Source organism: Escherichia sp. E4385 (assembly GCF_963883145.1).
GTDB lineage: Bacteria > Pseudomonadota > Gammaproteobacteria > Enterobacterales > Enterobacteriaceae > Escherichia.
On sequence record NZ_CAWOOJ010000017.1, the window covers coordinates 1 to 114,299 of the forward strand.

Below are 114,299 nucleotides of genomic sequence, written 5' to 3' on the forward strand. Positions count from 1 at the left end.
GCAGTATGTGCCGCCGTGGCTTCGAAATGGACTTCGCTGAACTGTTACTGGAAGACTACAAAGCCTCACTGAAATACCTCAGCGATCACCCGAAACTGCAGGGTATTGCCCAGCAGAACAGCTTTAAACATACCTGATAACAGGATGTCACCTGCATGCCAGGAGCATGCAGGTTTAATGCCTTCATGGTAAAGAAATATATCCTATAAATAAGAGCAGTGGCGTAATGATCAGGATGCTAATTCTGATCATTTTTTTGTTTTTTGGGAAATTCATATAATTGAATAATTTGCAATGTAAATTAAATCTTGTACAAATTACAATAGGATGCATCAGCTATTATTCATATCCGTTATTATTGCTTATTTTTGCTCTAATAGATTGAAAAATAAGTGACCTGGAACAATGCTTCTAACCACTTAGGATGCTATTATTTTTTTTCGTTTAAGCTTTTTTTAAATCGCGATTTGACTTAGGGTGTTAGCGTGCTACATTAAATACAATAATATGTTTCTGTTATAGTGTATTAATGATGCAATCACTACATGGAACTTGTTTAATTGCGTACGCAAAGCATAAATATATTCTTACCATGCAGAATGGTGAATATCGCTGTTTTAACGGTGGTGATTTGGTTTTTGCGGATGCAAACCAGATTTTAGTTGATAACTGTGCAGAGAACGTCGTCTTTGTCACGAAGGAAACACTTTCATTATTTCTCCCAATGCTCAAGGAGGAGGCATTAACTCTTCATGCCTGTAAAAAAGTTCCTTCGTTAATCGTGCATCACTGTACCCGAGATATCCCCGTTTTTCAGGAAGTTGTACAGCTTTCACAGAGTAAAAATCTCCGCTATGGTGAGATTTTACGTAACAGGGCATTAATATTCGCAATATTGTCGGTTTTTCTTGAAGATGAAAAGTTTATAGCGCTACTCATGAATATCCTACAGCCCAATATGCGAACTCGGGTTTGTACGGTCATTAACCGTAATATTGCTCATGAATGGTCATTGGCGAAAATAGCCAGCGAGTTATTGATGAGTCCAAGTTTGTTAAAGAAAAAATTGCGTGAAGAAGAGACGTCTTATTCGCAACTGCTTACCGAATGTAGAATGCGACGCGCGTTGCAACTAATTGTAATACATGGCTTTTCTATAAAGCGAGTGGCCGTGTTGTGTGGCTATAACAGTGTGTCGTATTTTATTTATGTTTTTCGCAATTATTATGGCATGACACCGACTGAGTATCATGAACGAATAGCTGAAAGAGGGGGTGATAACCCTCTGATGATGGACATTTGTTTAGCAGGAAAGTGTTGTCATCCTGAAAGGATAGTAAGGTTATAATTGCTTTTTGAAGATAAAAAAAACCCGGCATAGGGGACCGGGAAGAGGATAGTCTGCCGTCTCCAGACTAATAAGCCGTTATAACACTCCATGTTGGCACGGGAAACTTTGTGCTCTCAATGGGTTAAATATAACTTTTGCTGGAGATAAGATCAGCCAATTTTTTATAAACATAAGCTATACACAAATTTAAGATATATCACGCATGCATTTACTTTTTATGGCTTAACTGATATATGCGCTTATGTATGTGATTACTTTTTGGTCCTACCAATTTTGGCAGTTTTGGATTTTTACAGGAGTCATACATCATTTCATTTGTATACTGAAATTGTAATGGTTGTAGTAATGGAATATAAGGGCTTGTCATGACACACGTTTGCTCAGTGATCCTCACCCGCCGTTCATTTGATATTTATCATGAGCAGCAAAAACTCTATTTGCAAAAAGAGAGTATTCTTTTGATGGATAAATATATGGTGGAGAATTTTCCTTTTGATGAATCCCATGCCCGTAGACTAGATATCGATGAAAGGATCATTAGCCATTATTTGCACAATGTCCGTCTTTCGGGTCGGTGTTTAGGGCTGCATGGTAAAAAACGGTTGCTAGTTAACCCAACACCACCAATGCCGCTGGTCACTGCGATATTTGATAGTTTTGCTCAAGAAGATATTGCGTCCAGAACATTAAGTAATATGCTTTACTTTTCCTGTCTTTCGATGTTTTCACGAAATAAAGAACTTATTCCCTTCCTTTTTAATAGCATTAGTACTGTTTCAGGTAAAGTTGAACGCATTATTAGCTGTGATATAGCCAAACGTTGGTATCTGCGTGATATCGCCGAAAAAATGTATACCAGTGAAAGCCTAATCAAGAAAAAATTGCAGGATGAAAATACTTGCTTCAGTAAAATATTGTTGGCCTCGCGAATGTCGATGGCCAGACGATTACTCGAGTTACGACAAATCCCGCTGCCGATGGTCGCAGAAAAATGTGGCTATAGCAGTACGTCGTACTTTATTAATACTTTCCGCCAGTACTATGGCGTAACACCGCACCAGTTTGCGCAACAGTCAACTGGGACCTTTAACTGACTGGATTTCTCATTCGAAAGTCGGTCAGGATCTCCCTCACACTTCATGTGAAAATCTTTCCTCATTAACTCTGCCGGGTCACCGGCAAGTTTGCTTTCGCAGTTTGCAAAACACTAAACGTATTTTCAGGAGGAAAAGACGCGGCATGTTCAGGATTATTAAGTTTGCAATTCATACAATTACGGGAATTCTGGTCAGTGTCGTGTTGTTTAAATTGATAACCAACGGTTGGAGCGGGTTCTACTTTCAATGCTGTTTACTGAGTCTGATGTTCCTGGCGGTAAGCTGGCTGTTGAGTGGCGAGTGGTTAGCGGGAAAGAGTAAGGCTGAACCCTCACGTTCAACCTTACTCTCGTTTACGCGTTACGCTTTTTTAAAGCGGGCAAAGAGATGTTCCACCACAACGAAAAAGACCGGAACGAAGTAAATCGCCAGCACCGTTGCTGCAAACATCCCCCCCATAACGCCTGTACCTACTGCGTTTTGCGCACCGGAGCCTGCGCCATGACTGATAACCAGCGGCAGTACGCCGAGAATAAAGGCCAGAGAGGTCATCAGGATTGGGCGTAAGCGCATCCGTGCCGCTTCGATAATCGCTTCCATCGGTGTCTTCCCTTCTTTTTGCATCATCTCAACCGCAAACTCGACAATCAGGATGGCGTTCTTGGCGGAAAGCCCAATGGTGGTCAGCAGACCAACCTGGAAGTAGACGTCATTGCTTAAGCCGCGCAGGTCTGTAGCCAGTAACGCGCCAATTACCCCAAGCGGTACGACCAACATTACCGAGAATGGAATCGACCAGCTTTCATAAAGTGCGGCGAGGGCAAGGAACACCACGACCAGCGAGATGGCATATAGTGCCGGGGCCTGGTTGGAAGATAACGCTTCCTGATATGACAGTCCGGTCCATGAATAGCCAACGCCAGTCGGAAGTTTTGCGACCAGATCCGCCATAAATTTCATTGCGTCACCCGTACTTTTTCCTGCCGTCGCTTCACCTAAAATCTCCATTGCTGGAATACCGTTGTAGCGTTCCAGACGTGGTGAGCCGTAGGTCCATTCTGTTGAAGAATAAGCAGAAAGCGGCGCCATCGTGCCGGAGGCGTTGCGCACATACCATTGGTTTATATTATCTGGCAGCATGCGGAACGGTGTTCCCGCCTGGACATACACTTTTTTCACTCGTCCCTGGTTAAGGAAGTCGTTCACGTAGCTACTACCGAAAGCGGTGGAAATGGTCTGGTTGATATCGGACAACTCCACGCCCATCGCCTCAGCTTTCGCAGCGTTGACGTTGACTTTGAACATCGGTGTATCTTCCAGGCCGTTCGGGCGTACCCCGGTGACCTGGTCAGGGGATTGTGCTGCCAGAGACAGCAACTCATTTCTCGCCTGGGTCAGCTTTTCATGTCCCAGGTTACCGTTGTCCAGTAGTTCCATATCAAAACCTGACGCTGTCCCCAGTTCTGCTACCGCCGGTAAGTTGAACGGGAAAATAACTGCTTTATTGATGCGGCTAAGAGCCACCATCGCCCGCTGAATAATCGCGGTCACCGAATTTTCTTCGCCGACGCGTTCAGACCACGGCTTCAGGCTGATAAACGCCAGACCGTTGTTTTGCCCCTGGCCGCTGAAACCAAAGCCGCCAACGGTAAACACCGACTGAACATTATTTTTCTCTTTTGTCAGATAGTAATCGGTCACCTGCTGTAGCACTTTAGTGGTGTTAACCATCGTGGAACCTGATGGTAGCTGTGCAGTGGTCATAAATACCCCTTGATCCTCTTCCGGCAAGAAGGAGGTCGGTGTACGCAGAAACAGCACCGCCATCCCGGCACAAATCAGCAGGTAAACCACCATATAACGACCCGTGCAGCGCAGCAGTGAGCGGGTACTGTCGGTATAGTGTTGAGTTGATTTTTCAAACAGATGGTTAAATCGCACAAACAACGCATTCTGTTTGTGACCGCCTTCTGGAACGGCTTTCAAAATGGTGGCGCAAAGGGCAGGCGTTAGACTCATCGCCACAAACACCGAAAGCAACATGGAGGAGATCAGCGTAATGGAGAACTGACGGTAAATTTCCCCGGTCGCGCCGCTCATAAAGGCCATTGGCATAAACACCGCGGAAAGCACAACGGCAATCCCGACCAGCGCACGTTGGATTTGCCCCATTGATTTATGCGTCGCTTCCTTCGGCGGCAGCTTATCTTCTGCTATCACGCGCTCGACGTTTTCTACCACCACGATAGCATCATCAACCAGCAACCCTATCGCCAGCACCATCCCGAACATGGTGAGGGTATTGATGGTAAAACCGACCGCCGACAAAATCGCGAACGTGCCGAGAATAACGACCGGTACGGCAATAGTCGGGATGATCGTAGCGCGAATGTTTTGTAAAAACAGATACATGACCAGGAAGACGAGGATGATGGCCTCAACCAGCGTTTTGAAAACTTCCTGGATTGAAATTTTAATAAATGGTGTCGTGTCGTAAGGATAAACCGTCTTCAGGCTGGCGGGAAAATAGGCCGATAAACGGTTGAGCTCTGCTTTTACCGCCCGCGAAGTATCGAGCGCGTTTGCTCCGGTAGCCAGTTTGATGGCGATACCGGCGGCAGGTTTGCCGTTATAGCGCGCCACGGTGGAGTAATCTTCCGCTCCCAGCTCGACGCGGGCAACGTCGCGCAGCAGCACTTGTGAACCATCTTGCTGAACTTTCAGCAGGATTTTGCCAAATTCTTCCGGTGTTTGCAGACGTGTCTGCACAATGATCGAGGCGTTCAGTTGTTGGTCTGCCGCCTGTGGCATTCCGCCCAGTTGACCGCCGGAAATCTGGTTGTTCTGTACCTTGATTTGGGAAATAACATCGGCAGGAACAAGGTTGTATTTATTGAGTTTTTGCGGGTCCAGCCAGATACGCATGGCGTACTCTGAACCAAAGAGCTGCACGCTACCGACACCTGCGGTACGACTTAATGGGTCTTTAATATTAGAAGCCACATAGTCCGCAATGTCGTACTGGTTGAGGCTGCCGTTTTCAGAGATAAACGCTGCCACCATCAGGATATTGCTGCTCGACTTATTGACGCTAATCCCTTGTTGCTGTACTGCTTCGGGGAGTGATGGCATAGCAAGTTGCAGTTTATTCTGCACCTGAACCTGCGCAATATCGGGCGACGTTCCTGTCTCAAAGGTCAGTGTGATGGAGGCATTACCCGCCGCATCACTGGTTGATGACATATACATTAAGCCATCAAGTCCATTCATATTTTGCTCAATCACCTGAGTGACTGAATCTTCTACCGTTTGCGCATCAGCACCCGGATAGGTGGCGCTAACGGTGATGGTCGGTGGTGCAATCTGCGGATATTGCGCCACCGGTAAGTTCATGATCGCCAGCCCGCCTGCGAGCATCAAAATAATGGCAAGTACCCAGGCAAAAACCGGGCGATCAATAAAATAGTTAGCCATGAAAGTCCCCTTAAGCCTGCAACGTTATTGTTTCGATTCGGTGCTGGCGTTTTCCTGGCTGGAGGAAATTGCGCGTGCTTTGATACCTGGGCGAATGCGTTGCAAACCGGAAACGATCACCCGATCGCCAGCTTGTAAGCCAGAGGTAACAACCCACTGGTTGCCGATGGCTTTGGTAGCGTCAATTTCGCGTAACTGCACGACATCATCTTTATCAAGAATGAGCGCCGTTGCTTTGCCCTGAGCGTTGTGAGTAACGCCTTCCTGCGGCACCAGTAACACATTCTGGCGACTACCTTCATCCACTAATGCTGTGACGTACATGCCTGGCAGTAAGTCACCATTTGGATTGGGGAAAATCGCGCGCAACGTGACCGAGCCAGTAGTTTCATCCACCGTCGGGTCAGAGAATTTCAGCGTACCGCTCTGGCTGTAACGTTTGCCATTTTCCAGATTGAGCTGTACTGGCGTACTGCCCTGAACCTGTTTGATTTGCCCACTGGCAACCTCTTCTTTCATGCGCAAAAAATCTTGTACCGACTGCGTGAGATCGACATAAATCGGGTCCAGACGCTGCACTGTAACCAGCGAATCTGCCTGATTAGCAGTAACGAGTGCGCCGACGGTCACTGATGATTTCCCACTGACGCCCGTAATGGGCGAGGTGACATTTGCGTATTGCAGATTGATCGTCGCCTGCTCAACAGCCGCTTTAGCAACGGTGACATTGGCTTCAGCCTCATTCAGCTGGGTGCGCGCGGTGTCGTAATCCTGACGGCTGACGTAGTTGGTTTTCAGCAACGATGCCTGGCGATTAAAGGTAATGCGGGCATTGCTGGCGGTAGAGAGGGCTTTCGCCAGCGAACCTTTGGCTGAGTTCAACTCTGCCTGCAAGGGCGCAGGGTCAATCTGATACAACGAATCGCCCTGGTTAACTTTATCGCCTTCGATAAAATTGCGCTTAATGATGATGCCACCCACCTGCGGGCGAATCTCAGCAACTTCATAAGGAACAGTTCTGCCGGGCAATTCGCTCATGACATTGATTGAGCCGGGGGAGAGCGTCACCACGCCCACTACTGGCGTCATGGCGGCAGCATTTTGCGCTGATTTGTCGTCGCATGCGGTGAGTATTACGCCGCAGAATAACAACGGTATTAACAGTTTTCTTTTTCTGTTCATTTTATTCCCTGAAAATTCGTGAAAAATTACGGATTTTTTGAATGTGTGCGGGGAGAGGCATGAGGGATTTACAGACCTGCGGCATAGTGCAAGCCATGGGGATGTATGCCTGTGATGGCGCATGCAGGCCGAGTGACCAATGTGGCGATTTAGATGGCAAAAAAAATGTTGCCGTTCTGCTGACAGTCTCTGCCTGCGTCCGGGCAACGAATGTTTCTACTGGTGGATACATAAACCAGGGGAATAAGTTCGTTTTTGCTTCTCCTTTGGTTATCACCGGGAGTAATGGAGTCAGCATTTGCATCCCTCGTCATGCCAGCCGTCAATTTCAGGCACTTATCGCTGGGCCACATCAACGCCTTCTTAAAAATAAGAAGAGATCCCCAGAGTCACGATGTCGCTCATACGTCTAAGTTTCAGCTTGTACATAATATTGAATTTCTGGATCTTTAATGTCTGCTGCGAAATTTTCAGTGTTGACGTGATATTACTTTCATTTTTGTTCTTCAGGATTAATTGCATAATTTTGAATTGATTATGCGAGAAACATAATTGAGAATTCTTATGAGGCAAGTGTTTTCCATAAGTAATATCAATCAGATTTTTAATGCTTTCTTTACGGCTGATAAAAAAGATAGGCGACTGACTTTTAAGTTTGCTGATGTGGTAAGGTGCCAGAACAATGATTCTTTCAGCATCTAACTTCTCAAGAAACTTAATCGCTTCTTCATCAAGGATATGATTATGATAGGTATCAATGATCACCTTGAATGGTTTGTTACCTATGCTTTTTATCTCTGACAGGGAATTGATTTTTATCATTTCGTGATTATCTTTCAACTGCAAAAAGCCCTGTAAAAGAAAAGAATCCTTCGTCATGAGAAAAATCATAACTTGCTCCTTAGCCGTTATTGTTTCGAACATGTCATCCTTTTCATTATTTACATCCATGTCCGAATTCGTTGTTCAATATAGTAAACGCCTATAAGAACGTTGCCCTTCGTGAACTAATACGTCTATTAACACTAATCAAAACTTGAGATTTATCCATCACGCACTCCATATATTGATCCTAGGTAACATTCCTGGGTGTTATAAATTTGTTAGTGCCAACATGAAATTAACAACTCCCATATTTTTACCAAGAATAAGTTATCAATTTAAAGTTTGTGATTTCTGAATGATAAAACTAAAATAAAAAAGTAATCCGATTTAAATATCGAGTCTCCTTGTTTCTACTTAAGCTGGCAATTGGATTGCCAGCTTTCTTTTTAATTTTTGGGGAAAATTAACATAAACTGCATTAATTACCTTCTTATTGAGTCAATGCTTGCCAAATCTTGATTTCATTTTCCCACAGCACTTTTAAACATTAAACCTGACTACAGAAAATATCAGCCATGATAATGTTTGAAATGGCTAATTTGCTGTGAAATTTATAAAACCATAAAGGTTTCAGCGAGTTGTTTAATGAGTCGCACGGTAATTATTTCAACGATGGTTTATGTTTTGCCATGGTGGCGATATGAAGCGGGAGTGTTATATGCCTCATAGTCACCATAAGTGATTATGAGGCGGTGTGGGAAATACTGTGCCGACGGTCTGATATTGATTATTTTTTAACGAATAAACTAGCGAAGCTAAACAAGCTGGCAGCGCTGAATATTAGTTCTATCCCCACCAGTGTAGAAACTAGTGTTACAGAAACCATTGGCGTTGCACCCAGGAATATCCATGCAATGATGATATCCAGGATACCAATGACTAGTTGTAGCCAGCTGCCTTTCATTGAACGCTGGCGATACCAGCTCATCAAGCGAATAACCCCAGCGACACAAAACAAGCCAGCAATAAACGCCGCAATAGCAAAAATTCCCAGTTCTGGTGCGCGGATGAAGAAATAGCCGATCAACAAATAGGCGACAGCGACAAGGAAGCCGGATAATACAGGCCAGAAATTATGACTCCGGTTGCTGAATAAACCGACAATAAGCGCAATGCCTGAGCAGATTAATAATGCGCCAACGACTGTGCTAAGGATATCGCCAGAGACAAACGGGAAGCTTATACACAGCAAACCGACAATAAACAGTAGCACAGCAATAAACTGGATTGCTCTCCGATGCTTCTTAAGCATATCCAGATCAAATTTCAAAATTGTTGCCTTATCTATATATAACATAGAACCACCCTATAAATTTAAGAAGAAAAATCCCTACTATCAATCTATGCCAAAAATGCATCCAGGAATGCATGTGATTTAATAAAAATTTCCTAATTAATGTGTCCAACACCCATGTAACTTGTTGTATTTAAATAAAAATATCTGATTTTGATATTTTATCTCAACATGACATACCCAAAAAACCAGGTTATAACCTCAATGTCGAAATTGATTCGTGACGGCTCTTTCACTTTATAGTTGAGGATATTACGATGAAAAAAGTATTAGGTGTAATTCTTGGTGGCCTGCTTCTTCTGCCAGTTGTGAGCAATGCCGCGGATGCACAAAAAGCAGCTGACAATAAAAAACCTGTCAACTCCTGGACCTGTGAAGATTTCCTGGCTGTGGACGAATCCTTCCAGCCGACTGCAGTCGGTTTTGCTGAAGCACTGAATAACAAAGATAAACCAGAAGATGCGGTTATGGATGTTCAGGGCATTGCAACCGTAACCCCAGCTATCGTTCAGGCTTGTACTCAGGATAAACAAGCCAGCTTTAAAGATAAAGTTAAAGGCGAATGGGACAAGATTAAGAAAGATATGTAATTCATGGAATGCGTTGCATCGTATTTCCTTGAATATTGAACAGGCAGGAATACCTCGCGTTAAAAGCAGATAATCCTCCTGTTCATATATACTTTATTTGTTGAATGGGTTGTAAAATGAATATTTCATCTCTACGTAAAGCCATGATTTTCGTTGGCGCTGTAGCGGCACTTTCACTGGTTAATGCACAATCTGCACTGGCTGCTAATGAATCTGCTAAAGATATGACTTGTCAGGAATTTATTGACCTGAATCCAAAAGCGATGACACCGGTTGCATGGTGGATGCTGCATGAGGAAACGGTTTACAAAGGTGGTGATACTGTAACCTTAAATGAAACTGATCTGACTCAGATTCCTAAAGTGATTGAATATTGTAAGAAAAATCCGCAGAAAAATTTGTATACCTTCAAAGATAAATTGGCAAATGTCCTGCCGAATTAACAGGAATAAAGCAAAAAGGAGTAGCAAGTTGAGCCATCTTGCTGCTCCTTTTTGCATTTTTATATGACTGCAGAATTTATTATTCGTCTAATCCTGGCTGCTATTGCCTGTGGTGCTATTGGCATGGAAAGGCAAATCCGCGGCAAAGGGGCAGGGCTTCGTACACATGTCTTAATCGGTATGGGTAGCGCCCTGTTTATGATTGTGTCGAAATATGGTTTCGCTGATGTGCTGGCGCTGGATCACGTCGGGCTTGATCCCAGCCGTATTGCCGCTCAGGTTGTCACTGGCGTCGGTTTTATAGGCGCGGGTAATATCCTCGTTCGTAATCAAAATATTGTCGGCCTCACCACCGCTGCGGATATCTGGGTAACAGCTGCAATCGGTATGGTGATTGGTAGCGGCATGTATGAGCTGGGGATTTACGGTTCTGTAATGACCTTGTTGGTACTGGAAGTCTTCCATCAATTAACTTTCCGGCTGATGAACAAGAATTACCATTTACAGCTGACATTGGTGAACGGTAATACGCTGTCGATGCTCGACTGGTTTAAACAACAAAAAATAAAAACTGATTTAGTTTCGTTGCAAGAAAATGAAGATCATGACGTAGTTGCTATTGATATTCAGCTTCATGCGGCGACGTCGATTGAAGACTTATTAAAGTCGCTAAAAGACATGACGGGTGTGAAAGGTGTTTCAATCAGCTAATGTGAATATTAATGATATCGACGGGAGTACACCCGGTACTCCCGTCGTATTTAACTATCGAGGACAATCAGCGGAGAATGATTGGCAGGGGCGTTTAATACAGTAATATCCGCGCCGTAGAGCATAGTCAGCGCCTGCTGTGTCAACACGTCCTGCGGTTTACCATTGGCGATAACCTTTCCTTTTTGCATCAATACAACACGGTCGGCATAGCGGGCGGCAAGATTAAGATCGTGCAATACACAGCAGACGTTGAATTGCCGTTCGCGAACTAACTGACGTAATAAACGAAACAGATGCTGCTGATGGTGAATATCCAGCGCCGACGTTGGTTCATCAAGAAATAACCATTTCGGCGAGGGTATTGCTTCCCAAAGTTGTACCAGCAGGCGCGCTAATTGCACACGCTGTTGTTCACCGCCGGATAATTGCCGATAGTCGCGGTTTGCTAACGCCTGACAGTCGCATAGCGCCATTATCTGTGCCGTTTCATCCCCCTGATTACCGGTACGATGCGGATGGCGCCCCATCTGGATCACTTCTTGTACGCTGAATGGGAACGCCATATGGCTATTCTGACGCATCACGGCCCGGTGTTTCGCCAGTTCGGTAATTGACCATTCATTTAATGGCTTATTAAATAACCGGCATTCGCCGCTATCAGGTTGAAGATAGCCGGTGAGCTGGCGAAGCAACGTGGATTTTCCCGCACCATTAGGGCCGAGAATGGCAACAATTTCCCCGCCGGGAAAAGTCAGCGAGACATTGTCAGTCAGGCGTCGCCCATGAAGGCTATAAACCAGGTTCCGGGCGCTAATCATGCGATCCTCCGGTTGCGCAGAATCAACCACATGAAATACGGGCCGCCAAGCAGGCTGGTTAGTAATCCGACAGGCATTTCTGCTGGCTGTACCAGTGTGCGGGCAAGCGTGTCTGCCATCAGTAATAAGCAGGCTCCGGCAAGGGCAGAGCAAGGAATTAGCCAGCGATGATTTGCTCCGGTTGTCATGCGAATCAGATGCGGGATCACCAGGCCAATAAAGCCGATAATGCCGCTTACCGATACGGCAGCGCCAACGAGCAGTGAGCTAATCAACAGTAATTGTTGGCGTTTACGCTTTACGTTCACGCCGAGGTAATGGGCTTCTTCATCACCAAGTTGCAGCAAATTCAGCGTTCCGGCGAGACACGTTGTTGCCATAATGGCGGGCAGAATGAAGGAGCTGGCAACCAATAACGTTGGCCATTGCGCCTGACCGAGATTGCCCATCATCCACAACGTGAGTTGTCGTAATTGCTGCTCATCGCCGATATAGCTCAGTATGCCGATCGCTGCGCCGCACAGGGCATTGATGGCGATCCCGGCGAGTAACAATTGCATCATGCTGCCATCGCGATGGCGCTGCGTGATGAGAAAAATGATGGTGCAGACCACTAAACTTCCGGCGATGGCAAACACCATTTGCTCATAGAGCACCAGCACCACGGGGAAGGAAAAGGGCAGCACAATAGCAACGCCAACCATTAATGCCGAACCGCTACTGACGCCGAGTAATCCTGGGTCAGCCATGGGGTTGCGGAAAAGCCCCTGCATAATCACCCCGGCGGTTGCCAACGCGGCGCCTACCAGCACTGCCAGTAAAACGCGCGGCAGGCGAATATTTAGCCAGATATCGCGGTATTCCTCATCAAGAAGGGCGCTAAAGCTGATTTTTAACGCGCCCTGACTGGCACCGAACAGCACCAGGGCAAGCAATAATAGTGATAGCCCCATAAAGACACTGGCGGATGAAAATGAATCCTTGAGCACGCAAAACTCCGTTATGACGTTGCGGCGCGGAGAGTCTGCGCCGCATGGGATTACGCCGGTTTCAGGTCAGGTTCAATCAGACTGTAGATCTGCTTGTTGAGTGCTGGCGCGTTTGCCAGTTCATGAATGTGTGCGGCGACATCGGCACGGCGGACAAAACCATGACACTCCTGATTTTGTATCCGTTGTGCTTTGCCTGTTGCTGCGCCGTCAAGCAGACCGCCAGGGCGGAGAATGGCGTAGTCTAGCTGGCTGGTTTGCAGCCAGCTTTCCGCCAGTGTCTTTTCGCGCACCGCCTGACCAAACGCGGCTTTTGCCCGATCCGATAAGAACGGCCAACTATCGCCGCATCCCAAAGAAGTCACCAGAATCATGCGACTGATGCCTGCCTTTTCGGCCTCATCAATCACCGTTCTGTGGGCCAGATAATCCTGTGCACCGCCCATTGTTGAGATGATAAGTGCTTGCGGACCAGCCGCGCGGCAGGCGGCTGCGACTACGCTGGCGTCACAAGCGTCGCCAGTAAAAGCCTGCACACCTTGTTGCGTCAGTTGAGCCGCAGCGTCTGCACGGCGAACGACAGCGACGACCGGACGTTGTTCCGCCAGCGCCAGTTCAAGCGTTCTGGCGCCCACACCTTTTCCGCCCGCGCCAAAGAGTAGCCACGGTGTCATCAGGCGTGTTCCTTTAACGATGCTGCCAGAGCATGGAAGGCGTTGACCTGTTCACTCAGGAGCTGACGATGGTCATCCCTGCCGAGGAAGATTTTCAGCATGGCGCTGCCTTCTTTGTTGAAAAAGAGAATGGATGCGGTGTCCATGCCCATAAATTTACGTTCGATTAAGGCAATATGCGTGCAGTTTTCTGCTTTGATATGCCCGGACATGCCGTGCTTTCCACGCAGATTGAAATAGCCGTGGCGGTGGAAACCCGAAGGCAGTTCGCCGCTAAATTCGAGGATCACATCGGCAGTATGCACCAGCGTGGTGACGTTGCCCCATTCGCAGACGGTATCCCAGACAGTATCGAATTTATCGCCTGACACAACTGTCGGAGAGGGCAGATTTTTCACTACCTCCAGCAGCGTGGTGTTGTATTGTTCGGCGATCGCCTCCAGCGTACCGTCTGGCTCCGTTTTCAAAAATTCCTGTAACGAGACATGGCTCATAAATCACTCCTGTTATGGTTTTTCAAGCGCAATCGCTGGCGCATTAAGTACCTGAATCAGTTCATTAAGAGACTGCAAAATGTTGCTTGCCCAGAAACGACCTTCATTGGTTAACCGCAGGCACGTTGAAGCATCGCGGCTTAAGCCTTTTTGGTGCCACTGGGCCAGTAATGGTGCGAGTTTTTCAGCATGTGGCGTAAGTTCGTCCAGCGGTACACGCGCCGTTTCAATGCCCGACTGCAAGGTATGACGCCACTGCGCGTTACGTTCGGCGTTACGCATGATCATCATCAGCGGTTTTTTGCCTGCCGCGACGGATTCATGCCAGGTCTGAAGATTGCGTTCGTTCATCCAGGAGTAACCATTAATCGAACCGCCGGCGCCGGAACCAAAGGCCAGACAATCGGCACCTTGTTTTATCAGCAGGTTATAGAGATTGCGTTCGCGTGTGGTACGGCCCCAGTGGCTGTTACTGATGCAGCGCCAACCGGCATCGTCCATAAAATCACACCCTTGCAGGTAAAGATCGCGACGCTCCGCCGGAGAGGGCACGGTAGTGCGCCCGTTTTCCACGGCTTTGCCCAGTGGCGTGTTGGGCAGGACGTTGAGCGCATAGAGGTCGACGCCGTCAAGACCGATATCGCGGGCAATAGCCAGATCTTCTCCCCAGGTTTGCGCATCCTGACCTGGCAGGCCAAACAGCAGGTCACAGACCACCGCAGCACGGTCGCGTTTGACCAGGCTTTCCATAAACGCAATGGCGGTTGGGCCATCCGAGGTGCGGGCCATTTTCTTGCGGATTTTGCTGTTAAACGACTGAATACCAATTGAGAAGCGGTTTGCTCCCGCATCAAGGCAAGCGTCGATTCGGTCAGCGTCAAAATTCAGTACCCGGCCTTCAATGGTGATTTCACAATCGGGTGCCAGTGGTAATTTTTCTCGTAGTGTGGTGATGATTCTTGCCAAATCGCGCGCGGAGAGTGCGGAAGGCGTACCGCCACCGAAATAGACCGCATGGATGGGCGCGGACTGATGCAATACGCTGTCTGCCTCCTGTTCGATTTCTCGAATCAGGGCATCGGTATAATGAGCACACGCATCTTCATTAAAACGATTCTGATAAAAACCGCAAAACGTGCAGTGTGTCGCGCAAAAAGGAATATGAAGATAAATCAGTCGCTTACGAGGTGAGGTTGTTTGACTGATCATCTCTTGCCAGGTCTGTGCCAGTTGTTCTTTGGCGACCGGAATGGCCCCACGAAACGGCATCATGGCACGCCTGTCTTTAAATGGCTGGTCACCGTCTAAAGCAAAATGAGGCGTGAGATCCAGGGTGTTTTTCATGTTCATACGTCTGATTTAAATCCGTTTATTACGGCCAAAGTTGTTGGTGTAAAGACTCAACGACATCAGCAATACGCGGGCCCATTCCCAGAATCAGGTTTTGATCAACGGTGATAATGCGCTGGTTCTTCCAGGCGGCGGTGTGGGTAATTCCGGCAATAGAACGTAGCCGATTAATATCGCCATCGACCATTTGTGAGGTTACGACAATCACTTCAGGGTTAGCCGCAATCAGCGATTCCGCGCTGTAGCTTTTGTACTGCTGGTGGGTAGCGACGTTTTCTGCGCCGGCAAGCGACAGAATGGCGTCTGCGACGCTGCCTTTACCGGCGACCTGTGGCGCGCTGCCGCCAGCAGAGAGAATAAACATCGCTTTAACCGGGGCTTTTTTTGCCGCCACGCTTTGCTGTACTCGCTCCAGGCGTTGGCTGATTTGTGTCACCAGCGCCTCGCCTTGTTCAGGAACCTGTAACGTTTTTGCCAGTTGGCGAATGTTGGCGTACATCTGCTCAAGGGTGGCTGGTACACGCGGCAGAGTGACGACGTTGACCTTTTGCGCCCGCAACTGGTCGAGCACAATTTGCGGTCCTGCATCCTGCCAGGTAATTACGCTATCCGGCCGAAGTGACAAAATGCCTTCGCTGCTGAGTTGTTTCCAGTAGCCAATATGCGGCAGTTTGGCGGTTTCTGGGGGATAAGATGTCGTTTCATCGACACCCACCACGCGCTCGCCAGCACCCATCGCGTAGATTAGCTCCGTCAGTGATCCTCCAGCGACCACAATGCGTTCGACAGCCGTTGCGCTAAAAGCCCAGCTAAGAGCCAGTACTGCCGTAAACAATTTTTTTCGTTTTACCGCAGTCTTCGCGGCAGAGGCCACGGCTGAAATACATAACGTTAGTGGGGAAAAAAGAAACGGCCTGTTGGTGATCCTTGGCATCATATGAGAACTCTTATCGAATTGAGAATGATCATGATTATCATTTGAGTTATATATGAAATACAACCGTCGATTCAATACGCAAGGCGTTACAAGCGTATTTATTTTTGATTTTTATCAAGATGCTTCGTCAGCTAACGTTCTTGTTACCGACAAAATTTCAGGGCGGGAAAAAGCTGAGATCTCAGAGATATCGCGGCTTGCAGAGCAAAGAGAAGAGAAAATTATCGCGGTTAACGACAACGTTTCGTTATGAGGTCGTGGGGGACTGCCACAAGAAAAAAATGGTTTTCTGGATACAGGATAGCTTTCATAACCCCCTGTTTATTGTGTTAATGGCGGTTAAAAAAAAGCTTGATCATAAAAAATTGATCGATAATAATTCTCATTATCACGTCTGGCTTTAACAAAATATGACTATATGGATAACAAAATCATAGCTTTTGCAAGGGATAGCGCACAGCGCTCTTCACTCCAGATGCGGCATATCGCTTTGCCTGACAAAGAGGGCGAATTGTCCGGGATACCAGGCAATTTCACCGGATATAAACGCCCGTTAACTCACCCGGCGAATATTATCGCTTTGAATTGTAAATAAATTTATTTTTCGCCAGCCATCCCGGTATTAATCCAGGTAGCCAGCATTTTTTATTTTCCTCATGGAGAATCGCTATGTCACGTCCGCAATTTACCTCGTTGCGCTTGAGTTTGTTGGCTTTGGCTGTTTCTGCCACCTTGCCAACGTTTGCTTTTGCTACTGAAACCATGACCGTTACGGCAACGGGGAATGCCCGTAGTTCCTTCGAAGCACCAATGATGGTCAGCGTCCTCGACACTTCCGCTCCTGAAAACCAAACCGCGACTTCAGCCACCGATCTGCTGCGTCATGTTCCTGGAATTACCCTTGATGGTACCGGACGAACCAACGGTCAGGATGTAAATATGCGTGGTTATGACCATCGCGGCGTGCTGGTTCTTGTCGATGGCGTTCGTCAGGGAACGGATACCGGACACCTGAATGGGACTTTCCTCGATCCGGCGCTGATCAAACGTGTCGAGATTGTCCGTGGACCTTCGGCATTACTGTATGGCAGTGGCGCGCTGGGTGGGGTTATCTCCTACGATACGGTCGATGCAAAAGATTTATTGCAGGAAGGACAAAGCAGTGGTTTTCGCGTTTTTGGCACCGGTGGCACGGGGGACCATAGCCTGGGATTAGGCGCGAGCGCGTTTGGGCGAACGGAAAATCTGGATGGTATTGTGGCCTGGTCCAGTCGCGATCGTGGTGATTTACGCCAGAGCAATGGCGAAACCGCGCCGAATGATGAGGCTATTAATAACATGCTGGCGAAAGGAACCTGGCAAATTGATTCTGCCCAGGCTCTGAGCGGATTAGTGCGTTATTACAATAACGACGCGCGCGAACCAAAAAATCCGCAGACCGTTGAAGCGTCTGACAGCAGTAATCCAATGGTTGATCGTTCAACGATTCAACGTGATGCTCAGCTTTCTTATAAACTCTCTCCAGTGGGCAACGACTGGTTAAATGCTGATGCAAAAGTTTACTGGTCGGAAGTTCGTATTAATGCGCAAAACACGGGAAGTTCCGGTGAGTATCGCGAACAGACAACAAAAGGTGCCAAACTGGAGAACCGTTCCACTCTGTTTGCCGAGAGTTTTGCCTCTCACCTGCTGACGTATGGCGGTGAGTATTATCGTCAGGAACAGCATCCTGGCGGCGCGACGACGGGCTTCCCGCAAGCAAAAATTGATTTCAGTTCCGGCTGGCTACAGGATGAGATCACCTTACGCGATCTGCCGATTACCCTGCTTGGCGGAACCCGCTATGACAGTTATCGCGGTAGCAGCGACGGCTACAAAGATGTTGATGCCGACAAATGGTCGTCTCGTGCAGGGATGACTATCAATCCGACCAACTGGCTGATGTTATTTGGCTCATATGCCCAGGCATTCCGCGCGCCGACGATGGGCGAAATGTACAACGATTCTAAGCACTTCTCGATTGGTCGCTTCTATACCAACTATTGGGTGCCAAACCCGAATTTACGTCCGGAAACCAACGAAACTCAGGAATACGGCTTTGGGCTGCGTTTTGATGACCTGATGTTGTCCAATGATGCCCTGGAATTTAAAGCCAGCTACTTTGATACCAAAGCGAAGGATTACATCTCCACAACCGTCGATTTCGCGGCGGCGACAACCATGTCTTATAACGTCCCGAATGCCAAAATCTGGGGCTGGGATGTGATGACGAAATATACCACTGACCTGTTTAGTCTTGATGTGGCCTATAACCGTACCCGCGGCAAAGACACTGATACCGGGGAATATATCTCCAGCATTAACCCGGATACCGTTACCAGCACCCTGAATATTCCGATCGCTCACAGTGGCTTCTCTGTTGGTTGGGTCGGTACGTTTGCCGATCGCTCAACACATATCAGCAGCAGCTACAGCAAACAACCTGGCTACGGCGTGAATGATTTCTACGTCAGTTATCAAGGGCAGCAGGTGCTCAAAGGCATGACCACGACTCTGGTATTGGGCAATGCCTTCGATAAAGAGTACTGGTCGCCGCAGGGCATCCCACAGGATGGACGTAACGGCAAAATTTTCGTGAGTTATCAATGGTAATCATCAGCCCCGATATTTCGGGGCATTTATCTGGAAGGAAGAGAGACAATGAACCACTACACACGCTGGCTTGAGTTAAAAGAACAAAATCCCGGAAAGTACGCGCGTGACATCGCAGGTTTAATGAATATCAGCGAAGCAGAACTGGCATTTGCGCGCGTCACTCACGACGCGTGGCGGATGCGCGGCGATATTCGTGAAATTCTGGCAGCGCTGGAAAGCGTTGGTGAAACCAAATGTATTTGTCGTAATGAATATGCAGTCCATGAGCAAGTTGGCTCGTTCACAAACCAGCATTTGAACGGTCATGCCGGATTAATACTCAACCCGCGCGCGCTGGATTTGCGACTGTTTCTTAATCAGTGGGCCAGTGTTTTCCATATAAAAGAAAACACGGCTCGTGGTGAACGTCAGAGTATTCAGTTCTTTGATCATCAGGGCGATGCATTACTGAAAGTTTATGCTACCGACAATACCGATATGGCGGCATGGAATGAGCTTCTGGCACGCTTTACCGTCGAGGAAAATACGCCGCTTGAGTTAACAACGGTTGATGCGCCTGTCGCACAAACCGACGTCGATGCCAGTGTTGTAGAACAAGAGTGGCGTGCGATGACGGATGTCCATCAGTTTTTTACGTTGCTCAAGCGCCACAACCTGACTCGTCAGCAGGCGTTCAATCTGGTGGCAGACGATTTGGCCTGCAAAGTACCTGGTAGTGCGCTGGCGCAAATTCTTGAATCTGCACAGCAGGATGGCAATGAAATCATGGTGTTTGTTGGCAACCGTGGCTGCGTACAGATTTTCACGGGTGTGGTAGAAAAAGTGGTGCTAATGAAAGGTTGGCTGAATATTTTCAACCCGACGTTTACTCTTCATCTATTAGAAGAGAGCATTGCTGAAGCCTGGGTTACCCGTAAACCGACCAGCGATGGCTACGTAACCAGCCTGGAACTGTTTGCTCATGATGGTACGCAGATTGCGCAACTTTATGGTCAGCGTACTGAAGGGGAACAGGAGCAGGCGCAATGGCGTAAACAGATTGCGGCGCTGACGCAGGAAGGCGTTGCTGCATAACGAGTCATTGTCCGGAGGTCTGGCTGTCGCCGGGCCTCTTTATAAATATCAGCTGGAGATTTCAGACCAGATAATCAATATGTTGATGACGTACCAGCTCATTGATCCGCTTAAGATTGAGGATCATCATAATATTGTGTTTATGGCAGTAGAATGTTTTCAGCGATATTTTGAGTTTCCCCAGAATATCTTCTGTCGTCATTTGATTCGCAATGCAGCTCAGAACCTGATGCTGTTTGCGCGAGAGTGACACGTCTGCTTCAGGTACAGAGCAATAACTGCCATTGAGCAGTGCGATGAAGTCAATAATCGTAATATTTCTCTGGACAAAGGTTACCGGAACTTTCCCCAGACAGCGTTTAATATTAAACGGCGAGAAAACAATGACATGAACAGGCCGCAGGCGTTCAATTTTGTTGAGCATTGATGAGTGGAATACATTATTCATTAATGTATCAATAATCACTAAGGCATTCTGATGCAACGTTAAGTCAATCTCTTCTTCGTTCTGTATATGAACGACATTACCTTTACTTACAATATTTTTCATCGCGGTGAAAAACATGGTGTCTTTGGTAATTATAAGAAACATAACCGACTCCCTTTGCGAACATTAACTTTATAGTCAGGTTGCCAAAGGTAATAAAAAGGTCAGGGCTTGTAATTATACTAATTAGCTTGCTGTACATTAATTGAATGTGTTCAAAGATGCAGATATCTCATCAATATCTGCATCTTCAGGTAATGTTATTTGACCAGTTCTGGCGTTACCTGGCTAACCGCATCGGTATAGTAAGGAGTGCCGCCCCAGCCGGGTTCTGGCCAGAATGCGCCGTAGCCGTAATCCCACAGGTTATAGGTTGTGTTCACCACTTCTCGTAAATGCCACACCTGAATCCCCTGCATATTCACTTCAAGGAAGTTATATGGGACTTTATTGATAAAGCCAGGTTGTTCGCCCTGAATGGTTCCGAGGATGGTGACATAGTGGTTACGGTAGTTTACTGGGTCAAGGAAACCACTTTGTTTGGCGAGCAGTCGCCCTTGATAGTTGGCCTCAATGTCAGGTTTCGCATAGCTATCCAACGGCAATACGGCGATTTCTAGCAATGTATCGGTTTTGCCATTAATGACGTTAATGACTTTACCGCCAAAGCGGGCCTGCTGACCAACGTATAAATTTGGTTGGTTATGAACAGCAACAAAACTTTTTTGGATATCAGGCTGGTTATTACCTTTGATATTTTGTGGAATAGAACTACACGCGGCAAGCAATAATGCAAGGCTGACGATGAGAGCACCTTTTGACTTGTTCATGTTACTATCCTTATCAACAAATGTTAAAACCATAATAGATATTTCTTTATGGTTTTCATCTGATTCTTAAGTGATATGCCTGATAGTAACGTAAACCTGTCTGATATTTATATCCTTGCAGATGAGATCCGGAAAGCATTGATGTGTGATGTTATTATGTGTCGCCTTATAATATGGGATATTATAAGGCGGCTCTTATTTCTAATGGCACATGGTGTAAAGATTGTTATTGATGTGATGATAATGGTTTATAAACGTTAGATATGCAAGCCATTCGTAATTTTAACTTTGGGGATCTTCAATTTAAAAACACTTATTATATGACTCATTTTATCTGTTCATTAAAAAAACATTGTTTATCCGTCCTGCATGGATATCAATAAGTTACTGAAATTGCACGATCGAAATTATGTATTTTTTGTCAATAATGAGAGGGCGCAGCCGCCCCCTTTGTTTATTTTAATCGTTTACCCGCCTCATCAACCACTTTCTCACCATCTTCCTTGGTGAACGCGCCTTGTTGCGCATCTGGCAGAATTTCCAGCACCACTTCTGAAGGGCGGCACAGACGAGTTCCCAGCGGTGTAACCACAATCGGGCGATTAATCAGGATGGGATATTGCAGCATAAAGTCGATTAACCGATCGTCAGTAAATTTATCTTCCGCAAGGCCCAGATCCTCATATGGCTCGACGTTTTTACGCAGCAGCGCGCGTACCGAAATCCCCATATCGGTAATGAGTTTGACCAGTTCATCGCGCGTCGGCGGTGTTTCCAGATAATAGATAATGGTCGGTTCTGTACCGCTGTTGCGGATCATCTCCAGCGTATTACGCGACGTGCCGCAGGCCGGGTTGTGATAAATGGTAATGTTGCTCATATCAGTATCTCATTACGATGTGAAAGAGAGGCGTAGCGCCAGCGCGGTCAGCGTCACAAACAGCACCGGCAGGGTCATGATAATTCCTGTACGGAAGTAATATCCCCAGCTGATTGTCATATTCTTCTGCGAAAGTACGTGCAGCCAGAGCAGCGTTGCCAGACTACCAATCGGGGTAATTTTCGGCCCTAAATCGCAGCCAATCACGTTGGCATAAACCATCGCTTCTTTGATAACGCCAGATGCCGTGCTGCCATCAATGGACAACGCGCCAACCAGTACCGTCGGCATATTGTTCATAATAGAAGAGAGGAAGGCGGTGAGGAATCCGGTGCCGAGCGTCGCGGCCCACAGGCCGTTATCCGCCAGCACGTTGAGTACGCCAGAAAGATATTCCGTTAGTCCTGCATTGCGTAGGCCATAAACCACCAGATACATGCCGAGCGAGAAGATGACAATCTGCCAGGGGGCACCGCGCAGGACTTTGCCCGTATTAATCGCATGACCGCGTTTAGCGACCGCAAATAATATCAGCGCGCCCACTGCCGCAATGGCGCTTACCGGAATGCCGAGTGGTTCCAGGACGAAAAATCCCACCAGCAGAAGCAGTAAAACAACCCAGCCAGTTTTGAACGTAGCAGGATCTTTAATCGCTTCTGCGGGAGATTTTAGCAGCGCCATATCGTAGTTCTGCGGAATATCTTTGCGGAAATAGAGATGCAACATCACCAGGGTAGCCAGTATCGCGGCGATATCCACCGGCACCATCACCGAGGCATATTCGCGAAAGCCAAGACCAAAGAAATCTGCCGAAACGATATTCACCAGGTTAGAGACAATAAGTGGCAGGCTGGCGGTATCGGCAATGAATCCCGCTGCCATCACGAACGCCAGCGTCGTGCCTTTGCTAAAACCTAAAGCCAGCAGCATGGCGATGACAATCGGCGTCAAAATAAGCGCCGCGCCATCATTGGCAAACAGGGCCGCAACGGCGGCACCGAGCAGGACAATCCAGCTAAACAGCAGGCGACCGCGTCCATTGCCCCAGCGTGAGACGTGCAGCGCCGCCCATTCAAAAAAGCCGGACTCATCCAGTAGCAGGCTGATGATAATGACGGCAATAAACGCAGCCGTCGCGTTCCAGACGATATTCCACACCACCGGAATATCACCCGGATGAACCACGCCCGTAGCTAACGCCAGTATTGCGCCGAGCGTTGCACTCCAGCCGATGCCTAAACCTTTCGGCTGCCAGATAACCAATACGATGGTCAGGACAAAGATAGCGCCTGCCAGTAACATAATGCCTCCCGGATAAAACACATGTGTAAATCCATATGTGTTTAGCTAAATTTTTTAACTGCAAATGTTCTTACTGTCTGCGGAACAATTTTGTCGAGCCAGGTTGCGGACAATCACCTGAACCTTTTCCTGCTCACACCGCCAGGCCTCATCAATAATTTTCGCCGCCCACGATGGAATATGCGGCGATAAGCGGTAATGAACCCACTTTCCTTGCTTGCGGTCCAGCAATAGCCCGCTCTCACGAAGAAGCGCCAGATGGCGGGAGATCTTGGGCTGCGACTGATCGAGGGCAGTGCAGAGATCGCAGACACATAACTCTCCCAGTTCGCTGAGCAGTAAAACGATGCCCAGACGGGTTTCATCGGCAAGAATTTTGAACAGTTGGATGGGTAACAGAAATGACATATTGCGCTCCTGATTGTTACAGGCAGTGTCTCTCTTCAAAGCGGATAAGTCAAAAACATATATGAATTAATGAATGTGTAAGTGCAGAAGATGGTAATAGGTGTGAATTTTGAGTTGGGTATTCATTTGAAAGGCGGTCTGAATCAGGACGTAAAAAAACCGACTTTGCGTCGGTTTTTTTACTCTTCAGCCTGAGTTGGTGGCTCTGGCTGGAGTGAGAGAGCTCTTATCTAACAGTTCAATACTATTAGCCAGTGGCTAACATTGCAAGAATTAGCTATTTCTTCAGCTGGCAGAGGGAGCACTTCGGTATATATCGCAGTGAAAGATGATTTATATACTTTCACCGGATTATCGCCGTATTAAGCCTTGTCCGAATCAGGACGTAAAAAAACCGACTTTGCGTCGGTTTTTTACTTTCCAGCCCCGAGTTGGTGGCTCTGGCTGGAGTGAGAATGCCCACATCTAACTTTTCCATGCTATTACCTTAAAGGATACATTGCAAGGTTATGCTGGTTATTTAGCCTAATTTCACTGTATGATTATACAGTTAGCTCTGAGGCATTTTCACTCTGGTAATGCGCATAAACGCTTTCAAAGTCCTGATCAGTGGTACGGGTGGTGCCGTTAACTGATGCTCTGGCCGGAGTGAGAATGCCCACATCTAACAATGAGGCATGCGCCGTGACAGGCAGTGGATGAGTAAGCGGATGCATTCTCACTCCATCGCATGGAGAAAACGGGTGATTGATAAAGCAATCATCGTTCTTGGGGCGTTAATTGCGCTGCTGGAACTGATCCGCTTCCTGCTTCAGCTTCTGAACTGATAGCGGAAACGTAATTAAGGGCTAAGAGCGCACTACTCTTAGCCCTTTAACATTTAACGCATTGTCACGAACTCTTCTGCCGCTGTCGGGTGAATGGCAACCGTGTTGTCGAAGTCTTTTTTGGTTGCGCCCATCTTCAGCGCCACCGCGAAGCCCTGCAACATTTCGTCCATACCAAAGCCAATGCCGTGAATACCGACAATCTTCTCTTCCGGTCCAACGCACACCAGTTTCATGCGGCACGGCTGGCGGTGAGTGGTGACGGCGGTATACATCGCGGTGAAAGAGGATTTATACACTTTCACCTGATCGTCGCCGTACTGCTCGCGCGCCTGCGGTTCCGTTAAACCAACAGTACCAATCGGCGGATGGCTGAAGACCACGGTCGGAATGTTGCTGTAATCCAGATGCTCATCCGGCTTGTTATTAAACAGGCGTTCAGAGAGACGACGACCCGCTGCAACTGCCACCGGTGTCAGTTCCACTGCACCCGTGTTATCGCCCACCGCGTAAATACCTTCAATGTTGGTGTTTTGATATTTATCGACGACGATATAGCCTTTTTCGTCGGTTTTAACGCCAGCGGCTTCCAGGTTGATGTTGTCATTGGCAGGCTCGCGACCAATCGCCCAAATCAGGCAATCCACCGTTTCACTGCGACCATCTTCCAGCTCCAGCGTCAGGCTGCCATCGGCATTTTTCACCACCGCTTTCGGGATGGCGTTGGTGTGCAGCTGCGGGCCTTCGGCGTTCATCACTTCAACCAGCGTTTCAGAGATCATCGGGTCGAAACTGCGCAGCGGCGCATGTTTACGCACAAACAGATGCGTTTTCGCGCCCAAGCCGTTAATCACGCCCGCCAGCTCAACAGCGATGTAACCTGCGCCAACAACCGCTACACGCTCTGGCAAAGCAGGAAGGGCGAAGAAACCATCGGAATCAATACCATATTCCACGCCTGGAATATCCGGGTGGCTCGGACGACCGCCGGTGGCGATCAGAATATGATCGGCCGTGATGGTTTCGCCGTTTACCTCTAGCGTTTTGGCATCAACGAAGCGGGCAAAGCCTTTGATTACATCAACGTTATTTTTACCGAGCACGTTTTCATAGGAAGTATGAATACGGTCGATATAAGCGGTACGGCTGGCGATCAACGTTTCCCAGTTGAATTTATTGATAGTGGTATCGAAACCATAATCCGGGCCGTACATATGGATCGCTTCACGGATTTGCGCCGCGTGCCACATCACTTTTTTCGGCACGCAGCCGACGTTCACGCAGGTGCCGCCCAGCTCTTTGGCTTCAATCAGCGCGCATTTCTGGCCGTACATAGCCGCGCGGTTGATGGAGGCGATACCGCCGCTGCCGCCGCCGATGGCGATGTAATCATAGTGTTTAGTCATGACAGAGTGTCCTTATCGTTGATTACCGCGATTGTAGCGCGAGACGTAATAGGTGCCAGCAATGGCTGCAATTACTCCGGCACGATCCAGCTTACGGTGGCGTGCCCGGTGCCAGCCGGAACCAGTTTGCTGTGCAGCCACGGCAGCACGTTATTCATCTGCTGTTCCAGCTTCCACGGTGGGTTAATCACAATCATGCCGGAAGCGGTCATGCCACGGCGATCGCTGTCTGGCAGCACCGCCAGTTCAATTTGCAGAATTTTGCGAATGCCGGTCGCTTCCAGGTCGTGGATCATGCGCTTGATTTGCTGGCGCAGCACTACTGGATACCACAATGCGTAAGTGCCAGTGGCGAAACGTTTGTAACCTTCTGCTATCCCGCGGACCACCGCCTGATAGTCGGTTTTCATTTCATACGGCGGGTCGATAAGGATTAAACCACGGCGGGAAACCGGCGGTAGCTTGGCCTTAAGCTGCTGGAAACCGTCGGCTTTTTCCACGCGCGCACGGCTGTCTTTCTGAAATTCAGAACGCAGCAACGGGTAATCGCTCGGGTGCAGCTCGGTCAGTTGCAGGCTGTCCTGTTCGCGCAGTAGCTGACGAGCAATCAACGGCGAACCAGGGTAGTAACGCAACTGACCGCTACGGTTGAAGTGTTTTACCACATTGATGTACGGCTCCAGCTCCGCAGGCAAATCCTCCTGCTGCCAGATACGGGCGATACCTTCGAGATATTCGCCGGTACGCTCGGCATGTTCGCTGCCTAACTGATAACGCCCGGCGCCTGCGTGGGTGTCGAGATAGAGAAACGGTTTATCTTTCTCTTTCAGCGACTCGATGATCAGGCTCTGAACGGTATGTTTAAGGACGTCGGCGTGGTTGCCAGCGTGAAAGCTGTGGCGATAACTGAGCATGGGTAAAGGTGTTCCGGTAAGTAAAAATCGGCCCGTATTTGGGGCGCACAAAAGCCTATCAGGACAGTATACCGAAAAGAGGCCGCCGCCGCGAAAGCGTAACGTTTCTCATTGAAATTCACTACACTTAACCCCATGCTATTGCCATTACGCGCCGGATGAGATGCTTTGTGTCACACCCGGCGAAAGCGCCTGTGAGCGTTTTGTTCCCCTCTTTAACCAGGACTGTACCTATGACGAATCCGTTACTGACTCCCTTTGAATTGCCTCCGTTTTCTAAAATTCTCCCGGAACATGTGGTTCCAGCCGTGACTAAGGCGCTGAACGACTGCCGCGAAAATGTGGAGCGCGTAGTAGCGCAAAGGGCACCGTACACCTGGGAAAATCTCTGCCAGCCGCTGGCGGAAGTGGACGATGTGCTGGGGCGTATCTTCTCCCCGGTCAGCCACCTGAACTCGGTGAAAAATAGCCCGGAACTGCGCGAAGCCTACGAACAAACCTTGCCGCTGCTGTCAGAATACAGCACCTGGGTAGGGCAACATGAAGGGCTGTATAAAGCGTATCGCGATCTGCGCGATGGCGATAACTACGCCACGCTGAATACGGCGCAGAAGAAAGCGGTTGATAACGCACTGCGCGACTTCGAACTCTCTGGCATCGGTCTGCCGAAAGAGAAACAGCAGCGTTACGGCGAAATTGCTACCCGTCTTTCCGAGCTGGGCAACCAGTACAGCAACAACGTCCTTGATGCGACGATGGGCTGGACCAAACTCGTTACCGACGAAGCTGAGCTGGCGGGTATGCCAGAAAGCGCACTGGCTGCGGCAAAAGCCCAGGCCGAAGCGAAAGAACTGGAAGGCTACCTGCTGACGCTGGATATCCCAAGCTACCTGCCGGTAATGACCTACTGCGACAACCAGGCCTTGCGTGAAGAGATGTATCGCGCTTACAGCACCCGCGCCTCCGATCAAGGGCCGAATGCCGGTAAGTGGGATAACAGCAAGGTGATGGAAGAGATCCTCGCGCTGCGTCACGAACTGGCGCAACTGCTGGGCTTTGAAAACTACGCCTTTAAATCCCTCGCCACTAAAATGGCAGAAAACCCGCAGCAGGTTCTGGATTTCTTAACCGATCTGGCAAAACGCGCGCGTCCGCAGGGCGAAAAAGAGCTGGCGCAGCTGCGCGCCTTCGCCAAAGCCGAATTTGGCGTCGATGAGTTGCAGCCGTGGGATATCGCTTACTACAGCGAAAAACAAAAACAGCATCTTTACAGCATCAGTGACGAACAGCTGCGTCCGTACTTCCCGGAAAACAAAGCGGTTAACGGCTTGTTTGAAGTGGTGAAACGTATTTACGGAATCACCGCTAAAGAGCGTAAAGATGTTGATGTCTGGCATCCGGATGTACGTTTCTTCGAACTGTATGACGAAAACAACGAACTGCGCGGTAGCTTCTACCTCGACCTGTATGCCCGTGAGAACAAGCGCGGCGGGGCGTGGATGGATGACTGCGTAGGCCAGATGCGTAAAGCAGACGGTTCGCTGCAAAAACCGGTCGCGTATTTGACCTGTAACTTCAACCGCCCGGTAAATGGCAAACCGGCGCTGTTTACCCACGACGAAGTGATCACCCTGTTCCACGAGTTCGGTCACGGCCTGCATCATATGCTGACCCGCATCGAAACTGCTGGTGTTTCCGGGATCAGCGGGGTGCCGTGGGATGCGGTCGAACTGCCGAGCCAGTTTATGGAAAACTGGTGCTGGGAGCCGGAGGCGCTGGCGTTTATCTCCGGTCACTATGAAACCGGCGAACCGCTGCCGAAGGAGTTGCTGGATAAAATGCTGGCAGCGAAAAACTACCAGGCGGCGCTGTTTATTCTGCGTCAGCTGGAGTTCGGCCTGTTCGATTTCCGCCTCCATGCAGAGTTCCGCCCGGATCAGGGAGCGAAAATCCTCGAAACTCTGGCAGAAATCAAGAAACTGGTTGCCGTGGTACCGTCTCCGTCATGGGGCCGTTTCCCGCACGCTTTCAGCCATATTTTCGCCGGTGGTTATGCGGCAGGCTACTACAGCTACCTGTGGGCCGATGTGCTGGCAGCAGATGCCTTCTCGCGTTTTGAGGAAGAGGGCATTTTCAACCGTGAAACCGGGCAGTCGTTCCTCGACAATATTCTGAGCCGTGGTGGTTCAGAAGAGCCGATGGAGCTGTTCAAACGTTTCCGCGGTCGTGAACCGCAACTGGATGCGATGCTGGAGCATTACGGCATTAAGGGCTGATCATTCAGTGAAAATCTGCTTAATTGATGAAACGGGCGCCGGAGACGGCGCCTTATCTGTTCTGGCGGCCCGCTGGGGGCTGGAACATGATGAAGACAACCTGATGGCGCTGGTGTTAACGCCGGAGCATCTGGAACTGCGCAAGCGCGATGAGCCAAAGCTTGGCGGCATTTACGTTGATTTTGTTGGCGGGGCGATGGCACACCGCCGCAAATTTGGCGGTGGTCGCGGTGAGGCGGTGGCGAAAGCGGTGGGCATTAAAGGCGATTATCTGCCGGATGTCGTCGATGCTACCGCAGGGCTGGGGCGCGATGCCTTTGTGCTGGCTTCGGTCGGCTGCCGCGTACGGATGCTGGAGCGTAATCCAGTGGTTGCTGCATTGCTCGACGATGGCCTGGCGCGTGGTTATGCGGATGCGGAGATCGGCGGCTGGTTGCAGGAGCGTTTGCAGCTGATCCACGCCTCCAGCCTGACGGCGCTGACTGATATTACCCCGCGCCCGCAGGTGGTCTATCTCGACCCGATGTTCCCGCATAAGCAGAAAAGCGCGCTGGTGAAAAAAGAGATGCGCGTGTTTCAGTCACTGGTGGGGCCGGATCTCGACGCCGATGGGTTGCTGGAGCCTGCGCGGCTGCTGGCGACCAAACGTGTGGTGGTGAAACGCCCGGACTACGCGCCGCCGCTGGCGAATGTCGCCACGCCAAACGCGGTCGTCACTAAAGGGCATCGCTTTGATATTTATGCTGGTACACCGGCGTAAAAGTAAAACAGGGTAGCGTTATCGCTACCCTGTTTTCTTCCAAAATAATCAATGGCTTTCCGGCGTCTCAATCATGCGTTTCAGCCACGGCACCATCAACAGCATCACTACTGCAACGGCCAGTGTAACCAGACCAATCTTACCAAACACGTTGGTATAGACAGGCAGCGTCTCAAGCGGGTCGGTAATGTTGTCTGGTACTGCGGTAAATGTTGCCACATAGCCGCCCAGCAAGAACGCGGCAGCCTGCGTAAGGAACCACATCCCGAGAATAAAGCCCATCAAATGTTGTGGCACCAGAGCGGCAATCATTGCCAGGCCCAGGGCGCTAATAAGCAGTTCACCTAAGCTCTGGAATAAGTAAACCAGCACGATAAACCATGGCGATGTCAGCCCCTGGGCATCCGCAAACCACATTCCCGCTGCTGCGGCTGTCAAAAAGCCTAGCGAGCACATAAACATACCGAGAGTAAATTTCATCGGCATGGAGAGGTCTTTGCCTTTGTTACCCAGATGCGTGTAAATGCCTGCCAGAACTGGGCTGGCGAGCACCACCCAGAACGGGTTAAGCGCCTGGAAGCTCACCGGGTTGATGGAAAAACCGAGAATTTCATGATGCACGTTGTTGATAGCAAAGAAGTTCAGCGACGTTGGCATCTGGGCGTAGAGGATGTAAAACACTACCGCTTCAAGCATCAGCACAAAGGCGACAAACATCTTATTGCGCCCGGTTTTATCCAGCTTGAATGCCTGACGGAAGAAGATAATGGTCACGACGATAGAGAGAACAATCAGTACCAGATTGGCGACTTCCACGTTGTGCATCAGCCATGCGCAAACGAAAATCATCACCACGCTGCCCATCAGCACGTACAACAATTTGCTGAAGTTCATCGGTCGGAAATCTGGTTCAGAACCAATATCTTTCACCATTCCGCGACAGGCGATGTAAACCAGTAGCGCGACAATCAATCCTGCTCCGCATAAGTTATAGGTGACGGAATAGCCAAATCTGTCAGCGATAACCGGTGCTAGCGACAGCGCAATCAACGAGCCGATATTGATCGACATATAGAACAGGGTGAAAGCGCCATCGAGACGAGGATCTTTCGGTGGATAGCACTTCGAAAGCAGGCTTGCCGGGTTGGCTTTAAACAGGCCGTTGCCGACGGCGATTGTTCCCAGCGCGATGAATATCAGGTCTGGCTTGAGTAGCGACATCCCGGTCATGAAGTAGCCCATCGCCAGAACAATTGCCCCAAGGACAATGGTGCGTTTAGTTCCTAACAGATGGTCGCCAACATAACCACCGATCGAGATAAGGCCATAGACCAGCGCAGCGAAGGCACCAAAGGTGACAAAAGCCTGTTCTTGTGAGAAACCGAGCTGTTTAACGAAGAAAACGGCCAGGACGCCTTGCACGCCGTAGTAACCGAATCGCTCCCATAGTTCGACAAAAAAGATCATGAAGAATGGGCGGGGTTGCTGCAGCATCCCAGTGGGTGTTGTTGTATTCATAATTTTTAGCCTTTCAATACCATCATGAAAAGTATGAACGCGTAAGTGATTGCGCGCGAAAGAGTTTACACATGTCTAAAATTCTTAATATTGATGCAATGAATGCATTAATGCACTATCTCAGCAAAAAATAACCAGATAATCATGCTGATTGTTTGAAGTATGATGGCGTTAAATGCTGTTTTTTTTGGTGGGTAAATTTGAATTATTCGATGCGTAGTTGAAGTTTCTGACCGCAGATGAACACCGGCTTGATTGAGCACTCCCGTGTTTGTACCCGCACGTCGCATTCGGGTACAACACAAAAAGCAGAACGCCCGCATAAGCGGGCGTCCAGGAGCAAGTGGGGGAGATATTATTCTTCTTCGTCGCGCAGCGGAACAATCAGCATATCAACGTGAACGGTGTTGATCAGCTGACGCGCGGAAGACATCAGTTTGCTCCAGAAGTCCTGGTGGTGACCACAAACAACCAGGTCCATGTCGTATTTCTTGATCGCATCAACCAGAACCTGACCCAAATCGCCGCTGCCGCTAAGGGTTTCAGTGATTGGGTATCCTGCGTTGGTGGAGAGTTCGGTCAATGCATGATGAGTCTCTTCGGAAATGCGTTTCTGCATGTCACCCAGATTTACATCAATAAGTCCGGTGTATAGGTCAGAGTAGTTTACATCTACGTGGATCAGAGAAACTTTCGCATTGTAGGGGCGAGCCATAGAGACTGCTTTCTCTACCAGAACTTTGCTTTCCGGGGAGAGATCGACCGCGATGAGAATGTGTTTATAAGCCATAGTGTTACTCCTTCCATAAAGTTGTCGATGACTGGCCAGCTTGCGTTTCTTGTGCCGTTACGTCACCCGCGTCCTGCGAACTACGTGCGCGGGGCTAACCCAGCCGTAAAGATTCAGTGAAAAGACCATCCTTACCTTATAGCGACCTGGATGATCCGTCAATCCGCCTTGCTTACCAGGTAGATAATCAAATTTTCTACATGAATGTATTGATAGTGGTTAACCTTATGGAAAAAAAACAACCTGATCTCCTACACTATCTATAGAGCCGCTCGGATGTTTGTCATCACAAAAGCGGTTTCTCCAGGTCCTGGTGTTAACTGATTGGCAGCGTATCGGGAGCGGTAGCCCCGGAGGGGAACTCCGCGGGCAGGTCGCCGGGGAGGGGGTATGATAAGCACCGTCGCATTATTTTGGGCTTTATGTGTCGTTTGCATTGTTAACATGGCGCGCTATTTCTCATCACTACGCGCGTTGTTAGTGGTACTGCGTAATTGCGATCCATTGCTCTATCAATATGTTGATGGAGGGGGCTTTTTTACCTCACATGGCCAACCCAACAAACAGGTGCGTCTCGTTTGGTATATCTATGCTCAACGTTATCGCGATCATCACGATGATGAGTTTATCCGTCGCTGCGAGCGCGTGCGTCGTCAGTTTATTCTGACCAGCGCATTGTGTGGCCTGGTGGTGGTAAGCCTGATTGCGTTGGTGATTTGGCATTAAGCGCCACGGTAATAACGCATAAAAAAAGCGGGCCAGTAAACTGACCCGCTCGTTTTTATGCGTGCGATTACAGGAACTGCAAGGAGATCCAGTACAGCGCACCGGAGAGCAGAACTGCAGCCGGGAGGGTAAACACCCAGGCCATCAGAATGCTGGTTACGGTTTTACGCTGTAAGCCGCCGCCGTCAACCACCATCGTCCCCGCTACGGAAGAGGAGAGTACGTGAGTGGTGGAAACCGGCATCCCGGTATAACTCGCCAGACCGATAGACACCGCTGCCGTCATCTGAGCAGACATCCCCTGAGCGTAGGTCATGCCTTTCTTACCGATTTTCTCACCGATAGTGGTCGCCACACGACGCCAGCCAATCATCGTACCGATACCTAACGCCAGCGCGACCGCCATGATGATCCACACCGGAGCATACTCGATGGTGCTCAGCATATCGGACTTCAGTTTCTTCAACAGACGCTGATCATCCGCAGTGACGCCAGGCATTTTCACCACTTTGTCGATAGTGTCAGAAACGCACAGCATAATGCGGCGCATCTGGCTACGTTGGTCAAGCGACAGCTTGTCGTAGCTTTCCACATCGGCGGTCAGCATGCCTTTCAGGCGGTTGAGCGCGTTAATGGTATTCGACGGATGGCAATGGAACTCCGCAGGTTGTGTTGCGCCTGCTTCTGGTGTCGGTACTAACTGATCGGCACCGGTCGCCTGTTTAAGCAGCGCAGGATGCTGCTCAAAGTAAGCTTCCACATTGTTGATGGCATCACGGGTACGGGTGATTTCGTAGCCAGTGGCATTCATATTCACCACGAAGCCCGCTGGTGCGACGCCAATCAGAACCAACATAACCAGACCAATGCCTTTCTGACCATCGTTCGCGCCGTGAGAAAACGCCACGCCGATAGCGGAAAGGATCAGCGCGATACGCGTCCAGAACGGCGGCTTTTTCTTGCCGTCTTTCTTTTCACGTTCCGCTGGGGTCAGGTGGATACGGGCGCGTTTCTTGGTGCCGCTCCAGTAGCGACGCAGCAAGAAAATCAGACCGCCAGCAAACACCAGGCCGACAATAGGGGAAACGATCAGAGATGCGAAAATACTTAATACTTTCGGGATATTGAGTGCATCCACCACTGACGTACCGGTCATCAACGCATTGGTTAAACCAATACCGATGATCGCGCCAATCAGCGTATGAGAGCTGGATGCAGGTAAACCAAAGTACCAGGTACCAAGGTTCCAGATAATTGCTGCCAGCAACATAGAGAACACCATGGCAAGACCATGGGACGATCCCATATTAAGCAGCAGATCTGTCGGCAGCATATGCACAATGGCATAGGCAACACTAAGACCACCCAGCAAAACACCCAGGAAGTTGAACACTGCCGCCATAACCACAGCGAGCTGAGAACGCATCGCGCGGGTATAGATGACAGTTGCCACGGCGTTGGCTGTGTCATGGAAACCATTGATGGCTTCGTAGAACAGCACAAAAGCCAGTGCAAGCAATAATAACAGCCCGGTATGCAAATCCAGGCCAGCAAACAAATGTAGCATAGGACGTTACGCCATTTTGAGGACATGAACGCGGCGCATTATCAGTGACTTTCGCGGCGCGGGCAAAGTGAAATATAGATTTTTTTGATTTGCCTCCTGTATGAATTTCGCTCAAAAAATAATTATCTTATATAATTCAGACAAATACTTCCCCTAAGTAATATTGCTGCTGGTGCGGCCACTGAGGAATCTTTACAATTCACGCCCATTTTTTCTAAGAGGAGCGCAACGTGGAAAGGTTTGATGCCATTATTATAGGCGCTGGTGCGGCGGGTATGTTCTGTTCTGCGCTGGCAGGTCAGGCAGGACGCCGGGTTCTGCTGATCGATAATGGTAAAAAACCAGGGCGTAAAATCCTCATGTCTGGTGGTGGGCGCTGCAACTTTACCAACCTTTATGTCGAACCAGGCGCTTATCTGAGCCAAAATCCGCATTTTTGTAAGTCTGCACTCGCGCGTTTTACCCAGTGGGATTTCATTGATCTGGTCAATAAACACGGCATCGCCTGGCACGAGAAAACGTTAGGGCAACTCTTCTGTGATGACTCCGCTCAGCAGATTGTCGACATGCTGGTGGATGAGTGCGAGAAGGGCAATGTGACCTTCAGATTACGTAGCGAAGTGTTAAGCGTGACGAAGGATGACGCGGGATTCACGCTTGAACTGAACGGCATGACCGTAGGTTGCGATAAACTGGTCATCGCGACCGGAGGCCTCTCGATGCCGGGTCTGGGCGCGTCGCCGTTCGGTTATAAGATTGCCGAACAATTCGGGCTGAACGTGTTGCCGACGCGCGCAGGCCTGGTGCCATTCACCCTGCATAAACCGTTGCTGGAGGAGTTACAGGTGCTGGCGGGCGTGGCGGTGCCTTCTGTGATCACCGCTGAAAACGGCACCGTGTTCCATGAGAACTTACTCTTCACCCACCGCGGCTTGTCTGGCCCTGCGGTATTGCAGATATCCAGCTACTGGCAACCGGGTGAATTTGTCAGCATCAATCTGCTACCGGATGTCGATCTGGAAGCCTTTCTTAATGAACAGCGTAACGCGCATCCGAATCAGAGCCTGAAGAACACGCTGGCGGTTCATTTGCCGAAACGGTTGGTTGAACGGTTACAACAACTCGGGCAGATCCCGGACGTCTCGTTAAAACAGCTCAACGTGCGTGACCAACAGGCGCTCATTGCCACATTGACCGACTGGCGCGTACAACCTAACGGCACTGAAGGCTATCGCACCGCCGAAGTGACGCTCGGCGGCGTGGACACCAATGAACTCTCGTCACGGACGATGGAAGCGCGTAAAGTTCCGGGCTTGTACTTTATCGGCGAAGTGATGGACGTTACCGGCTGGCTGGGGGGCTATAACTTCCAGTGGGCGTGGTCGAGTGCGTGGGCTTGTGCACAGGATTTGGCCTCAGAATAACGCTTGCGTTACATATCCCATAACCACTGCCATTCCTAAAATTACCATCAGAAAGGCAATAATCATCGGCGTGCGAAACATCGATTTCAGCAAAATAACTTCTGTTAAGCTGGCACCCGCGCTACCGATGATGAGTGCCATTACAGCTCCCATCCCCATGCCTTTGGTCATTAATACCGAGGCGAGGGGAATGACGGCCTCTGCACGTATATAGAGCGGGATACCTATAACCGCGCTCAGGGGGATAGCCAGTGGATTATCCGTTCCGGCATGTGCTGCAATCCATTGTGCTGGAATAAAGCCGTAAATAAATGAGCCAATTAGCACCCCAATTAACAGGTAGGGAAGCACTTCTTTAAATTGCCGCCATGCATCCTTTATTGCCTGAGTCAGCAGGCTGGGGGGCGCCGTTTTGGCTGCACTACAGCAATTAACAGCAGGTTTTGCGGTACAGCAAGATGTGGTTTGTGGTGTAAACGTCGCGGAGTGCAAGTTAATAACGGGTTTATCGGACACTGGTTTGCAGCAGCTCGCGTTGCTCCCCTTCGCCGGTATGACGTATCGTTCAAAGCCAACAAAATCCAGTAACAAACTGGCGGTCAGCGAAACGCCGCACGCAATAACGGCGTACAGCAACGTTACCTTCCAGCCAAATGTTGCCCACATTATCCCGACGATAATCGGGTTGAGTAATGGTGAAACAAATAAAAAGGTGAGCGTTGGGCCAAATCCCGCTTTTGCAGAAAGAAGACCGCGAAGCATGGGAATGGTTGAGCAACTGCAAAACGGAGTCACTGCACCTAACATTGCTGCCAGCAAATAACCGCGCCCTTTACGCGCACCCATCATTTTCTGGATCTTATGATCCGGGATTTTATGACGGATTACGCTGACACCAGCACTGATAAGAAGAAAAAGTAACGATAGCTCTACGGCTAAGAACAGGAACATCCCGGCGGCGTCGCGCAGCCCTGGTAACCATTCAAACATTTTATACCCTCTTTAAAACTATATTTCTAAAATTATCGAAATAAAGAGCGGTGAGCAAGATATTTCTGGTATTATCGAAATATCAATTAGCCGGAGAAACTACTTATGGAACTGGAAGATGTCGCTAAGGCACTGAAAGAATTAGGTCATCCGACCCGTTTGTTTATTTTTCGTCATCTGGTCAAAGCGGGAGAACGCGGGATGCCGGTAGGCGAGTTACAGAAGGAACTTGCGATCCCCGCATCGACCTTGAGCCACCATATCTCGGCGCTGGTCTCCGTTGGTCTGGTTAAGCAAAACCGCGAAAGTCGCACGTTGATGTGTGTCTCGCAATATGATGTTCTGGAAGGGATTATTAGTTTTCTGCGTGAAGAGTGCTGCGTGAATAACGGGAAGTATTAATATTCGCCAGGCTGTAACTAACCACAACCCGGCGAGAGTCATTATTTTTTCGCAGAACCCGCTTCTAATATAGAAACGATGGAAAACAGTGTAAAACACACTGCACCTAAGCCAACCAAAACTCGCGAAGGAATAAAATAAGCCATATCGGTTTGCGCAATTTCAGCAAGGAACGCTGCGAGGAACAGGCAAAACAGACAGGTAAATACCGGAATCATGGGGATTCTGTTGGCTAACGAACAGGTGCGTCGCCATACCAGCGCCAACAACCACACTTTGGAGAAAATACTGTAGCAAATCATTCCCAGACAAATAAGAATAATGCCGGGTGCCAGTCTGGCACTTTCATCAGAACTGACTAAAACGTAGATCCCCTGAATAACCGTCAGTGAGCCAAGTAAAATAACCCAATAGCACCACAGCCAATGCTCTTTCATTGAGAACGTATTCCGCGTTTGATGGACAATAGTGGCGACAAGACCAATAAGACAAGCGCAAATTGCCGTTAACCCCAGCAGTACGTGACCAGCAACATAATGTGGTGTGATATTTGCACTACGTAACAGCGCGACTGACCAAATGAAACCAAAGAGAGTAAGCAGAACGGGAACGGCAATTAAGCCATTACCGATTGTTGAAGAATAAGCCTGCAACGGCGTACCATCACTCTTACTGCCCGAGGCGTTTTTGGGAATTAGCAGAAAATGCCCGGAAGACGCCGCCACGGTTGATACGCAGGCAGCAATCATCCCAACACCGAAAATAACATGTCCGGCAACAAATTCATCGGCCATGACATTATCACTTGCCAGCAGCAACCATCCCCAAATCATAGTTGCGACAGACCCAGCGTAACCAATAACAGGAAAAAGTGTGCTGTAGAGCTTATTCACACCATGCGTTAACTGCGAAATAATAATAAATGCAGTAGTGAATAACGCCAGACATATTGCAGAAAGCGAAATAAGCACATGCCCTGCCACAAAATACTCACTTTGCCCGGAACCTGCTAATACAAAATCACCCAATGCAATACATATTATCCCCATAATTAAAGGGATTAATTTAAATAGCCATCCGATATATATATTCATTTTAAACTCCATGTGTACTTTCTGCTAATATAAGAAAGCGTATCAGTAGTATTTTTAGTCAGTTAAATATAACAATGAGATACCACCAAATGTAACAAGTAACTTTACTATAGCCGGATTTATTGCCCGGAGTGTTAAGTTTTAGATGTGAGTTAATGCTGACAAATAAATATTTATCCTAAGGTAAATTCCGAGTTAATATCTTTATCTTATACTCTAAATAATTCGAGTTGCAGGAAGGCGACAAGCGAGTGAATCCCCAGGAGCTTACATGAGTAAGTGACTGGGGTGAGCGAACGCAGACGCAGCACATGCAACTTGAAGTATGACGAGTATATTTTTATTTTGTTGCTTTAAACGACCTTGTTCGAGACTGCTTTATTTAAACCGCAAGCCTTTATCATCTTTTCAAAAAATTATTTCGCTTTCGGTAAATATTTGCATCTCGGCGATAATAACGCTATGTGATAGTCATCGGGTTTTCTGTTACGGAAACCTACGCAGTAGTACCTGAGAACCTGTGCAGAAGATTTTTGGTTAAAAACGCTATCGGACAGAAGAACATCGCGATGTATCACAAGCTGATGGTAATCAAATAGACAGCATGAATATAACTGTTAGTATTTAATTGATTTCACTTATGAGTATGCGTGTTTCATTTACGGCCAGGAATGCTGATGATGACAACATTACTACCCGTTTTCACCAGACCTTCCCCGTTGGCGCTCAGTTTGCTGCGCCCTGGCCGCCTTTGCCGTTTCCTTCTTATCCCGGATGGAATAATTTGCTGAACGTCGTTCGGTGGCAGTTGTAACACGCGTCGATTGCTTACAGGGATTATGGCGGGTCGATTATGGATAATATTAAGCGCCATCTGGCGTGGTGGGTTGTCGGGTTACTGGCGGTGGCTGCTATCGTGGCGTGGTGGCTGTTGCGTCCGGCAGGTGTGCCGGAAGGCTTTGCCGTCAGCAATGGGCGCATTGAAGCGACGGAAGTGGATATCGCCAGCAAAATTGCCGGGCGTATCGACACCATTCTGGTGAAAGAAGGCCAGTTTGTTCGCAAAGGCGAAGTGCTGGCGAAGATGGATACTCGCGTGTTGCAGGAACAGCGACTGGAAGCCATCGCGCAAATCAAAGAGGCGCAAAGTGCCGTTGCCGCCGCGCAGGCTTTGCTGGAACAGCGGCAAAGTGAAACTCGTGCCGCACAGTCGCTGGTTAATCAACGGCAAGCTGAACTGGACTCCGTAGCCAAACGTCATACCCGTTCCCGCTCGCTCGCCCATCGTGGGGCTATTTCTGCGCAACAGCTGGATGACGACCGCGCCGCTGCCGAAGGCGCCCGTGCTGCGCTGGAATCGGCAAAAGCCCAGGTTTCGGCTTCTAAAGCCGCTATAGAGGCGGCACGCACCAATATCATTCAGGCGCAAACGCACGTCGAAGCGGCACAAGCCACTGAACGGCGCATTGCCGCAGATATCGATGACAGCGAACTGAAAGCCCCGCGTGACGGACGCGTGCAGTATCGGGTTGCCGAGCCAGGCGAAGTGCTGGCGGCAGGTGGTCGGGTGCTGAATATGGTCGATTTGAGCGACGTCTACATGACCTTCTTCCTGCCAACCGAACAGGCGGGCACGCTGAAACTTGGCGGTGAAGCACGGCTGATCCTCGATGCCGCGCCAGATCTGCGTATTCCTGCGACCATCAGCTTTGTCGCCAGCGTCGCCCAGTTCACGCCAAAAACCGTCGAAACTAGCGATGAACGGCTGAAACTGATGTTTCGCGTCAAAGCGCGTATCCCACCGGAATTACTCCAGCAGCATCTGGAATATGTCAAAACCGGATTGCCGGGCGTAGCGTGGGTGCGGGTGAATGAAGAACTTCCGTGGCCTGACGACCTGGTGGTGAGGTTGCCGCAATGACGCATCTGGAACTGGTTCCCGTCCCGCCTGTCGCGCAACTGGCGGGCGTGAGCCAGCATTATGGGAAAACCGTTGCGCTGAACAATATCACACTCGATATTCCGGCCCGCTGCATGGTCGGGCTGATTGGCCCGGACGGCGTCGGTAAGTCGAGTTTATTGTCATTGATTTCCGGTGCTCGTGTCATTGAGCAGGGCAACGTGATGGTGCTGGGCGGCGATATGCGCGACCCGAAGCATCGCCGCGACGTTTGCCCGCGCATCGCCTGGATGCCGCAAGGGCTGGGCAAAAACCTCTACCACACCTTGTCGGTGTATGAAAACGTCGATTTTTTCGCCCGCCTGTTCGGTCACGACAAAGCGGAGCGGGAAGTCCGAATTAACGAGCTGCTGACCAGCACCGGGTTAGCACCATTTCGCGATCGTCCGGCAGGGAAACTCTCCGGCGGGATGAAGCAAAAACTTGGGCTGTGCTGTGCGTTAATCCACGACCCGGAACTGTTGATTCTTGATGAGCCAACAACGGGGGTTGACCCGCTCTCTCGCGCCCAGTTCTGGGATCTGATCGACAGTATTCGCCAGCGACAAAGCAACATGAGCGTGCTGGTCGCCACCGCCTACATGGAAGAGGCCGAACGCTTCGACTGGCTGGTAGCGATGAATGCCGGAGAAGTGCTGGCAACTGGCAGCGCCGAAGAGCTGCGGCAGCAAACGCAAAGTGCCACGCTGGAAGAAGCGTTTATCGCTTTGTTACCAGAAGCGCAACGCCAGGCGCATCAGGCGGTAGTGATCCCACCGTATCAAGCTGAAAACGCAGAGATTGCCATCGAAGCGCGCGATCTGACCATGCGTTTTGGTTCCTTTGTCGCTGTTGATCACGTCAATTTCCGCATTCCACGCGGGGAGATTTTTGGCTTTCTCGGTTCGAACGGCTGCGGTAAATCCACCACCATGAAAATGCTTACCGGACTACTGCCCGCCAGCGAAGGTGAGGCGTGGCTGTTTGGGCAACCGGTTGATCCAAAAGATATCGATACGCGTCGTCGGGTGGGCTATATGTCGCAGGCGTTTTCGCTCTATAACGAACTCACCGTGCGGCAAAATCTGGAGTTACATGCCCGTTTGTTTCACATCCCGGAAGCAGAAATTCCCGCGCGAGTGGCTGAAATGAGCGAGCGTTTTAAGCTCAACGACGTTGAAGATGTTCTGCCGGAGTCATTGCCGCTCGGCATTCGCCAGCGGCTTTCGCTGGCGGTGGCGGTGATTCATCGCCCGGAAATGTTAATCCTCGATGAACCCACTTCTGGCGTCGATCCGGTGGCGAGGGATATGTTCTGGCAGTTGATGGTCGATCTCTCGCGTCAGGACAAAGTGACCATTTTCATCTCCACCCACTTTATGAACGAAGCGGAACGCTGCGACCGTATCTCACTGATGCACGCCGGAAAAGTGCTCGCCAGCGGTACACCGCAGGAGCTGGTTGAGAAACGCGGAGCTGCCAGTCTGGAAGAGGCTTTTATCGCCTATTTGCAGGAAGCGGCAGGGCAGAGCAACGAAGCCGAAGCGCCGCCCGTGATACACGATGCTACACTCGCGCCGCGTCAGGGATTTAGCCTGCGCCGTCTGTTTAGCTACAGCCGCCGTGAAGCACTGGAATTGCGTCGCGATCCGGTACGTTCGACGCTTGCGCTGATGGGAACGGTGATCCTGATGCTGATAATGGGTTACGGCATCAGTATGGATGTGGAAAACCTGCGCTTTGCGGTGCTCGACCGCGACCAGACCGTCAGTAGCCAGGCGTGGACGCTCAATCTCTCCGGTTCCCGTTACTTTATCGAACAGCCGCCGCTCACCAGTTATGACGAACTTGACCGTCGGATGCGTGCGGGCGATATCACGGTGGCAATTGAGATCCCACCTAATTTCGGGCGCGATATCGCGCGCGGTACGCCCGTGGAACTCGGTGTCTGGATCGACGGTGCAATGCCGAGCCGTGCCGAAACGGTAAAAGGTTACGTGCAGGCCATGCACCAGAGCTGGCTACAGGATGTGGCGAGTCGACAATCCGCGCCTGCCAGCCAAAGCGGGCTGATGAACATTGAGACGCGCTATCGCTATAACCCGGACGTAAAAAGCCTGCCAGCGATTGTTCCGGCGGTGATCCCGCTTCTGCTGATGATGATCCCGTCAATGCTAAGCGCCCTTAGCGTGGTGCGGGAAAAAGAGCTTGGGTCGATTATCAACCTTTACGTGACTCCTACCACCCGTAGCGAATTTTTGCTTGGCAAACAGCTGCCGTACATCGCGCTGGGGATGCTGAACTTTTTCCTGCTCTGTGCCCTGTCGGTGTTTGTGTTTGGCGTACCGCATAAAGGCAGTTTCCTGACGCTCACCCTGGCGGCGCTGCTGTATATCATCATCGCCACTGGAATGGGGCTGCTGATCTCCACCTTTATGAAAAGCCAGATTGCCGCCATTTTCGGTACGGCGATTATCACGTTGATCCCGGCGACACAGTTTTCCGGGATGATCGATCCGGTAGCTTCGCTGGAAGGGCCTGGACGTTGGATCGGCGAGGTTTACCCGACCAGTCATTTTCTGACTATCGCCCGCGGGACGTTCTCGAAGGCACTTGATCTGACTGATTTGTGGCAACTTTTTATCCCGTTGCTGATAGCCATCCCGCTGGTGATGGGCTTAAGCATCCTGCTGCTGAAAAAACAGGAGGGATGATGCGCCATTTACGCAATATTTTTAATCTGGGTATCAAAGAGTTGCGCAGCCTGCTCGGTGATAAAGCGATGCTGACGTTGATCGTTTTCTCGTTTACGGTGTCGGTGTATTCGTCAGCGACCGTTACGCCAGGATCGTTGAACCTCGCGCCGATCGCCATTGCCGATATGGATCAATCGCAGTTATCGAACCGGATCGTTAACAGCTTCTATCGCCCGTGGTTTTTGCCACCGGAGATGATCACCGCCGATGAGATGGATGCCGGACTGGACGCCGGGCGTTATACCTTTGCGATAAATATTCCGCCTAATTTTCAGCGTGATGTCCTCGCCGGACGCCAGCCAGATATTCAGGTGAACGTCGATGCCACGCGCATGAGCCAGGCATTTACCGGCAATGGGTATATCCAGAATATTATCAACGGTGAAGTGAACAGCTTTGTCGCGCGCTACCGAGATAACAGCGAACCGTTGGTATCGCTGGAAACCCGGATGCGCTTTAACCCGAACCTTGATCCCGCGTGGTTTGGCGGGGTGATGGCGATCATCAACAACATTACCATGCTGGCGATTGTATTGACCGGATCGGCGCTGATCCGCGAGCGTGAACACGGCACGGTGGAACACTTACTGGTGATGCCGATAACGCCGTTTGAGATCATGATGGCGAAGATCTGGTCGATGGGGCTGGTGGTGCTGGTGGTATCGGGATTATCGCTGGTGCTGATGGTGAAAGGCGTACTGGGTGTACCGATTGAAGGCTCGATCCCGCTGTTTATGCTGGGCGTGGCGCTCAGTCTGTTTGCCACCACGTCAATCGGCATTTTTATGGGGACGATCGCGCGTTCAATGCCGCAACTGGGGCTGCTGGTGATTCTGGTGCTGCTGCCGCTGCAAATGCTTTCCGGTGGCTCCACGCCGCGCGAAAGTATGCCGCAGATGGTGCAGGACATTATGCTGACCATGCCGACGACACACTTTGTTAGCCTCGCGCAGGCCATCCTCTACCGGGGTGCCGGATTCGAAATCGTCTGGCCGCAGTTCCTGACGCTGATGGCAATTGGCGGCGTGTTTTTCACCATCGCGCTGCTGCGATTCAGGAAGACGATTGGGACAATGGCGTAATTACAGTTGCCCGATGCGTAAGCTTATAGGGTCTACGCATCGGTGCAATTTATTGAATTTTAGTTGTTTTACGCCGCATCCGGCGAGGATTTACTTAATCAGCCGATGCCCCTCATTCATCATCAGGATTTTGCTATACACATCTTCCTCGACGGCGTTTTTTGCTGATGCCATCACTCGTGCCAGATTCGCCTCGTTGTGATTATTCACATACGCTTTGCCGACGGCGGTGATAAACGCTTTGCGCAGATCGCTGGCGATATTTACTTTAGCGACGCGATAATTAACAAAGCTGCGTAATATCTCCGGGGCGATACCGGAGCCGCCGTGAATAACCAACGGCACCGGACAGACTTCGGCAATGCGCTTCAGCAGGGGGATATCGATACGCGGTATATCGTCCAGGCCATGAACGTTGCCAATAGAAACTGCCAGCATGTCGCAACCGGTGCGCTCGACAAAGGTCTTCACCTTTTCCGGTTCCGTTTTACAATCGGCTTCGCTGACGTGATCATCTTCTTTGCCGAGAATCGCCCCCAACTCCGCTTCAACCGGTACGCCATAGGATTTACAGAAATCGACAGCTTCCTGAGTGAAAGCGATATTCTCTTCAAAAGAGAATGCGGCGCCGTCAATCATGACCGAGGTAAAGCCCGCCCGCACCGCCTGTTTAACATCCTCCTGGGTTTTCCCGTGATCCAGATGAAGACTGACCGGAACATCCATTTTATCGGCGTGACGTTTCACGATTTCATAAATGTAATCGTATCCCGAGAGTTGCGCATTGGTGGGCGCAATCTGAATGAAGTTGGGTAATCCCGAACGCTCAATAGCGTTTAAAATTGAAATCGTCGTCTCCAGATTGGTGGTATTAAACGCGCCCGCTAATACCCGTTTTTCCTGAATGCGGTCGAGCAGTATCCGTCCATTAACTAATGGCATATTGAAAACCTCATCTTTTAATATCAGTTAATTATTCAGTTTCACCGAAGCGGTCACGAAATAAGGCAGCGAGAGTCTGTATTGCCTCGTTTTCATCATCACCTTCGCAGCGTATTTCCACCGTTTTGCCGCCTTTTATTCCGGCGCGCATAATATTCATCATACTGGTGGCATTAATATCATTACCCTCATAGTGCAGCGTCACTTTACAGCTATATTTTTTGGCGGCTTTCGCCAGACAGGCCGCCGGACGTGCATGTAGGCCAGTACTGTTTCTGACCTCCACGGTTTTACTCAACATAGTGCTCCTCCCGATGATGTAATGGAATCACGCCTTCTTGCTGTAATTTCAACTGATACCAGCTTTTCCACTTGTGCTGATAACGCTGCAATTGATGGTATCTCGCCCGATTCGGTAACAAACGTTGGGCAATGGTGACTTGCGGCGGTGGAATATCTGGTGCGGCGGTTAATAATGCTCCGACAGAAACCGCCTCGTTAAATGCAATTGCTTCAACCGGACGCTGTAAAATATCCGCCTTTAATTGCAGCCAAAGAGGATTATGGGTCGCCGGACCAATCACTTTTAACGCGCTGGTGCCAGGCACATTAAAACAGGCAAAACAGTTGGCAAATTCCATGGTTAATCCCAGTGATACGCTGGCAATTAACATGTCGATATTTAATGTATCGCCAAGCCCATAAAATAATCCTCGGGTATGGCGATTTTTATAGGGCGAACCCGAACCGCGAAGATGCGGAATAAAGACGGGAATGTCATCGAGCGACCAGTTCCCCGCCAGGTAATCCGCATTTCCGCGAGTAAGTGATGCGGCGATCTCCTCATCGGTTAGCCGGAACGTGTTGCGCAGCCACTCCAGCGCGAAACCGCCCACGGGCAGCGAAGCAAACAGGGTGAACTGGTTGGCAAGCGAGTAACAGCCGTTTGCCAGCTTGTCGCGCTTCGCCTGTTCATCCAGCGTCGGTTGTGTATCCAGTTGCAGAATGCCTTCCGTGGTGCCCGTCGAGTTAAGGATATCGCCTGGCATCATCTGTAACGCCCGCGCACCCACCATATGGTCATGTCCGGCCAGCGTCACGCTGACCGATTGCGAGAACCCAAGCGTTTTACAGAGCGACTCGCTGACCCATCCGGCGTGCTCGCCTGGTTGCACTAATGGCGCAAATGCTGAACAGGGTACGTGTAACAACGCCGCCGCTTTCGCTGACCATTCGCCTTTGCGCACGTCCAGGCACAGCGTACGGCTGGCTAAGGTGATATCCGTGCGCTGTTCGCCAGTCAGTAGCCAGAGCAGCACTTCCGGCGCATGTAGCCAGCGCAGGCCGTGACGGTTGCGCAGCGGGTAATGCTCCAGTAACCAACGCATTTTGAAGGCAGAGTAATTGCTGTGCAGCGGTAGCCCGCAGATGTCATAAAGTGCCGCACTGTCTGCCTCGCTAAGTGTGGCCAGATACTCTTCACCGCGACGGTCATACCAGGCAAGCATTGGCGTCAGGATCTCGCCGTGCTCGTCAAGGAACACGCCTGATTCGCCAAAACTGGCAATGCTGATCCGCCTGACTGGCAGTGGCGAGGCGGCGTTCAGTTGCGCTATCGCCTGACGGACCTCCTGCCAGAGGGCGTCGATATCGAAATCGACATCACCCTGTGGAGAGATCTGTTTTGCCGTCACGAATTTATGCGCGCCCAACGTCGTTGCATCCAGGCAGGAAAAGCAGGTGACTTTGCAATTGGTGGTGCCAATATCGATAACGATAGCTGCGCTGTTATCAGGCATAAACCGTGCTCCGGGTCATTCGGAAAATGCCATACAGTACCAGGGCGATAATCGGCACCAGACCAATGGCGATGATATTGCCGTTGAAGATTTCCAGCAGCCAGAAGCGGAACGGGTTGCCGCCATCAAGGAAACTGGAGACTTGTCCGCTGGAGCCTTCGGCAAATTTGAAGTTAACGTCTTTTGCCATTCCGGTGATAAACGGCGCGATTTTGGTGGCAATCCACAGGTCGGCAATAATTACCGGGATTGCTGCAATAACGGTGCGGAAAATATTGCCACGGTTGGCTAAAGCTATCATCGAGGCCATTACTGCCAGGTTGGCAAGGTCGCCAAGCGGCAGAACTTCATTACCCGGCAACACAAAAGCGATAAAGACCGAGATGGGCGTCAGCAGCAGGGCGGTGGAGATAATCGCCGGGTTACCTACGGCAACGGCGATATCCAGGCCGATATAGAGATCGTCACGGTCAGGGTATTTGGCGTTGAGATACTTTTTAATGGCTTCAGACAGCGGTAATAAACCTTCCATCAGAATGCGAACCATGCGTGGCAGGATGAACATCACACCGCCAATGCTGATGCCAAGCAGCAATACTTTTTTGAAATCGTATCCGGCAATTACGCCGAGCAGAATCCCCAGAATGGTGCCAACCATCATCGGTTCACCGAAGATGCCAAACTTTTTCTGTACGGTTTCCGGGTCGATATGAATACGATTGAGGCCAGGGACATGGTCGATGATTTTGTCGACCAGCAGACCGACCGGGAAGAACACCACCGAAGAGAGCGTCGGCAATGAGATCCCTTCCAGGCCAAAGTATTTTTGTACCAGTGGCGCAGACCAGTCGGCGAGTTTAAGTACTACCACCGCAGCAATCGCCGCTGCCAGCAAACCAAAGAACAGGCTGCCGGTGCTGTAATAAACCAGCGTACCGGCAAGGGCAAAATGCCAGTAGTTCCACATATCTACGTCAACGGTGCGGGTTTTATTTAACGCCAGCATCGCCACGTTAATCAGAATGGTCAGGGGAATAACAAACGGGGCAATTGGCGAACCCCATGTAATAGCGGAAAGCGGCGGCCAGCCTAAATCTACCACCGGTAAATTAATTCCGGTGCGTTCAACCATCGCCTGGGCCGCTGGCCCGACATTGCTGGTCAGAATATCGAAAATGGCATAAATACCGACAAAACCAATGCCGACCGTTAATGATGAGCGTAAGGCTTTAGCGGGTTTTACTTTAAAACAGAGAGCAAGAATAAATAACACCAACGGCAACATTACCGTCGGGCCAAATCCCAATATATATTGCACAATATTATAGAGGGTATGCGCGATATCGTTCATAATAAACCTCTTTTTCAGGCGAGAGCGCACCTCGCGTTAGCGCCTGATGAAGTGTGTTGAAATTAATTATTATTAATTACTTTTTAAGGATAGAAACAATTTGCGCCAGCACTTTCTCTTCGCCAATACCGGTAATAATCGGCAAGCCGTTAACCACCGGGACGTCGAGTTCATAAGGCACTTTAGTCGTTGAAACTACCAGTGCTACACCGTCGGTATTTCCAGGTAAAGAGGCAACGTTGGTTTGGGAATAATTAACGTTAAGACCGTGCTCTTTGCAATATTCCATGACTTTTTCTGTTACCGCCGTGGATGTGGCAATACCCGTGGCGCAGACAAATAAAATGGTTTGACTCATATTTCACCTCGTTCTTTCATTTTGTTTAAGATTACTGTGTGTATTTCTGTTGTTTCCATCGTAAGCAGGGCGCACATAAAGGGCGTATCCTGAATCATCTCCATAATCCAGCCCAGGGCATTTAATTGTTTGTTGCTTTCGCTTAAGGCGAGCAAAAAAATCACTCTTACAGGTACGGGGTCAGGATCGCCGCCCATATCGGCAAACTCTACCGGCTCCGGCAAAATGCCGACGGCAATCGCATTGTGTCTGACATGTTTATGATCCGTGTGTGGAATGGCGACGCACGGTGGTTCGGTAGGCAGCCCCGTTGGGTACGTTGCCTCACGTTTCAGCACATGGTCGGCAAAATCAGGGACCACCAACTCGGCGGCAATCAACGGTTGCGCTAACTGACGGATGATCTCTTCAACGCTTAACCCTGCCGGGAGACGCTGAATAAAATTTTCCTGAAACTGTATTCCTTGCATTTCATTCCTCATTAAAAAGTATATTTAACTCACTTCCCGCCGTTGCAGTACGGTGCCAAGATAATATTTATTGCCTTTTAACCAGACGTTGCCAAACTCAACGGGCAGCTCGCGGGAGAAAAAGACTAACTGCTCCAGATGCAAAACGGGGGCATCTTCACTGATATCTAAAAAATGGCCGCGTTCATTACCAATTAATCGCGCGGCATAGCGGCTTTCCGAGTAGCGAATTTTTCTTTGCGACAAACTTTCAATGGTTGGAAATAAATTGTGTTGATTAAAATCGATTTCCGCGATCCCGGGGCATAGCTCAATATTGATACGGTTCTCGATCAGCATTGCTTTTTCATCACCAATTGAACGTAAACGCTCAAGGTAAAGAATATCCTGACCGGGCGTTATTCTTAATTTCTCTGCCACATAACGATTAGCCGGTTCAATCCGTGACGTAATAACTTCAGTGGTAAAATGTATTTTCTGGCTTTCCAGCGATTCCGCGAATGACAATAATCCTTCACCTAACGGATATGCCACGTTCTCTTTTTTAACAAATGTTCCCTTGCCCTGGACCTGAATCAATACGCCTTCTTTTACCAGTTGGGCGACCGCTTTTTTAACGGTTCCCCGACTCACTTCCAGCATATCCATAATCTGGTATTCCGAAGGAATGCGATCGTCTTCCACCAGATCCCCGGTATAAATACTTTCTCTTATCCACTCCACCACTTGTTGATAAAGCGGTATTTGGGACGACTTACTTAATGATTTCATGGCGCGCACCTGAACATTCACAGTTGTCTATGGACAATCATGGACAACTTCAAGCGTATAGTAGGTGAACAGGCGGAAAAGAGGATCGAAGCGTCTCACACTTTGGGGGACCAAATCGTGATCAAAAAAATGTGACGCAAGTCGATATTTGGCAGAAATTTACTGCGCCGTCAGGAAATAACGGCGCGTTGGTAGGAGTTAATCTTCCTTCGGCAGGCACTGCAAATGCCCGTGCCGTACGCCGCGTTGGGCGATAACGTCATCGGCAAAATGCTGCACGTCGCCCATGTCACCTTTCAGCACGGCAATTTCCAGACAGTCGTCGTGATTAATGTGCACATGCAGCGTGGCGACCGAGAGATCGTGGTGGTGATGCTGCGTGGAGACAATACGGCTGGCTAAGTCGCGTTTTTCGTGTTCATACACATACGACAGCACCGCGAAACCTTGTGTGCCGTGCTGCTGGGTAGCTTCCTGCGCCAGGGCGCTGCGCAGAATATCGCGGATAGCTTCGGAACGGTTGTTATAACCACGACGCTGGCTCAGGCTGTCCAGCGTCTCCAGTAAATCGTCATCAAGCGTGATGGTGACTCGTTGCATTTGCGTTAAACCTTTTCTGTGGCGCGACGGCGCACGGGGAATGCGGGTAATACCGCGTTTTGTAGCATACGTCCGGCGTCAGAGGAAAAGGTTAATTTATCTTCCACTACCTGGGTTTCGACGATTTGTCCGTTGTCCATCACCATCACCCGCTGACAGAAGCGTTCTACAAGACGTAAGTCGTGGGTGATGAACAGGCAGGCGGTGCCAAACTGTTGTTGCAGTTTTTTCAGCAGGCGAATGACGCCCGCCTGTAACACGAGATCAAGGTTAGAAACCGCTTCATCCAGAATCAGCAGTTTCGGTTCGACCGCCAGCGCGCGCGCCAGGCAGACGCGCTGGAGCTGGCCGCCGCTTAACTGCGGTGGGCGCTTGTCGAGCACGCTGTCGTCGAGGTCGACCGCCTTCAGCATTTCGCTGGCGCGCGCCAGTTGCTCCGATTTTTTCAGCGATAGCAGGTGGCGCATCGGTTCACGTAGGATCTCGCGCACGGTTTTGCGCGGGTTAACGGCGCTGATAGAGTCCTGAAATACCATTTGAATATCACGGCGGAACGCTTTACGTTGCGCGCGATTGAGCTTTGCCAACGGTTCGCCGCGCCAGCTAATATTTCCCTGTGAGGGCGACTCTAACCCTACCAGCAGCCGCGCGAGAGTGCTTTTCCCGCAGCCGCTACGCCCCAGCAGAGCGACGGTTTCACCGCTTTTCAGGGTCAGGGAAACGTTATTCAGCACTGCCTGATGCTGGTGCTTACCGCTGAATCCACCGTGCGCATAGTGATGGGAAAGGTCGCAGACGTTAAGTAAAGTCATGATGCCAGCTCCATACCGTAGAGGGCGAGATGAGCAGAAACCAGGCTGCGCGTCACCGCATGTTTGGGGGCGTTAAACAGCGTTTCTACATCGCCCTGTTCGACAATCTTACCGTGCGACATCACCGCCACGTCATCCGCCAGACGCGCCACAACGCCCATATCATGGGTGACCAGCAGCATTCCCGGTGCTTGTTTTTGCATAATGCTTTCCAGCAGATCGAGGATGCGCGCCTGTGCTACCACGTCGAGATCGGTGGTCGGTTCATCGGCGATGATAAACGGTGACTCACACAGCACCGCCATCGCAATCATCATGCGCTGCAACATACCGCCGCTCATCTCGAACGGGTACAGCTTCAATACGCGCGCGGCGTTTTCCAGCCCCACCGCTTCTATGGCAGCGGTAAGCGTAGCGTCATCGGCGGGTTTCCCCAGCGCCAGGCAGGTTTCCCGCGCGTGGGTCTGCATGGTGTGTAGCGGATTAAAGGCGCTGCGCGGGTTCTGCATGATGGTGGCAATTTTGATGCCGCGCAGGGCGCAGGGAGAAACCGGTTTGCCATCGGCTAAAATTTCCCCCGCCGTCTGGCGAACGCCTGCGGGCAGAATGCCCAGCGCCGCGGCGCAGGTTAATGATTTCCCGCTGCCGCTACCGCCGACTAACGCCAGCACACGCCCGCGTTGCAGGGTTAACGATACGCCGTGCACCAGCGGCTGCGCGGCCTGTAGCGCGATATCGCGCAGTTCAATCTGTTGCGGCATTAGTGTGCGTGCTCCGTCACCAGATGAGGGTCCAGATGATCGCGCAGTGCGTCACCCACCAGGTTAAAGGCCATCACGCTGATAAACAGCGCCAGCCCCGGCCAGAACATTTGCAGCGGCTGGGTCCAGATATACTGGCGCGCGTCGTTAATCATCACGCCCCATTCGGCGGTCGGCGCGGTCACGCCGAGGCCGAGGAAGGACATCCCCGCGACGTGCAGCATCATATGGCCGATATCCAGCGTTGCCAGCACCAGCAGCGAGGGGATCACCGCACCTGCCAGATGATCTACAAACACCCGCACATGGCCCGCACCAGAAAGCCGTGACGCCAGCACAAACTCGCGCTGGCGCAGTGAAATCACCAGGCTGCGCACCATGCGTGCATACCACGCCCAGTGCGACAGGGCGATGGCGATAATTACGTTGGTCAGCCCGGTGCCGAGCACGCCAACCATAAAGAACGACAGAATCGAAGTCGGGAAGGTCATAAACATATCGGCAACGCGCATGGTGGCCTGATCAACGCGCCCGCCAATCAGTCCGGCGCTGCCGCCAATAACCAGCCCTAATGTCAGTACCAGCAGCAGGCAGGCCATTACCGAACCGAGCGACACGCGGGTCGCTGCCATCAGCCGCGAGAAAATATCGCGCCCTAAATGATCGGTGCCCAGCCAGTGCTGCGCATCCGGTGAAAGCAGGCGCGAAGGCAAATCAATCGCCTGGGGGTCATACGGCAGCCACCACTGGCTGGTGAGCGCAATCAGCGCCAGCAGGGCGATAATGATCAGCGCCAGGCGAACCGACCAGCGGGAAGAGAGGAAAAAGTTCACGCGTGCGCTCCTTCATGACGACGAATGCGCGGGTCCAGCGCGGCGTTGAGCAAATCAACAATCAAATTACAGACCACAAAAACCACCACCATCATCAGCGTAAAGCACTGAATAACCGGATAGTCACGGTTAAAAATCGCCGACACCGCATAGCGCCCGACGCCCGGCCAGGCAAAGATGTTTTCGATAATCATCGTCCCGCCAATCAGTTCGCCGATGTGCATCCCCACGGCGGTGATCATCGGCAGCGAGGCATTGCGCAGGATGTGGCGACGTTCGGTCTGTTTGTCGTTCAGGCCGCGTAGCCGCGCCCAGGTGACGTGACGCTGACCGGCAACGTCCAGCATACTGGCGCGCAGCAGCCGCGCGTTAATCGCCAGCGACATAAAGGCGATGGAAACCGCAGGCAAAATGATGTGCTGCCAGCCGCCGTAGCCCATCGCAGGTAGCCATTGCAGATACACCGAAAACGCCATCACCAGTAAAAACGCCAGCCAGAAGTTGGGCATCGACACGCCGAGAAACGCGATAAAACGCACGGCGAAATCCGGCAGACGGTCGCGATGGCGCGCCGCCCAGATACCGAGTGGCACTGAGGTAAGCAGAATTAACACCAGCGCCGCGCCCGCCAGTTCCAGCGTGGCGGGCAGGAAGTTCAGCATATCGTCCAGCACCGGGCGTTGGCTGGCGAATGAGATACCAAAGTCAAGATGCAGTGCTTTCCACAACCAGGTGCCGTACTGGACGTACAGCGGCTGATCCAGCCCCAGCATGGTGCGGGTAGAGGCCAGCATCTCCGGTGTCGGCGGCAGGTTAGACAGACGCAGATAATCGAGCGCCGGGTCGCCGGTGCCGAGGCGCAGCATCAGAAAAATGATCACCGAGGCGGCGAGCACCATCGGGATCAGCAGCAGAAAGCGGCGTAATACGTAACGCAACATTAAGGTTTCACCGGTTTAATCTGTTCGAACGGAATTTCGGTGGCGATCGGCGCGTAGGGGATGTTACCCAGCTCCGGTTTTGATACCACCATCATTGAGATGTAACTGATCGGCAGATACACCGCCTCGTCATGCAAACGGGTCAGAATGTCGCGATACAGCGCCTGACGTTGCGTTTCGTCATGGGTCGCCAGCACTTCGCCGATCTCTTTATCAATCAGCGGTTTGTCGGCTAATCCTTGCTGTGCCTGGAAGTCAGCATGCGACGGTACGCGCATTGAACTCAGGAAGGCGTGTGGATCGTATGGCGCGCCCCAGGTGCGGTGGAAAATCATGCCAAAACGACCGTCGCGCTGACGAGCATAGATACTGCTCTCTTCTTCGCCAATCAGCGAGACATCTGCGCCAATCTGGCGCATATCAGCCTGAATGATTTCCGCCATCGATTTACTTAACGCATCGGTGCCGATGAACGAAAGTTCAATGCGCAGCGGCTGACCGTTTTTCTCGCGGATGTCTTTGCCCGCAGGTAGCGTCCAACCGGCTTTTTCCAGCAACGCTTTCGCTTTCTGCGGATCGTACTGGCGTGGTTTCAGGCCGAGATTAGCGTAAGGCACAGAAGGGGCAAACAGGGTGTCGGCAACCTGCTGGGTGCCATACAACGCGTTATCAATCAGCGATTTTTTGTTTACCGCGTAATTAAGAGCTTCACGTACTGCCAGCTCGTTGGTAGGGGCTTTGGCAGTATTGAGCGCCAGCATCACGGTTTCGATCGGCTGTGACAGTTGGGTGTGGTAAGCCGGATTCTGGCTAAAGCGGGCGAAGGTATCGAGCGGTAATAACCCTTCGTTTCCGTACAGCAGGTCGATATCGCCAGTTTCAAACGCTACCGCGCGGGTAGTCGGGTCCGGGATGACGTTAAAAGTGATCTTCTTAATCGCCGGCTTTTCGCCCCAGTAGTTTTCGTTACGGACGAAGACATCGTACTGATTCAGTTTCGATTCCTGCAAAACCCACGGCCCAGTGCCAATCGGCGCTTTAATCCCGTTCATGGTTTCATGGTTTTTAAACTGCGAGGGGGCGATAAAGCGGAAAGGGCGGGGCAGGGCCAGTTCTTGCAGGAAAGGATAGTAGGCGCTTTTCAGGGTGATTTGCAGCTCGTTTTTACTGAGTGCTTTGACATCAACAATCTGGTTTGCCAGCTCCAGCCAGGCGTGACGTTGACGGTTATCGAGCACTGCGCGGAAGTTTTCTGCCGCCGCCTCTGCATCAAACGGTTCGCCATTAGAGAATTTCACGCCATCACGCAGAGTGAAGGTCCAGGTTTTGCCATCTTCCGAATGGGTCCAGCTTGTTGCCAGCCACGGGATCACAGAACCGTCTGCCTGATATTTCACCAGCGGTTCATAAACCATGCTCTGGGCGAACATCTGGTTAGGCGTGTAAAGGTGTGGGTTTAGTGGCCCGACATTCACCGGCCAGGCGGTGGTGATTTCATCTGGCGCGGCGGCATGAACGATAAAAGACGCACAAGCCAGCAGCGCAAATAGAGTGCGGCGGAGTGTGGAGAGCATGGTAACCCCAATGGATTAAAATAGATGGCGGAAATAAGTATGACGATTTTAAGTATTCGTCATACTGATTACCTGTTCTGGATCAAGAGATAGGCAGTCGGACGGGCGGATCAGTTAACTGAATCGATCCATTGCACACTGTCGGCGGTGAGCGTAAAGGGGGTAGGGGTGCAGATTGCCAGACTTAAATTGTCGAGCTGGCAATGGCTGACTGACAGCGATGACTGATAGGTGCTGTCTACGCTGACGATTTGCCAGGCGCTGCCACCACGCTGTTTAACGATGGCTTCTTTGCGCGTCCAGATGCGCCAGAACATTTCCAGTTGCTGATCAGGATGCACGGCGTCCATCTCAGCATGTTCCCCGAGGCTGAACACCGCGTTCGCCAGCCAGCGCCAGTTGGCGCGCGGGCGAATCACTTCGATATCGCAGCCGACTTCGCCTTCATCGCTCAACAGCAGGGCGATATCGTCACCGCTATGGCTTAAGTTGAACCATAGCGGCGTTTCCGGCGCGAATGCAGGTTTGCCTTGTTCGCCATAGATGATCTCCGGTAGCGGGGAAAGCGTGTGCGAAAGCAATGCACGCCCCGCCAGCCAGCGTTCGCGTCGTGGACCTTGCGGTGCTTGATCGTGTAAAGCCGGTGGCAGTGGAGCTGCGCTTAAGGTCGAAACTTTCCCCAGAACTATCCGATACATATCAGGGCCAACGTTTAATGATGATGGATGTATTAATGCCGCCAAAGGCAAAGTTGTTACTCTGCAAAAACTCACAATCAACCTTGCGGGCTTCATGCATGATGTAATCCAGCGCGCCACAATTCGGGTCTGGTTTATTCAGGTTTAGCGTAGGAGCAAACCAGCCTTCGCGCATCATTTGCAGACTCATCCAGGCTTCGAGCGCGCCACAGGCACCAAGCGTATGACCAAAATAACTTTTCAGCGAGGAGAGCGGCACATTATCACCGTAAATGGTTGCTGTCGCCAGACTTTCTGCCACATCGCCGCGATCGGTCGCCGTACCATGCGCTGAAATATAGCCGATATCTTGTGCGCTTAACCCGGCGATTTTCAGCGATTGCTCCATACAATACTGCATGGTTTCGCGCTGCGGCTGGGTAATATGTGCCGCGTCGCAGTTAGTCGCAAAGCCGACGATTTCACCGTAAATGGTTGCGCCGCGCGCTTTGGCGTGCTCCAGTTCTTCGAGAATGAGCGTCCCTGCGCCTTCACCAATCACCAGCCCGTCGCGGTTTTCATCGAACGGTGAAGGTGTGGTTTTCGGCGCATCATTGTGCTGGCTGGTGGCGAAAAGCGTATCAAATACCGCTGCTTCTGAAGGACATAACTCTTCGGCACCACCTGCAACCATCACCGTTTGATAACCGTGGCGAATGGCTTCCCACGCATAACCGATCGCCTGGCTGCCGGAGGTACAAGCGCTGGAGGTTGGGATCACCCGCCCGCGCAGGCCGAAAAAGAGGCCAGTATTAACGGCTGTGGTGTGCGGCATCATCTGCACATAGGTGGTGCCAGTGATGTTATTGGTGTGCTTTTCCGTCAGCATGGTGGCGAACTCGCTTACCGGGCCGGTACTGCCGGTCGATGAACCGTACGCAATGCCCGTTTCGCCGCTGGTTAATATCGGATCGCCAATCAACCCTGCCTGCTCTAACGCCAGCTCGCTGGCGCGGGTCGACATTTGCGACACGCGGCCCATCGCACGGATACGCTTGCGGGTGTAGTGCTCCGGCAACGTGAAATCATCAACAGGCGCGCCAAGCAGCGTATGCAGGCCGTCGTAGACCTGCCACTCCGGCATTTTGCGCACCGCATTTTCATACGCCAGCAGACGCGCGGAAACGTCCTGCCAGTTTTCACCAAAGGCAGTCACGCCGCCCATTCCTGTAATCACTACGCGACGTGTCATAACATCCCTCCGTTGATGGAAATAACCTGGCGGGTGACGTAACCCGCAATATCAGACATTAAATAGCTGGCAAGCCCGGCAACTTCTTCCGCCTGGCCCATGCGTTTCATGGGGATCATCGACATTGCCTCTTTCAGGGCGCTCTCTTCCATTTCGATCATCCCGGTATCAATAAGCCCCGGCGCGATGCAGTTGACGGTGATTTTGCGCTTCGCGAGTTCGATAGCCAGCGCTTTTGTTGCGCCGATAATTCCGGCTTTGGCAGCGCTGTAATTCACCTGGCCGCGATTGCCCATTACGCCGGAAACCGAGGATAGCGTGATGATGCGCCCACCCTGGCGTGCGCCGATCATCGGCATAATGCACGGCTGAATGACGTTGTAGAAACTGTCGAGATTGGTGTGGATCACCGCATCCCAGTCGTCATCGCTTAAAGCCGGAAAAGCGGCATCGCGGGCGATCCCGGCGTTACTGACCACGCCGTACCAGGCACCGTGTTGCGCGATCTCATGCTCCAGCACTTCCCGACACTGTTCGCGGTTTGCGACGTCGAAACTGAGCAAACGCCCGTTACCCCCGTTGGCGACAATGGCATTCAGCGTTTCCTGAGCGCCTGTGGCGTCACGGTGATAGTGAACGCCAATGTTAAAGCCGTCTGCCGCCAGTTGGCAGGCGATGGCGCGACCAATGCCTTTGCTGGCACCAGTAACCAGAACTGAACGACTCATCAGGACGCTCCTTGTTGAAACAGGGTGGAAAGTTCTTCCGCGGTCGGCTGGAAGGTGTTAATGCGGCCCGTCGCCTCGCCATCGTTGATGCTGCACTCAAAACTGCCGAAGCGATCGTCTTGCATCAGCAGTTTGACGGTAATGGTCAGCGTCTGGCCTGCGGGCAGAATGCCAGCGGCGCAAAGCAATTCACGCGCGCCCAGTACCATCCCTAACTCAATACTGTTTTTGCCCTGCTGGTGGCGATGCCAGCCAGACCAGACGCCGACGGTTTGCGCCATCAGTTCAAGGGCAAACCAGCCAGGGAGATTGCCGTCCGGGTCGAGAAACGGTGCCAGTACGCCACTGGGCGAGACTGTTACGCGGCAGACCGCGCTGTCATCGCTGACGCTCACCACTTCTTCCAGCAGTAACATGGGCGCGTCGTGGGGCAGATAAGCGCCGGGTGATAAATAGTGGCTCACGAAACCCTCCCGAGCAGAATGCTGGCGTTATTGCCGCCAAAGGCGAAGGAATTGGACAGGATCACCGGACGTGCCAGCGGCTGCGGTTGTTCGATAATGCCACACGGTGGCAGCGTGGGATCGCGCGGCGACAGGCTGAAATCCTGAGCGGGCAGCGGTAAATCACGCTGTAAAATCAACATACTAATTGCCGCCTCGGTAATGCCCGCCGCGCCGAGCGTATGTCCGGTCAAATGTTTGGTGGAGCTGCACGGTACGCGTTCGCCAAACAGGGCGTTAACCACCATTGATTCAATCTGGTCGTTGAGTTGTGTGGCGGTGCCGTGCAGGTTGATATAGCCGACGTCATCTGGCGTAAGCTGCGCATCGGTCAGCGCCTGATTAATAGCGCGGATCGCCCCTTCGCCCTGCGGATGCGGGGCCGAAATATGGTAAGCGTCGCTTGATTCACCAACGCCCAGCAACGCGATGGGCTGCGGTTCGCGGGTTAATAACATCAGTCCCGCCCCTTCACCAATGGTGATACCTGCGCGGTCACGACCAAACGGCTGACATAAGGTTGGCGACAGTGATTCGAGGCTGTGAAAACCGTTAATCGGCATTCGGCTCAGGGTGTCTGCGCCACCCACAATGGCGGCATCGACCAGCCCCGCTTCGATAAGCCTGCGCCCGCTGATCATCGCTCTGGCGCTGGAAGAGCAAGCGGTTGAAAGGGTATAGGCAGGGCCGTCGAGCGCCAGCCAGTGGCTGAGAAAACGCGACGGATCGCCGAGTTCTTGTTGCGCGTAGTGCCATGTGGTGCTCGGCTGTCCGTTGGTGCGCAGCTTAACGTGCGTGTCGCCTTCATGCAGGCCGGAGGTGCTGGTGCCAAGCACAATCGCGATGCGCTCGCGGCCATATTTCGCAATAGCGTCATCAACCTGCGGCTGGATCTGCGCCAGCGCCGCCAGCAGGATCTGATTGTTGCGCGAGCGGTGCGCAGCGAATTTTTCCGGGATAAGCGGAAGCTCGCCATCCACGCCAGCCAAGACTGCCTGCGGATGCCCCTGCAACCAGCCTGCGCGCGGGCGCATTCCGGGAGCGACACCGCGAGTCAGGTTGGCTGCGATTTCGTCAAGGTTATTTCCCAGGGCGTTGATCATGCCGACGGCGGAAATATAAATCATATCAGTCACCTAAGTATTGAATGGTGATGTGGTATTTAAAGACATGCTGCTCAATGCTGATTGGCACGCGTTTGCCCTTGCGATTCAGATAGGTGATTTCCGTGACCAGTTTGCCGCTGGCGTTACGCAGTTCGCGTTTGTCACCGTTGTCGCGAAGTGTCCATCCTGCGGGAAGTTGCGGTTGCCAGGCGCTAATCGGCCAGTGGCTGAGCATCACATCAGCCAGCACCTGACTTGCAGGCGGCAACTGTGGGACGACAATGGATTGCTCGGCACGTAGCCCTTGCGCATCGTAGGTCACCAGAAACAGGCGAATGCCGACTGACGACAGCCCGGCAAGGGTGATTTTCTGGTCGTCGGCGTTAAGCATTACTAGCAGCGACTGGGTTTTGCCGTTGAAGCTTCCGGTCAATAGTTGTTGGGAATTGACGGCGGGTGAAATCCCCGGCGCAGGCAGCGTGATGCGCGTGCCAGGTTGCAGCCACGCCTGCGGGCGACCTTCCTGTTCCGGTTGCGAGTGGCTACAGCCGGTGAGGATAAGCGTAGCGGTCAGGGCGAACGCTCGCCAGAATGTGGGTTTGATCATTTTTTTGTTCTCTTTTTATCGGGCATCGCCAGCGGCGAAAGCAGGAAGGCGGTGAAAATACCGCTCACCAGCACAATGCCAAAACTGCTGATGGCCTGGGTGGCGCTGAATACCAGCATACCCAGCGTCAGCAAGGTGGTGAGCATTGCCAGCGTGATCGCCAGCAGCGAAGTTAACGGTGTACCGCGCGGATTACTGAAAAACAGCGTGTAGTTGATACCGATGCCAAGCACCAGCACCAGCGCCAGCAGCGAAAAGAGATTCACCGCCTGCCCGCTCATTGCCAGCACCGCCAGACCGCAGCCCAGCGAAAGCACCGAAGGTACAAGGCTGATAAGCCCTTTGCGCCAGCCGAGGCGGGCCACTGCGCCGCAGGCAATAACCGCCAGCGCCACCAGCAACAAACCGGTTAAGACGTAGCGGTAAAGTGCGAATAATTCATCAAAGGTGTTTTTGCGATCAACCCAGGCAATGCCACAAGGGTAATATGTGGAGATTTCCTGTAGCGCCGCGCTATTTTTAACCCCTTCAACTGGCACCAGCACGCCGCTTGCGCCGTTTTCCAGCGTCAGCCACAGCAGACGCCAGCCTTCACTGGCGGGGCTTGCCAGCCATTCATCAACGTTCACCGGCATGGCGTTGAGATCCGGATTCACTGCCGTCAGCCCGGCATTTTGCAGTGCTTTTGTTACCGTCGGGGCCGCCGTTTTCAGCAGGTGTAAATCTTCCTCCTGCCGCGCCAGGGAGTTCAGCGGAATGGTGCGGTAGTTGCTGATAAGGCCGTCTTTTTTCGCCTTCTCCAGCGAAGCGGTAAATTTCTCCAGCCGTCTTAATGTTTGCTGTGGGGAGTCGCCGTAAACCACAAACCATTTTTGATCGACGCTTTGTCCGGTCAGGGCGGTAATGGCTTTCTCCTGGGCCAGAATATGCTGCGGCAGCGCCTGTAACTGCGAGATATCGTCATCGACGCGCAGCATTGACATCCCTGCCAGCGAAAACAGCGCCAGCGCGACGGGCAGACCCCGCGACAGTTTTTTATTACGCCGCCACGCTGCCAGCCAGCGCAGCATCAGCGCCATCGCCGGAACCGGACGCACTGGCAGGCCACGGCACAGCCACGGATGCCAGAACAGGACGGTCAGACAAGAGGCGCTCAACCCGACGGCGGCAAAAATCGCCATCTGGCGAATGCCGGGGAAGGGGGCGAGCATCATAATCAGATATGCCGCCACGGTGGTGAGCAGCGCCAGAAGCAGGGCATTACGCACTTTCGCCAGGCTTTGCCACGGCGAAACGTCGTTGCCGTGCACCATCCGCTCGGTGAGGTAATAGAGCGTGTAGTCAGCGGAAATGCCGATAACGCTCATGCTCATCACCAGCGTCATCAGGTGTAATTCACCGAAAATCAACAAGGTGGCGACCGTTCCCGCCAGCGCGCCGATGCCGATGGAAATCACGCAAAGCAGCAACGGACGTAGAGAGCGGAACACCGCCACAATCAGCAATATCACCCCGAGCAGCGTTGCCACGCCCAGGGTGGAGATATCTTGCTTCGCCTGTTGGCTGGCGTAATCGCTGTAAAACACCGTGCCGCGCGAGAGCAGCTGCGCCTGCGGGTAACGTGTTTTCAGATCTTTTTCCAGCGTATTCAGGGTCGTGATGAGCTTGTGGGTTTGCTGCATATCAAACGACGATCCCGCCAGTTCTCCGTGCAGCAGATACCAGTAGTTGCCCTGGGGATCCTGCGTCACCAGCCAGCCGTCCATCAGCCGTAAACGCTGGCCGTTTTTCGCCATCGCCAGCTGCGAGCCGCGCATTAACATCAGCGGATCGTTTTGCAGCTCCTCGCCGCTTACCCCGGAGAACGCAGAATAAAGCTGGGAGAGGATCCACTGCGCCTGCGCTTCGCCGCCGTTTTGCAGGCGGACGCGAGTGTCGGGGTCAATCAGGCCGTTGCGGTGCTGCCAGAAAAACGCTCCCCACGCTTGCTGGCTGGCGGCATCCATTGGCCCTTTAACGTCGCCAAGCGCAGCGGATTTTTGCAGCAGCGTCAGCCACTCCTGAGCCACCCTGGGGTTAGCCTCTTTACCGGGGCTGACCAGCCACACCAGTTGGCGGTCCAGACGCTGCATAAAGCCGTCATTCAGCGCCGGAGGAATATCGCCCATCGCCTGTTTGGGTAACATTGCCAGCACGCTACTGTTCAGTCGTGATTGCGGCAACAGGATCAGCAACGCCGCCGCCATGACCAGGCAGACTAGCCCCCATAACAGCGCGGAGCGTTTACTGGGCGGCAAAACGTTGGCGTTCGTCATCGGTCAGTTGCGCTGGCGTCAGTTGATGTTGGGTAAGAGCAATATCGGTGCGATCGCCCTGTTTATCATTAAGCTGAATGCTCTCCAGATAGGTTTGCCCGGCGAGATCGATAGTGTTGAAAATTTTATCCAGCGGCGTGGTGGTTGGGGTCAGGCGCAGCGTCCAGCGGCCTTCGCCTTTGTCGGCAAATTCGACGCGGAAGTTTTGTTCCAGCACTTTGCGATCGGCCTGGAACAGCGCGCGCAGTAGATGGTTAAACTGGAACATCTGCGGGTTGTTTTCTGCCGTGATGATTTGCGGCGGCTGACCGTTGATCACCTGCACCATGCGTTTATCGTCGAGCAATAGCTGCATGGGGAACGGTGAGGTTTGATCCCACAACAGCCCCTGGTCGCGGGCGATCAACATCTGACCCTGAGATCGCAGCGGCTGCGGCAGATCTTTAATCGTCCGGGTTTGATCGAAATGGGCGCGGATCACCGGCTGTTCAGTAAAGCGTTGCTGAAGATCGTCCAGGGTCAGGGCGCTCACAAACGGGCTAATCAGCAGCGCCAGCAGCGGTAAAAATTTCATGGTTTGACTCCCATGCGTTCAAACAGAATATCGGGGCTGACAAAGCACAGTTCGCGGCTTTGCTCGTCGACCGCGACCTGGATGGTGTATCCGGTGGTGGCGCGTTTGCCCGTTTCGGCATCGAAAATCTGATAGCCAATCCGCAGGCGGTTTTCGAACTCTTCGATATGCGCACGCACGCGGATGCGCTGCTCGAAGGTGAGAGCGTGGCGATATTTCACCCGCGCATCGACCACTGGCCACAAATAACCGGACTCTTTCATCTGCCTATAGCCGTAATTGAACTGGTTGAGCAGCGCCTCGCGGGCCACTTCAAAGTAGCGAAAATAGTTACCGTGCCAGGCCACGCCCATCATATCGACGTCGTGAAAGGGAATGGTCAGCTCGACTTCAGCGGTAAATCGGGGATCGTTAAGCACCCTTTACTCCTTGTCCTGAATTTCCGGCAGTTGCCAGAAATCGAAAAAATTAAACCAGTCGAGGGGCGACTGGAGCGCGTAATGTTCCAGACGCGCGGCGTAGTGGTCGATAGCGTTTTGCAGCGCCTGTTGGCGTTCGCCACGCGGCAACAGCAGCGGGTCGGCAAAGGTTTCGCAGTGAATATACAGCTTGCCGTGCTGGCGCAGGGCGAAAATCAGATTCACCGGGCAGCGCAAAATGGACGCGAGAATAAACGGCCCCTGTGGGAAAGGTGCAGGCTGGCCCATAAACGGACTCCAGCAGACGCGCCAGTCGCCGCCGCGTTGCGGGTTGACGGCGATGCGGTCACCGACAATCGCCACCCATTCGCCGTTATCCAGCTTCTCTTTCAGCAGGATGGCGGTTTCCGGGCCGATATCTGTTACCGGGAGCAGGTTGATGCCAGCCTGCGGGGCCATCTCCTGCATTATCTGTTTAAAGCGTTGGGCGTTTTCGCTAAACACCAGCGCGTTAATGGTTTTGTAGCCCTGAATTTTCGCCAGTGCTCGGCACACTTCCACATCGCCAAGATGCGAGGCCAACAGCAATTTGCCGCGCGGATCGCGGACGTTAAGCGCCGCTTCTGCGCCTGGCGCAAACAGCACATCGCGCCCCAGTTGCAGCTCGCCGCGCCAGCTGGCGATTTTGTCGAGCATGGCGTTGCCGAAACGTAGAAAGTGCTGATAGCTGTTGAGTTTTGCTGCCTGTGGTTGATGCTGGCGCACACGGGCGAGCCAGTCTTGTGATGCTTTGCGCGCACGAGCAGCGGTGAGCCAGTAGACGCCCACCACCGGGTAAAGCAGCGCGCTAAACGCCGTTCTTCCCAGCAGACGCCAGACCAGCAGCATCAGGCGCATTCCCCATAACCCTTTCACCTCACTCTGCCGCGCCCAGTGGCTGGAAGAGCGGCGCATCAGCAGTGAAGGAATACGCGGCAACATGCCGAAAAACAGACGCGTGTGCATGAGCGAGATACGGACGTTATCTTTCAGGGCATCAAAATGCGAAAGCCCGTCCAGCGGATAGGTGACGCGGGTCGGCACGAAATAACTGGTATTTCCCTGCCAGTAGAGGCGCACCATCACTTCGGTGTCGAAATCCATCCGCTTGCCGATGGTGGCGTGTTTTGCCAGTTGCAGCGTTGGCGCAACCGGATAAACGCGAAAGCCGCACATGCTGTCTTTCAGTTGCAGGGAGAGCGTTTCGATCCATACCCAGACGTGGGTGACCCAGCGCCCGTACAGCCGTGAGCGGGGAATGGAGTCATCGTAAATCGGCTGGCCGGAGATCAGCGCCGCAGGGTGCTGTTCGGCAAGTGCCAGCAGTTTGGGGATATCTTCAATCGCGTGTTGACCGTCAGCATCCACCTGCACCGCATGGCTGAACCCCGCGTCTGCCGCCGCCTGTAAGCCGCGCATCACCGCCGCGCCTTTGCCTGCGTTTTCTGCCTGGCGAATTAAGGTCACGCCAGGCTGTTCGCTAACCAGCTTATCCAGTTGCTGTTGCGTGGCGGCATCGCTGCCGTCATCCACCACAATACAGGGCAGATTAAATGGCTTAAGACGCGCCAGCACGCCCGGCATCATTGCGCCGTGGTTGTAGCAGGGGATCAACACGCAGGGAGAAAAGTTTACCGACATAGGCGGATCTTCCCGCTACTGGCGGTGTGGCGGGCGTCACCGTCGTGACGCTGATAGCTAAAGCTCAGAATCTGGCGATCTTCCTGCCAGTTAAGCGTGAGCGTGACGCGGTTATCCGGCAGTAAAGGCGCCTGGAATTTTATGTTCTGAATGGAGTGAAAACGCCAGCCGGGCGCGAGCAGAGTGAGCGCGTAGCTCATCGCCCAGTCGATTTGCGCCACGCCAGGGAGTAATGGTTGCACGGCAAAATGACCGCGAAACCAGAACAGATCTGCCCTGAGATGCAAAACAATCTCAAGGTGATTCGCTTGTGCCTGATGGCGCTCGATTTCATGGGGCTTCATGAAATAACTCCTGTAATTGCGCATAGACACGCTTGTTCATACTGTTTACTGGCATTTCATCAATAACGCGCCAGTAACGCGGAATGGCAACTGGCTCCAGCGTCGGGCGCAGTAATCGCCGCCAGGTCATTTCCTGGCTATGCCCGCCGCCGTTCTGCCATTGCAGATGAGCTTCGTCATCCAGCACCAGCAAAACGCCAATGCACTGTCGCCCGCCGCGCGTAACGGGAACTGCCGCCACCTCGCGAATACCGTCCAGCGCCAGCAGACGCTGTTCCACTTCCTGCAGAGAAATACGTTTTTCTTCAATCTTAACGATGCGCCCACGACGCCCCATCAGATGGAACTGGCCGTCTTCGCTAAACTGTAAGGCATCGTCGAGCAACAGGCCGTTATCATCCGCCATCAGCGGTGAAAAGAGGCGAAAAACATCACCTTCGACCTGGAACTGCATACCTGGGAAAGGCAGCCAGCGGCGTTGCTCCTGTTCGCGGTAACGCCAGGCGATGACGCCGGTTTCCGTGCTGCCGTAGATTTCATCAGGCCAGACGCGCAGCCAGCTCGCGGTGTGTTGTACGTCCTGCCACGGTAGCTCACCGCCAGCAGACAGAAGCACCTGAACAGGCGGCGGGGATAGCTGAGCATCCAGACGCTTCAAAAATGCCGGGCTGCTGATGAAGATATAGCGATGATGGTGACTCAACGCGGCAAACTGTTCGACATACCAGAGCATGGCGGCGTGCAGCGGTAATCCCAGCGCCATTGGCAGGAAAATGCGAAAAGTCAGGCCGTACAAATGCTGCGGCAATACGGAACCGACGACACAACATCCGGCAAGACGTGCGCCTAATCGTTCAGCCAGCAGTTCTGCTTCACGGTCCAGCAAATGAACAGGTTTAATCACCCGCTTCGGCTGCCCCGTGGAACCAGAGGTAAATAGCTCGATATAAGCGTCTGGCGCTATAGCAGCAAAGGTGAACGATTGTGGCGCGACTTGTGGGGAACTTGCTACCAACAGCAATGAACCTTGCCAGTTAAGTTCGCTGTCGCTAAGCACACCATCGAACAGTTCACGTTGCTCATTAAGCTGGATGACGCGGTTATGCCCCGGAAGCACCGGCGTTTTTCCGGCGTGTAGCGTGGCGAGCAGGGCAACGATAAACAGATAGCTGTTCTCAAAGCATAGCGCCCAGCGTTTCCCGGGCTGTTGCTGTAAACGGCAGATAAGTTGCGCGACATCGTGACGCAAATCGCCCAGCGCCCAGGTGCTTTCGTCCAGCCACGCAATGGGCGTGTCATCAGGGCGTGGCGCAGTCAGCCAGCGTGCAAGCGGTAAGGTCTGCTTCATGAGCGATCTCTTTTCATCACCTGACGGCGCACCAGCCATTCACCAGCCATTAATGTTCCCATCCACAAATAAGCGATCATGCCGTTCCAGGCAGTCCATAACGACATATCGCCATGCAGCGCGGTAAAGAGGGCAATTCCGCCGTTGATGATGAAAAAGCCGCACCAGATTTGCGTGACGTGGCGGGTATAGCGCACGCCCTTTTCTGGAAGGTCTGGCTCCTGCAAACGCGCCAACCGCTCAACTATCGGCATTGCCGACCACAGCGAACTGCCAAAAACCGCCAGCATTACCGTATTAACCACTACCGGGTAAAACAGCAGTAGCTGGTGCGTTTTCAACGCAAAGCTGGCGACACACAAGGCGATGCCTACGACAGCGACGATTTGTGTGACGGCTTGTAGCGGCCCCGCCTGGCGACGGGTCTGGCGCAGGCGCAACAAAAGCAGCAGCGCCATCAGCGGCAACAGCCAATGCAGGCCGTTATGTGCCAAACCAAGCCAAATCACAAACGGCCAGGCGAGCAGCAATAATCCAGTCAGCAGCTTAATAATCGGTAGCGAGCGAATGCCCGACATCAGATCAGGCTTCTTGTAGCAGGCGTTCTACGGCCTCTACGACATCCTGGACTGTACGCACTGCTTTAAACTCTTCCGGCTTGATTTTCTTACCGGTTTTCTTTTGCAGGTGCACAATCATGTCAACGGCGTCGATGCTGTCCAGTTCCAGATCTTCGTACAGGCGCGCTTCAGGTTTGATGTCCTGCGGATCGATTTCAAACAGCTTGACCAGCAGGGCTGAGACTTCCTGATAGACGGTTTGTTGTTCTGTCATGATGGCTTTCCTCAGGCGCGTTGCGCAGCAATGAAAGAGGCCAGAGTGGCGACGGAGAAAAAGTGCTGACGCATCTCTTCACTTTCCGCGGAAAGTACAACGCCATATTCATTTTTCACTGCCAGCCCCAGTTCCAGGGCATCGATGGAATCCAGCCCTAAACCGTCGCCGAACAGCGGCGCATCGGTATCGATATCATCAGGAGTCAACTCGTCGAGATTGAGGGTGCTGATGATGAGATTTTTAATTTCCAGATAAAGCGCTTGCATTATTTATTCCTGAGAGAGGTAAACAACCTTGTTGTAATTGAAGCAAAAGATGCCGGTTTAACCGCCTTGCTGCCAGCGCCGGTTCTTGTGAAGTTGCATCGTAAAATTTATTGATTTCTACCCGCCCACGGACTTCAACCGTAAAAAACGGCCTGGCAGGCGGAACGTCATACCATTTACTTTGTTTATCCAGCAGATGCTCGCTACAGCCGATCGTCACGATGCGTAAATCGCTGGCACAGCGCACGGCAATATTCGCTGCCCCGCGCTGCAACGTCATTTTTTCACCAGGCTTCGTTCGCGTGCCTTCGGGGAAAATCAAGATAGTGTCGCCCTGTGCCAGTCGCTGTTGGCAACGGGGTAAGAGGGTTTCAGCTTCGCTATTGATTAAATAATCTGCCGCCCGCACGACGCCGCCAAGAAAAGGATTTTTTAACAGCGCGCTTTTCACCAGGCAGTCAGTTTCTGGCATGACTGACGCCAGCAGTACGTAATCGATCAGCGTGGGATGATTGGCTACGACGAGGCAACCGCGTTCCTGACGTAAAATTTCAGCCCCATCAATCCGATAATCCAGCACGCCAAGCCCTTTTGCGACTGTTAAAAACAGACGAAAACTGGCGGCAATGCTGCGGCGCGCCACACGACGGCGGCGGGAAGTATCCCACACCAAAACTAACAATACGTTAAACCACACCACAGAGAGCAGTAGTCCGCCGAGGCCAAACAGGGCAAAACACAACCCGGTCATAACCAGTCGCCATGCCCACTCCAGGCGCGACATCAGCTTACGCATCTGCGGCTCCAGCGCCATTGCACGCGCTCGCCAGGCAGTGAAAATTTATTAGCGTTTTGTAAATAGTGCTGTAAAAACAACATGCTTTGCGGCAGTGATGTTTCATTGCCCGCAATGGCTGGCTGTGTTTCACATTGCCAGTCATCGCCAGCTTCAATCACCAGCGCGACGGCGTACGGCCAGGTCGGCATTTCTGCTGGCAGTTGTGGGTGATAGAACTCAGGCAGAAAGCCATCAAAATCGACCATCAACACGCGCTGGTATCCCGCTTGTAACAGGCTAAGCACTTCACATAAACCTTGCTGGAAACTGTCGCGACCAGCCGAAAGCGATGACGAAACGATCGGTTGTTTGGCCGCAATGGTCAGGTTGCCCACGGAAGAGTTGTGTACGGAGAGCGCGAAGTCCGTCGGAGAGAGTGCTTGTTCGGTTGCCAGTGCATGAACAATGCGGTAATTGCGTTCCAGTTCGCCATGACGACTGGTATACAAAACGGCGTCTGGCTGATGGCGGCGTAGCATTGCCAGACCGCACTCCACGGCCAGTTTGCTGCCAGAACTGAGACGGCGGGCGGTCATCATTGGCAATTCGCATAATTTTGCCAACGGTGCAGCAGGGTCAACCGCCCACGGCTGGCGCGACCATGCTTGCCATTGCTGGGCTTCGCTGAGTCCAGGCGCCAGTGCCTTCCAGTCGGTAATATTTAATGTAAATTTCATCAACGCGCGCCCGCGGTAAACCAAAATTATTAAGTGACGATTATTTCTTTTGGCATATCAATAATGTATGCCCAACGCCTAAATTATCGTGGCGCTCTGCTACCTGAAATCCTGCTTTATTCAGATAGTCGTAAAATTTCTCTGCGCTATAGAAACGGCTGTTACCGTTTGCCATGCAGGTGAAATAAAGTGAGGAGGCATTCAGGCTAAACGATGCCGCTTCAAACCGCTGCGCATCCCAGAACAACTCCATAATGCAAAGTTTTGCCCCGGGCTTCATTACGCTGGCAACTTTGCTGAGTATGCTAATTATTTGTTCGGGTGAAAAACAGTCTAAAAATTGACTCATCCACCAGATATCAGCCTCGCCCGGTAACGGCGCATCGCTTAGCATATCCACAGCATGGAAATCTATACGATCAGAAAAGCCTGCATTCGCGATATTTTCTTTGGCGAGCACGATTTGTTGTGGCAGATCTAATAACGTAACGGTGATGTTTTCGTTGTATTTACAGCAGCGCAAAGCCCACTTACCGGTATTGCCGCCTACATCGTACAAGGTTGTGGGGTTGTTGGCGAATACATAAGGCAGTGCGGCGTTAAATGCGCCATCTGAATAGTAATGATCAAACGCGAACCAGCTTTCACGGGCGGCGTCAGGTAATTGTGAAAGTGCCGGATATATCGTCGGCCAGTCGCCAAATACTTTTAACCCGGAAGGTTTGCCTTCATTGAGTGAATCGGCGAGGAAGAATAGCCCCTGATAACAGACATCCTGGGTGAAATCCATATTCACGCGCGTCATGGTGTCATGCAGGAGGTAATGACCGATTTTCGCCAGGTAATAAATTCCCTCTTTGCAGGTAATAATTCGCCCGCTTAAGCCCATATCTAACAGAACGCTGGCAGCATATTCGTTGATATGACTATTTTCGGTGATATCAGACAGCGTTGCGCCATGTTTGCCTTGCCGATCCAGATAAGAAAGTACACCCGCATTACGCAGGCAGAGAGCTGTTTGAAAAAGCATGGGGGCAAAGGCAATGCGTTGAGCTTCGGTAATCGCATCCAGTGCGCTAAGAGAATCCTGTTCGTACATGTTGGGCACAACCTGTTAAGAGGGAATTAAATTATTATCGGACCGAAGCGGCCCGACTTTAGGGGAAATTACAAATCTGCGCCAGCCGACAAATTCAGTTGAATATCTTTGTCGAGATTGCGGACCCAGCGATTATAGTTTTTATGAATTTGTCCGCCTGATGCTTGCAGGTTCTGACTATTTTCATAATTGATATCGTAGCTGGATGCCGTGTAGTTAATGCGAATTTCTGCTGAATGATCGCGTGACTGTTGACGTGCTTTAATTACACCTTGTCCGGCTTCGGACATAATCCATTTGCGTTCAACGCCAGCTTTCAGAATCGCTTTTTTAACTTGATCCTGGGTATGACCGGCGCTGACGGTTGAGTGGACTTGATCAATTGGTGCAGTACGCGCACAACCCGCTAAAGCGCCGACAACAGCAATAGCAGCAAACCATTTCATGTAGTGTTTCATTAAAGCCCCATTAAAGTATTGTTTTTACGAGTAAAGCAGGATTTAACTGTAATTGCTGGTATCACTATTCTTTATTTAGCGAAAAATTTACTTATGAGATAAGTCAGTAAGTGCACATCAGAACAAATCATTTTGAGATGACTAAATTACTGCCAGCGGGGACCAACTATAAGTGAGTGAGAAAAATGAGGCAATAAAAATAACACAATATAATCAGTGCGTTCTCTGGGATGGGAATTTAATGATTATTTGGTGTTTATATATTTGACTTAAGGAGTGGTTTTTAGAAATTAATTTTCTGAATAATATTGCATCATTTTCTCGAATCAAATGGCCACCGTTAGATAAACGGTGGCCATTGTCTGATCAGGGTGCGCTATTACCCCGGTAACCGACTTTTCGGTCTGCCTGGCCCCAGTAAAATCGCAAGTTTGCTACCGCCTTTCGTGGTTTCCATCCAGATTTTACAGACGCTGGTTAATGGCACCGAAAGTAGCATCCCTACCGGACCGAGCAGCCATCCCCAAACCAACAACGAAAGAAATACCACCATGGTGGACATCCCCAGGCGATGGCCCATCATCCGTGGTTCTAAAATATTGCCGATGACCATATGGACAACTAAAAACAATGCGCCGACCAGAATACATTCGTAAACACCATTAAACAGCAGCACCTGAATCATTGGCGGTACGGCGGAAATTACCGCGCCGATATTGGGGACGTAGTTGAGTAAAAACGCCAGTACCGCCCACATCAGCGCAAACTGCACGCCCATCAGCGCCAGCCCCAGCCAGACGATAACGCCCGTCCATAAACTTAGCAGCGTTTTTAATGCCAGATAATGCGAAACGCCTTTTAATGCGCGGTGTAATCCGGCGATGTGAATCTGTGGGTTATTCAACGCAAAGCGCATTTTGTAAGGGACGTGGCGTACTTCAAACAGCATAAAAACAACGGTCATCACCAGCAGAAGTACGCTCGCCATTGCCCCGGAAAGCCCGGTCATTAAAGCGGTGGTGAAGGTAACCACTTTTTCTGAATCCATCCGCTGCAACATTCGTTCCGGCGACATATGCAAATTAAGAAAAGGCAGCATCTCCTGCAATTTAAAAAGCTTGCGCGTCAGCTCCTTATTAAATTTCGGCAGCATAGAGATGAATTCGTTAAACGATGCCGCCAGCACACCGACCAGCGCAGTAAGCGCAATCAACATCACTACGACCACAATCGTAATGGCAACGGGACGCTGAACTCCGCGACGAATAAACCAGGTCACCAGTGGATTGAGGACGATGGCGAAAAACAGCGCCAGTAACAATTGCACAATGATATCTGCCGCTGCGTGAATACCTGCGAGGATTACTACCAGTGAAGCCAGCTTGAGTAGAATGTGCATGCCCGTTTTATCGGGTTGAGATGTTTCCATTGGGGCTTCCTTATGACTTTTTGTATTAAGTGTAGCGGGAGTCACGCCAGCAATATTCTGATTCTTCTTGCTGATTTACACGCCACCACGTGGTAAAAATGAAACACTGTTGTAAAAATGTGGTGCTCCTCATGCCCGTACCTGTTGCCGAACCGGCGCTTAACGGAATGCGCCTGAATTTGCGCATTGTCTCCATTGTCATGTTTAACTTCGCCAGCTATCTGACCATTGGGTTACCGCTCGCCGTGCTACCGGGCTATGTCCATGATGTGATGGGCTTTAGCGCCTTCTGGGCGGGGTTGGTTATCAGTCTGCAATATTTCGCCACGTTGCTGAGTCGTCCTCATGCCGGGCGTTATGCTGATTTGCTGGGGCCAAAAAAGATTGTCGTCTTCGGTTTGTGCGGCTGCTTTTTGAGCGGGCTGGGTTATCTGGTGGCTGGGTTAACCGCCAGTCTGCCAATTATCAGTCTGTTATTACTTTGCCTGGGGCGCGTGATTCTTGGGATTGGGCAAAGTTTTGCCGGAACGGGGTCGACACTGTGGGGCGTTGGCGTGGTCGGTTCGCTGCATATCGGGCGAGTGATTTCGTGGAATGGTATTGTCACTTACGGGGCGATGGCGATGGGCGCGCCGTTAGGTGTGGTGTTTTATCACTGGGGCGGTTTGCAGGCGTTAGCATTAATCATTATGGGCGTGGCGCTGGTGGCTATTTTGTTGGCAATACCGCGTCCGACGGTGAAAGCCAGTAAAGGCAAACCTTTGCCGTTTCGCGCGGTGCTTGGGCGCGTCTGGCTGTACGGTATGGCGCTGGCGTTGGCTTCCGCCGGGTTTGGCGTTATCGCCACCTTTATCACACTGTTTTATGACGCTAAGGGCTGGGACGGTGCGGCCTTCGCGCTGACGTTGTTTAGCTGTGCGTTTGTTGGAACGCGATTGTTATTCCCTAACGGCATAAACCGCATTGGTGGCTTAAACGTGGCGATGCTCTGCTTTAGCGTTGAGATAATCGGCCTGCTGCTGGTTGGCGTGGCGACTATGCCGTGGATGGCGAAAATCGGCGTCTTACTGGCGGGGGTGGGCTTTTCGCTGGTGTTCCCGGCATTGGGCGTAGTGGCGGTCAAAGCGGTGCCGCAGCAGAATCAGGGGGCGGCGCTGGCAACCTACACCGTATTTATGGATTTATCGCTTGGCGTGACCGGACCACTGGCAGGGCTGGTGATGAGTTGGGCGGGCGTACCGGTGATTTATCTGGCGGCGGCGGGGCTGGTCGCAATCGCGTTATTGCTGACGTGGCGATTAAAAAAACGGCCTCCGGTGGAAGCACCTGAGGCCGTTTCGTCATCTTAAAACTTACTGAATAACCAGCGTGTTAATGATGTTTTCTGCGGTGGTCTGCGCTTTTTGCTGATCGTCAGCAGGCAGTGTGATTTGCATTGTCAGCAGTTGGTTGCCCACGTTACCCAGAATGACGGAAGAGTACGCCGTCTGGCCTTTAGCAGAGATAACGCTGTCTAACTGCTGCATTTTGTGACCTTTCAGCTCAATGGCTTTGTTGGTCACCACTTGCAGCTGTGGATCGCGGCTACGTTGCTGATCTTCCAGACGCTTCGCCAGCACAGCCAGGTCTTCTTTCGGATCATCGCCCATAATAACAATCACCGCTTTCTGCCCGGTGGCGTCGGACCAGACGTGCATGTTATTGGCCTGTGTTCCCAGCTTACCGCTCTGGTCGGTCATATCCGCTGGCAGCGAGAAGCTTAACTTGCCATCAAGCAGGTTGACGGGATTCGCGGTAGCGTTACTTTCCGCGACTGTACCTTCCGCTGTAGCGTTAGTGTCTTTATCATCACAGGCCGCAAGCCCCATAACCAGCAGGCCAATTCCGACATATTTAACCAGATTGCGCATTGACATCTTCCTTTCGATAAACGGCCATAACGGCTCATTCATCCATCTTATCACAAGTCTGATAACGAACCTTTAACTGGCCTGCAAAGCGTTGATTTCGGATTTATCTGCCAGTCTTTTCAATAGCATATTGAGTAATACGCCATACATTGGCAGGAAAAAAACGATGCTGATTAACACTTTGAAACAGTAATCAACCAGCGCGATTTCCATCCAGTGTTCGGCCATAAAGGCATCCGGACTACGCCAGAAAGCAATGAAGAAGAAGGCCAATGTGTCACTGACGTTACCGAACAGTGTGGACGCCGTCGGTGCCAGCCACCAGCGGCGATTCTGGCGCAGGCGGTTAAATACATGCACGTCGAGGATCTGCCCCAGTGCGTAGGCCATAAAACTGGCGGCAGCGATACGGGCGACAAACAGGTTGAAGTGGGCGAGAGCGCCGAATCCCTGCCATGAACCCATATAGAACAGCGACGAGATGACATAGGAGATCAATAACGCCGGGATCATCACCGCAAAGATGATACGACGGGCCAGCGGTGCGCCAAAAATACGCACGGTCAGGTCGGTAGCAAGGAAAATAAACGGAAAGCTAAACGCGCCCCAGGTGGTATGAAAACCAAAAATGGAGACAGGAAGCTGAACCAGATAGTTACTGGAGGTGATCACCAGCAGATGAAATAACGATAACCAGAACAACGCCTTATAGCGTTGAGTTTGTGAGGAAACGTTCATATTGTACCTTTTTGATTAGCCATTGGGGTGAGGGAACCCAATACGTACGACACGTCTGTTACCTTAACATAATAACGTGCTTACCCTTTTTTCGAGCCGCCGCATGATACTGCTTTACGTTGACAATGCAATGGTTAATTTTCACGCAATCGTTAACCTGGTTTGCTAACGGACATACAGAGCGTAAACTAGCGCCGTTTTTTTATGTGATGAGAAGAAAATGACCGATCTCTTTTCCAGCCCTGACCACACACTCGACGCGCTTGGCCTGCGCTGCCCGGAACCGGTGATGATGGTGCGCAAAACCGTGCGCAATATGCAGCCTGGCGAAACGTTACTGATTATCGCCGACGATCCGGCGACGACCCGAGATATTCCTGGGTTTTGTACCTTTATGGAACACGAACTGGTTGCTAAAGAGACGGATGGCTTGCCTTATCGTTATTTGATTCGTAAAGGCGGTTGATAGGGGCTGATTGGCTTCGATGCCGCCTTTTCCTCTCACCCTAACCTTCTCCCCAGAGGGGCGAGGGGACCGAACGTGCTCAATGTTGCGGCTTGCAACCGGTTTGCAGGACGGATAAAGCGTTCAAGCTGCATCTGCGATACGGTGCGCAATGCCTGATGCGACGCTGCCGTGTCTTATCATGCCTACGAGTTCGATGCTCTGTGTAGGCCAGATAAGGCGTTCACGCCGCGTCCGGCACGCAAGTGTAATGGAATGCACAAATGGATTATTTAATTCCAGTTTGTCTGGGATTGCTGGGATTGCTGGCGATGTTCGCCCCCAATTGGCTGATGCCTGTTTTTATCATCATGGGGGGATGGCTGGGGGTACTTGCCTGTGGTTGGCTCTGGTTAATGATTTTTTTACCTTTACTTAGCGGTGTCGGGCTTGCTTATGCCCTGTGGTTGATGTTCAAAAGGCCATCATTAGCATCCCGTCTGGTTGCTGCATTCAGTGTTATCTCCGTCATTCTGATGTTAGCGCTATATTACGCTTTCCTGACCATGCTGCCGTTCCCGCCTCAGCACTAAGCCTGATAGCCAGAGGCTATCAGGCAACACCTTTATCTCCTGCGCAACAACCTTAACGCATTCGCCGTCACCAGCACCGTTGCCCCCGTATCTGCCAGCACCGCCAGCCACAGGCCGGTCATCCCTAACAGCGTCGTGACGAGGAAGATCCCTTTCAGCCCCAGCGCAATGGTGATGTTCTGGCGGATATTAGCGTGAGTGGCGCGCGCCAGTTCAATCATCTGCACCAGGCCGCGCAGGTGATTATGGGTTAATGCTGCGTCGGCGGTTTCCAGCGCCACGTCTGTGCCGCTACCCATTGCAATTCCGATGGCGGCAGCTTTCATTGCTGGCGCGTCGTTAATACCGTCACCGACCATTGCCAGCGGCGCATGTTGATTCAGCTCGGTCACCGCTTTGACTTTATCTTCCGGCAACAGGCCCGCTTTAAACTCCAGCCCCAGCTCCCCGGCGATTGCCGCCGCTGCGCGTGGATTATCGCCAGTGAGGATCACCCCTTTGACGCCCAGCGCGTTCAGTTCATTGATAGCAGTTGCGGCATCGGCGCGCAGGGTGTCCTGCAATGCAATGACACCAAGTACGTCATCGTTACGTACTACCAGCACTACCGTTTGCCCGGCGCTTTCCAGTTCGCTAATCAAACCAGCAAATGCTTCAGCGGGATGTTTCCCGGCAGCGCAAATCAATACGCGCTCACCGTTAACCTGCGCTTCAATGCCGGACCCGACCAGCGCCCGCTGTGACTCGGCGGCGGGAATAGCGAGTGCAGCGACCTGTGCTTCACGAACTATGGCTTGCGCAAGTGGATGCGTTGCGCCTTGCTCGACCGCCGCCGCCAGTGTCAGCAGTTCAGATTCGCTAATACCCGTTGCCGGATGGATGGCGGTAACGCGTGGTTTCCCGACGGTCAGCGTTCCGGTTTTATCAAACGCCACCTGGGTAACGCGACCTAGCTGTTCCAGCGCCGCGCCACCTTTAATCAATGCCCCACGACGTGCCGCCGCCGCCAGCCCGGAGGTAATCGCCGCGGGCGTGGAGATAACTAACGCACACGGGCAACCAATCAGTAGCAGCGTCAGCCCTTTATAAATCCACTCCTGCCAGCTTGCGGCAAACAGCAGCGGCGGAACCAGCGTTACCAACAGAGCGACGGCCATAATCGCGGGCGTATAGATACGGCTGAAACGGTCGATAAACCGCTCAATGGGCGCGCGGCGCTCTTCGGCTTCTTCGATCAGTTTCAGAATCCGGTCAATGGCGCTGGCACCCGGTTCTGACAGCACTTCCAGCGTTACCAGACGGTCTACGCTGGTGGCGCCTGCAGGAACTTTATCGCTCGTCGCGCGCTCCACAGGAATGGATTCGCCGGTCAGGGCGCTTTCATCAAAACTGGCAAACGGTGAGAGCAGTTTACCGTCGGCAGGCAAACGCCCACCTGCCGCAACTTCAATCACATCGCCAGGGCGCAGGCTATTGATCGCCACCTCTTCCCGCTCACCGTTACGCAGGCGCGTGGCGGTTTCTGGTTTCAGCGCCATTAACGCGCTGACCCCTTGACGCGCGCGGCTGGCGGCCCAGCCTTCCAGTCGTTCGCCAATCAAAAACAGCAGCAACACCATCGCAGCTTCAGCCGTTGCGCCAATAAACAGCGCACCAATGGCGGCTACGCTCATTAACGTTTCAATAGCAAAGTAACTGCCGGATTTGATCAGCCGTAATGCCTGACGAGCAATTGGGTACAGCCCAACCAGCGTGGTCGCGATAAACGCCAGTTGACCAAACGGATGATTGAACTGCTCCAGTCCCCAACTGATTGCCATCATCACGATAAGCGTAATCAGCGGCAGATTCTCTTTCAGGCGCGATGCTTGCGGTTCGTCGGCGGCCTGTTCATCGCGCAGGGAATAGCCTGCTTTTTGCACCGCAGATTCAACTTGTGCACGGATGTCATTGTCGGCATCAACCACCAGCTTCTCGGTGGCGAACAACACCTGCACCTGATTCACGCCTGCAAGCTGGCGCACGGCATTTTCTACCTTGCGCGCACAGGCGGCACAGTCCATGCCGCTGACTTTCCAGCTATAGCGGTTGCCGGAGACGTTTTCGGAGAGTGTTGGCGTACTGGAACATGCGCCGTCGCAGCAACAGTCGTTGGCGTTCTTTACCGGTGTTAGCGGTTTGAACGCAGCAAATTGGGGGGCTTTCTTGCCGAGATTGTCAGGAGTCGACATGGCATCCTCCGGTTAAGTTTTTTCTCATTAACCGAAGGATACACTCTGGAGTCGACTCCAGAGTCAAGTTTTATCAGAGATACAGCGAGCGGACGATGAGGAAGTGACCAGCAAAGTAGCAGGCGGCAGCAATGGCGTTATCGGCCCGGAAGCGTCGGCGATAGTGGCTACCCAGCCAGACAAAGTTGCTGATAAACAGTAACGAAGCGCCGACAAACGCAGAGAGCGCCGGAGCGGTCGGACGGAAGAACCACAGTTCACCTGCCAGCCACACCATCACCAGCGTCATACCGACAAAGGTACAAATGGGCCAACGTAACTCTTCCAGGCGTGTCCAGATAATGGCCAGCAACAGCGCGCCCAGTACCAGCAGCACCAGCGGCAATGGCCAGAAGAAAGAGAGCGTCATCTGGCTGGCGAAATAGATGGTGTACAGCAGGTGCGAGAGGAAAAATGCGCCAATGGCGTACATCAGACGCTGACGTGGCAATAGCGTTAGCGCATCGCCCAGCAGCGACGCACATAGCCCCGCCAGCACCAGATAGCTAATGGCGTCGAACATCGGCGCTTGCCAGGCCAGTAATAGCAGGAGAAGAAGAGTTAACGGCTTAAACACCCAGCGTTGCCAGGTTGAACCACGATAGGAGGCATCCACAGATAGCCATGCGGAAAGACAGACAGCGATAAACGACCAAAGCATCTTAGTTCCTTGAATTCGTTATTATTTAGTAAGCGGAATGCCTACAGTCTTGCTATTCAGTTTAGTGGCGAGGGCGGACAGATGACAACACCATAACGGGCAGGGTATGCTTATTTCCGCATTTTCCGATAAGGTACAAAGATGAGTAAACCACCTCTTTTCTTTATTGTTATCATTGGCTTAATTGTTGTCGCTGCATCGTTTCGCTTTATGCAGCAGCGGCGGGAAAAAGTTGATAATGATATGGCACCGCTCCAGCAAAAGCTGGTGGTGGTGAGTAACAAGCGGGAAAAACCAATTAACGATCGCCGTTCGCGCCAGCAGGAAGTGACTCCAGCTGGCACCAGTGTGCGCTATGAGGCAAGCTTCAAACCGCAAAGCGGTGGACTGGAGCAGACGTTCCGCCTCGACGCCCAGCAGTACCACGCCCTGACAGTGGGCGATAAAGGTACGCTGAGCTATAAAGGCACGCGTTTTGTCAGCTTTGTTGGCGAAGAATAAGGTTATTTTTTAACTTTAAATTTCTTCTGCCAGGCCAGCAGTTCAAACACGCCGAAAAGGAAAATACGCACCTTTTCGGCGGTGGTCATCTGCGGGCCATCTTTCGGCAAAGTGGATTTCAGTAATGCCAGTTGCAAACCATGCATCAGCACCATAAAAATCAGCGCCACGTTAACGAAAATATTCAGCGGTCGCGGAAATGGCTGAACAAGATTGAGGATTAAAAATCCCCATACGCAAAGCATTAACAAACGTCCAATATTAATCAGCATCACTTTCTCCTTGTGTTTCACGCTGATACAACCGATAAGCAACTTGACCCGCCACTTTTTCCCGATATAACGACCAGTTTGCCGGAACAGTAGGCAGGCCATTTTCTACTTCACTCTCGACATATATCCAGGCTTCGTCAGCCAGCCAGCCGTTATCTTCCAGTAAATTAATGGTTTCTTCCAACAAGCCACGGCGGAATGGCGGATCGACAAACACGATATTATGCGGTGTGCCTTTTTGCGCCAGGAATGACATTGCATTGCTGTTAACCACCCGCGCATTATCTGCTTTCAGGGTTGCCAGATTCTTGATTAATTGCTGATGCACCGCACGATCCATCTCAATCAGCGTGGCGCCCGCAGCGTAGCGAGACAAGGCTTCCAGCCCCAGCGCGCCGCTACCGGCGAAGCAATCCAGACATTGCGCATCGACGATAACCGGAGCCAGCCAGTTAAATAACGTTTCGCGCACGCGATCGGTGGTGGGGCGCAGGCCTGGGCTGTCCGGAACCGGGAGTTTACGGCCTCGCCACTGCCCGCCAATAATGCGGATTTGGCCGCTACCGGAATGATTCGGTTTTTTCATGATAAATTGCTCAATCCGCCAGATAACACATAATTGCAGGCGGTGATGTGTATTCAGTTAAGTGATAGACTATTTCATCATTTTTTTAGCTGCTATGTACATAGCGTTAACGCTGTGCCATGAAGCAACAGCGAGGAGTGTAGTCGCAGATGGCGAAAGAAAAAAAACGTGGCTTTTTTTCCTGGCTGGGCTTTGGTCAAAAAGAGCAGACCCCGGAAAAAGAGACAGAAGTCCAAAATGATCAATCGGTTGTAGAAGAAACTGTCCAGGCAGAAGAGCCTGCGAAGGTTGCTGAACAACCTGTTGAGGAGTTGCCGCAGTCCCATACTGAAGCCGAGGCGGAAACTTTTGCTGCCGAAGTGGTGGAAGTGACGGAACAGGTTGCCGAAAGCGAGAAAGTGCAGCCTGAAGCTGTTGTCGAAGCGGAAGCCAGTGCGCAGCCAGAACTCGTAGTGGAAGAATCGCCAGCACCGGTAGTTGAACCTGAAGTCACGCCGGAGCCAGTGGCTATCGAGCGTGAAGAGCTGCCGTTGCCGGAAGACGTCAACGCCGAAGAGGTTTCGCCAGAAGAATGGCAGGCAGAAGCGGAAACCGTGGAGATTGTCGAAGCGGCGCAAGAAGAAGCGGCTAAAGAAGAAATCACCGACGAAGAGCTGGAAGCACAGGCGCTGGCTGCCGAAGCGGCAGAAGAGGCGGTGATGGTGGTTCCTCCGGCAGAAGAAGAGCAGCCGGTGGAAGAAATTGCCCAGGAGCAAGAAAAACCGACCAAAGAAGGTTTCTTCGCGCGCCTGAAACGCAGCCTGTTAAAAACCAAAGAAAATCTCGGTTCCGGATTTATCAGCCTGTTCCGCGGTAAAAAAATCGACGATGATCTGTTTGAAGAGCTGGAAGAACAGCTTTTGATCGCCGATGTGGGCGTGGAAACGACGCGTAAAATTATCACCAATCTGACAGAAGGCGCATCCCGCAAGCAGCTTCGTGACGCCGAGGCGCTCTATGGCCTGCTGAAAGAAGAGATGGGCGAGATTCTGGCGAAAGTCGATGAACCACTGAACGTCGAAGGCAAAGCGCCGTTTGTGATCCTGATGGTCGGCGTCAATGGCGTGGGGAAAACCACGACGATTGGCAAGCTGGCGCGTCAGTTTGAACAGCAAGGTAAATCTGTCATGCTGGCGGCGGGCGATACTTTCCGTGCGGCAGCGGTTGAGCAGCTTCAGGTCTGGGGGCAGCGCAACAATATCCCGGTGATTGCCCAGCATACTGGTGCGGATTCCGCCTCTGTTATCTTCGACGCCATTCAGGCTGCGAAGGCGCGTAATGTTGACGTTCTGATTGCCGATACCGCCGGACGCTTGCAGAACAAATCGCACCTGATGGAAGAGCTGAAGAAAATCGTCCGCGTGATGAAGAAACTCGACGTTGAAGCCCCGCATGAAGTTATGCTGACTATCGATGCCAGCACCGGGCAGAATGCGGTAAGCCAGGCCAAATTGTTCCACGAAGCGGTTGGCTTAACCGGCATCACGTTAACGAAACTGGACGGCACGGCGAAAGGCGGGGTAATTTTCTCGGTGGCTGACCAGTTTGGTATTCCTATCCGCTATATTGGTGTCGGCGAACGTATTGAGGATTTGCGTCCGTTTAAGGCGGACGACTTTATAGAGGCACTTTTTGCCCGAGAGGATTAACAATGATTCGCTTTGAACATGTCAGCAAGGCTTATCTCGGTGGGAGACAGGCGCTGCAGGGCGTTACGTTTCATATGCAGCCGGGTGAGATGGCGTTTCTGACCGGTCATTCCGGTGCAGGGAAAAGTACCCTCCTGAAGCTGATCTGTGGGATTGAGCGGCCAAGCGCCGGGAAAATCTGGTTTAGCGGCCATGACATCACGCGTCTGAAAAACCGTGAAGTTCCGTTTCTGCGCCGCCAGATCGGCATGATTTTCCAGGATCACCATCTACTGATGGACCGTACTGTCTATGATAACGTGGCGATCCCGTTGATTATCGCCGGTGCCAGCGGTGACGATATTCGTCGCCGTGTATCGGCGGCGCTGGACAAAGTCGGGCTACTGGACAAAGCGAAAAACTTTCCAATACAGCTTTCTGGCGGTGAACAGCAGCGCGTTGGCATTGCCCGCGCGGTGGTGAACAAACCTGCGGTACTGCTGGCGGACGAACCGACCGGTAACCTGGATGATGCGCTGTCAGAAGGGATTTTACGTCTGTTTGAAGAGTTTAATCGCGTTGGGGTAACAGTATTGATGGCTACACACGACATCAACCTGATTTCACGACGTTCCTATCGCATGCTCACCCTGAGCGATGGTCACTTGCATGGAGGCGTGGGCCATGAATAAGCGCGATGCAATCAATCATATCCGGCAGTTTGGCGGGCGTCTTGATCGCTTCCGTAAATCGGCTGGCGGCTCTGGCGACGGTGGGCGTAACGCGCCGAAACGCGCGAAGTCCTCGCCAAAACCGGCAAATCGCAAAACCAACGTTTTCAACGAACAGGTGCGCTATGCGTTCCACGGCGCTTTGCAGGATCTGAAAAGCAAACCGTTCGCCACGTTTCTAACCGTGATGGTCATCGCCATCTCCCTGACGCTGCCAAGCGTCTGTTATATGGTGTACAAAAACGTTAACCAGGCGGCGACGCAGTATTATCCGTCACCACAAATCACCGTTTATCTACAAAAAACACTGGATGATGACGCCGCAGCAGGCGTAGTGGCGCAGCTACAGGCCGAGCAGGGCGTGGAGAAAGTGAACTATCTTTCTCGTGAAGACGCACTGGGCGAGTTCCGTAACTGGTCTGGCTTTGGTGGTGCGCTGGATATGCTGGAAGAAAACCCGCTTCCGGCAGTAGCGGTGGTGATCCCGAAACTCGATTTTCAGGGGACGGAGTCACTGAATACGCTGCGCGATCGAATCACTCAGATTAACGGCATTGACGAAGTGCGGATGGATGACAGCTGGTTTGCCCGTCTGGCGGCGTTGACCGGGCTGGTGGGGCGCGTTTCGGCGATGATCGGCGTATTGATGGTGGCGGCTGTGTTCCTCGTCATCGGCAACAGCGTACGTCTGAGCATATTTGCTCGCCGTGACTCCATCAACGTGCAGAAACTGATTGGTGCGACAGATGGTTTCATCCTTCGCCCGTTCCTGTACGGCGGTGCGCTGCTGGGATTTTCTGGCGCATTGTTGTCATTAATTTTGTCAGAAATTCTGGTACTGCGTTTGTCGTCAGCGGTGGCGGAAGTGGCGCAGGTTTTCGGAACGAAGTTTGATATCAATGGCTTATCTTTCGATGAATGTCTGCTTTTGCTGCTGGTGTGTTCGATGATTGGCTGGGTGGCAGCCTGGCTTGCCACGGTACAACATTTACGCCATTTTACGCCTGAATAATAAAAGCGTGTTATACTCTTTCCCTGCAATGGGTTCCGTAGCAGGGAAAGAGACCCCGTTGTCTCTTCCCGGTATTTCATCTCTATGTCACATTTTGTGCGTAATTTATTCACAGCGTTGCATTGAACTTGTGGATAAAATCACGGTCTGATAAAACAGTGAATGATAACCTCATTGCTCTTAAGCTCTGGCACAGTTGTTGCTACCACTGAGGCGCCAGAAGATATCGATTGAGAGGATTTGAATGACTGACAAAATGCAAAGTTTAGCTTTAGCCCCTGTTGGCAACCTGGATTCCTACATCCGGGCAGCTAACGCGTGGCCGATGTTGTCGGCTGACGAGGAGCGGGCGCTGGCTGAAAAGCTGCATTACCATGGCGATCTGGAAGCAGCTAAAACGCTGATCCTGTCTCACCTGCGGTTTGTTGTTCATATTGCTCGTAATTATGCGGGCTATGGCCTGCCACAGGCGGATTTGATTCAGGAAGGTAACATCGGCCTGATGAAAGCAGTGCGCCGTTTTAACCCGGAAGTGGGTGTGCGCCTGGTCTCCTTCGCCGTTCACTGGATCAAAGCAGAGATCCACGAATACGTTCTGCGTAACTGGCGTATCGTCAAAGTTGCGACCACCAAAGCGCAACGCAAACTGTTCTTCAACCTGCGTAAAACCAAGCAGCGTCTGGGCTGGTTTAACCAGGATGAAGTCGAAATGGTGGCCCGTGAACTGGGCGTAACCAGCAAAGACGTGCGTGAGATGGAGTCGCGTATGGCGGCACAGGACATGACCTTTGACCTGTCTTCCGACGACGATTCCGATAGCCAGCCGATGGCTCCGGTGCTCTATCTGCAGGATAAATCATCCAACTTTGCCGACGGCATTGAAGATGATAACTGGGAAGAGCAGGCGGCAAACCGCCTGACCGATGCGATGCAAGGTCTGGACGAGCGTAGCCAGGACATCATCCGCGCGCGCTGGCTGGACGAAGACAACAAGTCCACGTTGCAGGAACTGGCTGACCGTTACGGTGTTTCCGCTGAGCGTGTGCGTCAGCTGGAAAAGAACGCGATGAAAAAACTGCGCGCTGCTATTGAAGCGTAACTGCACAACGCGTTAAGCAGTATCCTATAACCCCTGGATGCGAGTCCAGGGGGAATCTTATGTCATTGCGTTAATCATGTTTGGGGATAATTGTAAATTGGAGAAGAAAAAAATCCGGTCTTAATGAAATTTGTTAGTAGCGACCTGATTTTGTTTCGCTTACAGATTTTATACGCTTTGCTGACATCAATATCTCTGCCAAAGCCATAGAGATAAACCATCGCATGTGCCCACGGATTATTCGCTATGTCCAACATGCTTACAATTGTTTTATCTGGGTAACCTGAGTTCGCGATAATTTTATACCATCGAGTTAGTTCTGTTTCATTCTCGAGATTCACAACAGTATCTAATATGTTATAAGCGAAATTATCAACGATCATCCCATTTTTTTGAGCCTTTGAATAATATTTTAATGCTAAATCATCCCGATGATTTGTATCGCCAAATAATTGGTTGTCACCCCAGTAGAAAAAACTTGCTAAAATATAGTTAGCAAAATAATTTCCATTATCTGCCCACTCTTCTATTTGTGCTATGGCTTGAGAAAACGCCTTCGGCTCTTCTGCAATGAGATTCCTTATCGCTTCATCGGTGATCCCGCATGAAACGCGCAATGCGCCATTAATAATGGCAAATGGGCTTCGCTGGTCAAAACTCTGCCGGAGGAACTGATAACCAAGTTGACTATTCTCATACTTTTCACCTACGCTGACATTGGGAATATATTGCTCTCCGAAATATGTGCGTGACAGAAAATAGATTGCATTAGCATCCCCATTTTGAGATTCCTTCTTAAGTATCTTGACCGCCTTTATGTATCTCTGCTCATAATCTTTGTCACTATAATTACCGGAACTATAAAGCAGAGTTATAGCTTTTTTTAGGTTATCTGATAATTCCATTTAATATTATCCTCATGGGTGGGGAATTTTAAAAATTGTACACGAGAATTTTTTGGTTGAATATCTTAATGAGGTTTTTATTTAGGTGCATGCTGAAATTAAAATAGCCTATTTGCCAGTATGTCGAATTCTTTAATGTTGAAGGCTTCTTTTACCGAGAGTCGGCTCCTCCTCAGGATGACTGATAAATCAGCACATTTTTGTCATTATTACATTACATTTTTATCAAATTTCTCGTTTCAAAATCCGAAAAATGGGGTATGTTTTTAGCAGACTATGCTGTCATGACACCACAAGCATCGGTCATTGCCACTATCATATGCTTATTTTATAGATAAAAGCAGAATAACGTGTCACACAACAACATCACAACAAATACAATCACCATAACAATGGGGAACCTCAGGATGAATATAAAGGGTAAAGCGTTACTGGCAGGATGTATCGCGCTGGCATTCAGCAATATGGCTCTGGCGGAAGATATTAAAGTTGCGGTCGTGGGCGCGATGTCTGGTCCGGTGGCCCAGTACGGTGACCAAGAGTTTACTGGCGCAGAGCAGGCGGTAGCGGATATCAACGCCAAAGGCGGCGTTAAAGGCAACAAACTGCAAATCGTAAAATATGACGATGCCTGTGACCCGAAACAGGCGGTCGCGGTGGCGAACAAAGTCGTTAACGACGGCATTAAATACGTGATTGGTCACCTCTGTTCTTCATCAACGCAGCCAGCGTCTGACATCTACGAAGACGAAGGCATTTTAATGATCACCCCAGCGGCAACCGCGCCAGAGCTGACCGCGCGCGGCTATAAGTTGATTATGCGCACCACCGGCCTGGACTCCGACCAGGGACCGACGGCGGCGAAATATATTCTTGAGAAAGTGAAACCGCAGCGTATTGCTATCGTCCACGACAAACAACAGTACGGCGAAGGTCTGGCGCGTGCGGTGCAGGACGGCCTGAAGAAAGGCAATGCTAACGTGGTGTTCTTTGATGGCATCACCGCTGGGGAAAAAGATTTCTCGACGCTGGTGGCGCGTCTGAAGAAAGAGAATATCGACTTCGTTTACTACGGCGGTTACCACCCGGAAATGGGGCAAATCCTGCGTCAGGCACGCGCGGCAGGGCTGAAAACTCAGTTTATGGGGCCGGAAGGTGTGGCTAACGTTTCGCTGTCTAACATTGCGGGCGAGTCAGCGGAAGGGCTGCTGGTGACCAAGCCGAAGAACTACGATCAGGTTCCGGCGAACAAACCAATTGTTGATGCGATCAAAGCAAAAAAACAGGATCCAAGCGGTGCGTTTGTCTGGACCACCTACGCCGCGCTGCAATCTTTGCAGGCGGGCCTGAATCAGTCTGACGATCCGGCGGAGATCGCCAAATACCTGAAAGCGAATTCGGTTGATACCGTGATGGGACCGCTGACGTGGGATGAGAAAGGCGATCTGAAAGGCTTTGAGTTCGGCGTATTTGACTGGCACGCCAACGGCACGGCGACTGATGCGAAGTAACAGATAGATAAATGAAAATGCCCGATGCGCTTAACGGCTATCGGGTTTTTTTGTGTTTGTCGAAATGGTTGTAGAAAGATTAAACAATCTAGGATATGCTTATTGTACGGTGATGTGCCGTACATATTATACGGAGCAGGAGAGTTCACATGTCTGCTGTTAAAAAGCAGCGTATCGATCTGCGTTTAACTGACGATGATAAAAGTATGATTGAGGAAGCGGCAGCGATATCTAATCAGTCCGTCAGCCAATTTATGTTGAACAGCGCTTCACAGCGGGCTGCGGAAGTGATTGAACAGCATCGGCGGATGATCCTCAATGAGGAATCCTGGACGCGGGTGATGGATGCGCTGAGTAATCCCCCGTCACCAGGTGAAAAGCTAAAACGCGCGGCAAAACGTCTTCAGGGAATGTAATAATTTATGGATGATCTGACGATAGAGATTCTGACCGATGATGCAGATTATGATCTACAGCGATTCGACTGCGGCGAGGAAGCGTTAAATCTCTTTCTGACGACACATCTGGTTCGTCAACATCGCAATAAAATTCTGCGAGCGTATATCCTTTGTCGCAACACTCCAGAACGTCAGGTGCTGGGATATTACACATTATCCGGCAGTTGTTTTGAACGAACCGCATTGCCCTCGAAATCGAAACAGAAAAAAATTCCCTACAAAAATATTCCCAGCGTCACTCTTGGGCGTCTGGCAATTGATCGTTCATTACAGGGGCAGGGATGGGGAGCAACATTGGTTGCTCATGCCATGAAAGTCGTCTGGTCAGCCTCTTTAGCGGTAGGTATTCACGGTCTTTTTGTCGAGGCGCTGAATGAAAAAGCCCATACGTTTTATCAGTCGCTGGGCTTTATCCCGCTGGTCGGAGAAAACGAAAATGCGTTATTTTTCCCAACCAAATCCATTGAACTGCTTTTTACACAGAGCGATTAACGCTTCTCCCAGCCGCCCTGTTGTGCCGTAAACCCCAATGCCTGCATAAACGCTGTCATCACGCTGCGGTCTTCCACGCCAGCATCCGCCATCCACCAGCCTGAAACGCCAGGATTGTTACGCAAAACCTCTTCCAGCAGATATTGCCCTACACCGCGACGCCGGGTGACTTCCCGCACGCGCAGGGAATCCAGTGCTCCCTCGGTGCCGCTTAAGGTTACCCGCACGGCCGCGAGCAGACGCTCGTTAAAACGCGCGGCGTAGATACGGTGGTTATCGTCAATCTGTAAAGAGGAAGGGGAATACTCCGGCCAGATCTTTTGCAGGTCAATCCGGTCCTGGTCGCTAAAGTTTTCTAATCGAATGATGGTCAGCTTCATGGGTAACCCGTGTAAATCACAAAAGTGGAACCAGTGTAGCGAAATAATTTAATCGGAGGCTTTCTCTTTTTTATTTCTTTTGGCAGGTGATTAATTTTTTTTCAGCAATAATTACAAATTAAAAACATTAGAGAATGAAAATTGTCCAGCATAATCCCCTGATGGGTAGTGAATTGTTCCGCCCTTTATGCCGTTATTTTATGCTGACAACGACGCTTTTTTCTGTTTATCTATCAACATATTCAGAATATTATCTGTTCTTAATCGACTGAAAAATAGGGATTTTAATCGCTATTATCACAATATACTGCGCTAAACCCTTAATCAGACAGGTAAAAACAGTGCAGTATAAAAAAAGAACAGTCTGATTTCTGAATACATAAAAACAAAGCAGCACAACATTACGAGTGGGGATTTTGAATAATGAAACGGAATGCGAAAACTATCATCGCAGGGATGATTGCACTGGCAATATCACACACCGCGTTGGCCGACGATATTAAAGTTGCCGTTGTCGGCGCGATGTCCGGCCCGGTTGCCCAGTGGGGCGATATGGAATTTAACGGCGCGCGTCAGGCAATCAAAGACATCAATGCCAAAGGGGGAATTAAGGGCGATAAGCTGGTTGGCGTGGAATATGACGATGCCTGTGACCCGAAACAAGCCGTTGCGGTCGCCAACAAAATCGTTAATGACGGCATTAAATACGTTATTGGTCATCTGTGTTCTTCTTCTACCCAACCTGCATCAGATATCTACGAAGACGAAGGTATTTTGATGATCTCACCGGGAGCGACCAACCCGGAACTGACCCAACGCGGTTATCAACACATTATGCGTACTGCCGGACTGGATTCCTCCCAGGGGCCAACGGCGGCGAAATACATTCTTGAGACGGTGAAGCCCCAGCGCATCGCCATCATTCACGACAAACAACAGTATGGCGAAGGGCTGGCGCGTTCGGTGCAGGATAGTCTGAAAGCGGCTAATGCCAACATCGTTTTCTTCGACGGCATTACCGCTGGCGAGAAAGATTTCTCTGCGCTGATTGCCCGCCTGAAAAAAGAAAACATCGACTTTGTTTACTACGGCGGTTACTACCCGGAAATGGGGCAGATGCTGCGCCAGGCCCGTTCCGTTGGCCTGAAAACTCAATTTATGGGGCCGGAAGGTGTGGGTAATGCGTCGCTGTCGAACATTGCCGGTGATGCCGCCGAAGGTATGTTGGTCACCATGCCAAAGCGCTATGACCAGGATCCGGCAAACCAGGGCATCGTTGATGCCCTGAAAGGCGACAAAAAAGATCCAACCGGCCCCTATGTCTGGATCACCTACGCGGCGGTGCAATCTCTGGCGACTGCCCTTGAGCGTACCGGCAGCGATGAACCGCTGGCGCTGGTGAAAGATTTAAAAGCTAACGGTGCAAATACCGTGATTGGGCCGCTGAACTGGGATGAAAAAGGCGATCTTAAGGGATTTGATTTTGGTGTCTTCCAGTGGCACGCCGACGGTTCATCCACGGCAGCCAAGTGATCATCCCACCGCCCGTGAAATGCGGGCGGGTTTAGAAAGGTTACCTTATGTCTGAGCAGTTTTTGTATTTCTTGCAGCAGATGTTTAACGGCGTCACGCTGGGCAGTACCTACGCGCTGATAGCCATCGGCTACACCATGGTTTACGGCATTATCGGCATGATCAACTTCGCCCACGGCGAGGTTTATATGATTGGCAGCTATGTCTCATTTATGATCATCGCCGCACTGATGATGATGGGCATTGATACCGGCTGGTTGCTGGTGGCGGCGGGATTCGTCGGCGCGATAGTCATTGCCAGCGCCTACGGCTGGAGTATCGAACGGGTGGCCTATCGCCCGGTGCGCAACTCTAAGCGCCTGATTGCACTCATCTCTGCAATCGGTATGTCCATCTTCCTGCAAAACTACGTCAGCCTGACCGAAGGTTCGCGCGACGTGGCGCTGCCCAGCCTGTTTAACGGTCAGTGGGTGGTGGGTCATAGCGAAAACTTCTCTGCCTCTATTACTACCATGCAGGCGGTGATCTGGATTGTCACCTTCCTCGCCATGCTGGCGCTGACGATTTTCATTCGCTATTCCCGCATGGGGCGCGCCTGTCGTGCCTGCGCGGAAGATCTGAAAATGGCGAGCCTGCTTGGCATCAACACCGACCGGGTGATTGCGCTGACCTTTGTGATTGGCGCAGCGATGGCGGCGGTGGCGGGTGTACTGCTCGGTCAGTTCTACGGCGTCATTAACCCCTATATCGGCTTTATGGCCGGGATGAAAGCCTTTACCGCGGCGGTGCTCGGCGGGATTGGCAGCATTCCGGGGGCGATGATTGGCGGGCTGATCCTGGGGATTGCGGAGGCGCTCTCTTCTGCCTATCTGAGTACGGAATATAAAGATGTGGTCTCATTCGCCCTGCTGATTCTGGTGCTGCTGGTGATGCCGACCGGTATTTTGGGCCGTCCGGAGGTAGAGAAAGTATGAAACCGATGCATATTGCAATGGCGCTGCTCTCTGCCGCTATGTTCTTTGTGCTGGCGGGCGTCTTTATGGGCGTGCAGCTGGAGCTGGACGGCACCAAACTGGTGGTCGACACGGCTTCGGATGTCCGTTGGGAGTGGGTGTTTATCGGCACGGCGGTGGTCTTTTTCTTCCAGCTTTTGCGACCTGCTTTCCAGAAAGGGCTAAAAAGCGTTTCCGGGCCGAAGTTTATCCTGCCCGCCATTGATGGCTCCACGGTGAAGCAAAAGCTGTTCCTCGTGGCGCTGCTGGTGCTTGCGGTGGCGTGGCCGTTTATGGTGTCGCGCGGGACGGTGGATATCGCCACCCTGACCATGATCTACATTATCCTTGGCCTCGGGCTGAACGTGGTGGTAGGGCTTTCCGGCTTGCTGGTGCTGGGCTACGGCGGCTTTTACGCCATCGGCGCTTACACCTTTGCGCTGCTCAATCACTATTACGGCCTTGGCTTCTGGACCTGTTTGCCGATTGCCGGATTGATGGCAGCGGCGGCGGGCTTCCTGCTCGGCTTCCCGGTGTTGCGTCTGCGCGGTGACTATCTGGCGATAGTTACCCTCGGTTTCGGCGAAATTGTGCGTATATTGCTGCTCAATAACACCGAGATTACCGGCGGCCCAAACGGTATCAGTCAGATCCCGAAACCGACTTTCTTCGGCCTTGAGTTCAGCCGTACCGCCCGTGAAGGCGGCTGGGACACCTTCAGTAATTTCTTTGGCCTGAAATACGATCCGTCCGATCGCGTTATCTTCCTCTACCTGGTGGCGTTGCTGCTGGTGGTGTTTTCTTTATTCGTCATCAACCGCTTACTGCGGATGCCGCTGGGGCGTGCGTGGGAAGCGTTGCGTGAAGACGAGATCGCCTGCCGTTCGCTGGGCTTAAGCCCGCGTCGTATCAAGCTGACCGCTTTTACCATCAGTGCCGCGTTTGCCGGTTTTGCCGGAACGCTGTTCGCGGCGCGTCAGGGCTTTGTCAGCCCGGAATCCTTCACCTTTGCCGAATCGGCGTTTGTGCTGGCAATAGTGGTGCTCGGCGGTATGGGATCGCAATTCGCGGTGATTCTGGCGGCAGTTCTGCTGGTGGTATCGCGCGAGTTGATGCGTGATTTCAACGAATACAGCATGTTAATGCTCGGTGGTTTGATGGTGCTGATGATGATCTGGCGCCCGCAGGGCTTGCTGCCCATGACGCGCCCGCAACTGAAGCTGAAAAACGGCGCAGCGAAAGGAGAGCAGGCATGAGTCAGCCATTATTATCCGTTAACGGCCTGATGATGCGCTTCGGCGGCCTGCTGGCAGTGAACAACGTCAATCTTGAACTGTACCCGCAGGAGATAGTCTCGTTAATCGGCCCTAACGGTGCCGGAAAAACCACGGTCTTCAACTGCCTGACCGGTTTCTACAAACCCACTGGCGGCACCATTTTACTGCGCGATCAGCACCTGGAAGGTTTACCGGGGCAGCAAATTGCCCGCATGGGCGTGGTGCGCACCTTCCAGCATGTGCGTCTGTTCCGTGAAATGACGGTAATTGAAAACCTGCTGGTGGCACAGCATCAGCAACTTAAAACTGGGCTGTTCTCTGGCCTGTTGAAAACGCCATCCTTCCGTCGCGCCCAAAGTGAAGCGCTCGATCGCGCCGCCACCTGGCTTGAGCGCATTGGTTTGCTGGAACACGCTAACCGTCAGGCGAGTAACCTGGCCTACGGTGACCAGCGCCGTCTGGAGATCGCCCGCTGTATGGTGACGCAGCCGGAGATTTTAATGCTCGACGAACCGGCAGCAGGTCTTAACCCGAAAGAGACGAAAGAGCTGGATGAGCTGATTGCCGAACTGCGTAACCATCACAACACCACTATCTTGTTGATTGAACACGATATGAAGCTGGTGATGGGAATTTCAGACAGAATCTACGTGGTCAATCAGGGTACGCCGCTGGCAAACGGTACGCCGGAGCAAATCCGTAATAACCCGGACGTGATCCGTGCCTATTTAGGTGAGGCATAAGATGGAAAAAGTCATGTTGTCCTTTGACAAAGTCAGCGCCCACTACGGCAAAATCCAGGCGCTACATGAGGTGAGCCTGCATATCAATCAGGGCGAGATTGTCACCCTCATTGGCGCGAACGGGGCGGGGAAAACCACCTTACTCGGCACGTTATGCGGCGACCCGCGCGCTACCAGTGGGCGAATTGTGTTTGATGATAAAGATATTACCGACTGGCAGACGGCGAAAATCATGCGCGAAGCGGTGGCGATTGTCCCGGAAGGGCGTCGTGTTTTCTCGCGGATGACGGTGGAAGAGAACCTGGCGATGGGCGGCTTTTTTGCTGAACGTGACCAGTTTCAGGAGCGCATAAAGTGGGTGTATGAACTGTTTCCACGTCTGCATGAGCGCCGTATTCAGCGGGCGGGAACGATGTCCGGCGGTGAACAGCAGATGCTGGCGATTGGTCGCGCGCTGATGAGCAACCCGCGTTTGTTGTTGCTTGATGAGCCCTCGCTCGGTCTTGCGCCGATTATCATCCAGCAAATCTTCGACACCATCGAGCAGCTGCGCGAGCAGGGGATGACCATCTTCCTCGTCGAGCAGAACGCCAACCAGGCGCTGAAGCTGGCGGATCGGGGCTACGTGCTGGAAAACGGCCATGTAGTGCTCTCCGATACTGGTGATGCGCTACTGGCGAACGAAGCGGTGAGAAGTGCGTATTTAGGCGGGTAAATTGTCATCTGCCCGGTGGCATACAGATCACCGGGCCTATAAAAAACGGCGCTTGAGTTGGATTCAGTGACGGCCAGGAGTATGGTTTAATTCCGATAATGGAATATTAGCTGGATCATAATGGATTTCTTAACGGTCGTTTTAAAGCTATTTTGCTGTGCGGTTGTTTTGCGATGGAGTTCTTCAGACGAAAACGATAAATCGTGTAGCACGCTGATCGTCTATTTTAGCGCCTGGTTGTATGCTGGATGGGTTGGAAGAACATGCGAGCCATTGCAAGGGTTTGGGTTATTTATTTTCCCTTTTGTTGCCTTATGGTTAGCGGACAAAAAAATAAACTTAATGCTTGGTGCAAGCGTACTGGTCGTGGGATATGCCATCGTCTTTATTCAGTCTTACACCGGGGGATAGCCGTTAAATCCGGTAGCCGACAAGCAATGTACTTCGTCCGTATACAGACTTGTTTCGACTGACCAGGAGGATTAAAACCAGACCACTTATTTGCCACGGAAAGGTTCCCTCCCATGCATTATGCTGTTGTCGCCATGCTTGAACTGCTTTGCTGTATTCACGCTTACCGTACCGGACAAGAGCGGTATTGGATTTTTATCATCTTCTGTTTTCCGGTGATTGGTTGCGTGGCGTATTTTGTCATGGTGATGCTGCCTGAAACGGGCGCTGACCGTCACGGGCGTACTTTGCTGATGCGTCTGCAGGACACAATCAGCCCGGAACGCCACCTGCACAAATTAACCGAAGAGCTGGCGATTGCGAAGACCAATCAAAACCATTATGCGTTGGCTAATGAACTGGCGCGCCTTGGGCGTTATCACGAAGCCGTTCCCCATTATCAGCAGGCGTTAAGCGGGATATTCGTCCATGAAGCGGCAATGATGTTGAGCCTGGCGCAGGCACAATTTGCCATCCAGGAGTTCGCCGCCTGCCAGCAGACGCTGGAAGATGTGATGCGTTATAACCCCGATTTTCAGTCGGCAGACGGGCATTTATTGTTCGCCAGAACCTTAGCCGCCCAGGAAAAATACGCTGATGCGGAAAGCGAGTTTGAGGTGCTTGTTTCTTATTACCCCGGCCCGCAGGCGCGTATTTACTATGCGGAAATGCTGGCGAAAATGAGTCGGTTACGTGAAGCCAACGAGCAGTATGTTGCTGTGGTTGATACGGCTAAACGCTCAAGACCTCATTATAGAAAACACCACCGGGAATGGATTAAGACCGCCAATGAACGGCTGAAGCAGAGTGTGGTGCGATGAAAATCTTCTTTGCCGTTAGACCAGTGTAGCGGCAATCTATTGTTAAAATTGAAAAATGTACTTCTCAACGGGCAGCAAAACTGGATGCAGAATTTGCTGCCATTTTTACTCTTCATGGTAAGGCGTTCTGGCGATTAGCTGGTCGTTAATCGCCTCTTTTCAGTGCATTCTCGGGATATCCGTGCCCCATCTCCCATTTTCCCTCACCCACGCCGTCACCGCCTTGTCATCTTTCTGACACCTTACTATCTTAAAAATGTAACAAAAAAGTTATTTTTCTGTAATTCGAGCATGTCATGTTACCCCGCGAGCATAAAACGCGTGAATTCGCGCATTCGGTACAACAAGAGAGATAATCAATGAAACCGTTACATTATACAGCTTCAGCACTGGCGCTCGGACTGGCGTTAATGGGCAATGCGCAGGCAGTGACGACCATTCCGTTCTGGCATTCTATGGAAGGGGAACTGGGGAAAGAGGTGGACTCTCTGGCCCAACGTTTTAACGCCGAAAACCCGGATTACAAAATTGTACCGACCTATAAAGGCAACTACGAACAGAATTTAAGCGCGGGGATTGCCGCATTCCGTACCGGTAACGCGCCGGCTATTTTGCAGGTTTATGAAGTTGGCACCGCCACTATGATGGCATCGAAAGCCATTAAACCGGTGTATGACGTGTTTAAAGAGGCGGGGATTCAATTCGATGAGTCGCAGTTTGTGCCGACGGTTTCAGGTTACTACTCCGACAGCAAAACGGGCCACTTACTCTCCCAGCCGTTCAACAGCTCGACCCCCGTTCTCTATTACAACAAAGACGCCTTCAAGAAATCTGGGTTAGACCCGGAACAGCCGCCGAAAACCTGGCAGGATCTGGCTGACTATGCCGCGAAACTGAAAGCCTCCGGCATGAATTGCGGCTACGCCAGCGGTTGGCAGGGCTGGATCCAACTGGAAAACTTTAGCGCCTGGAACGGTCTGCCGTTTGCCAGCAAAAACAACGGCTTTGACGGCACAGACGCGGTGCTTGAATTCAACAAGCCGGAGCAGGTGAAACACATCACCATGCTCGAAGAGATGAACAAGAAGGGCGACTTCAGCTACGTCGGGCGTAAGGATGAATCCACCGAGAAGTTCTATAACGGTGATTGCGCAATGACGACTGCCTCTTCTGGTTCTCTTGCCAACATTCGCGAGTACGCCAAATTCAACTACGGCGTAGGCATGATGCCTTACGACGCCGATGCGAAAGGTGCGCCACAAAACGCCATTATCGGCGGGGCCAGCCTGTGGGTGATGCAGGGCAAAGATAAAGAAACGTATACCGGCGTGGCGAAGTTCCTCGACTTCCTCGCGAAGCCAGAAAACGCTGCCGAGTGGCATCAGAAAACCGGTTATCTGCCAATCACCAAAGCGGCGTATGACCTGACCCGTGAGCAGGGCTTTTACGAGAAAAACCCCGGGGCGGATACCGCGACGCGTCAGATGCTGAACAAGCCGCCGTTGCCGTTCACCAAAGGGCTGCGTCTGGGCAACATGCCGCAGATCCGCGTGATTGTGGATGAAGAACTGGAAAGCGTGTGGACCGGTAAGAAGACGCCACAGCAGGCGCTGGATACCGCCGTTGAGCGTGGGAATCAGTTGCTGCGCCGCTTTGAGAAATCGACGAAGTCTTAACCAGTGAAATGTCGGGTGCGCTTCGCTTATCCGACCTGCCATCGTGTGTAGGCAGAATAAGCGAAGCGTATCCGGCACAGTTCAGGAATTAACCGTAATGTCATCATCCCGTCCGGTGTTTCGCTCGCGCTGGCTGCCTTATTTGCTGGTCGCGCCGCAGCTCATCATCACCGTTATCTTTTTTATCTGGCCTGCGGGCGAAGCGTTGTGGTACTCGCTACAAAGCGTCGATCCGTTTGGTTTCTCCAGCCAGTTTGTCGGCCTGGATAACTTCGTCACGCTGTTCCATGACAGCTACTATCTCGACTCCTTCTGGACGACGATAAAATTCAGCACCTTTGTCACCGTCAGCGGTTTGCTGGTGTCGTTGTTCTTCGCGGCGCTGGTGGAGTACATCGTGCGCGGCAGCCGTTTCTATCAAACCTTAATGCTGCTGCCGTATGCCGTGGCTCCCGCCGTTGCCGCCGTATTGTGGATCTTCCTGTTTAACCCCGGTCGCGGGCTGATCACTCATTTTCTCGCAGAGTTCGGCTACGACTGGAACCATGCGCAAAACAGCGGTCAGGCGATGTTTCTGGTGGTATTTGCCTCGGTGTGGAAGCAAATCAGCTACAACTTCCTGTTCTTCTATGCCGCGCTGCAATCCATTCCCCGTTCGTTGATTGAAGCCGCAGCCATCGACGGCGCAGGTCCAATTCGCCGCTTCTTTAAGATTGCGCTGCCGCTTATCGCCCCGGTGAGCTTCTTCCTGTTGGTGGTGAACCTGGTGTACGCCTTCTTCGACACCTTCCCGGTGATCGACGCCGCCACGTCCGGCGGGCCGGTTCAGGCCACCACGACGCTGATTTATAAGATCTACCGCGAAGGCTTTACCGGACTGGATCTGGCTTCGTCTGCCGCGCAGTCGGTGGTGTTGATGTTCCTCGTCATCGTGCTGACGGTGGTGCAGTTCCGCTATGTTGAAAGCAAGGTGCGTTACCAATGATTGAGAACCGTCCGTGGCTGACAATATTCAGCCATACCATGTTGATCCTCGGGATCGCGGTGATCCTCTTCCCGCTGTACGTGGCGTTTGTCGCGGCGACGCTGGATAAACAAGAAGTCTACGCCGCGCCGATGACGCTTATTCCCGGCACGCATCTGCTGGAAAACATCCACAATATCTGGGTGAACGGGGTCGGCACGAATAGCGCGCCGTTCTGGCGGATGTTGCTTAACAGCTTTGTGATGGCGTTCAGCATTACGCTCGGCAAAATTACCGTCTCGATGCTCTCGGCATTTGCCATTGTCTGGTTTCGTTTTCCGCTACGTAACCTCTTCTTCTGGATGATTTTTATCACCCTGATGTTGCCGGTTGAAGTGCGTATCTTCCCGACGGTGGAAGTCATCGCCAACCTGAAGATGCTCGACAGCTACGCTGGTTTAACGCTGCCGCTGATGGCCTCGGCGACCGCTACCTTCCTGTTCCGCCAGTTCTTTATGACGCTGCCGGATGAACTGGTGGAAGCGGCGCGGATCGACGGCGCGTCGCCAATGCGTTTCTTTTGCGACATCGTTTTTCCGCTGTCAAAAACCAATCTGGCGGCGCTGTTTGTGATCACCTTTATTTACGGCTGGAACCAGTATTTGTGGCCGTTGTTGATTATTACCGACGTTGATCTCGGCACCACCGTGGCAGGGATTAAAGGGATGATCGCCACTGGCGAAGGTACAACGGAATGGAACTCGGTGATGGCGGCGATGTTGTTAACCCTGATCCCACCAGTAGTGATTGTTTTAGTGATGCAGCGTGCCTTTGTGCGCGGCCTGGTCGATAGTGAGAAATAAGATGGCAGGACTGAAATTACAGGCAGTAACCAAAAGCTGGGATGGCAAAACCCAGGTCATTAAACCGCTGACCCTTGATGTGGCGGATGGTGAATTTATCGTGATGGTCGGGCCGTCTGGCTGCGGGAAATCGACGTTATTGCGAATGGTGGCCGGACTGGAGCGGGTAACGACGGGCGATATCTGGATCGACCGCAAGCGTGTCACTGAAATGGAGCCGAAAGATCGCGGAATTGCGATGGTATTCCAGAACTACGCGCTCTATCCGCATATGAGCGTTGAGGAGAACATGGCGTGGGGGCTGAAAATCCGCGGCATGGGCAAGCAGCAAATCGCCGAGCGCGTTAAAGAAGCGGCGCGTATTCTGGAACTGGACGGCCTGCTCAAACGTCGCCCGCGTGAGCTATCCGGCGGTCAGCGCCAGCGTGTGGCGATGGGGCGCGCGATTGTGCGTGAGCCGGCGGTGTTCTTGTTTGATGAGCCGCTCTCTAACCTCGATGCCAAGCTGCGCGTGCAGATGCGGCTTGAACTACAACAACTGCACCGTCGCCTGAAAACAACTTCACTCTACGTTACCCACGATCAGGTTGAAGCGATGACCCTCGCCCAGCGAGTGATGGTAATGAACGGCGGTGTTGCCGAACAGATTGGCACGCCAGTTGAAGTCTACGAAAAGCCCGCCAGCCTGTTTGTGGCGAGTTTTATCGGCAGCCCGGCGATGAACCTACTGGCTGGCCGCGTGAATAACGAAGGCACGCATTTCGAACTGGATGGCGGTATTGCGCTGCCGCTAAACGGTTACTATCGCCAGTATGCCGGGCGTAAAATGACCCTCGGTATCCGCCCGGAACATATTGCGCTAAGTTCGCAGGCAGAAGGCGGCGTGCCACTGGTGATGGACACGCTGGAGATCCTCGGCGCTGATAATCTGGCACACGGACGCTGGGGCGAACAGAAGCTGGTGGTGCGACTGGCGCATCAGGAGCGCCCGACGGCAGGCAGCACGCTGTGGCTGCATCTGCCGGAAAATCAGCTACATCTTTTTGATGGTGAAACAGGACAACGAGTATGAGTAACTGGCCTTATCCCCGCATCGTCGCTCATCGTGGCGGCGGTAAGTTGGCCCCGGAAAACACCCTGGCGGCAATCGACGTAGGGGCAAAATACGGTCATAAGATGATCGAATTTGACGCGAAGTTATCGAAAGATGGCGAGATCTTCCTGCTCCATGACGATAATCTCGAACGTACCAGCAACGGTTGGGGCGTTGCGGGCGAGCTGAACTGGCAGGATTTACTGCGCGTGGATGCGGGCAGTTGGTACAGCAAAGCGTTTAAAGGTGAGCCGCTGCCGTTGCTTTCGCAGGTGGCGGAACGCTGTCGCGAACATGGGATGATGGCGAATATCGAAATCAAGCCCACCACTGGCACCGGGCCATTAACGGGCAAAATGGTATCGCTGGCGGCGCGCGAACTGTGGGCAGGTATGACGCCGCCGCTGCTGTCATCGTTTGAGACTGATGCTTTAGAAGCCGCACAATTGGCGGCACCGGAACTGCCACGTGGTTTATTGCTTGATGAGTGGCGCGACGACTGGCGCGAACTGACCACGCGGCTGGGCTGCGTCTCTATTCATCTCAATCATAAGTTGCTCGATAAAGCGCGAGTGATGCAGTTGAAAGACGCCGGACTGCGGATTCTGGTGTATACCGTCAACAAACCCCAGCGCGCGGCAGAGTTGCTGCGCTGGGGCGTGGATTGCATCTGTACCGATGCGATTGATGTGATTGGTCCGAACTTTACGGCCCAATAGTTTTCAACGGAATGTCAGGCTGCGACGTGCTGGGCGGATTCAGCATGTCGCCGTTTTTCCTCTCTTGCAGCATATGCTGCTGATTTAGCGAACTATCCGGATTATGGTTACTGTTTAACATCCCGCCGTTGGTGTTGGGCAGCATTTGCTGCCGGGCAGGATTTAGCTCCCCCGGCTGCGACTGCAATACCCGCTGAGAGTTGCTATTAATCTGATTTTCTAAATGCTGCTGTTGCAATTGCGTCTGAGTTTTCAGTTGCTGATTCAGCATCCCTTTTTGCTGGATTTGCTGAGTCTGCATTTGAGTTTGCATCCGCTGCTGGCTGGGGATCTGATACCCCGGCTGGTTAGGATTATTCAGAGTATTAATGGGCTGTGCAAAGCCGACAAACGGCAGGAGTGCCGTCAAAAGCAGAAGTCGTTTCATCGCGTATCCTCCTCTGAAGATATCCTTTAAGTTTACTCGCTTCCCGGCAAAACGATGATTAATTCAGAGTTATATACCAGGCTTAGCTGGGGTTGCCCCACACATAACTGGAGAATAACGATGATAAAACCGACGTTTTTACGCCGGGCGGCGATTGCAGCTTTGCTTTCAGGATGTTGTTTTAGTGCGGCAGCCGCGCCACCTGTTTCTTATGGTGTGGAGGAAGATGTCTTCCATCCGGTACGCGCAAAGCAGGGGATGGTGGCGTCTGTAGATGCTACTGCCACTCAGGTGGGGGTGGATATCCTCAAGGAGGGCGGGAATGCCGTTGATGCCGCCGTGGCGGTGGGCTACGCGCTGGCGGTAACGCATCCGCAGGCAGGGAATCTGGGCGGCGGTGGTTTTATGTTAATCCGCTCGAAAAATGGCAATACCACGGCTATCGATTTCCGCGAAATGGCGCCCGCCAAAGCGACCCGCGATATGTTCCTTGATGATCAGGGCAACCCGGACAGCAAAAAATCACTCACTTCGCATCTGGCTTCCGGCACGCCCGGTACGGTAGCAGGTTTCTCGTTGGCGTTGGATAAATACGGCACCATGCCGTTGAACAAAGTGGTGCAACCGGCGTTTAAACTGGCACGCGATGGTTTTATCATTAACGACGCTTTGGCAGACGATCTCAAAACCTACGGTAGCGAAGTGCTGCCGAATCACGAAAACAGCAAAGCTATCTTCTGGAAAGAGGGCGAACCGCTGAAAAAGGGCGACAAGCTGGTGCAGGCGAACCTGGCAAAGAGCCTGGAGATGATTGCCGAAAACGGCCCGGATGAATTCTATAAAGGCACGATAGCGGAGCAGATCGCTCAGGAGATGCAGAAAAATGGCGGCTTGATTACCAAAGAAGATTTAGCCGCGTATAAAGCAGTAGAACGCACACCGATTAGCGGCGATTATCGCGGGTATCAGGTTTACTCCATGCCACCGCCATCTTCCGGCGGGATTCATATCGTGCAGATCCTCAATATTCTGGAAAACTTCGATATGAAGAAATACGGCTTTGGCAGCGCCGATGCGATGCAAATCATGGCAGAGGCCGAGAAATACGCCTACGCCGACCGCTCGGAATATCTTGGCGACCCGGATTTTGTCAAAGTACCGTGGCAGGCGCTGACCAATAAAGCCTATGCCAAATCTATTGCCGAGCAAATCGATATCAATAAAGCGAAGCCATCCAGCGAAATTCGTCCTGGCAAGCTTGCGCCTTATGAGAGTAATCAAACTACCCATTACTCAGTGGTGGATAAAGACGGTAACGCAGTGGCGGTGACCTATACGCTGAACACCACCTTCGGTACGGGTATTGTCGCAGGCGAGAGCGGTATTTTGCTCAATAACCAGATGGATGATTTCTCCGCCAAACCAGGCGTGCCGAACGTTTATGGGCTGGTGGGCGGTGATGCCAACGCCGTCGGGCCGAACAAACGCCCGCTGTCGTCGATGTCGCCGACTATTGTGGTGAAAGACGGTAAAACCTGGCTGGTCACCGGAAGCCCTGGCGGTAGCCGGATTATCACCACTGTGCTGCAAATGGTGGTGAACAGCATCGATTATGGTATGAACGTTGCCGAAGCGACCAATGCGCCGCGTTTCCACCATCAGTGGCTGCCGGACGAGCTGCGTGTCGAGAAAGGATTTAGCCCGGATACGATCAAGCTGCTGGAAGCAAAAGGTCAGAAAGTGGCGCTGAAAGAGGCGATGGGCAGTACACAAAGCATTATGGTTGGGCCTGACGGTGAGTTGTACGGCGCATCCGACCCGCGCTCGGTGGATGATTTAACGGCAGGGTACTAATATCTTAAGCCCTCTCCTGGTAGGTGAGGGCTTAAATGACAAACTTAGATTACAAATTCTCTATTTCACCCGCGCCATATAATACGCATCGATATATTCACCATTACGCAATGCGTACTTCTTGCCAGTCCCTTCAATCTCAAAGCCGAATTTTTTATAGACCTTAATTGCTGGCGCGTTATCGACGAACACCGTTAGTTCAATACGATCTACCCGCAACCAGTTGTCGCACATTTCAATCATCTCTCGCATCAGGGCGCTGGCGACGCCGCGATTCTTCCAGCGGGCGTCGACACAGATACCAAAATCGGCAACATGACTGCGGCGCGGGCGTTGCTGTACATCAATGGTGAGATGACCTACTACAGTTCCATCAATACAGGCGACAAGTTGCTTGATGCTGGGGCGATCGGCGAGTCGTTCCAGCCACATATGTTCTGAAGGATGAGGCACCTGTAGTGTGTTGTAATACACCTCCGGCTGGGCGTGGATATGCCGAATGGCCTCATAATCGCGCGTTTCTGCGTGGCGTATTACTATCTCACTCATTCCTCTGTCCTCTTTCGGGTAAATGTCCCTTTCAACATCATTGACTTTCAAATACGAGTCAAATGCATTTTTTTGCAAAAAGTGTTGGACAAGTGCGAATGAGAATGATTATTATTGTCTCGCGATCAGGAAGACCCTCGCGGAGAACCTGAAAGCACGACATTGCTCACATTGCTTCCAGTATTACTTAGCCAGCCGGGTGCTGGCTTTTTTTTTGCTTTCGTACTGGTTTGATTGCCATTTTGTCCACGTGAAGTGTTCCTCGTGTTGAGACAAATGCAAAATTGCCTGATGCGCTACGCTTATCAGGCCTACAAACCGATGCCATTTTGTGTAGGTAGGTAAGGCGTTCACGCCGCATCCGGCATGATCAAAGTGCACTTTGCCAACAATCTGACGTACTGAAGCCCAGGCATAGGAACCGCGTCCGCTTTGCGCTAAGGTGTAAATAACCACCTTAAAAAGGACGAAATCATGGTCATCAACTGTGCCTTTATTGGCTTCGGCAAAAGCACCACCCGTTACCATCTGCCGTATGTACTTAACCGCAAGGATAGCTGGCATGTCGCGCATATTTTTCGCCGCCATGCGAAGCCGGAAGAACAGGTTCCCATTTATTCCCATATTCATTTCACCAGCGATCTCGACGAAGTGTTAAACGATCCCGATGTTAAGCTGGTTGTCGTCTGCACCCACGCGGACAGCCACTTCGAGTACGCGAAGCGCGCGCTGGAAGCCGGGAAAAATGTACTTGTCGAAAAACCGTTCACCCCGACGCTTGCGCAGGCGAAAGAGCTGTTTGCGCTGGCGAAAAGTAAAGGGCTGACCGTCACGCCGTATCAGAATCGTCGCTTTGATTCCTGCTTCCTGACGGCGAAAAAAGCGATTGAAAGCGGCAAGCTGGGAGAGATTGTCGAAGTGGAAAGCCATTTTGACTATTACCGCCCGGTGGCAGAAACCAAACCTGGACTGCCGCAGGATGGCGCGTTCTATGGGCTTGGTGTGCATACCCTGGACCAGGTTATCTCGCTGTTTGGTCGCCCGGCTCACGTCGCTTATGACATCCGCAGCCTGCGTAATAAAGCCAATCCTGACGACACCTTTGAAGCGCAGCTGTTTTATGGCGACCTGAAAGCGATCGTTAAAACCAGTCATCTGGTGAAAATCGATTATCCGAAATTTATCGTTCACGGTAAGAAAGGTACATTTATTAAATACGGCATCGACCAGCAGGAAACCAGCCTGAAGGCTAATATTATGCCGGGCGAACCTGGATTTGCGGCGGATGATTCGGTCGGTGTGCTGGAGTATGTCAATGACGAGGGCGTGACGGTCAGAGAAGAGATGAAGCCGGAGATGGGCGACTATGGACGTGTGTATGATGCGTTGTACCAAACCATCACCAACGGTGCGCCAAATTACGTCAAGGAATCTGAAGTTCTTACCAATCTGGAAATCCTTGAACGCGGTTTTGAACAAGCCTCTCCCTCCACAGTGACTCTCGTGAAGTAAGTTTATGGCCCCTCGAATAGTTCAATTTTTTTGAACAGAGGGGTCAATTTTCACCCTCTATCATCCCAGGCAGATCGGGTCCACACTAAGCCCATCGAAATCATTCAGGGGGCGAATACAAATGATCTACTTACGCAAAGCAAATGAACGCGGTCATGCAAATCATGGCTGGCTGGACTCCTGGCATACTTTCTCTTTTGCCAATTATTACGATCCGAACTTTATGGGCTTCTCCGCGCTGCGCGTGATTAACGACGACGTGATTGAAGCAGGGCAGGGCTTCGGCACTCACCCGCATAAAGATATGGAAATTTTGACCTACGTGCTGGAAGGTACTGTTGAGCATCAGGACAGCATGGGCAATAAAGAACAGGTTCCGGCGGGCGAGTTCCAGATTATGAGTGCGGGTACGGGTATTCGTCACTCAGAGTACAACCCAAGCAGCACCGAGCGTCTGCACCTGTATCAGATCTGGATCATGCCAGAAGAAAACGGTATTACGCCGCGTTATGAACAGCGTCGCTTCGATGCCGTGCAGGGCAAACAGCTGGTGCTCTCGCCGGATGCGCGTGACGGTTCGCTGAAAGTGTATCAGGATATGGAACTGTACCGCTGGGCGCTGGTAAAAGATGAGCAGTCGATACATCAGATTGCCGCTGAACGCCGCGTCTGGATCCAGGTGGTGAAAGGTAATGTCACTATTAACGGCGTAAAAGCCTCGACCAGCGATGGTCTGGCGATTTGGGATGAGCAGGCGATTTCCGTCCACGCTGATAGCGACAGTGAAATCCTGCTGTTCGATTTACCGCCAGTCTAAATTTATCTCACAAACCTTCCTGAGGAATCAGGAAGGTTGTGATGCGTCCGTGGTAAACTAAAGGAATCTATCCCTTTTGTACCTTTCAGGACGATGAAAAAGAAAAGACCCGTACTTCAGGATGTGGCTGACCGTGTAGGCGTGACCAAAATGACGGTCAGCCGCTTTTTGCGTAACCCGGAGCAAGTTTCCGTCGCTCTACGTGGCAAGATTGCCGCCGCTCTTGATGAACTGGGTTATATTCCCAATCGCGCGCCCGATATCCTCTCTAACGCCACCAGCCGGGCGATTGGTGTCCTGTTACCTTCTCTCACCAACCAGGTTTTTGCGGAAGTATTACGCGGAATCGAAAGCGTCACCGACGCGCACGGTTATCAGACGATGCTGGCGCACTACGGTTATAAGCCGGAAATGGAGCAAGAACGCCTTGAATCGATGCTCTCCTGGAATATTGATGGCCTGATCCTTACTGAACGCACCCACACGCCACGCACCTTAAAGATGATTGAAGTGGCGGGTATTCCGGTGGTGGAGCTGATGGACAGCCAGTCGCCGTGCCTCGATATCGCTGTCGGTTTTAATAACTTTGAAGCGGCACGCCAGATGACTGCTGCCATTATTGCTCGCGGGCATCGACACATTGCTTATCTCGGCGCACGTCTCGACGAACGTACTATCATCAAACAGAAGGGATATGAGCAGGCGATGCTGGATGCAGGCCTGGTGCCATATAGCGTGATGGTTGAACAATCTTCTTCTTACTCTTCCGGTATTGAACTGATTCGTCAGGCGCGGCGGGAATATCCGCAGTTGGATGGCGTGTTCTGTACCAACGATGACCTGGCGGTCGGCGCGGCGTTTGAATGTCAGCGTCTGGGGTTGAAAGTTCCTGACGATATGGCGATTGCCGGTTTCCACGGTCATGACATCGGCCAGGTGATGGAGCCACGGCTGGCAAGTGTGCTGACGCCGCGTGAGCGGATGGGCAGCATTGGCGCTGAACGCCTGCTGGCGCGTATTCGTGGCGAAGCGGTGACCCCGAAAATGTTAGATTTAGGTTTCACCTTGTCACCGGGTGGATCTATTTAAGCCTACAAATTTGAAGTAGCTCACACTTATACACTTAAGGCACGGATGGATATTGCTTCTGTTTTTGTCCGGCTGGAGAATGTTACCGATAACAGTTACCCGTAACATTTTTAATTCTTGTACTGTGGGGGCACCACTTTGAGCACGACTAATCATGATCACCACATTTACGTCTTAATGGGCGTATCGGGCAGCGGCAAATCTGCGGTCGCCAGTGAAGTGGCGCATCAACTTCATGCCGCGTTTCTTGATGGCGATTTCCTCCATCCGCGCCGCAATATCGAAAAAATGGCGTCTGGTGAACCGCTGAATGACGACGATCGCAAACCGTGGTTGCAGGCGCTGAACGACGCCGCGTTTGCCATGCAGCGTACCAATAAAGTGTCGCTGATCGTCTGTTCTGCACTGAAAAAACACTATCGCGACCTGCTGCGTGAAGGTAATCCGAATCTCTCTTTCATCTACCTGAAAGGCGATTTTGATGTGATTGAAAGCCGCCTGAAAGCGCGCAAAGGCCATTTCTTTAAAACCCAAATGTTGGTGACGCAGTTTGAAACGCTGCAGGAGCCGGGTGCGGACGAAACCGATGTACTGGTGGTGGATATCGATCAACCGCTGGAAGGTGTTGTGGCAAGCACCATTGAGGTTATTAAAAAAGGCAAATAAGTAGTGACTACATTAACGCTTGTTTTAACAGCAGTAGGGTCTGTTTTACTGCTGCTGTTTTTAGTCATGAAGGCGCGTATGCACGCTTTCCTGGCTTTGATGGTGGTGTCTATGGGGGCTGGCCTTTTTTCCGGTATGCCGCTCGATAAAATCGCAGCGACGATGGAAAAAGGGATGGGAGGCACCCTCGGCTTCCTGGCGGTGGTTGTCGCCCTGGGAGCCATGTTTGGCAAGATCTTACATGAAACCGGCGCAGTCGATCAGATTGCCGTCAAAATGCTCAAATCCTTCGGTCACAGCCGCGCGCATTATGCCATCGGCCTTGCGGGGCTGGTCTGCGCGCTACCGCTGTTCTTTGAAGTGGCGATTGTTCTGCTGATTAGCGTTGCTTTCTCAATGGCGCGCCACACCGGTACGAACCTGGTGAAACTGGTAATCCCATTATTCGCAGGCGTGGCGGCAGCGGCGGCATTTCTGGTGCCTGGACCAGCGCCGATGCTGCTGGCATCGCAGATGAACGCCGACTTTGGCTGGATGATCCTGATTGGCCTGTGTGCGGCAATTCCGGGAATGATTATTGCCGGGCCGCTGTGGGGCAATTTCATCAGCCGTTACGTTGAGCTGCATATTCCTGACGACATTAGCGAACCGCATCTCGGCGAAGGCAAAATGCCGTCTTTTGGATTTAGCCTGTCGCTGATCCTGCTGCCGCTGGTGCTGGTAGGTCTTAAAACCATTGCTGCGCGTTTTGTACCAGAAGGATCAACTGCTTACGAATGGTTTGAGTTTATCGGTCATCCGTTTACCGCGATTCTGGTTGCTTGTCTGGTAGCAATTTATGGCCTGGCAATGCGTCAGGGCATGCCAAAAGACAAAGTGATGGAGATTTGCGGTCACGCGCTGCAACCGGCGGGGATCATTCTGCTGGTGATTGGTGCGGGCGGCGTGTTCAAACAGGTGCTGGTTGACTCTGGCGTAGGTCCGGCGCTGGGCGAAGCGTTAACCGGCATGGGCCTGCCGATTGCTATCACCTGCTTCGTGCTGGCAGCTGCAGTGCGCATCATTCAGGGGTCTGCCACCGTTGCCTGTTTAACGGCGGTGGGGCTGGTGATGCCGGTCATTGAACAATTGAATTACTCCGGTGCGCAAATGGCGGCACTGTCGATTTGTATCGCCGGTGGTTCGATTGTTGTCAGCCACGTTAACGACGCTGGTTTCTGGTTGTTCGGTAAATTTACCGGTGCGACCGAAGCCGAAACGCTGAAAACCTGGACCATGATGGAAACCATCCTCGGCACTGTTGGTGCCATCGTCGGGATGATTGCGTTCCAGTTGTTGAGTTAATTACTGCGACAAATTACTGCGAGCTTGCTCGCAGTAATTCATTTCTCTTTTCACCCCTCTTCATCTTTTTGATCTCTCTCGCAAATTTACCTGCTAATAATCCGTTCTAATCACTGCCTAAAGATCGCAGGAGATAAAGATGGAAAAGCACGGGGCTGAATTGCTTTTAAAGCGGATGTTAGGAAATACCACCGCTACTTTCAGGGAAGGGCAATGGGAAGCCATAGACGCGGTGGTGAACCAACGGCGAAAACTGCTGGTTGTCCAACGCACTGGCTGGGGGAAAAGTGCCGTGTACTTCATCGCCAGTAAAATCTTCCGCGATCGCGGCGTTGGCCCGACAATTATCATCTCTCCTTTGCTTGCCCTGATGCGTAACCAAGTTGCCGCCGCTGAACGGTTAGGTATTACGGCTGAAACGTTGAATTCTACAAACAGAGAAGAATGGCAGCGCATTAGCGATAAGTTGCTGCAAGGTGAGGTCGATTGCTTGCTGGTTTCCCCGGAACGTTTGGCAAACCAGGACTTTATCGAAACGGTTTTATATCCTATAGCCGATCGTATTGGCTTGCTTGTGGTCGACGAGGCGCACTGCATCTCTGATTGGGGCCACGATTTTCGCCCGGATTACCGACGTATATTAGATATTTTGCGCCAACTGCCTGCGAATACCCCTGTTCTGGGTACAACCGCGACAGCGAATAACCGTGTCGTTGAGGATATCCGTCAGCAATTGGGTGACATTGTGATTCAGCGTGGAACGCTGGCTCGCGAAAGTTTGGCGCTTGATGCCTTAGTCTTAGGTGAACAGTCATCCCGTCTGGCATGGTTAGCAACGGTTATCCCTCAGTTTTCCAAATCGGGAATTGTTTATACCCTGACTACTCGCGATGCCGAACTTGTCGCCGAGTGGTTAAGGAAAAATGGTATCAGTGCATTTGCTTACTACAGTGGCGTGACTTGTGAAGGCGCGGAAGATTCTAATACTGCCAGGGAATATCTGGAGCAGGCACTGCTGGCAAATAAAATTAAAGTTCTGGTCGCGACGACGGCGCTGGGAATGGGCTTTGACAAACCGGATTTGGGGTTTGTTATTCATTACCAGATGCCAGGTTCGATAGTTGGTTACTACCAACAGGTGGGGCGTGCCGGTCGCGGTATCGATTCTGCTGTTGGCATACTGCTTTGTGGCAGTGAAGACCGCGCTATTCATAAATTCTTCCGTGAAAGCGCCTTTCCTGCGGAGGCGCAAATTCATGAAATACTCAACGTACTTAGCGAGAATGACGGCCTTACCCTACGAGGCATTGAACAACGGACGAATCTTCGTTATGGGCAAATAGAAAAAGCACTGAAGTTACTGGTAGCTGAAAATCCATCGCCTGTGGTGTATACCGAGAAATTATGGCGCAGAACAATTGTCAGTTTTTCTCCTGACCATGAACGAATTAACCATTTGATTAATCAGAGAAAAAGTGAGCTGGAAGACGTTGAAAGCTATATCACGACCAAGGAGTGCAAAATGCAATTTCTGCGCCGCGCACTCGATGAGCCAAGTGCCGAACGTTGTGGTAAATGTAGCAGTTGTCTTCAGCATCCGTTGTTGTCGCCCGACATTGATAGCGGCTTACTCCATGCGGCAAATTTATTTATTAAACACGCTGACCTGCCATTAAATCTCAATAAACAGGTGGCAGCTGGGGCTTTTACGCAATACGGATTTAAAGGGAACTTGCCTGCGGGTTTACAAGGATCTACGGGGCGAGTCCTTTCTCGTTGGGGCGATTCCGGGTGGGGAAAGCAGGTAGCACAGGAGAAAAAAACGGGGCGCTTCAGTGATGAGCTGGTGGAGGCATGTGCGGAAATGGTTCGCCAACGCTGGAATCCGCATCCTGAACCAACCTGGGTATGCTGCGTTCCTTCATTAAGGCACCTCGACCTGGTTCCTGATTTTGCCCGGCGACTGGCGGCGAAACTTGGCTTACCTTTTATTGATGCCATTGAAAAAGTCGTGGACAATCCACCGCAGAAAATGCAGCAAAACCGTTTCCACCAGTGTCAAAATCTCGACGGGGCGTTTGTCATTACCCCTCCTTTGATGCCAGGTCCGGCGTTGCTGGTTGACGATATCGTGGATTCTGCATGGACGCTGACAGTTCTGACAGCACTGTTACGCCAGGCAGGTTGCCCGACGGTTTATCCTCTTGCCCTTGCTTCTACCTCGGTAAAAAATTGATGAATCTTTCAGCCAATGCACAAGCAACTCTCCTGCTAACCAGCGATTTTTCTCGCGCGGCGGCGAGTGAGTATAAACCTCTTAGTAATAGTGAATGGGGGAAGTTTGCATTATGGCTGAAGCACCAACGTATCAGTCCCGCCGATCTTCTGGTGCCGCAACCGCAAGAGAAACTTACAGGCTGGAACGATCCGCGTATTTCTCAGGAGCGTATTCTTGGCTTGCTGGCGCGTGGTCATAGTCTGGCGTTGGCGGTAGATAAGTGGCAACGCGCCGGTTTATGGATCTTAACCCGAGGAGATGCCGATTATCCCGTTCGCTTGAAAAACCGATTGCGAACGGATGCACCTCCCGTTTTATTTGGCTGCGGGAATAAAGCATTACTGCAAGCGGAAGGTATGGCGATTGTTGGCTCGCGAGACGCTCCGACTGACGATTTGCGCTATACCCAACAACTGGCAGCGAAACTGGCCCAACAGGGGATTTGCGTTATCTCTGGTGGTGCGCGAGGTATTGATGAATGTGCAATGGCGTCGGCACTAGAGGCCGGGGGAACTGCCGTTGGCGTATTAGCTGATAGCTTGTTAAAAACGAGCACGTTAGTGAAATGGCGTGAAGGGCTTATAGCAGGCAACCTGGTGTTGATTTCGCCGTTTTACCCAGAGGTACGTTTCACTGTCGGCAATGCGATGGCGCGGAATAAATATATTTATTGCCTTGCTGAAAGCGCAATGGTTGTACGTGCGGGAATGACCGGTGGAACGATAACCGGGGCGATGGAGGCATTAAAACATCAGTGGCTGCCTGTCCTGGTTAAACCAAATCAGGATATGCAATCAGCCAATTCACGATTAGTAGAAAATGGGGCGTCATGGAGTGCTGAACAGGCTGAGAATGTGCCGATCAGACTGCCAGACGTTCCTGGGCTGATGTATGACAGAGCACTCCGTAACGCTCAACCAGAACTGTTTTCGCTGCATGAAGATGACGCAAATTACGCAGTAATGTCCGCGCATACGCCTGTCGATTTTTATCAACTCTTTGTGGCGGAACTGGCGATCCTTGCAAAGGAATCGATAAGTATTGAAAGGCTGGCGTCTTGTACTGGTTTAACCATCGAACAAATTAGTGTGTGGCTGAACCGCGCAGAAGAAGAGGGAAGGGTTATTCGATTGGGCGAAGGTCATTATCAGTTCAGGTAATAAAACAGGTGCCGCGTCTGGTTGTGTGCAGCACCTATTTGAACCTTAACCCTTCATCCACATCCGAATGCCGTCGAGGAACATCTGGGTTGCCATCATCACCAGAATCAATCCCATCAGGCGTTCCAGCGCATTCACTCCTTTCTCGCCCAGCAGACGTAAAAATAGCGATGACTGTAGCAGGATAACAAAGGTGCCGCCCCAGGCCAGCAGCAGCGCAATCACCAGATGCCCCATCTGATTCGGGTACTGGTGAGACAGCAACATTAATGTGGCGAGGATAGTCGGCCCTGCTACTAATGGGATTGCCAGCGGCACAATAAACGGCTCTTCACCTGCCGGAAGCCCACTGCTATTACCTGAAGCACTGGGGAAAATCATCTTAATGGCGATCAGAAAGAGAATGATGCCGCCAGAAATGGAGACGGTTTCTGCCCGCAGGCTAAGAAATGCCAGAATTTTCTCACCCGCAAACAGGAACACCAGCATCACCATGAGAGCAATAAGCAACTCTCGCACCATGATTGCCCGACGTCTTTTCGGTTCTGTATGTTTCAGTACGGACATAAAAATAGGTAGGTTTCCGAGCGGATCCATAATCAAGATCAATAAAACTGCTGCAGAAATGATTTCATTCATAACTCAAGTTCCCTGATAATTGCCGTGGACTTTCTGCGTGCTACGAAAGCAGGATAAGTCGCATTACTGATGGCTTCGCTATCATTGATTAATTTCACTTGCGACTTTGGCTGCTTTTTGTATGGTGAAAGATGTGCCATGAGGACACCGGCACATATATACAGCACACATCTTTGCAGGAAAAAACGCTTATGAAAAATGTTGGTTTTATCGGCTGGCGCGGTATGGTCGGCTCCGTTCTCATGCAACGCATGGTTGAAGAGCGCGACTTCGACGCCATTCGCCCTGTCTTCTTTTCGACTTCACAGTCTGGTCAGGCTGCGCCTTCCTTTGGCGGTGCTTCTGGCACACTTCAGGATGCCTTTGATCTGGAGGCGCTGAAGGCTCTCGATATCATCGTAACCTGTCAGGGCGGCGATTATACCAACGAAATCTATCCAAAGCTCCGTGAGAGCGGATGGCAAGGTTACTGGATTGACGCAGCATCGTCTCTGCGCATGAAAGATGACGCCATCATCATTCTTGACCCAGTCAATCAGGACGTCATTACTGATGGATTAAATAAAGGCATCAGGACTTTTGTTGGCGGTAACTGTACCGTAAGCCTGATGTTGATGTCGTTGGGCGGTTTATTCGCCAATGATCTTGTAGATTGGGTTTCCGTTGCAACCTACCAGGCGGCTTCCGGCGGTGGTGCGCGACATATGCGTGAGTTGTTAACCCAGATGGGCCAACTGTATGGCCATGTGGCGGATGAACTCGCGACACCGTCCTCTGCTATTCTCGATATTGAACGCAAAGTCACGACTTTAACCCGCAGCGGCGAGTTGTCAGTGGATAACTTTGGCGTGCCGCTGGCGGGTAGCCTGATTCCGTGGATCGACAAACAGCTTGATAACGGTCAGAGCCGCGAAGAATGGAAAGGGCAGGCAGAAACCAACAAGATTCTCAACACATCTTCCGTTATTCCGGTAGATGGTTTGTGTGTGCGTGTCGGGGCGTTGCGCTGCCACAGCCAGGCATTCACCATCAAATTGAAAAAAGATGTGTCTATTCCGACCGTGGAAGAACTGTTGGCGGCCCATAACCCGTGGGCAAAAGTGGTTCCAAACGATCGCG

Annotated in this window: 116 protein-coding genes (1 of these 116 running past the window's edge); 50 read left to right on the forward strand and 66 right to left on the reverse strand. The window is 51.6% G+C overall.

Annotated features, from left to right (window positions below; translation table 11 throughout):
* From AACS80_RS17075 to gadW, 3 genes are all read left to right on the forward strand, one after another.
* The coding region (locus AACS80_RS17075; protein ID WP_171021448.1) for a hypothetical protein at nt 1-137 on the forward strand (137 nt) is incomplete at its 5' end.
* A gap of 395 nt (nt 138-532) precedes the next feature.
* Nucleotides 533-1,348, forward strand: coding sequence for a DNA-binding transcriptional regulator GadX (gene gadX, locus AACS80_RS17080; RefSeq protein WP_138183903.1), 816 nt, complete (start codon nt 533-535; stop codon nt 1,346-1,348).
* A gap of 368 nt (nt 1,349-1,716) precedes the next feature.
* Complete coding sequence (gadW, locus tag AACS80_RS17085) at nt 1,717-2,445, forward strand: acid resistance transcriptional activator GadW (RefSeq protein ID WP_130209198.1); 729 nt, start codon at nt 1,717-1,719, stop codon at nt 2,443-2,445.
* A 363-nt stretch (nt 2,446-2,808) separates the two neighbouring features.
* On the opposite strand, the gene mdtF is transcribed toward gadW, so the two are convergent.
* The 4 genes from mdtF to hdeD all read right to left on the reverse strand — a co-directional run bounded on the left by mdtF (nt 2,809) and on the right by hdeD (nt 9,286).
* Nucleotides 2,809-5,922 (reverse strand): multidrug efflux pump RND permease MdtF, encoded by a 3,114-nt coding sequence (gene mdtF, locus AACS80_RS17090; RefSeq protein ID WP_135410726.1) that lies wholly within the window; start codon nt 5,920-5,922, stop codon nt 2,809-2,811.
* 24 nt (nt 5,923-5,946) lie between these two features.
* Nucleotides 5,947-7,056 carry a multidrug transporter subunit MdtE gene (mdtE, locus tag AACS80_RS17095; protein ID WP_339374556.1) on the reverse strand — a complete coding sequence of 370 codons (1,110 nt, stop codon included), beginning with the start codon at nt 7,054-7,056 and terminating at the stop codon, nt 5,947-5,949.
* 411 nt (nt 7,057-7,467) lie between these two features.
* Nucleotides 7,468-7,995 carry an acid resistance transcriptional activator GadE gene (gene gadE / locus AACS80_RS17105; protein WP_064527778.1) on the reverse strand — a complete coding sequence of 176 codons (528 nt, stop codon included), beginning with the start codon at nt 7,993-7,995 and terminating at the stop codon, nt 7,468-7,470.
* A 721-nt stretch (nt 7,996-8,716) separates the two neighbouring features.
* On the reverse strand, nt 8,717-9,286 hold the full coding sequence (gene hdeD / locus AACS80_RS17110; protein WP_130221293.1) for an acid-resistance protein HdeD: 570 nt from the start codon (nt 9,284-9,286) through the stop codon (nt 8,717-8,719).
* A gap of 254 nt (nt 9,287-9,540) precedes the next feature.
* Between hdeD and hdeA the strand changes: the two genes are divergently transcribed.
* From hdeA to AACS80_RS17125, 3 genes are all read left to right on the forward strand, one after another.
* Nucleotides 9,541-9,873, forward strand: coding sequence for an acid-activated periplasmic chaperone HdeA (hdeA, locus tag AACS80_RS17115; protein ID WP_130209189.1), 333 nt, complete (start codon nt 9,541-9,543; stop codon nt 9,871-9,873).
* Nucleotides 9,874-9,989: 116 nt separating this feature from the next.
* Complete coding sequence (gene hdeB, locus AACS80_RS17120) at nt 9,990-10,316, forward strand: acid-activated periplasmic chaperone HdeB (RefSeq protein ID WP_130209187.1); 327 nt, start codon at nt 9,990-9,992, stop codon at nt 10,314-10,316.
* 63 nt (nt 10,317-10,379) lie between these two features.
* Nucleotides 10,380-11,027, forward strand: a complete 648-nt coding sequence (locus AACS80_RS17125) for an MgtC/SapB family protein (RefSeq protein WP_130260996.1) — start codon at nt 10,380-10,382, stop codon at nt 11,025-11,027.
* A gap of 50 nt (nt 11,028-11,077) precedes the next feature.
* Here AACS80_RS17125 and AACS80_RS17130 read toward each other — a convergent pair whose 3' ends face one another.
* Genes AACS80_RS17130 through shuT form a run of 6 tightly spaced genes read right to left on the reverse strand, consistent with a single transcriptional unit; the run spans nt 11,078 to nt 16,289 of the window.
* Nucleotides 11,078-11,848 (reverse strand): heme ABC transporter ATP-binding protein, encoded by a 771-nt coding sequence (locus tag AACS80_RS17130; RefSeq protein ID WP_130209183.1) that lies wholly within the window; start codon nt 11,846-11,848, stop codon nt 11,078-11,080.
* Nucleotides 11,845-12,837: a FecCD family ABC transporter permease gene (gene shuU / locus AACS80_RS17135; RefSeq protein WP_214251097.1), complete on the reverse strand. Its 993-nt coding sequence runs from the start codon at nt 12,835-12,837 to the stop codon at nt 11,845-11,847. Before shuU ends, AACS80_RS17130 begins: the two co-directional genes overlap by 4 nt.
* A 50-nt stretch (nt 12,838-12,887) precedes the next feature.
* Nucleotides 12,888-13,511: an anaerobilin reductase gene (gene chuY / locus AACS80_RS17140; RefSeq protein WP_130260994.1), complete on the reverse strand. Its 624-nt coding sequence runs from the start codon at nt 13,509-13,511 to the stop codon at nt 12,888-12,890.
* The gene (hutX, locus tag AACS80_RS17145; RefSeq protein WP_021550030.1) at nt 13,511-14,005 is read right to left on the reverse strand and encodes a heme utilization cystosolic carrier protein HutX; all 495 of its coding nucleotides are present in this window, start codon (nt 14,003-14,005) and stop codon (nt 13,511-13,513) included. Before hutX ends, chuY begins: the two co-directional genes overlap by 1 nt.
* 12 nt (nt 14,006-14,017) lie before the next feature.
* Nucleotides 14,018-15,355 carry a heme anaerobic degradation radical SAM methyltransferase ChuW/HutW gene (gene hutW / locus AACS80_RS17150; RefSeq protein ID WP_135410729.1) on the reverse strand — a complete coding sequence of 446 codons (1,338 nt, stop codon included), beginning with the start codon at nt 15,353-15,355 and terminating at the stop codon, nt 14,018-14,020.
* 22 nt (nt 15,356-15,377) lie between these two features.
* Nucleotides 15,378-16,289, reverse strand: coding sequence for a heme ABC transporter substrate-binding protein ShuT (gene shuT, locus AACS80_RS17155; protein ID WP_138183904.1), 912 nt, complete (start codon nt 16,287-16,289; stop codon nt 15,378-15,380).
* 55 nt (nt 16,290-16,344) lie between these two features.
* Here shuT and AACS80_RS17160 point away from each other — a divergent pair, with 55 nt between their 5' ends.
* The 3 genes from AACS80_RS17160 to chuS all read left to right on the forward strand — a co-directional run bounded on the left by AACS80_RS17160 (nt 16,345) and on the right by chuS (nt 20,021).
* Nucleotides 16,345-16,545, forward strand: a complete 201-nt coding sequence (locus AACS80_RS17160) for a hypothetical protein (protein ID WP_165383169.1) — start codon at nt 16,345-16,347, stop codon at nt 16,543-16,545.
* 416 nt (nt 16,546-16,961) lie between these two features.
* The gene (gene chuA, locus AACS80_RS17165; protein ID WP_138183887.1) at nt 16,962-18,944 is read left to right on the forward strand and encodes a TonB-dependent heme/hemoglobin receptor ChuA/ShuA; all 1,983 of its coding nucleotides are present in this window, start codon (nt 16,962-16,964) and stop codon (nt 18,942-18,944) included.
* Nucleotides 18,945-18,992: 48 nt separating this feature from the next.
* Nucleotides 18,993-20,021 (forward strand): hematinate-forming heme oxygenase ChuS, encoded by a 1,029-nt coding sequence (gene chuS, locus AACS80_RS17170; protein WP_135490472.1) that lies wholly within the window; start codon nt 18,993-18,995, stop codon nt 20,019-20,021.
* A gap of 61 nt (nt 20,022-20,082) precedes the next feature.
* Here chuS and AACS80_RS17175 read toward each other — a convergent pair whose 3' ends face one another.
* From AACS80_RS17175 to arsR, 5 genes are all read right to left on the reverse strand, one after another.
* On the reverse strand, nt 20,083-20,613 hold the full coding sequence (locus AACS80_RS17175; protein ID WP_130209174.1) for a helix-turn-helix transcriptional regulator: 531 nt from the start codon (nt 20,611-20,613) through the stop codon (nt 20,083-20,085).
* A gap of 155 nt (nt 20,614-20,768) precedes the next feature.
* Nucleotides 20,769-21,338 (reverse strand): outer membrane lipoprotein Slp, encoded by a 570-nt coding sequence (gene slp / locus AACS80_RS17180; RefSeq protein WP_135410731.1) that lies wholly within the window; start codon nt 21,336-21,338, stop codon nt 20,769-20,771.
* A gap of 454 nt (nt 21,339-21,792) precedes the next feature.
* Nucleotides 21,793-22,218: a glutaredoxin-dependent arsenate reductase gene (gene arsC, locus AACS80_RS17185; RefSeq protein ID WP_130209170.1), complete on the reverse strand. Its 426-nt coding sequence runs from the start codon at nt 22,216-22,218 to the stop codon at nt 21,793-21,795.
* 12 nt (nt 22,219-22,230) lie between these two features.
* Nucleotides 22,231-23,520 carry an arsenite/antimonite:H(+) antiporter ArsB gene (gene arsB, locus AACS80_RS17190; protein ID WP_135408203.1) on the reverse strand — a complete coding sequence of 430 codons (1,290 nt, stop codon included), beginning with the start codon at nt 23,518-23,520 and terminating at the stop codon, nt 22,231-22,233.
* Nucleotides 23,521-23,574: 54 nt separating this feature from the next.
* Nucleotides 23,575-23,928, reverse strand: coding sequence for an As(III)-sensing metalloregulatory transcriptional repressor ArsR (gene arsR, locus AACS80_RS17195; RefSeq protein WP_106906518.1), 354 nt, complete (start codon nt 23,926-23,928; stop codon nt 23,575-23,577).
* A 743-nt stretch (nt 23,929-24,671) separates the two neighbouring features.
* Between arsR and dinQ the strand changes: the two genes are divergently transcribed.
* Nucleotides 24,672-24,755 carry a damage-inducible type I toxin DinQ gene (dinQ, locus tag AACS80_RS17200; protein WP_001295215.1) on the forward strand — a complete coding sequence of 28 codons (84 nt, stop codon included), beginning with the start codon at nt 24,672-24,674 and terminating at the stop codon, nt 24,753-24,755.
* A gap of 53 nt (nt 24,756-24,808) precedes the next feature.
* On the opposite strand, the gene gorA is transcribed toward dinQ, so the two are convergent.
* Together gorA and rlmJ are read right to left on the reverse strand one after the other, a co-directional pair.
* Complete coding sequence (gorA, locus tag AACS80_RS17205) at nt 24,809-26,161, reverse strand: glutathione-disulfide reductase (protein ID WP_135410732.1); 1,353 nt, start codon at nt 26,159-26,161, stop codon at nt 24,809-24,811.
* 71 nt (nt 26,162-26,232) lie between these two features.
* The gene (gene rlmJ / locus AACS80_RS17210; protein ID WP_138183888.1) at nt 26,233-27,075 is read right to left on the reverse strand and encodes a 23S rRNA (adenine(2030)-N(6))-methyltransferase; all 843 of its coding nucleotides are present in this window, start codon (nt 27,073-27,075) and stop codon (nt 26,233-26,235) included.
* Nucleotides 27,076-27,308: 233 nt separating this feature from the next.
* Between rlmJ and prlC the strand changes: the two genes are divergently transcribed.
* Nucleotides 27,309-29,351 (forward strand): oligopeptidase A, encoded by a 2,043-nt coding sequence (prlC, locus tag AACS80_RS17215; RefSeq protein WP_135410733.1) that lies wholly within the window; start codon nt 27,309-27,311, stop codon nt 29,349-29,351.
* Nucleotides 29,352-29,358: 7 nt separating this feature from the next.
* The gene (rsmJ, locus tag AACS80_RS17220) at nt 29,359-30,111 is read left to right on the forward strand and encodes a 16S rRNA (guanine(1516)-N(2))-methyltransferase RsmJ (protein WP_130221308.1); all 753 of its coding nucleotides are present in this window, start codon (nt 29,359-29,361) and stop codon (nt 30,109-30,111) included.
* Between the two features lie 48 nt (nt 30,112-30,159).
* Here rsmJ and dtpB read toward each other — a convergent pair whose 3' ends face one another.
* Both dtpB and uspA read right to left on the reverse strand, forming a co-directional pair.
* Nucleotides 30,160-31,629 (reverse strand): dipeptide/tripeptide permease DtpB, encoded by a 1,470-nt coding sequence (dtpB, locus tag AACS80_RS17225; RefSeq protein ID WP_130209158.1) that lies wholly within the window; start codon nt 31,627-31,629, stop codon nt 30,160-30,162.
* 355 nt (nt 31,630-31,984) lie between these two features.
* Nucleotides 31,985-32,419, reverse strand: a complete 435-nt coding sequence (uspA, locus tag AACS80_RS17230) for a universal stress protein UspA (RefSeq protein ID WP_000323571.1) — start codon at nt 32,417-32,419, stop codon at nt 31,985-31,987.
* Nucleotides 32,420-32,809: 390 nt separating this feature from the next.
* On the opposite strand from uspA, the gene uspB reads away from it, so the two are divergent.
* Nucleotides 32,810-33,145, forward strand: a complete 336-nt coding sequence (gene uspB, locus AACS80_RS17235) for a universal stress protein UspB (protein ID WP_124038640.1) — start codon at nt 32,810-32,812, stop codon at nt 33,143-33,145.
* A gap of 67 nt (nt 33,146-33,212) precedes the next feature.
* Here uspB and pitA read toward each other — a convergent pair whose 3' ends face one another.
* A complete protein-coding gene (gene pitA, locus AACS80_RS17240) occupies nt 33,213-34,712 on the reverse strand; it encodes an inorganic phosphate transporter PitA (protein ID WP_130217812.1) in 1,500 nt (499 codons plus the stop codon).
* 230 nt (nt 34,713-34,942) lie between these two features.
* Between pitA and AACS80_RS17245 the strand changes: the two genes are divergently transcribed.
* The gene (locus tag AACS80_RS17245) at nt 34,943-36,136 is read left to right on the forward strand and encodes an NAD(P)/FAD-dependent oxidoreductase (RefSeq protein WP_135410734.1); all 1,194 of its coding nucleotides are present in this window, start codon (nt 34,943-34,945) and stop codon (nt 36,134-36,136) included.
* Here the strand turns inward: AACS80_RS17245 and AACS80_RS17250 are convergent.
* Nucleotides 36,128-37,126 carry a permease gene (locus AACS80_RS17250; RefSeq protein WP_135410735.1) on the reverse strand — a complete coding sequence of 333 codons (999 nt, stop codon included), beginning with the start codon at nt 37,124-37,126 and terminating at the stop codon, nt 36,128-36,130. The two genes, AACS80_RS17245 and AACS80_RS17250, sit on opposite strands and share 9 nt — an antisense overlap.
* Before the next feature lie 105 nt (nt 37,127-37,231).
* On the opposite strand from AACS80_RS17250, the gene AACS80_RS17255 reads away from it, so the two are divergent.
* Entirely contained in the window at nt 37,232-37,528 is a 297-nt protein-coding gene (locus AACS80_RS17255) for an ArsR/SmtB family transcription factor (protein WP_000418114.1), read from the forward strand.
* Between the two features lie 41 nt (nt 37,529-37,569).
* Here AACS80_RS17255 and AACS80_RS17260 read toward each other — a convergent pair whose 3' ends face one another.
* The gene (locus AACS80_RS17260; protein ID WP_130209150.1) at nt 37,570-38,622 is read right to left on the reverse strand and encodes a DUF2776 family protein; all 1,053 of its coding nucleotides are present in this window, start codon (nt 38,620-38,622) and stop codon (nt 37,570-37,572) included.
* Nucleotides 38,623-39,299: 677 nt separating this feature from the next.
* On the opposite strand from AACS80_RS17260, the gene AACS80_RS17265 reads away from it, so the two are divergent.
* From AACS80_RS17265 to AACS80_RS17280, 4 genes are all read left to right on the forward strand, one after another.
* The gene (locus AACS80_RS17265; protein WP_240725754.1) at nt 39,300-39,413 is read left to right on the forward strand and encodes a hypothetical protein; all 114 of its coding nucleotides are present in this window, start codon (nt 39,300-39,302) and stop codon (nt 39,411-39,413) included.
* Between the two features lie 62 nt (nt 39,414-39,475).
* A complete protein-coding gene (locus tag AACS80_RS17270) occupies nt 39,476-40,543 on the forward strand; it encodes an HlyD family secretion protein (protein ID WP_135410736.1) in 1,068 nt (355 codons plus the stop codon).
* The gene (gene rbbA / locus AACS80_RS17275; protein ID WP_138183889.1) at nt 40,540-43,275 is read left to right on the forward strand and encodes a ribosome-associated ATPase/putative transporter RbbA; all 2,736 of its coding nucleotides are present in this window, start codon (nt 40,540-40,542) and stop codon (nt 43,273-43,275) included. Before AACS80_RS17270 ends, rbbA begins: the two co-directional genes overlap by 4 nt.
* Complete coding sequence (locus AACS80_RS17280; protein WP_032181462.1) at nt 43,275-44,399, forward strand: ABC transporter permease; 1,125 nt, start codon at nt 43,275-43,277, stop codon at nt 44,397-44,399. Before rbbA ends, AACS80_RS17280 begins: the two co-directional genes overlap by 1 nt.
* 90 nt (nt 44,400-44,489) lie before the next feature.
* On the opposite strand, the gene AACS80_RS17285 is transcribed toward AACS80_RS17280, so the two are convergent.
* From AACS80_RS17285 to AACS80_RS17445, 33 genes are all read right to left on the reverse strand, one after another.
* Nucleotides 44,490-45,341, reverse strand: coding sequence for a class II aldolase (locus tag AACS80_RS17285; RefSeq protein ID WP_135490465.1), 852 nt, complete (start codon nt 45,339-45,341; stop codon nt 44,490-44,492).
* A 31-nt stretch (nt 45,342-45,372) separates the two neighbouring features.
* Nucleotides 45,373-45,642 carry an HPr family phosphocarrier protein gene (locus tag AACS80_RS17290; protein ID WP_130209141.1) on the reverse strand — a complete coding sequence of 90 codons (270 nt, stop codon included), beginning with the start codon at nt 45,640-45,642 and terminating at the stop codon, nt 45,373-45,375.
* Nucleotides 45,632-47,140 carry an FGGY-family carbohydrate kinase gene (locus AACS80_RS17295; RefSeq protein ID WP_138183890.1) on the reverse strand — a complete coding sequence of 503 codons (1,509 nt, stop codon included), beginning with the start codon at nt 47,138-47,140 and terminating at the stop codon, nt 45,632-45,634. Before AACS80_RS17295 ends, AACS80_RS17290 begins: the two co-directional genes overlap by 11 nt.
* Entirely contained in the window at nt 47,133-48,491 is a 1,359-nt protein-coding gene (locus AACS80_RS17300; protein ID WP_135410738.1) for a PTS galactitol transporter subunit IIC, read from the reverse strand. The genes AACS80_RS17295 and AACS80_RS17300 overlap by 8 nt, the downstream gene beginning before the upstream one ends.
* 76 nt (nt 48,492-48,567) lie before the next feature.
* Nucleotides 48,568-48,849, reverse strand: coding sequence for a PTS sugar transporter subunit IIB (locus AACS80_RS17305; RefSeq protein ID WP_000084021.1), 282 nt, complete (start codon nt 48,847-48,849; stop codon nt 48,568-48,570).
* A complete protein-coding gene (locus AACS80_RS17310) occupies nt 48,846-49,319 on the reverse strand; it encodes a PTS sugar transporter subunit IIA (protein ID WP_135410739.1) in 474 nt (157 codons plus the stop codon). The genes AACS80_RS17305 and AACS80_RS17310 overlap by 4 nt, the downstream gene beginning before the upstream one ends.
* Before the next feature lie 24 nt (nt 49,320-49,343).
* Nucleotides 49,344-50,090 (reverse strand): GntR family transcriptional regulator, encoded by a 747-nt coding sequence (locus AACS80_RS17315; protein ID WP_015674765.1) that lies wholly within the window; start codon nt 50,088-50,090, stop codon nt 49,344-49,346.
* 198 nt (nt 50,091-50,288) lie between these two features.
* Nucleotides 50,289-50,690 (reverse strand): nickel-responsive transcriptional regulator NikR, encoded by a 402-nt coding sequence (gene nikR / locus AACS80_RS17320; RefSeq protein ID WP_001190062.1) that lies wholly within the window; start codon nt 50,688-50,690, stop codon nt 50,289-50,291.
* A gap of 5 nt (nt 50,691-50,695) precedes the next feature.
* Nucleotides 50,696-51,502: a nickel import ATP-binding protein NikE gene (nikE, locus tag AACS80_RS17325; RefSeq protein ID WP_135410740.1), complete on the reverse strand. Its 807-nt coding sequence runs from the start codon at nt 51,500-51,502 to the stop codon at nt 50,696-50,698.
* Complete coding sequence (nikD, locus tag AACS80_RS17330; protein WP_135410741.1) at nt 51,499-52,263, reverse strand: nickel import ATP-binding protein NikD; 765 nt, start codon at nt 52,261-52,263, stop codon at nt 51,499-51,501. The genes nikE and nikD overlap by 4 nt, the downstream gene beginning before the upstream one ends.
* Nucleotides 52,263-53,096 carry a nickel ABC transporter permease subunit NikC gene (nikC, locus tag AACS80_RS17335; RefSeq protein WP_001008963.1) on the reverse strand — a complete coding sequence of 278 codons (834 nt, stop codon included), beginning with the start codon at nt 53,094-53,096 and terminating at the stop codon, nt 52,263-52,265. Before nikC ends, nikD begins: the two co-directional genes overlap by 1 nt.
* Nucleotides 53,093-54,037, reverse strand: coding sequence for a nickel ABC transporter permease subunit NikB (gene nikB / locus AACS80_RS17340; RefSeq protein ID WP_000947068.1), 945 nt, complete (start codon nt 54,035-54,037; stop codon nt 53,093-53,095). The genes nikC and nikB overlap by 4 nt, the downstream gene beginning before the upstream one ends.
* Nucleotides 54,037-55,611: a nickel ABC transporter substrate-binding protein gene (gene nikA, locus AACS80_RS17345; RefSeq protein ID WP_135410742.1), complete on the reverse strand. Its 1,575-nt coding sequence runs from the start codon at nt 55,609-55,611 to the stop codon at nt 54,037-54,039. The genes nikB and nikA overlap by 1 nt, the downstream gene beginning before the upstream one ends.
* Nucleotides 55,612-55,721: 110 nt before the next feature.
* A complete protein-coding gene (gene acpT / locus AACS80_RS17350) occupies nt 55,722-56,309 on the reverse strand; it encodes a 4'-phosphopantetheinyl transferase AcpT (protein ID WP_130209127.1) in 588 nt (195 codons plus the stop codon).
* A gap of 1 nt (nt 56,310) precedes the next feature.
* Nucleotides 56,311-57,540, reverse strand: coding sequence for a beta-ketoacyl-ACP synthase (locus tag AACS80_RS17355; protein ID WP_135410743.1), 1,230 nt, complete (start codon nt 57,538-57,540; stop codon nt 56,311-56,313).
* Entirely contained in the window at nt 57,537-58,268 is a 732-nt protein-coding gene (locus AACS80_RS17360; RefSeq protein ID WP_000091664.1) for a 3-ketoacyl-ACP reductase FabG2, read from the reverse strand. The genes AACS80_RS17355 and AACS80_RS17360 overlap by 4 nt, the downstream gene beginning before the upstream one ends.
* Nucleotides 58,268-58,732 (reverse strand): ApeP family dehydratase, encoded by a 465-nt coding sequence (locus AACS80_RS17365; RefSeq protein WP_135410744.1) that lies wholly within the window; start codon nt 58,730-58,732, stop codon nt 58,268-58,270. Before AACS80_RS17365 ends, AACS80_RS17360 begins: the two co-directional genes overlap by 1 nt.
* Nucleotides 58,729-59,898: a beta-ketoacyl-[acyl-carrier-protein] synthase family protein gene (locus tag AACS80_RS17370; RefSeq protein WP_135410745.1), complete on the reverse strand. Its 1,170-nt coding sequence runs from the start codon at nt 59,896-59,898 to the stop codon at nt 58,729-58,731. The genes AACS80_RS17365 and AACS80_RS17370 overlap by 4 nt, the downstream gene beginning before the upstream one ends.
* Before the next feature lies 1 nt (nt 59,899).
* Nucleotides 59,900-60,484, reverse strand: a complete 585-nt coding sequence (locus AACS80_RS17375; protein ID WP_000595148.1) for a DUF3261 domain-containing protein — start codon at nt 60,482-60,484, stop codon at nt 59,900-59,902.
* Nucleotides 60,481-62,799 carry an MMPL family transporter gene (locus tag AACS80_RS17380; RefSeq protein ID WP_135410746.1) on the reverse strand — a complete coding sequence of 773 codons (2,319 nt, stop codon included), beginning with the start codon at nt 62,797-62,799 and terminating at the stop codon, nt 60,481-60,483. The genes AACS80_RS17375 and AACS80_RS17380 overlap by 4 nt, the downstream gene beginning before the upstream one ends.
* Nucleotides 62,768-63,373, reverse strand: coding sequence for a LolA family protein (locus AACS80_RS17385; protein ID WP_000670564.1), 606 nt, complete (start codon nt 63,371-63,373; stop codon nt 62,768-62,770). The genes AACS80_RS17380 and AACS80_RS17385 overlap by 32 nt, the downstream gene beginning before the upstream one ends.
* Complete coding sequence (locus tag AACS80_RS17390) at nt 63,370-63,792, reverse strand: acyl-CoA thioesterase (RefSeq protein WP_000930891.1); 423 nt, start codon at nt 63,790-63,792, stop codon at nt 63,370-63,372. Before AACS80_RS17390 ends, AACS80_RS17385 begins: the two co-directional genes overlap by 4 nt.
* Before the next feature lie 3 nt (nt 63,793-63,795).
* Nucleotides 63,796-65,472, reverse strand: coding sequence for a glycosyltransferase family 2 protein (locus AACS80_RS17395; protein ID WP_135410747.1), 1,677 nt, complete (start codon nt 65,470-65,472; stop codon nt 63,796-63,798).
* Nucleotides 65,463-65,816 carry an ApeI family dehydratase gene (locus tag AACS80_RS17400; protein ID WP_085454416.1) on the reverse strand — a complete coding sequence of 118 codons (354 nt, stop codon included), beginning with the start codon at nt 65,814-65,816 and terminating at the stop codon, nt 65,463-65,465. The genes AACS80_RS17395 and AACS80_RS17400 overlap by 10 nt, the downstream gene beginning before the upstream one ends.
* Complete coding sequence (locus AACS80_RS17405; RefSeq protein ID WP_135410748.1) at nt 65,803-67,164, reverse strand: AMP-binding protein; 1,362 nt, start codon at nt 67,162-67,164, stop codon at nt 65,803-65,805. The genes AACS80_RS17400 and AACS80_RS17405 overlap by 14 nt, the downstream gene beginning before the upstream one ends.
* On the reverse strand, nt 67,161-67,742 hold the full coding sequence (locus tag AACS80_RS17410) for a hypothetical protein (protein ID WP_135410749.1): 582 nt from the start codon (nt 67,740-67,742) through the stop codon (nt 67,161-67,163). The genes AACS80_RS17405 and AACS80_RS17410 overlap by 4 nt, the downstream gene beginning before the upstream one ends.
* 4 nt (nt 67,743-67,746) lie before the next feature.
* A complete protein-coding gene (locus AACS80_RS17415) occupies nt 67,747-67,998 on the reverse strand; it encodes an acyl carrier protein (protein ID WP_000139646.1) in 252 nt (83 codons plus the stop codon).
* 11 nt (nt 67,999-68,009) lie between these two features.
* Entirely contained in the window at nt 68,010-68,267 is a 258-nt protein-coding gene (locus AACS80_RS17420; protein WP_047643688.1) for a phosphopantetheine-binding protein, read from the reverse strand.
* Nucleotides 68,242-69,063: a lysophospholipid acyltransferase family protein gene (locus AACS80_RS17425; RefSeq protein WP_131161867.1), complete on the reverse strand. Its 822-nt coding sequence runs from the start codon at nt 69,061-69,063 to the stop codon at nt 68,242-68,244. Before AACS80_RS17425 ends, AACS80_RS17420 begins: the two co-directional genes overlap by 26 nt.
* Nucleotides 69,051-69,782, reverse strand: coding sequence for a beta-ketoacyl synthase chain length factor (locus tag AACS80_RS17430; protein ID WP_135410750.1), 732 nt, complete (start codon nt 69,780-69,782; stop codon nt 69,051-69,053). Before AACS80_RS17430 ends, AACS80_RS17425 begins: the two co-directional genes overlap by 13 nt.
* 40 nt (nt 69,783-69,822) lie before the next feature.
* Nucleotides 69,823-70,881 carry a methyltransferase gene (locus AACS80_RS17435; RefSeq protein ID WP_135410751.1) on the reverse strand — a complete coding sequence of 353 codons (1,059 nt, stop codon included), beginning with the start codon at nt 70,879-70,881 and terminating at the stop codon, nt 69,823-69,825.
* A 68-nt stretch (nt 70,882-70,949) separates the two neighbouring features.
* Nucleotides 70,950-71,327, reverse strand: a complete 378-nt coding sequence (locus tag AACS80_RS17440) for a hypothetical protein (RefSeq protein WP_130209208.1) — start codon at nt 71,325-71,327, stop codon at nt 70,950-70,952.
* Between the two features lie 391 nt (nt 71,328-71,718).
* Entirely contained in the window at nt 71,719-72,768 is a 1,050-nt protein-coding gene (locus AACS80_RS17445; RefSeq protein ID WP_130209100.1) for an AI-2E family transporter, read from the reverse strand.
* 98 nt (nt 72,769-72,866) lie between these two features.
* Between AACS80_RS17445 and AACS80_RS17450 the strand changes: the two genes are divergently transcribed.
* Entirely contained in the window at nt 72,867-74,117 is a 1,251-nt protein-coding gene (locus AACS80_RS17450; protein WP_138183891.1) for an MFS transporter, read from the forward strand.
* A 3-nt stretch (nt 74,118-74,120) separates the two neighbouring features.
* Here the strand turns inward: AACS80_RS17450 and dcrB are convergent, their stop codons facing one another.
* On the reverse strand, nt 74,121-74,678 hold the full coding sequence (gene dcrB, locus AACS80_RS17455) for a phage sensitivity protein DcrB (protein ID WP_130209096.1): 558 nt from the start codon (nt 74,676-74,678) through the stop codon (nt 74,121-74,123).
* 72 nt (nt 74,679-74,750) lie between these two features.
* Complete coding sequence (locus AACS80_RS17460) at nt 74,751-75,416, reverse strand: 7-cyano-7-deazaguanine/7-aminomethyl-7-deazaguanine transporter (protein WP_130209094.1); 666 nt, start codon at nt 75,414-75,416, stop codon at nt 74,751-74,753.
* Between the two features lie 220 nt (nt 75,417-75,636).
* Between AACS80_RS17460 and tusA the strand changes: the two genes are divergently transcribed.
* Both tusA and AACS80_RS17470 read left to right on the forward strand, forming a co-directional pair.
* Nucleotides 75,637-75,882, forward strand: coding sequence for a sulfurtransferase TusA (gene tusA / locus AACS80_RS17465; RefSeq protein ID WP_000130621.1), 246 nt, complete (start codon nt 75,637-75,639; stop codon nt 75,880-75,882).
* Nucleotides 75,883-76,145: 263 nt separating this feature from the next.
* Nucleotides 76,146-76,454, forward strand: coding sequence for a hypothetical protein (locus tag AACS80_RS17470; protein ID WP_130209092.1), 309 nt, complete (start codon nt 76,146-76,148; stop codon nt 76,452-76,454).
* Between the two features lie 32 nt (nt 76,455-76,486).
* Here the strand turns inward: AACS80_RS17470 and zntA are convergent, their stop codons facing one another.
* Nucleotides 76,487-78,685: a Zn(II)/Cd(II)/Pb(II) translocating P-type ATPase ZntA gene (zntA, locus tag AACS80_RS17475; protein ID WP_135410752.1), complete on the reverse strand. Its 2,199-nt coding sequence runs from the start codon at nt 78,683-78,685 to the stop codon at nt 76,487-76,489.
* Nucleotides 78,686-78,758: 73 nt separating this feature from the next.
* The gene (locus AACS80_RS17480; RefSeq protein WP_064527705.1) at nt 78,759-79,385 is read right to left on the reverse strand and encodes a lysoplasmalogenase; all 627 of its coding nucleotides are present in this window, start codon (nt 79,383-79,385) and stop codon (nt 78,759-78,761) included.
* A 141-nt stretch (nt 79,386-79,526) separates the two neighbouring features.
* On the opposite strand from AACS80_RS17480, the gene AACS80_RS17485 reads away from it, so the two are divergent.
* Entirely contained in the window at nt 79,527-79,886 is a 360-nt protein-coding gene (locus tag AACS80_RS17485) for a DUF2500 domain-containing protein (RefSeq protein WP_135410753.1), read from the forward strand.
* A gap of 2 nt (nt 79,887-79,888) precedes the next feature.
* Here AACS80_RS17485 and AACS80_RS17490 read toward each other — a convergent pair whose 3' ends face one another.
* Entirely contained in the window at nt 79,889-80,158 is a 270-nt protein-coding gene (locus AACS80_RS17490) for a DUF1145 family protein (protein ID WP_135493071.1), read from the reverse strand.
* Nucleotides 80,148-80,744, reverse strand: coding sequence for a 16S rRNA (guanine(966)-N(2))-methyltransferase (rsmD, locus tag AACS80_RS17495; RefSeq protein WP_130209084.1), 597 nt, complete (start codon nt 80,742-80,744; stop codon nt 80,148-80,150). The genes AACS80_RS17490 and rsmD overlap by 11 nt, the downstream gene beginning before the upstream one ends.
* Nucleotides 80,745-80,893: 149 nt before the next feature.
* On the opposite strand from rsmD, the gene ftsY reads away from it, so the two are divergent.
* The 4 genes from ftsY (at nt 80,894) to rpoH (ending at nt 85,253) form a co-directional block, all read left to right on the forward strand.
* Complete coding sequence (gene ftsY, locus AACS80_RS17500; RefSeq protein ID WP_138183892.1) at nt 80,894-82,432, forward strand: signal recognition particle-docking protein FtsY; 1,539 nt, start codon at nt 80,894-80,896, stop codon at nt 82,430-82,432.
* A 2-nt stretch (nt 82,433-82,434) separates the two neighbouring features.
* Complete coding sequence (ftsE, locus tag AACS80_RS17505; RefSeq protein ID WP_000617723.1) at nt 82,435-83,103, forward strand: cell division ATP-binding protein FtsE; 669 nt, start codon at nt 82,435-82,437, stop codon at nt 83,101-83,103.
* Nucleotides 83,096-84,154, forward strand: coding sequence for a permease-like cell division protein FtsX (gene ftsX, locus AACS80_RS17510; protein ID WP_130209080.1), 1,059 nt, complete (start codon nt 83,096-83,098; stop codon nt 84,152-84,154). Before ftsE ends, ftsX begins: the two co-directional genes overlap by 8 nt.
* Nucleotides 84,155-84,398: 244 nt before the next feature.
* The gene (gene rpoH, locus AACS80_RS17515) at nt 84,399-85,253 is read left to right on the forward strand and encodes an RNA polymerase sigma factor RpoH (protein ID WP_000130217.1); all 855 of its coding nucleotides are present in this window, start codon (nt 84,399-84,401) and stop codon (nt 85,251-85,253) included.
* 74 nt (nt 85,254-85,327) lie between these two features.
* Here rpoH and AACS80_RS17520 read toward each other — a convergent pair whose 3' ends face one another.
* Entirely contained in the window at nt 85,328-86,158 is an 831-nt protein-coding gene (locus AACS80_RS17520; protein WP_138183893.1) for a hypothetical protein, read from the reverse strand.
* Nucleotides 86,159-86,565: 407 nt separating this feature from the next.
* On the opposite strand from AACS80_RS17520, the gene livJ reads away from it, so the two are divergent.
* The 3 genes from livJ (at nt 86,566) to ataT (ending at nt 88,619) form a co-directional block, all read left to right on the forward strand.
* Nucleotides 86,566-87,669, forward strand: coding sequence for a branched chain amino acid ABC transporter substrate-binding protein LivJ (gene livJ / locus AACS80_RS17525; RefSeq protein WP_130209078.1), 1,104 nt, complete (start codon nt 86,566-86,568; stop codon nt 87,667-87,669).
* Between the two features lie 149 nt (nt 87,670-87,818).
* The gene (ataR, locus tag AACS80_RS17530) at nt 87,819-88,085 is read left to right on the forward strand and encodes a type II toxin-antitoxin system antitoxin AtaR (protein WP_001277106.1); all 267 of its coding nucleotides are present in this window, start codon (nt 87,819-87,821) and stop codon (nt 88,083-88,085) included.
* A 6-nt stretch (nt 88,086-88,091) separates the two neighbouring features.
* Entirely contained in the window at nt 88,092-88,619 is a 528-nt protein-coding gene (gene ataT, locus AACS80_RS17535; protein WP_130221353.1) for a type II toxin-antitoxin system toxin acetyltransferase AtaT, read from the forward strand.
* Here ataT and panM read toward each other — a convergent pair.
* On the reverse strand, nt 88,616-88,999 hold the full coding sequence (gene panM / locus AACS80_RS17540; RefSeq protein ID WP_135410755.1) for an aspartate 1-decarboxylase autocleavage activator PanM: 384 nt from the start codon (nt 88,997-88,999) through the stop codon (nt 88,616-88,618). The two genes, ataT and panM, sit on opposite strands and share 4 nt — an antisense overlap.
* A gap of 423 nt (nt 89,000-89,422) precedes the next feature.
* On the opposite strand from panM, the gene livK reads away from it, so the two are divergent.
* The 11 genes from livK (at nt 89,423) to ugpQ (ending at nt 100,845) form a co-directional block, all read left to right on the forward strand.
* Nucleotides 89,423-90,532, forward strand: coding sequence for a high-affinity branched-chain amino acid ABC transporter substrate-binding protein LivK (gene livK, locus AACS80_RS17545; protein ID WP_135408145.1), 1,110 nt, complete (start codon nt 89,423-89,425; stop codon nt 90,530-90,532).
* 47 nt (nt 90,533-90,579) lie between these two features.
* A complete protein-coding gene (gene livH / locus AACS80_RS17550) occupies nt 90,580-91,506 on the forward strand; it encodes a high-affinity branched-chain amino acid ABC transporter permease LivH (protein ID WP_001295111.1) in 927 nt (308 codons plus the stop codon).
* On the forward strand, nt 91,503-92,780 hold the full coding sequence (livM, locus tag AACS80_RS17555) for a branched chain amino acid ABC transporter permease LivM (protein ID WP_130209068.1): 1,278 nt from the start codon (nt 91,503-91,505) through the stop codon (nt 92,778-92,780). The genes livH and livM overlap by 4 nt, the downstream gene beginning before the upstream one ends.
* Nucleotides 92,777-93,544, forward strand: coding sequence for a high-affinity branched-chain amino acid ABC transporter ATP-binding protein LivG (gene livG / locus AACS80_RS17560; RefSeq protein ID WP_000082101.1), 768 nt, complete (start codon nt 92,777-92,779; stop codon nt 93,542-93,544). The genes livM and livG overlap by 4 nt, the downstream gene beginning before the upstream one ends.
* A gap of 1 nt (nt 93,545) precedes the next feature.
* On the forward strand, nt 93,546-94,259 hold the full coding sequence (gene livF, locus AACS80_RS17565) for a high-affinity branched-chain amino acid ABC transporter ATP-binding protein LivF (protein WP_000416891.1): 714 nt from the start codon (nt 93,546-93,548) through the stop codon (nt 94,257-94,259).
* Between the two features lie 524 nt (nt 94,260-94,783).
* Nucleotides 94,784-95,530, forward strand: a complete 747-nt coding sequence (locus AACS80_RS17570) for a tetratricopeptide repeat protein (protein ID WP_135410757.1) — start codon at nt 94,784-94,786, stop codon at nt 95,528-95,530.
* Between the two features lie 359 nt (nt 95,531-95,889).
* A complete protein-coding gene (gene ugpB, locus AACS80_RS17575) occupies nt 95,890-97,206 on the forward strand; it encodes a sn-glycerol-3-phosphate ABC transporter substrate-binding protein UgpB (protein WP_138183894.1) in 1,317 nt (438 codons plus the stop codon).
* Between the two features lie 97 nt (nt 97,207-97,303).
* Nucleotides 97,304-98,191, forward strand: a complete 888-nt coding sequence (ugpA, locus tag AACS80_RS17580; RefSeq protein WP_000099289.1) for a sn-glycerol-3-phosphate ABC transporter permease UgpA — start codon at nt 97,304-97,306, stop codon at nt 98,189-98,191.
* On the forward strand, nt 98,188-99,033 hold the full coding sequence (ugpE, locus tag AACS80_RS17585; protein ID WP_000572183.1) for a sn-glycerol-3-phosphate ABC transporter permease UgpE: 846 nt from the start codon (nt 98,188-98,190) through the stop codon (nt 99,031-99,033). The genes ugpA and ugpE overlap by 4 nt, the downstream gene beginning before the upstream one ends.
* A gap of 1 nt (nt 99,034) precedes the next feature.
* A complete protein-coding gene (gene ugpC / locus AACS80_RS17590; protein WP_130258722.1) occupies nt 99,035-100,105 on the forward strand; it encodes a sn-glycerol 3-phosphate ABC transporter ATP binding protein UgpC in 1,071 nt (356 codons plus the stop codon).
* The gene (gene ugpQ / locus AACS80_RS17595; protein ID WP_135410758.1) at nt 100,102-100,845 is read left to right on the forward strand and encodes a glycerophosphodiester phosphodiesterase; all 744 of its coding nucleotides are present in this window, start codon (nt 100,102-100,104) and stop codon (nt 100,843-100,845) included. The genes ugpC and ugpQ overlap by 4 nt, the downstream gene beginning before the upstream one ends.
* Here ugpQ and AACS80_RS17600 read toward each other — a convergent pair.
* A complete protein-coding gene (locus tag AACS80_RS17600; protein ID WP_130209058.1) occupies nt 100,832-101,272 on the reverse strand; it encodes a DUF2756 family protein in 441 nt (146 codons plus the stop codon). The two genes, ugpQ and AACS80_RS17600, sit on opposite strands and share 14 nt — an antisense overlap.
* Before the next feature lie 120 nt (nt 101,273-101,392).
* Between AACS80_RS17600 and ggt the strand changes: the two genes are divergently transcribed.
* Nucleotides 101,393-103,126 carry a gamma-glutamyltransferase gene (gene ggt, locus AACS80_RS17605; protein ID WP_135410759.1) on the forward strand — a complete coding sequence of 578 codons (1,734 nt, stop codon included), beginning with the start codon at nt 101,393-101,395 and terminating at the stop codon, nt 103,124-103,126.
* 60 nt (nt 103,127-103,186) lie between these two features.
* On the opposite strand, the gene yhhY is transcribed toward ggt, so the two are convergent.
* On the reverse strand, nt 103,187-103,675 hold the full coding sequence (gene yhhY / locus AACS80_RS17610; RefSeq protein WP_130209054.1) for an N-acetyltransferase: 489 nt from the start codon (nt 103,673-103,675) through the stop codon (nt 103,187-103,189).
* 474 nt (nt 103,676-104,149) lie between these two features.
* On the opposite strand from yhhY, the gene AACS80_RS17615 reads away from it, so the two are divergent.
* From AACS80_RS17615 to AACS80_RS17645, 7 genes are all read left to right on the forward strand, one after another.
* On the forward strand, nt 104,150-105,187 hold the full coding sequence (locus tag AACS80_RS17615) for an oxidoreductase (protein ID WP_135410760.1): 1,038 nt from the start codon (nt 104,150-104,152) through the stop codon (nt 105,185-105,187).
* A gap of 121 nt (nt 105,188-105,308) precedes the next feature.
* Nucleotides 105,309-106,004 (forward strand): quercetin 2,3-dioxygenase, encoded by a 696-nt coding sequence (gene yhhW / locus AACS80_RS17620; protein ID WP_130209049.1) that lies wholly within the window; start codon nt 105,309-105,311, stop codon nt 106,002-106,004.
* Between the two features lie 93 nt (nt 106,005-106,097).
* The gene (gene gntR / locus AACS80_RS17625; protein WP_130209047.1) at nt 106,098-107,093 is read left to right on the forward strand and encodes a gluconate operon transcriptional repressor GntR; all 996 of its coding nucleotides are present in this window, start codon (nt 106,098-106,100) and stop codon (nt 107,091-107,093) included.
* 138 nt (nt 107,094-107,231) lie between these two features.
* Complete coding sequence (gene gntK, locus AACS80_RS17630; protein WP_000108330.1) at nt 107,232-107,759, forward strand: gluconokinase; 528 nt, start codon at nt 107,232-107,234, stop codon at nt 107,757-107,759.
* A gap of 3 nt (nt 107,760-107,762) precedes the next feature.
* The gene (gntU, locus tag AACS80_RS17635; protein WP_000210111.1) at nt 107,763-109,103 is read left to right on the forward strand and encodes a gluconate transporter; all 1,341 of its coding nucleotides are present in this window, start codon (nt 107,763-107,765) and stop codon (nt 109,101-109,103) included.
* A gap of 139 nt (nt 109,104-109,242) precedes the next feature.
* The gene (locus AACS80_RS17640) at nt 109,243-111,339 is read left to right on the forward strand and encodes a RecQ family ATP-dependent DNA helicase (RefSeq protein WP_138183895.1); all 2,097 of its coding nucleotides are present in this window, start codon (nt 109,243-109,245) and stop codon (nt 111,337-111,339) included.
* The gene (locus AACS80_RS17645) at nt 111,246-112,541 is read left to right on the forward strand and encodes a DNA-processing protein DprA (RefSeq protein WP_138183896.1); all 1,296 of its coding nucleotides are present in this window, start codon (nt 111,246-111,248) and stop codon (nt 112,539-112,541) included. Before AACS80_RS17640 ends, AACS80_RS17645 begins: the two co-directional genes overlap by 94 nt.
* Nucleotides 112,542-112,586: 45 nt before the next feature.
* Here the strand turns inward: AACS80_RS17645 and yhgN are convergent, their stop codons facing one another.
* Nucleotides 112,587-113,180, reverse strand: coding sequence for an NAAT family transporter YhgN (gene yhgN, locus AACS80_RS17650; protein ID WP_130217718.1), 594 nt, complete (start codon nt 113,178-113,180; stop codon nt 112,587-112,589).
* A 191-nt stretch (nt 113,181-113,371) separates the two neighbouring features.
* On the opposite strand from yhgN, the gene asd reads away from it, so the two are divergent.
* Nucleotides 113,372-114,299 carry the 5' portion of an aspartate-semialdehyde dehydrogenase gene (gene asd / locus AACS80_RS17655; protein WP_064527660.1) on the forward strand. 176 nt of this gene lie beyond the right edge of the window, so the window shows 928 of its 1,104 coding nt (coding positions 1-928); its start codon is at nt 113,372-113,374; its stop codon lies off the right edge, out of view.

Excerpts from the sequence above, each read along its gene's own strand:
- gadW (WP_130209198.1), top strand. The coding sequence starts at position 1,717 with ATGACACACGTTTGCTCAGTGATCCTCACCCGCCGTTCATTTGATATT.
- pitA (WP_130217812.1), bottom strand. The coding sequence starts at position 34,712 with ATGCTACATTTGTTTGCTGGCCTGGATTTGCATACCGGGCTGTTATTA.
- ugpQ (WP_135410758.1), top strand. The coding sequence starts at position 100,102 with ATGAGTAACTGGCCTTATCCCCGCATCGTCGCTCATCGTGGCGGCGGT.
- livG (WP_000082101.1), top strand. The coding sequence starts at position 92,777 with ATGAGTCAGCCATTATTATCCGTTAACGGCCTGATGATGCGCTTCGGC.
- AACS80_RS17410 (WP_135410749.1), bottom strand. The coding sequence starts at position 67,742 with ATGTCGGGCATTCGCTCGCTACCGATTATTAAGCTGCTGACTGGATTA.
- zntA (WP_135410752.1), bottom strand. The coding sequence starts at position 78,685 with ATGTCGACTCCTGACAATCTCGGCAAGAAAGCCCCCCAATTTGCTGCG.
- ugpA (WP_000099289.1), top strand. The coding sequence starts at position 97,304 with ATGTCATCATCCCGTCCGGTGTTTCGCTCGCGCTGGCTGCCTTATTTG.
- AACS80_RS17310 (WP_135410739.1), bottom strand. The coding sequence starts at position 49,319 with ATGCAAGGAATACAGTTTCAGGAAAATTTTATTCAGCGTCTCCCGGCA.
- AACS80_RS17600 (WP_130209058.1), bottom strand. The coding sequence starts at position 101,272 with ATGAAACGACTTCTGCTTTTGACGGCACTCCTGCCGTTTGTCGGCTTT.
- acpT (WP_130209127.1), bottom strand. The coding sequence starts at position 56,309 with ATGTATCGGATAGTTCTGGGGAAAGTTTCGACCTTAAGCGCAGCTCCA.
- ugpB (WP_138183894.1), top strand. The coding sequence starts at position 95,890 with ATGAAACCGTTACATTATACAGCTTCAGCACTGGCGCTCGGACTGGCG.
- nikD (WP_135410741.1), bottom strand. The coding sequence starts at position 52,263 with ATGCCGCAACAGATTGAACTGCGCGATATCGCGCTACAGGCCGCGCAG.
- AACS80_RS17255 (WP_000418114.1), top strand. The coding sequence starts at position 37,232 with ATGGAACTGGAAGATGTCGCTAAGGCACTGAAAGAATTAGGTCATCCG.
- ugpC (WP_130258722.1), top strand. The coding sequence starts at position 99,035 with ATGGCAGGACTGAAATTACAGGCAGTAACCAAAAGCTGGGATGGCAAA.
- gntR (WP_130209047.1), top strand. The coding sequence starts at position 106,098 with ATGAAAAAGAAAAGACCCGTACTTCAGGATGTGGCTGACCGTGTAGGC.
- AACS80_RS17405 (WP_135410748.1), bottom strand. The coding sequence starts at position 67,164 with ATGAAGCAGACCTTACCGCTTGCACGCTGGCTGACTGCGCCACGCCCT.
- rpoH (WP_000130217.1), top strand. The coding sequence starts at position 84,399 with ATGACTGACAAAATGCAAAGTTTAGCTTTAGCCCCTGTTGGCAACCTG.
- hdeD (WP_130221293.1), bottom strand. The coding sequence starts at position 9,286 with ATGTTATATATAGATAAGGCAACAATTTTGAAATTTGATCTGGATATG.
- AACS80_RS17385 (WP_000670564.1), bottom strand. The coding sequence starts at position 63,373 with ATGAAATTTTTACCGCTGCTGGCGCTGCTGATTAGCCCGTTTGTGAGC.
- AACS80_RS17375 (WP_000595148.1), bottom strand. The coding sequence starts at position 60,484 with ATGATCAAACCCACATTCTGGCGAGCGTTCGCCCTGACCGCTACGCTT.
- arsC (WP_130209170.1), bottom strand. The coding sequence starts at position 22,218 with ATGAGCAACATTACCATTTATCACAACCCGGCCTGCGGCACGTCGCGT.
- AACS80_RS17285 (WP_135490465.1), bottom strand. The coding sequence starts at position 45,341 with ATGCCATTAGTTAATGGACGGATACTGCTCGACCGCATTCAGGAAAAA.
- AACS80_RS17360 (WP_000091664.1), bottom strand. The coding sequence starts at position 58,268 with ATGAGTCGTTCAGTTCTGGTTACTGGTGCCAGCAAAGGCATTGGTCGC.
- AACS80_RS17265 (WP_240725754.1), top strand. The coding sequence starts at position 39,300 with ATGATGACAACATTACTACCCGTTTTCACCAGACCTTCCCCGTTGGCG.
- AACS80_RS17440 (WP_130209208.1), bottom strand. The coding sequence starts at position 71,327 with ATGAAATGGTTTGCTGCTATTGCTGTTGTCGGCGCTTTAGCGGGTTGT.
- tusA (WP_000130621.1), top strand. The coding sequence starts at position 75,637 with ATGACCGATCTCTTTTCCAGCCCTGACCACACACTCGACGCGCTTGGC.
- nikR (WP_001190062.1), bottom strand. The coding sequence starts at position 50,690 with ATGCAACGAGTCACCATCACGCTTGATGACGATTTACTGGAGACGCTG.
- mdtF (WP_135410726.1), bottom strand. The coding sequence starts at position 5,922 with ATGGCTAACTATTTTATTGATCGCCCGGTTTTTGCCTGGGTACTTGCC.
- AACS80_RS17160 (WP_165383169.1), top strand. The coding sequence starts at position 16,345 with ATGAAATACAACCGTCGATTCAATACGCAAGGCGTTACAAGCGTATTT.
- panM (WP_135410755.1), bottom strand. The coding sequence starts at position 88,999 with ATGAAGCTGACCATCATTCGATTAGAAAACTTTAGCGACCAGGACCGG.
- AACS80_RS17125 (WP_130260996.1), top strand. The coding sequence starts at position 10,380 with ATGACTGCAGAATTTATTATTCGTCTAATCCTGGCTGCTATTGCCTGT.
- AACS80_RS17130 (WP_130209183.1), bottom strand. The coding sequence starts at position 11,848 with ATGATTAGCGCCCGGAACCTGGTTTATAGCCTTCATGGGCGACGCCTG.
- gorA (WP_135410732.1), bottom strand. The coding sequence starts at position 26,161 with ATGACTAAACACTATGATTACATCGCCATCGGCGGCGGCAGCGGCGGT.
- livK (WP_135408145.1), top strand. The coding sequence starts at position 89,423 with ATGAAACGGAATGCGAAAACTATCATCGCAGGGATGATTGCACTGGCA.
- AACS80_RS17480 (WP_064527705.1), bottom strand. The coding sequence starts at position 79,385 with ATGCTTTGGTCGTTTATCGCTGTCTGTCTTTCCGCATGGCTATCTGTG.
- AACS80_RS17470 (WP_130209092.1), top strand. The coding sequence starts at position 76,146 with ATGGATTATTTAATTCCAGTTTGTCTGGGATTGCTGGGATTGCTGGCG.
- AACS80_RS17270 (WP_135410736.1), top strand. The coding sequence starts at position 39,476 with ATGGATAATATTAAGCGCCATCTGGCGTGGTGGGTTGTCGGGTTACTG.
- AACS80_RS17445 (WP_130209100.1), bottom strand. The coding sequence starts at position 72,768 with ATGGAAACATCTCAACCCGATAAAACGGGCATGCACATTCTACTCAAG.
- chuS (WP_135490472.1), top strand. The coding sequence starts at position 18,993 with ATGAACCACTACACACGCTGGCTTGAGTTAAAAGAACAAAATCCCGGA.
- AACS80_RS17420 (WP_047643688.1), bottom strand. The coding sequence starts at position 68,267 with ATGCAAGCGCTTTATCTGGAAATTAAAAATCTCATCATCAGCACCCTC.
- AACS80_RS17450 (WP_138183891.1), top strand. The coding sequence starts at position 72,867 with ATGAAACACTGTTGTAAAAATGTGGTGCTCCTCATGCCCGTACCTGTT.
- rsmD (WP_130209084.1), bottom strand. The coding sequence starts at position 80,744 with ATGAAAAAACCGAATCATTCCGGTAGCGGCCAAATCCGCATTATTGGC.
- ataT (WP_130221353.1), top strand. The coding sequence starts at position 88,092 with ATGGATGATCTGACGATAGAGATTCTGACCGATGATGCAGATTATGAT.
- slp (WP_135410731.1), bottom strand. The coding sequence starts at position 21,338 with ATGAACAAGTCAAAAGGTGCTCTCATCGTCAGCCTTGCATTATTGCTT.
- yhgN (WP_130217718.1), bottom strand. The coding sequence starts at position 113,180 with ATGAATGAAATCATTTCTGCAGCAGTTTTATTGATCTTGATTATGGAT.
- hdeA (WP_130209189.1), top strand. The coding sequence starts at position 9,541 with ATGAAAAAAGTATTAGGTGTAATTCTTGGTGGCCTGCTTCTTCTGCCA.
- AACS80_RS17260 (WP_130209150.1), bottom strand. The coding sequence starts at position 38,622 with ATGAATATATATATCGGATGGCTATTTAAATTAATCCCTTTAATTATG.
- AACS80_RS17380 (WP_135410746.1), bottom strand. The coding sequence starts at position 62,799 with ATGACGAACGCCAACGTTTTGCCGCCCAGTAAACGCTCCGCGCTGTTA.
- gadX (WP_138183903.1), top strand. The coding sequence starts at position 533 with ATGCAATCACTACATGGAACTTGTTTAATTGCGTACGCAAAGCATAAA.
- AACS80_RS17415 (WP_000139646.1), bottom strand. The coding sequence starts at position 67,998 with ATGACAGAACAACAAACCGTCTATCAGGAAGTCTCAGCCCTGCTGGTC.
- hutX (WP_021550030.1), bottom strand. The coding sequence starts at position 14,005 with ATGAGCCATGTCTCGTTACAGGAATTTTTGAAAACGGAGCCAGACGGT.
- shuT (WP_138183904.1), bottom strand. The coding sequence starts at position 16,289 with ATGCCAAGGATCACCAACAGGCCGTTTCTTTTTTCCCCACTAACGTTA.
- ugpE (WP_000572183.1), top strand. The coding sequence starts at position 98,188 with ATGATTGAGAACCGTCCGTGGCTGACAATATTCAGCCATACCATGTTG.
- AACS80_RS17395 (WP_135410747.1), bottom strand. The coding sequence starts at position 65,472 with ATGTCGGTAAACTTTTCTCCCTGCGTGTTGATCCCCTGCTACAACCAC.
- hdeB (WP_130209187.1), top strand. The coding sequence starts at position 9,990 with ATGAATATTTCATCTCTACGTAAAGCCATGATTTTCGTTGGCGCTGTA.
- chuA (WP_138183887.1), top strand. The coding sequence starts at position 16,962 with ATGTCACGTCCGCAATTTACCTCGTTGCGCTTGAGTTTGTTGGCTTTG.
- AACS80_RS17315 (WP_015674765.1), bottom strand. The coding sequence starts at position 50,090 with ATGAAATCATTAAGTAAGTCGTCCCAAATACCGCTTTATCAACAAGTG.
- AACS80_RS17355 (WP_135410743.1), bottom strand. The coding sequence starts at position 57,540 with ATGACACGTCGCGTAGTGATTACAGGAATGGGCGGCGTGACTGCCTTT.
- arsR (WP_106906518.1), bottom strand. The coding sequence starts at position 23,928 with ATGTCATTTCTGTTACCCATCCAACTGTTCAAAATTCTTGCCGATGAA.
- AACS80_RS17250 (WP_135410735.1), bottom strand. The coding sequence starts at position 37,126 with ATGTTTGAATGGTTACCAGGGCTGCGCGACGCCGCCGGGATGTTCCTG.
- arsB (WP_135408203.1), bottom strand. The coding sequence starts at position 23,520 with ATGTTACTGGCAGGCGCTATCTTTGTCCTGACCATCGTATTGGTTATC.
- AACS80_RS17295 (WP_138183890.1), bottom strand. The coding sequence starts at position 47,140 with ATGCCTGATAACAGCGCAGCTATCGTTATCGATATTGGCACCACCAAT.
- ftsE (WP_000617723.1), top strand. The coding sequence starts at position 82,435 with ATGATTCGCTTTGAACATGTCAGCAAGGCTTATCTCGGTGGGAGACAG.
- AACS80_RS17370 (WP_135410745.1), bottom strand. The coding sequence starts at position 59,898 with ATGATTTATATTTCCGCCGTCGGCATGATCAACGCCCTGGGAAATAAC.
- dtpB (WP_130209158.1), bottom strand. The coding sequence starts at position 31,629 with ATGAATACAACAACACCCACTGGGATGCTGCAGCAACCCCGCCCATTC.
- ftsX (WP_130209080.1), top strand. The coding sequence starts at position 83,096 with ATGAATAAGCGCGATGCAATCAATCATATCCGGCAGTTTGGCGGGCGT.
- chuY (WP_130260994.1), bottom strand. The coding sequence starts at position 13,511 with ATGACACCGTGGCTACTCTTTGGCGCGGGCGGAAAAGGTGTGGGCGCC.
- livF (WP_000416891.1), top strand. The coding sequence starts at position 93,546 with ATGGAAAAAGTCATGTTGTCCTTTGACAAAGTCAGCGCCCACTACGGC.
- AACS80_RS17485 (WP_135410753.1), top strand. The coding sequence starts at position 79,527 with ATGAGTAAACCACCTCTTTTCTTTATTGTTATCATTGGCTTAATTGTT.
- rlmJ (WP_138183888.1), bottom strand. The coding sequence starts at position 27,075 with ATGCTCAGTTATCGCCACAGCTTTCACGCTGGCAACCACGCCGACGTC.
- nikA (WP_135410742.1), bottom strand. The coding sequence starts at position 55,611 with ATGCTCTCCACACTCCGCCGCACTCTATTTGCGCTGCTGGCTTGTGCG.
- nikE (WP_135410740.1), bottom strand. The coding sequence starts at position 51,502 with ATGACTTTACTTAACGTCTGCGACCTTTCCCATCACTATGCGCACGGT.
- dcrB (WP_130209096.1), bottom strand. The coding sequence starts at position 74,678 with ATGCGCAATCTGGTTAAATATGTCGGAATTGGCCTGCTGGTTATGGGG.
- ftsY (WP_138183892.1), top strand. The coding sequence starts at position 80,894 with ATGGCGAAAGAAAAAAAACGTGGCTTTTTTTCCTGGCTGGGCTTTGGT.
- AACS80_RS17615 (WP_135410760.1), top strand. The coding sequence starts at position 104,150 with ATGGTCATCAACTGTGCCTTTATTGGCTTCGGCAAAAGCACCACCCGT.
- AACS80_RS17460 (WP_130209094.1), bottom strand. The coding sequence starts at position 75,416 with ATGAACGTTTCCTCACAAACTCAACGCTATAAGGCGTTGTTCTGGTTA.
- AACS80_RS17490 (WP_135493071.1), bottom strand. The coding sequence starts at position 80,158 with ATGCTGATTAATATTGGACGTTTGTTAATGCTTTGCGTATGGGGATTT.
- AACS80_RS17520 (WP_138183893.1), bottom strand. The coding sequence starts at position 86,158 with ATGGAATTATCAGATAACCTAAAAAAAGCTATAACTCTGCTTTATAGT.
- livH (WP_001295111.1), top strand. The coding sequence starts at position 90,580 with ATGTCTGAGCAGTTTTTGTATTTCTTGCAGCAGATGTTTAACGGCGTC.
- uspA (WP_000323571.1), bottom strand. The coding sequence starts at position 32,419 with ATGGCTTATAAACACATTCTCATCGCGGTCGATCTCTCCCCGGAAAGC.
- AACS80_RS17425 (WP_131161867.1), bottom strand. The coding sequence starts at position 69,063 with ATGCGTAAGCTGATGTCGCGCCTGGAGTGGGCATGGCGACTGGTTATG.
- ataR (WP_001277106.1), top strand. The coding sequence starts at position 87,819 with ATGTCTGCTGTTAAAAAGCAGCGTATCGATCTGCGTTTAACTGACGAT.
- hutW (WP_135410729.1), bottom strand. The coding sequence starts at position 15,355 with ATGAACATGAAAAACACCCTGGATCTCACGCCTCATTTTGCTTTAGAC.
- AACS80_RS17290 (WP_130209141.1), bottom strand. The coding sequence starts at position 45,642 with ATGTTGAGTAAAACCGTGGAGGTCAGAAACAGTACTGGCCTACATGCA.
- AACS80_RS17175 (WP_130209174.1), bottom strand. The coding sequence starts at position 20,613 with ATGTTTCTTATAATTACCAAAGACACCATGTTTTTCACCGCGATGAAA.
- uspB (WP_124038640.1), top strand. The coding sequence starts at position 32,810 with ATGATAAGCACCGTCGCATTATTTTGGGCTTTATGTGTCGTTTGCATT.
- livJ (WP_130209078.1), top strand. The coding sequence starts at position 86,566 with ATGAATATAAAGGGTAAAGCGTTACTGGCAGGATGTATCGCGCTGGCA.
- ggt (WP_135410759.1), top strand. The coding sequence starts at position 101,393 with ATGATAAAACCGACGTTTTTACGCCGGGCGGCGATTGCAGCTTTGCTT.
- gadE (WP_064527778.1), bottom strand. The coding sequence starts at position 7,995 with ATGATTTTTCTCATGACGAAGGATTCTTTTCTTTTACAGGGCTTTTTG.
- AACS80_RS17400 (WP_085454416.1), bottom strand. The coding sequence starts at position 65,816 with ATGAAGCCCCATGAAATCGAGCGCCATCAGGCACAAGCGAATCACCTT.
- livM (WP_130209068.1), top strand. The coding sequence starts at position 91,503 with ATGAAACCGATGCATATTGCAATGGCGCTGCTCTCTGCCGCTATGTTC.
- AACS80_RS17430 (WP_135410750.1), bottom strand. The coding sequence starts at position 69,782 with ATGAAATTTACATTAAATATTACCGACTGGAAGGCACTGGCGCCTGGA.
- AACS80_RS17570 (WP_135410757.1), top strand. The coding sequence starts at position 94,784 with ATGCATTATGCTGTTGTCGCCATGCTTGAACTGCTTTGCTGTATTCAC.
- AACS80_RS17640 (WP_138183895.1), top strand. The coding sequence starts at position 109,243 with ATGGAAAAGCACGGGGCTGAATTGCTTTTAAAGCGGATGTTAGGAAAT.
- AACS80_RS17300 (WP_135410738.1), bottom strand. The coding sequence starts at position 48,491 with ATGAACGATATCGCGCATACCCTCTATAATATTGTGCAATATATATTG.
- nikB (WP_000947068.1), bottom strand. The coding sequence starts at position 54,037 with ATGTTGCGTTACGTATTACGCCGCTTTCTGCTGCTGATCCCGATGGTG.
- rbbA (WP_138183889.1), top strand. The coding sequence starts at position 40,540 with ATGACGCATCTGGAACTGGTTCCCGTCCCGCCTGTCGCGCAACTGGCG.
- AACS80_RS17645 (WP_138183896.1), top strand. The coding sequence starts at position 111,246 with ATGGACGCTGACAGTTCTGACAGCACTGTTACGCCAGGCAGGTTGCCC.
- yhhY (WP_130209054.1), bottom strand. The coding sequence starts at position 103,675 with ATGAGTGAGATAGTAATACGCCACGCAGAAACGCGCGATTATGAGGCC.
- AACS80_RS17305 (WP_000084021.1), bottom strand. The coding sequence starts at position 48,849 with ATGAGTCAAACCATTTTATTTGTCTGCGCCACGGGTATTGCCACATCC.
- AACS80_RS17280 (WP_032181462.1), top strand. The coding sequence starts at position 43,275 with ATGCGCCATTTACGCAATATTTTTAATCTGGGTATCAAAGAGTTGCGC.
- yhhW (WP_130209049.1), top strand. The coding sequence starts at position 105,309 with ATGATCTACTTACGCAAAGCAAATGAACGCGGTCATGCAAATCATGGC.
- prlC (WP_135410733.1), top strand. The coding sequence starts at position 27,309 with ATGACGAATCCGTTACTGACTCCCTTTGAATTGCCTCCGTTTTCTAAA.
- AACS80_RS17435 (WP_135410751.1), bottom strand. The coding sequence starts at position 70,881 with ATGTACGAACAGGATTCTCTTAGCGCACTGGATGCGATTACCGAAGCT.